The organism is Microbacterium schleiferi, assembly GCF_020781975.1.
In the GTDB taxonomy this organism is placed as follows: Bacteria; Actinomycetota; Actinomycetes; order Actinomycetales; family Microbacteriaceae; genus Microbacterium.
In genome coordinates this window covers 166,322-281,123 of sequence record NZ_JAJGNI010000001.1, presented here as the reverse complement: position 1 = coordinate 281,123, position 114,802 = coordinate 166,322, and the positions used below count along the sequence as shown (strand labels likewise).

Genomic DNA, 114,802 nt, shown 5'->3' with positions numbered 1-114,802 from the left:
ATGATGTCGATGTCGCACTGCACGAACTGCCGGTATCGACCCTTCTGAGGCCTTTCGGCACGCCAGACCGGCGCGATCTGCACGGCACGGAACACGCCCGGAAGCTCGGCCCGGTGGCTCGCGTAGAAGCGTGCAAGCGGCACCGTCAGGTCGTACCGCAGGCCGAGGTCCGAGAGCGCTGCGGGGTCGTCGGCTGCCGCCCGGATGCCGTCGGCATCCAGTCCGCGACGAAGGACGTTGTAGGCGAGCTTCTCGTTGTCACCACCGATACCGGCGTGCAGCCGCTCGTAGTCTTCGACGACCGGAGTCTCGATCTCGTCGAAGCCGTGGGCGCGGTAGCGCTGTCGGATGACGGCGAGCACGCGCTCTCGGCGAGCCTTGTCGGCGGGGAGGAAATCGCGCATGCCGCGCGGCGGGGTGACGGGTGGCACCGGCCTATTCTTCCAGGTCGGCAGGCTCCGCTTCGGCAGCCCGGATCTCCCCCGCGAGCGTGCGCAGTCGTTGGCGCAGTGCGCGCTCGGCATCCCAGCCGTGATCCCGGGCGGTCGAGACGAGGGCGAGGAGCGCGTCGCCGAGCTCATCTTCGGACGCAGGAGTCGCCGGCGGTGTCGCGTCGGCGCCACCACCGAGTCGCGGTGATGTCAGTGCGGGCAGCGACCCGGCCTTTCCCACCAGTTTCTGCGCGAGCGCGAGTGTCGGCATCCGTTCGCTCACGCCATCCAAGACGCTCGTGCGAGCGCGCTTCTCTTCGGCTTTGGCGGCGTTCCACAGCACCAACACCTGCTCGGGCGTCTCGGCAGTTTCGCCGGCGAAAACGTGCGGATGCCGGCGCACCATCTTGTCGGTGAGGGTGCGGGCTACATCATCGATGTCGAACGGGTCATCGCTGTCACGCGAAGCGATCTCGGCGTGGAACAGCACCTGCCACAGCAGGTCGCCCAGCTCCTCCCGCAGGTCGGCCCGTGTCCCGACCTCCACCGCATCGATCAATTCGGCGCTCTCCTCGACGAGGTAGGGCACGAGCGCCCGGTGATCGATCTGCTGGGTCCACACACACCTGTCGCGCACCGCTCGCATCGTGTCGGCAGCCCGGCGCAGCGGGTCCGCTGAGGTCGGCTCGGCCGGGTCGGTCATGACGTCGCTGCTTCGCTCGGATCACTGACCGAACTTGCCCGCCGCCGGTAGTGGCGAGCGCGCGTCGACACCAGGATGCCGGCGATGATCACCGAGATCAACGAGCCGGAGAGCACACCCAGGACAGCCTCGTCGGTGAGGAGGTCGTTGCCTTCGAATGCGAGTTCAGACAGCAGCAGCGACACTGTGAAGCCGATGCCCCCGAGCGCGCCGGCGGCGATGAGGTCAGCAAGCGGCAACCGCGGCATCGCGGGGTCGTGCGCAACACGTTGCGAGATCCACCCGAACAGCGAAATGCCGAGGATCTTTCCGACCGGCAGCGCGATCAGGATGCCGTAGAAGGCCGGCGTGAGTTCTTCGATCGAGACGGCCGGGATGATGACGAGTGCCGACGAGAAGGCGAACAGCGGGAGCACGATGACGTTGACCCACGGCTCCATGGCGTGCCGCGTGTGAAGCGCGGGCTGCTGGGCCATCGCAAGGCCCAGCGCGACGCCGGCGATCGTGGCGTGAACACCCGACAGGTAGACCAGAACCCACGTGCCCGCGGCAAGCAGCAGAAGGATCGGGATGAGGGCGGCGCGCGCCCGGGTATCGAGCTTGCGGCTCAGGTACCCGAAGATCACGACGAGCACTGCCGCAGCGGCAAGGAGAGCGATGTTGACGCCGTCGGTGAAGAGCACCGCGATGAAGATGATGCCGACGATGTCGTCGAGGATCGCGAGCGCGAGCAAAAAGATCCGCACGCCCGAGGGCAGACCTTTGCCGAAGACCGCGAGGACGCCGAGGGCAAAGGCGATATCGGTGGCTGTCGGGATCGGCCATCCGTCGGCTGACTCCGTGCCCCACGCGAACGCGAGGTAGACCGCGATCGGCACGATCACGCCGCCCGCCGCGGCGATCGCCGGCTGCAGCGCCTTGCGCGCCGAGTTGAGCTGTCCGTTGGTCAGCTCGAATTGCAGCTCCACGGCGACGACGAAGAAGAACAACGCAAGAAGTCCATCAGCAATCCAGTGACCCACCGAGAGCTCGAAGACGCCCGGGATGCCGACGTAGGTGTGCTGCAGTTCCTGCACACTGTGGCCGATCGGGGAGTTCGCGATGATGAGTCCCGCGGCAGCAGCAACCAGCAGCATGATGGCGGGAAAACGCGCAGAGCGAAGCAACGACATGGAGTCCTTTCGGGGGATGCGGCAGCCGACGCCGACCAGACTTCCCGGCTCTCCGCCCCCTATCCTACCGGCGGGGCCCGATGCACCTCGAAGCCGACTCGGGTCGCACCCGTCACGACTCGTCACACGTCACCTTGATGAAACACCTGGCCGATACGGTGGAATCCATGTATGAACTGACCCGGACCGAAGCCATCGACCTCGTCGGCCGATACGAAGCGGGTCAGGAGATACCCGAGCAGATGCGCGCCGATGTGCGCCTGCTCGGCTCGCTCCTCGGTGAAGTGCTCCGCGAGAGCGGGTCGCCGGGGCTGTTCGAGGATGTCGAGCGCCTGCGCCTTGCGACCATCCAGGCCTACACGGATGAGACGCCCGAGGCTTTCGCGCATGCCACCGAGGTTGCCGAGTCATTCTCCATCGAGCGTGCACATGAGGTGGCCCGCGCGTTCACGGCGTACTTCCACCTCGTGAACCTCGTCGAAGAGCACCAGCGAGTGCGGATCCTGCGCGAGCGCGACGGCCGCCCCGACAGCGAGGGCGCAGCCGACTCGATCGAGGCCGCGTACGCGCGCCTCGCAGACGAAGTCGGTGAGGATACCGCGCTCGCCCGCCTGCAGGCGCTGCGCTTCCACCCCGTCTTCACGGCGCACCCCACCGAGGCGCGTCGCCGGGCGATTTCTTCCAGCATCCGTCGCCTCGCGGGGCTGCTGCAGGAGCACGACGACCGCCTGCGCGACGGCAACGACCCGGCGCGCCTGGAACGGCGGATGGTCGAAGAGATCGACACCCTGTGGCGCACAGCCCCGCTGCGACCTGAGAAGCCGTCGCCGGTCGACGAAGTGCGCTCGGTCATGGCGATCTTCGACGAGACGCTCTACACCGTGGTCCCCGCCGTGTATCGGCGCCTCGATGACATGCTGCAGGGCACGAACGCGGGTGGTCGCGCACCGCTCGTCGCCCCCTTCGTGCGCGTGGGCTCGTGGGTCGGCGGCGACCGCGACGGTAACCCGTTCGTGACGGCATCCGTGACCCGCAAGGCCGCTGGCATCGCCGCCGAGCACATCCTGCTGGGGCTCGAGCGCACGACGCAGCGCATCGGGCGAACCCTCACCCTGGATGCCGAGACCACGCCACCGTCCGACGCACTGGTGACCCTGTGGAAGCGGCTGAAGGCTGCAGACGAAGAGGCAGCTACCGAGATCGCGAAGCGGTCGCCGAACGAGCCGCACCGCCGCATCCTGTTGATGCTCGCGCGCAAGATCGACGCAACGCGGCTGCGGGATGCCGACCTCGCGTACCGCGAGCCGAGCGAGTTCCTCGCCGACCTGCGCACCGTGCAGGACTCGCTCGTCGCAGCGGGGGCTGCCAGGCAGGCCTACGGTCACCTGCAGCAGCTGATCTGGCAGGTCGAGACCTACGGTTTCCACCTCGCGGAGCTCGAAGTGCGGCAGCACTCGGCTGTGCACGCGAAGGTGCTGGCCGAGCTCGATGCGGCTGCCGGTTCGACCGGCGAGCTTTCGGAGCAGGCCGACGAGGTGCTCGAGGTCTTCCGCACGATCGCGTTCCTGCAGGAACGCTACGGTCCGGCAGCGGCGGGCCGCTACATCGTGTCGTTCACCCAGTCCGCCGAAGATCTCGCGAACGTCCATCGCCTCGCGCGCCACGCGGTCGGCGAGGACGGACGGATGCCGGTGCTCGATGTGATCCCGCTGTTCGAGACCTTCGCTGACCTGCAGGCTGCACCGGGCATCCTTGCGGAGATCGTGCACCATCCCGAGTTCGCGGACAGGCTGGAGCGCACGGGTCGGCGCCTGGAGGTCATGCTCGGCTACTCGGACTCGTCGAAGGATGTCGGGCCGGTCGCCGCGACACTCGCGCTCTATGAGGCGCAGGCCGACATCGCCGCCTGGGCGAAGGACGAGGGAATCGAGCTCACGCTCTTCCACGGTCGTGGCGGTGCGCTCGGCCGCGGAGGCGGCCCCGCGAACTCCGCGATCCTCGCGCAGCCGCCGCACTCGGTCGATGGCCGGTTCAAGCTCACGGAGCAGGGCGAGGTGATCTTCGCTCGCTACGGCGACCCCGAGATAGCGATGCGCCACATCGATCAGGTAGCTGCAGCTGTGCTGCTGGCATCCGCACCCTCGATCGAGCGGCGCAACTCGGGCGCTGCGCGGAAGTTCGCCGACGTCGCGGCAACGCTGGATGCGACATCCCGCCAGCGCTTCTTCGACCTCGTGAAGGCCCCGGGGTTTGCGCCGTGGTTCGCCCAGGTCACCCCGATGGAAGAGATCGGGCTGCTCGCGCTCGGCTCTCGGCCAGCACGCCGCGGCCTGTCGGTCGAGTCCCTCGCGGACCTGCGCGCCATCCCGTGGGTGTTCGCCTGGGCGCAGGCGCGCATCAACCTCGCCGGATGGTTCGGCCTGGGCACCGCGCTTGACGCCGTCGGCGACGAAGACCTGCTGCGCGAGGCTTACGAGCAATGGCCGCTCTTTAGGACCATGATCGACAACGTCGGCATGAGCCTTGCCAAGACAGACCCGCGGATCGCGCGCCGCTATCTCGAACTCGGCGACCGCGACGACCTGGCAGGCCTCGTCCTCGACGAGATGACGCTGACCCGCTCGTGGGTCGTGAGGCTCACCGGGGGCGACGAGGTGCTTGCCAACAAGCCGGTGCTGCAGCGTGCGGTGAAGCTCCGTAGCCCCTATGTCGATGCGCTGTCGCTGCTTCAGCTGCGAGCGCTGCGCGGGCTTAGGGATGCCGCGGCATCCGATGCCCCCGCGGACCCCGATCAGCAGCGCCTTCTGCTGCTCTCGGTGAGCGGGGTCGCGGCGGGACTGCAGAACACCGGGTGATCCTGCGCGGATCGCGCGTCGCTGCCAGCGGTGTCGGTGGGCAGGGTTAGCGTCTGGGCATGGCTATCACGACCGTCGAGACTTGCCCGCTGTGCGGCACCGATGACGTTCGCGTCGACGACGTGGCTTGGTTTGCCATCGCGTTCGATCGCCGGGCCGAACTTCACGACGATGTCGAGACACAGGATGCCGTGGTGTTTCTGTGCCGCGAATGTGGCGTGAACTGGGACTGACCGCTCAGTCGAGGCGAACGTCGTCGGCGTGCCGCGCGAGACTCCGGCCGTAGCGCTCCGTGAGCTGGACCATCAGATCCGGCGTCTCGCGGTCGAGCCCGAACACGTAGCCCGGGAAGTCGAGGTCTTTCTGCGCTTCCCAGATCTCGTCGTGCCGGTCGGGTGAGTACAGCTGCGCCGGATTTCCGACGGCGATCCACCCGATCGGAACGACCGCCCCCGCGGGAAGGACTGTCCGCAGGTGCACGACGGCATTGATGCGAACTTCGGCTCGCTCCCCGATCCGCGCGCCGTTGAACACGCGCGTGCCTGTGGCGAGAAACACTTCGTCGGCGATCGACGCGCCCGAGATGCTCGCCATCGGCCCGACCAGCACGTGGTGGCCAATGTGCACGGCATCCGTCGCGCTGGCACGGATCAGCGCGTTCTCCATGACGATGACGTTTTCGCCTATCGTGATGGGGCCGCCTTCGGCCGTAATGACGGCGCCGTGCAGGACCTGGGAATTCGCCCCGATCGTGACATCACCTGAAATCACCGCGCTGGGCGCGATGACAGCCGTGGGGTGGATGCGGGGCTGCGCCCCGAGGTGCTCGAACCGCATCGTTCCTCCTCGATCGGTGTCAGCGTACCGCGCCGGAGTTCCGCACCACCCCGGACTGTTGCGAGCGGCGCTACCGTTGTGGGGATGGCACTTTCCTCCCGAACCACGTCCCGCGCGCCCCGACCGACGATCGAGTTCACCGTTCTCGAGACGACCTGGCTGAACCCACACCTTGTGCGCGTCCGCCTCGGCGGGCCCGGCTTCGTTCAGTTCCAGGACCGGCCCGAGACCGACAAGTACGTGAAGCTGAAGTTCACGACTCCCGAACCCGAGTCACACCCCGTGACGCGCACGTACACGGTGCGCCACGTCGACCGTGCCGCGCGGGCGATCGACGTCGACTTCGTCATCCACGGCGACGAGGGACTTGCAGGTCCCTGGGCAGCGACGGTGGAGCCTGGCGCGACGATCAGTCTCATGGGGCCTGGCGGCGGCTACTCCCCCGATCCCGACGCCGACTGGCATCTGTTCGCGGGTGACATGTCGGCAGTTCCCGCCATCGCGGCCGCACTCGAAGCTCTCCCCGTGCACGCGGTGGGCGCGGCGATCATCGAAGTCGACACCGAGGCTGACATCCTCGGCCTCGATCACCCAACCGGCGTCGACGTCGTGTGGATCAGCAACCCGGATCATGCCGTTTCGGCGCTCGCTGACGCCGTCCGGACGATCGACTGGCGCGAGGGACGCGTTCACGTCTTCGCCCACGGCGAGCGCGAAGCGATGAAAGAACTCCGCCGCGTGTTCTTCGACGAGCACGCCCTCGAGCGTGGACAGGTATCCCTATCGGGATACTGGGCCCGCGGCCGTACCGAAGACCGATTCCAGGCCGAAAAGCGCGAGCCGATCGGCCAGATCCTTCCGCCCGCCTAGGCGTCGGCAGGTGCGGTAGCGGGTGACGGCTCGGGCCACAGCTGCCCGAGAAGCGTGTCGACCCATTCGATGAGGTCGGCATCCGCCACCGGCTCGCCGCTGGCCCGAGGCAGCGGCACGACCACAGCCTCGCCACCGGCCAACAGCTTCGCTGCGGGATACAGCCGCTGCAGGCGGACACGCATCGAGTCCTCCAGTCGCGCCGGAGCGATGCGCAGGTTCGGACCCATCGCGACGACATCCGTCAGACCTGCGCGCGCGGCGCGGCGACGCAGCCGGGCCATCGACAGCAGCCCGGCGACGTCGGTCGGCGGCTCGCCGTAGCGGTCGGTGAGCTCCTCGATGACAGCGTCGATCGCGTCATCCTTGGCGCTCGCGGATGCCGCCGCCGAGAGCTTCTGATACGCCTCGAGACGGAGCCGCTCGCTGTCGATGTAGTCCTCGGGGATGCGGGCCTGCACGGGCAGCTCGAGCCGCAACTCGGCGGGGCCCTCGACGTCCTCGCCGCGGAAGGTTGCGACAGCCTCACCGATCATCCGCAGGTAGAGGTCGAACCCGACCCCGGCGATATGCCCGGCCTGCTCGGCGCCGAGGAGGTTTCCGGCACCGCGCAGCTCGAGGTCCTTGAGCGCAACCTGCATCCCACTGCCCAGATCGTTGTTGACGGCGATCGTTTCGAGTCGGTCGGCAGCGGTCTCTGAAAGCGGCTTCGTGTCGTCGTAAAGGAAATACGCGTAGGCGCGCTCCCGGCCACGCCCCACACGGCCGCGCAGCTGGTGAAGCTGTGACAGTCCGTACTTGTCGGCCCGGTCGATGATGATCGTGTTGGCGTTGGCGATATCGAGGCCCGTCTCGATGATCGTCGTCGAGACGAGTACGTCGGCCTTGCGCTCCCAGAAGTCGTCGACGACCTGCTCGAGCTGATGCTCACCCATCTGCCCGTGAGCGACCACGACCCGCGCCTCCGGCACGAGCTCTGCCAGTTCGCTCGCTACCCGCTGGATCGAACTCACCCTGTTGTGGACGTAGAAGACCTGACCCTCCCGCAGCAGCTCCCGGCGAATGGCCGCCGCAATCTGCTTGTCATTGCGAGCCCCGACATACGTGAGGATCGGATGCCGGTCTTCGGGTGGTGTCTGCAGCGTCGACATCTCCCGGATGCCTGTCACGGCCATCTCGAGCGTTCGAGGAATGGGGGTGGCGCTCATCGCGAGGATGTCGACATTGGTCTTGAGCTTCTTCAGGGCGTCCTTGTGCTCGACGCCGAACCGCTGCTCCTCATCGATGATCATGAGTCCGAGGTCCTTGAAGATCACCTTCTCGGTCAGGATCCGATGTGTACCGATCACCATGTCGATGGTGCCGTCGGTGAGGCCCGCCAACGTCTCCCGGGCCTCCTTGTCGGTCTGGAATCGCGAGAGTGCCTTGACCTTGACCGGGAAGCCCGCGAAGCGCTCCGTGAACGTCTCGAGGTGCTGCTTGACCAGCAGCGTCGTCGGAACGAGCATCGCTACCTGCTTGCCGTCCTGAATGGCCTTGAATGCGGCCCGCACGGCAACCTCGGTCTTCCCGAACCCGACATCCCCCGACAGCAGCCGGTCCATGGGGATCGGCCGCTCCATGTCGGCCTTGATCTCATCGATTGTCTGCAGCTGATCCATCGTCTCGGCGAACGGGAAAGCCTCTTCGAGCTCACGCTGCCACGGCGTATCCGGTCCGAAAGCGTGCCCCTTGGCCGCCATCCGCGCCGAATAGAGCTTCACGAGTTCAACGGCGATATCGCGCACCGCCTTGCGCGCACGGCCCTTCGCCTGGGCCCAGTCGCTGCCGCCCATCTTTGAGAGGGTCGGCGCCTCCCCGCCGACGTAGCGCGAGAGCAGGTCGAGCTGGTCGGTCGGCACCATGAGCTTGTCGCCGGGGTACCCGCGCTTGGACGGCGCGTATTCGAGTACGACATACTCGCGCACGCTCTTGACCGGGTTTCGGCCGCCCGACGACACCTCACGCTTCGCGAGTTCGACGAACCGTCCGATCCCGTGCGTGGCGTGCACGACGTGATCACCGGGAGTCAGCTGGAGTGGGTCGACGACGTTCCGGCGCTTCGACGCGAGCTTCTTGACCACACGGCTGTCGCCACCGATCGTGCGTCCGTAGAACTCAGACTCCGTCAGCACGGCCAGGCGGGCGTCCTCGAGCTCAAAACCGCGCTCGAGCTGTGCCACCGCGAGTGTGGCCCGGCCGGGCTCGGGTGCGGCAGCCGCGTCCTCGACGAGCGCTGCCGCAATCTCCCGCTCCGCGAGAACGTCCCTGGCGCGCTCAACCAGTCCCGCGCCGGATGCCGTGACCACGACGCTCCACCCGGCGGTTACGAGGTCGCCCACGTAGGCGGTGGCCCCCTCGACGTTGCCGTGGAACGACGGCACCGATCGTGCGGGAATCCTCACTGGCGCATCGCCGAGCATGTCGTCACGGTCGTCGGCGAGCAACCCCTCGGCTGCCGCATCGGCAGCTCCCGAGTCGAAGGGACTCAGCGTCCACCACACGCCGGCACGTTCGTGAACTGCCTCACGTAGCGCCGCGATCGTCAGAAAGTCGCCAGCGCCCAGATCGATCGGCGTGTTCGCGCCAGCTGTCGCAGCGCTCCACGCGGCCTCGAGGAACTCCCGGTTGGTCTCGGCGAGAGTCCGGGCGCGTGTGCGGGATCGCTCGGGGTCCACGAGAGCAACGGCAGAACCCGCGGGCAAATAGTCGACGAGGGTCGCCATCTGCGGCACGAGCGCCGGCGTCAGCGACTCCATCCCCTCGGCAGGGATCCCCTCCGCCATCTTCTCGAGCATCCCCTGCAGGCCCGCGAACTCGCCGGCCAACTGTCGTGCACGAGCGCGCACATCAGCGGTGAGCAGGAGTTCGCGCCCGGGAAGCAGATCGACGGCTTCGACGGCCCCGGGCAGCGAACGCTGGTCGGCGACCGAGAACGTACGGATCTGGTCGACCTCGTCGCCGAAGAACTCAACGCGATACGGGTGATCGGCAACCGTCGGGAACACATCCAGGATGCCGCCGCGCACCGCGAACTCGCCGCGGCGTGAAACCATGTCGACGCGGTGGTAGGCGAGCTCGACCAGGCGCTCGACGATCAGCGCGAGATCGTGGCCGCGCTCGCCCGCGCGCAACCGCACCGGTTCGACGTCCGCTAGGCCCGCCGCCAACGGCTGAAGCGCCGCGCGCACTGACGCGACGACCACAATCGGGGCAGAATCGGGCGACGACGCGATGCGCGCAATCGTCTCGAGCCTGCGCCCGACGGTCTCGGGGCTCGGACTCAGGCGTTCGTGCGGCAGCGTCTCCCAAGCAGGAAACTGCAACACGGCGGCTTCGGGAAGGAGCGCGCGCAGCGCCGGCATGAGAGACTCCACACGGCGGCCGGTCGGCGCGATCGCCAGCAGCACCGGAGGCTTACCGGAGTCTCTGCGCCGACGAACGAGTGCGCTCAGCAGCGGAGCATCAAGACCATCGACCACCGAAATATCGGCATCCACGGCTGCCGCCGCAACCACATCCCGGAAGTGCTCGGAGCGGTCGAGGGCGCGCGAGATCCCGGGAAAAGCCACCGGACGATTCTAGGCCGCCCGGTAGGCCGCCGGGTTCACGGCCGAGGTGCGTGGTACACCTGCTGGGCTGCGAGGAGACCTTCATCGACGAGTCGCTCGACCGCGTCTGCGGCATCCGAGACGGCAAGCGCGATCTCTTCGCGCGCCGAGGCCGGGAAGGGCTGCAGCACCCAGTCGGCAGGATCCTGACGGCCGGGCGGCCGACCAATCCCCACTCGCACCCGCGGAAACTCCGGGGTGTTCAGGGCCTTGGCAACATCGCGCACGCCGTTGTGTCCGCCGTGCCCGCCGCCGATCTTGAGCCGAACGGCGTCGAACGGGATGTCGAGCTCGTCGTGCACGACGACGACACGTTCGGGGGGGATCCCGTAGAACTGCGCGAGACCCGCGACGGGACCCCCCGAGACGTTCATGAACGAGTTGGGCTTGGCGAGCACGATCTTGGGTCCACCCGGTCGCAGCCACGCTTCGGCCACGCGAGCGTTCGCCTTGTGGGAGCGAAAGCCCTCGCCGCGGCGAGCCGCGAGCTCATCGACGACGAGCTGCCCGATGTTGTGGCGGGTTCGCTCGTACTGCGGACCGGGGTTACCCAGGCCCACGATGAGCCACGCGTCGCTCACGGCAGCGTCCTCCCGGCTCGATCAGCCCGTCGGATTACTCCGACTCGGTCGCAGCATCCTCGTCAGCGTCTGCGGCGTCAGTGGCAGCCTCGTCCTCAGCAGCCTCGTCAGCGGCTGCGGCAGCGGGCACCGAGACAGCAACGACGAGAACCTCGGGGTCGGTGACGAGAGTCGCACCCTGGGGAAGCGTCAGTTCGCCTGCCGTGATGCGGGCGCCCTCTTCGAGGCCCTCGACGTCGACCTCGACGTGCTCGGGGATGTGGGTGGCGTCCACCGCGAGCGACACGCTCGTGGCGTCGAGGTTGACGATGGTGCCTGAGAAGGACTCACCGACGACGACAACGGGAACGTCGACCTGGACCTTCTCGCCCTTCTTGATGACGACGAGGTCGATGTGCTCGATGATCTGGTTCACCGGGTCCTTCTGGACGTCCTTGACCAGCGCGAGCTGGGACTTGCCGGCGATGTCGAGCTCGATCAGTGCGTTCGCGCGACGCACGAGCAGCAGCATCTGGTGGCCGGGCAGCGCGACGTGCACCGGGTCGGTGCCGTGGCCGTAGAGAACGGCGGGGATCTTGCCGGCGGCGCGCAGACGGCGGGCGAAGCCCTTACCGAAGTTCTCGCGGAGTTCGGCGTGGACGGTGGTGTCTTCAGACATGTGCATTCTCCTTGGGCAGGGACCGGGTGGTGATCTCAGCCCGGACATCAGGGGTTCGACTCAACCGCGAGCGCGTGAGGAACCCGATGAGACCGCACACCCCCGTCGATAACGGATGCTGTGAGCAGTGCTGGGCGCACGCGCGAGCATCCCTCGCCGAAGTACAGTCCGCAAGTCTACCAGCGGCCCCGGTACGATGGTGACGGGCCGCGACGGGCCCGCTTTCCCGAGAGCAAGGACGAATGATGGACGCCCAGGTCACCTCGAACATTCTCGTCGCCGTGATCGGCATCCTCACCCTCAGCACCCTCGTCGGTGTCGTTGCGGCCTTCTGGTCGATGGGGCGTTCGGCCTACCGCAAGGAGTGATCCGCGTCGTTCCCTTAGGCTGACTGCGGCAACCACCCGCAGACGCCCAGGGAGTGAACGTGACGGATCAGGCAGCGACAAGCACTGCGACAGCGAATATCGGAGTCGTGGGACTCGCGGTCATGGGGTCCAACCTCGCGCGCAACCTCGCAAGCCGTGAAGGCAACACCGTCGCGATCTTCAACCGCAGCGCGGAGAAGACCGAGCACCTGGTCGCGGAACATCCCGAAGCCGGGTTCGTCGCCACGTACTCGTACGAGGAGTTCGCCGCCTCACTGACCACGCCGCGCACCGCGATCATCATGGTCAAGGCCGGCGCCGGCACGGATGCCGTCATCAACGAGCTCCTGCGCGTCTTCGAGCCCGGCGACATCATCGTCGACGGCGGCAACGCCCTGTTCACCGACACCATTCGCCGCGAGAAGGCGGTCCGCGAGACGGGCATCAACTTCGTCGGTATGGGCGTTTCCGGCGGTGAGGAAGGCGCTCTCCTCGGCCCGTCGCTGATGCCCGGCGGCTCGGACGAGTCGTGGGTCACGCTCGGCCCCATCCTGAAGTCCATCGCTGCGGTCGCCGAGGGCGAGCCGTGCGTCACCCACATCGGCCACGACGGCGCCGGCCACTTCGTGAAGATGGTGCACAACGGCATCGAGTACGCAGACATGCAGGTGATCGCCGAGGCCTACGACCTCATCCGTCACGCGACCGGCTACTCCCCCGCTCAGATCGCCGACGTGTTCGCCGAGTGGAACCGCGGCGAGCTCGAGTCGTACCTGATCGAGATCACCGCCGAGGTGCTGCGCCAGACGGATGCAGACACCGGAGCACCGCTCGTTGACGTCGTCCTGGACCAGGCCGGCGCGAAGGGTACTGGCGGGTGGACTGCCCAGACAGCGATCGATCTGGGCGTGCCGGCATCGGGCATCGCCGAAGCCGTGTTCGCTCGCTCGCTTTCGTCGCACCCTGAGCAGCGCTCGACCGCGGGCGTTCTGCCGGGGCCCGACGCGGATGCCGAAACGTCCTTCGCAGACGACCCTGAGGCGTTCATCGAAAAGGTTCGTCGGGCACTCTACGCCTCGAAGATCGTTGCCTACTCGCAAGGGTTCGACATCATTCGTGCGGGCGCCGCGCACTACGGCTGGAACATCAACCTCGGTCAGGTCGCGGCGATCTGGCGCGGCGGCTGCATCATCCGTGCCCGTTTCCTCAATCGCATCACCGAGGCATATGCCGAGACTTCGGATCTGCCCGTCCTGATGACGGCGCCGTTCTTCGTCGGCGCGCTCGCCACCGCTCAAGACTCGTGGCGGGACGTCGTCGCGCACGCAGCCGCCACGGGGCTTCCGGCTCCCGTGTTCTCCTCGTCGCTTGCCTATTACGACGGTCTGCGGGCCGGGCGTCTGCCGGCTTCTCTCATCCAGGGACAGCGCGACTTCTTCGGTGCGCACACGTACAAGCGCATCGACCGCGAGGGCACGTTCCACACGCTGTGGTCGGGGGATCGCAGCGAAATCGAAGCCGTCGACACTCACTGACCTCCGCGAACCCCGAGGGGCCGTGACCGACTCAGCCTCGGTCACGGCCCCTCGTTCGCGCAACATCGTCAGATCTCGCGGACGCTCCCCTTCTCAAGGCGTAGGCGCCGATGAGCGCGGCGCGCGACTGCCGAGTCGTGCGTCACCACGATGAGGGTGAGGCCGTCTCGGTTGAGCCCTTCCAGCAGCTCGAGGATCTCGTCGCGCATGTGCTCATCCAGGTTTCCGGTCGGCTCATCGGCCAGGAGCACGCGCGGGCGCTTGGCGATTGCACGGGCGATCGCGACGCGCTGCTGCTGCCCACCCGAGAGCTCGCCCGGCAGGTGATCGGCGCGTTCTGCCAAGCCCACCTGGGCAAGGGCCTCGGTGACCCGGCTGTGGCGGTCGGTGCCGCTCAGCCCGAGCGGCTCGAGGCCCATGTCGACGTTCTCGTGCGCTGTGAGGGTGGGGATCAGATTGAACCCCTGGAACACGAAGCCCACCTCGGTGGCTCGGACGTGTCCGAGTGTGGCGTTCGAGGCTTTCGCAAGATCGACCTCGCCGAGTTTGACGACACCGGAGGTCGGCCGATCGAGCGCGCCCAGCATCTGCAGGAGGGTGGACTTCCCGCCACCCGTCGGGCCCTGGATGGTGACGAACTCGCCCTCGCGGATCTCGAGATCGACGCCCGCCAGAGCGCGGACATTCCGGTTCTTCTGCTGGTACTCGCGAATCACCGCTTGCAACGCGTAGATCGGCGATGGCGCTGACGATTCGATGGATGTCGTCGCGGGTTCCGTCATGCTCATGGGATTCTCCTGTTCGTTCGTGACACTTTCGTTCGTGACACTTTCGTTCGTGACACTTTCGTTCGTGACTGTGTTCATGTCCTTAGCCGACCGACCGCAGTGCTTCGGCAGGGCTCAATCGGGCGGCTCGCCAGCCTCCGAAGGCACCGGCGATCAGGCCGCCGGCGATGGCAATTCCGACCGCTGCGGCGACGACCCACAGCGTGATCGGCGCGTGAAGGACGATATCCGCCGCCTGCTGCGCCATTCCGCCGAAGCCTCCGCCCATCGGACCGCCCCCTTGACCGGGCCCCGCCTGACCGGTGGATGCGGCTGTCGACGAGATCGTCGGTGAGATCAGGTTGATGATCCCGATCCCCGCAAGCCCGATCGCCAAACCGATCGCACCGCCGATCAGACCCTGGATCACCGATTCGCCGGCGACCTGCCCGACGACCCGGCCATTGGACCATCCGATCGCCTTGAGCGTTCCGAACTCGCGCGTGCGTCGTGTCACGCCCGAGATCGTGAAGAGCACCGCCAATGCCAGCGCGACAGCGAGCACGAGGATCGACAGCCACGTACCGAGGTTCGTGATCAGCGACGAGGCGCTCGCGAGTGACGACGAGACTGTCGATGCCAGGTCCGACTGGGAGCTGACGGTGGCGCCGGCAACGCTGTCTTCGATTTCCGCTTGTACGGCATCGATCTGGTTGGCCGAGGTCGACTGGACATAGACCGTCGACACGACGTCGTCGAGACCGGCCAGTGACTGTGCGACATCGAGCGGGATGTATACGTTGGCCGCCGTGTCGGCGTCGCTGGAGGTCGAGGCGATGAGTCCGACGACCTCGACCTCGGAGCCACCGACATCGATCGTGTCCCCGACAGAGATCTCGTTTGTGGTCGCATAGCTCGCGTCGACGACCGCGACCAGTTCTCCGGCGTCGCCAGCTGCCAGCGCGCGGCCCTCCGAAACTTCGACCGCCGATAGCGGCCCGACAGCGGTGTCATCGGGGTCGATTCCAAGGACGGTGAACGAGTCCAGATCGAAGGCGCTGCCGCCGGCACCGTCAGGACCGCCTGCCGGAGGCTCCCCCGACTCGCCCGGGCCGCCCTGCTGCATCTGCGACCTGTCAGGCATCTCACCACTGAACGTGATGTTCGTGAGCGAAAGCGCACCGGATGCTGCAGCAACGCCGTCGAGGGATGCAACACTCTCGACGGTCGAAGCATCCAGCGTCCCGCGCATGAAGTCGGCTGTGAGGCGCGACTGCGACACCGAGGTGGTGCCGTCGGTGGTTTCGCCTGCCTCACTGTCGAACTCGAAGCGCTGACCACCGCCCTCGCCCGGCTCTGCGGCGGCGCCGGTGACCGTCAGGTCGGTTCCGACGCCGTAGACGGATTCGAGCGCTTGCGCCTGTGCGTCCCGGACTCCCGCAGAGAGAGCGTTGACGACGATGACGAGAGCGATCGCGACGGCAAGGCCCACCGCCACGATGATCGTCTGCTTCTTGCGTCCAGCGAGTTCGCGACGCAGGTAGGTCCAATACATGGGTCTCCTTCAGCTCCGGATTGCAGCCTTCGGCACGAAGGTAGGGATGGTGTTGATGAGCCCGAAAAGGGATCTCTATGCCGAACCTATGGATCGCGCGCCGCACGAGACAGCGGAGTGGGCGTGATCTTCACAGACGGCGCATAGCTGGCTCCATAGGAAACCCATAGCTGGAGCATCACAATGAGTCCATGACATCTCCGGCTCCCGCCCTGCGCCGACCCGACGGCGCGGCTGTTCGCATCCTCGTCGTCGACGACGAACAGATGCTCACCGACCTGCTCTCCATGGCCCTGCGTATGGAGGGCTGGGATGTTCGAACCGCGGCATCCGGATTCGAAGCCCTGCAGGCCGTCCGCGATTTCGAGCCCGACGCGATGGTGCTCGACATCATGATGCCCGACCTCGACGGCATGGCTGTGCTGCATCGCCTGCGCCAGTCTGGCAACGACGTGCCGGTGCTGTTCCTCACCGCGAAGGATGCCGTCGCCGACCGGGTCGCGGGGCTCACCGCGGGCGGCGATGACTACGTGACCAAGCCGTTCAGCCTCGAAGAAGTCGTCGCGCGACTTCGCGGTTTGATGCGCCGCGCCGGAACGGCTACCCAGAGCGAGGAGGAGCCGATCCTGCGGGTGGGTGACCTCTCATTGAACGAGGACAGCCATGAGGTGGAGCGAGGGGGCGACGAGATCGAACTCACCGCAACCGAGTTCGAACTGCTGCGCTATCTGATGCGCAACCAGCGTCGCGTCGTCTCGAAGGCGCAGATCCTGGATCGCGTCTGGAACTACGACTTCGGCGGCAGATCCAGCGTCGTGGAACTCTACATCTCCTACCTGCGCAAGAAGATCGATCAGGGCAAGGAGCCGCTCATCCATACCGTGCGTGGCGTCGGCTACATGATCAAGGCGCCGACACAGTGACGGATTCTCGTCGGGGCGGATGGCGACCATGGGGCCTCGAGGGGCGCCTGGTCGTCACGATCGTCGCGGTCGTGGCCCTGATCTTCGCCACAGTCAGCATCGCCACGGGCGCGATCCTCGGCTCGATTCTGCAGTCGAACCTCGACAACGAGGTCACCGAAGCCACGGCCAAGGCGCTGCGAACGGTACACGATGCACCCCAAGTAGCCGCGGGGACCGAGGATGCCGCCGCGCTCCTGGCCTCGGGACCCTTCGAGCCGGGCTTTCTCATCGTTATCGAGTCAGCCTTCGGCTCCGTCACGGGTGGCTACATCGACGCCGACGGAACCGCGTCGTCCCTGAACGACTCTCAGGTCGCCCAGATCGTGCAGCAGCTGGGCCAGCCGGGCGAGGGCGGCCCCGTCCGCGAGATAACGATCGACGGTGTCGGCACCTACCGGATGCTCGCACTCGGCGGCGGGAGCTTCGCGATCGCATCGGGCCTGCCGGTCAGCCAGGTGACCGAAACGCTCACGCAGATCGCAACGACCGTCGCCCTGCTGACAGCGGGGGGTCTTGTGCTTCTCGGGCTCGCCGTCACGGTCATCGTGCGACGGAGTCTGCGGCCGCTTCGCGTGGTAGCTGACACCGCCGAGCGTGTTGCGAGTGTTCCCATGGCTGAGGGCGAGGTCTCGATCGCTGATCGCGTTCCGGCATCCGAAACCGATGAACGCACCGAGATCGGTCGGGTCGGTCACGCGTTGAACACACTCCTGGATCACGTCGACGCGTCGCTGGAAGCCCGCCAGCGTAACGAAGAGCGGATGCGTCGGTTCGTCGCCGACGCGAGCCATGAACTGCGCACGCCGCTGGCCTCGATCCGCGGATACTCCGAACTCTCGCTGCGCGATCCACAGCTGAGCGAGACTACCGAGTCGGCCCTGTCCAGAATCCAGGCGCAGTCGCTGCGGATGACGCGGCTCGTCGAAGACCTGCTGCTTCTCGCGCGTCTCGACGAGGGCCAAGAGCTCGTCTACGGGGTGGTCGATCTCACGCAGCTCGCCGTTGAAGCGCTCGGCGATGCGCAAGTCGCCGGTCCCGAGCACGTCTGGCTGCTGGAGGTCGATGAGGAGCCGGTGACCGTTCCCGGCGACTCCGCTCGGCTGCAGCAGGTGGTCGTAAACATGCTTGCGAACGCGCGGACCCACACACCCGCGGGAACCGAGGTCACACTATCGGTCGGCCGAGAGAGCTCACCGGCCGCGGGCGGGCCAGCCACGGATGCTGCGGTCATCCGTGTCCATGACAACGGACCGGGGATCGAGCCTGCCATCGCCGACGAACTGTTCGAGAGGTTCTCACGCGCCGACAGATCACGAGCCCGGCAAACCGGTGGCACCGGGCTGGGTCTGTCGATCGCGCGGGCCATCGTCCACGCTCACCACGGTGAGATCTCGGTGGAGAGCAGGCCCGGAGACACCACGTTCACGGTGCGGCTTCCGCTTCCGACGCACGCCGACCGGACTGGCCCCGCGGCACGGGCTGCAGCTCAGTAGCCGCTGAAGGCGTCAGTCGTCACCGACTTCGCCCGCTCGAGGGCCGGCGCGAGGTCGGCGATCAGTCGCGGCGGCCCCGAGATGGCAGCGTGCCGGGCGTGCAGGTCGGGAACGACCTGCAGCAGACCTGGTGCGTCGAGGCGCACTCCGCGCGCCCACTGCCAATTCTGTGGCAGTGGGCCCGGGTCATCGCGCGTGAAGACCACGACGGGGACGCCGGATGCCGCGATGTCGTCGCGGAAAGCCAACTCGGCAGCCTCGGAGGCTACGTACACCAGAACGATGTCGCGGTGCTGCCCCCTCGCTTGCAGATGCCGCAGCTGCGACACGAACGGGGTGATGCCGATTCCGGCGGCGACCATGAGGAGGGGGGTTTCGGCCCGGTTCGGGAGCACGAAGTCTCCCCAGATGCCGGTGACTGCCAGGGATGCCCCGGCGTCGACCTCCGCCAGCGCGCGCTTGTAGGAGCTGGGCGCGGGGCCGCCGGAGCCTGCCGGGTACTCCCGGAACGCGATACGGATCGCGGGAAGGTCTTCGGGGGCCGACGCGATGCTGAACTCCCGGCGCGTGCCGCGCGCATCCGGCCTGTGGTGCGGGACGTCAAGCTCGAGGTACTGCCCGGGGAGGAAGTGGATGCGGCGCTTGGCGGTGAAGGTCAGCATTCGTACCGTCGGGGTGATCATCTCGCGCGAGTCAAGGGTCAGCCGAACAGCAGCCCGCACCGAGAACGCGAAGGCAACCAGGTTCCCCACCAACAGGGCACGCTCCTGTCCCAGGGTGATTTCGCCGAGCGAGATCGGCCACCCGGCGAGGACACCGACGACACCGGCGACAAGGAACTGCTGCCACCGCCGGGGTGGGAGGGTGAGCGGCTCCGACAGCATGAACACGCCGAGGAAGAGGAACGGCGAGGACCACAGCAGCGACCAGAAGATCGTCAGCGCATCGACGGCGAGCCCGGCAGTCTGGTACTGGATCGAGGTGCGCGCGAAGCCGACCGCGACGGCGACAAGCAGGAACACCAGAACCATGCGGATCTTCTCGGTGCGCCACAGCACCGCCAGACCGAGAATGACGACGGGAGCTGCGAGAACCGGCGTTCCCACCCACCACGCCGATGCGCCGAGCGCCGGAATCCAGATGCTCACGATCGTGAGAACTGCAGCGCCCACCGCGGCGGGGTTGAAGATGTGGCGGCCCCGCCAGGCCAACAGATACTTGGATGCCGCGGCCACGGCTCCTGCCAGCGCGACACCGACCAGAGCGACCGGTTCGAGAGTGGGCCGCAGGACGAACAGCAGGATGAACGCGGTGATCACCGAGGACTCAAGCCGAAGCGACTGCCCGATGATCCGGTGCGCAACGACATCGACGATGCCGCACGCGACAGCAAGCACCGCGAGGGTCGCGAGCAGCTCCAGGGGGCTGGGCGCCACGAGGCCGAAGAATGAGACTCCGAACGCAACGACGGTCAGGGCGAGCAGCGCCAGGAAGACCATGCGATACATCGAGACCTTGCCGAGCACCGCGAACACGCGGTTCCAACCTGCGGTCAACCATCCGATCATGTGAACAACTCTGCCCTACACCGCTCCGTCCCGAATCCGGGAGACCATTCGACGCGGCCGACCGTCGTCATCCGCACCCACTCGACGCCCCACCGATACGCGAGCTCCGCGCCCCCCTCGAAGAACAACGCGGTAGCCGCAGCGTCAGCCACCATCGCGGTGGGGGCTACAGCCCAGGTCGCCGCGACGGTTCGAACCGGCACACCGGTGCGCGCGTCGAGCACGTGGTGAAGACCATCGCCCCAAGCCCGCCGGTTCGTCGCCGAGGCGCACAGCGCGGCATCCTCGAGGTCGACGACACCGATGATCCGCGTCGGGTCGTACGGATGCTCAAGGCCGATCCGCTCACGCACACCCGAGCAGCGCACGTCGCCACCGGCATCGACAGTGAGGGCACCCTGCTTCTGCCCCTCGAGGTGATCCAGAACGAGATCGACGAGGCGACCCTTTCCGATCGCGCCGACGTCGATGAGAGCCGGTTGCGAGAGCGTCAGCGCGCGGTCGTCGATGGAGACAACTCGCCGCCAGTCGGCTGGGGCGTTGACAGGGGCGCTCTGGCGGAGCGAATAGGACCTGTCGTAGCCGAGCGCTTCGAGCGAGACCCCGACGAGCGGGTTCACCGCCCCGCCCGTTGCAGCATCAAGGTCCGCGTAGATCGCGAACATCGCCTCGGCGTCGGCGGGTAGCGGACGGGAACCCCCGGACGCGAGAGCGCTGACGGTTGAGTCCTCGCGAAAGCGCGACCACTCGCGGTCGAACTCGTCGATCATGACGAGGACGGCGGCGCGTTCGTCGTCAGTGAGGGGCTCGTGAGTATCGATCGCCCACTGCGTTCCGATCGCCTCGAAACGCCAGCCCGGGCGCGGCCCCCCGGCGACGCGGGCTTCGTCACCCATTGGACCGACAGGATCAGGCAGCGGCCTCGGCCTTGATGAGCTCGACAGCCTGCATGAATCCACCGCTCGTCAGCGAGGATCCCGACACTCGGCTGACCGAAACGTCATCGAGGCTCTTGCCCACCACCTCGTCGGTGATCCCGCCGATGAACTGGGACTGGTATTGCTCGGATTCGCGGGCCTGCGGGTCGCCGGTGACCTCAACGTCGGTCACGGTGTCGTCTGCAATCGTGAGGGTAACCGTGACCGTCTCAACAGATTCAGGCGTCGCGTAGGACCCCTCCGCCGTGTACGTGCCGTCGGCATAGCCGCCGGACGAGCTCGATCCCGAACCCGCGTCAGTTGTTCCGGCATCCGTCTGTGCGGAGCCGGTGTCGGCGGCTGTGGTCGCGCCGCACCCGGCAAGGCTGAGAGCGCCGGCAACACCCACGAGGGCGACGCCCACGCGTACGGGGCGGGAGGGGGTGCGAATCATGAGCAGTCCTTCCTAGAGGTCGTCTCCGCCATCGTTGCTTTCATGCCTATGCATAGGCTTTGAGGCGGCGACGAACGCGGAGAGATCTCGGCTCAGGCGGCGCCGTCGAACATGCTGGTGACCGAGCCGTCCTCGAAGACCTCGCGGATCGCACGCGCCAGCAGCGGTGCGATCGGGAGCACGGTGAGGGTCTCCCAGCGCTTGCGGTCGGGGATCGGGATCGTGTCGGTCACCACGACCTCATCGATTGCCGCATCCTGGAGCCGTTCGCTGGCCGGGTCGCTGAAGACCGCGTGGGTCGCGGCGACGATGACGCGCTCGGCGCCGTTCTTCTTCAGCGCCTGCGCGGCCTTCACGATCGTGCCACCCGTGTCGATCATGTCGTCGACGAGAAGACAGACACGACCGTCGACCTGGCCGACGATCTCGCTGACCGTGACCTGGTTGGCCACGTTCGGATCGCGACGCTTGTGGATGATCGCCAGCGGCGCGCCCAGGCTGTCCGACCAGGTGTCGGCAACGCGCACACGTCCGGTATCCGGCGAGACGACGGTGAGTTTGGCGCGGTCCTCGGGCGAGAGGTTCTCTTCGAAGTACTCCAGCAGCACCGGCTTGGCGAAGAGGTGATCGACAGGCCCGTCAAAAAACCCTTGGATCTGGGCGGCGTGCAAATCGACGCTCATCACCCGGTCGGCGCCGGCAGTCTTGACGAGGTCGGCGACCAGACGCGCGCTGATCGGCTCACGCCCGCGACCCTTCTTGTCTTGGCGGGAGTACGGGAAGTACGGCGCGACAACGGTGATCCGCTTCGCGGACGCCCGCTTGGCGGCATCCAGCATGATGAGCAGCTCCATCATCCACTCGTTCACGGGCGGACCGAAGGACTGGATGAGGAACAGGTCGCACCCGCGGATCGAGACCTCGAAGCGGGTCAGGATCTCGCCGGAAGCAAACGTGCGGTACTCCGTCGGGACGAGATTCGTGCCGAGCGCCGTCGCGACGTCGTCCGCGAGGCTCGGGTGCGAACGGCCGGATGCAACGACCAGGCGCTTCTTGGTCTTGGCGACCAGGCCGGGAGCGATACCGCTATCCCTGTCGAGATCAACCGTCTTGTTCTTGCTCGCCATCGTCCGCTTCCTGTGCGGACCGGGCCCGCGCGGCGACCTCGGCGGCGGCTGTTCCCGGTCTGTTGTTCTCGACCCATCCCTCGATGTTGCGCTGAGGGGCAACGCTCAGAGCCAGCGCACCGGGAGGGACATCCTTGCGGATGACGGCACCGGCACCGGTCTTCGCACCGTCTCCGATCCTAACGGGCGCGACAAAGACGTTGTGCGACCCGGAGTGGACCTCGTCACCGATCTCGGTGCGGTGCTTGGCGAGATCGTCGTAGTTGGCCGTGATCGCCCCGGCGCCGAGGTTGACGCCGCGCCCGATTGTGGTGTCGCCGATGTAGGACAGGTGCGGAACCTTGCTCCGCTCACCGATCGTGGAGTTCTTTATCTCGACGAACGTACCGACCTTGCTCTGGGCGTCCAGCGTCGCACCCGGGCGCAGGTAGGCGAACGGGCCGACAGTGGCGCCGCGGCCGATGACGGCCAACGTCGCGTCGGTGCGGGTGACCGTCGCGTTCTCCCCCACCTCGCAGTCGACGAGCGACGTGTCGGGTCCGATCGTCGCCCCGCGCTCGACAGTTGTTGCGCGCAGGACGTGCGTGTTCGGCAGCACCGTGACGTCGGGAGCGAGCGTGGCTGTCACGTCGATCCAGGTCGTGGCCGGATCCAGGATCGTCGCACCCTCGAGCTGCCAGCGACGGACGGTCCGCGCATTGAGCGCGCGGGCTGCTTCCGACAGCTGCACCCGGTCGTTCACGCCGAGCGCGTCCTGCGCCGCCGGAGCGTTGGATGCCGCGACGACCTCGCCCGCGGTGCGGAGGATGCCGATGACGTCAGTCAGGTACTTCTCGCCCTGCGCGTTGGCCGTGCCCACTGAGGCAAGGCTCGTGCGCAACTGCGCGGCGCGGAACACATAGATTCCGGTGTTGATCTCCCGCACCGAGAGCTCGTCGGGCGACGCATCCTTCTGCTCGACGATGCGTTCGACCGCCCCGTCGGCACCACGGATGACGCGGCCGTAACCCGTGGCGTCGTCGAGCGTCGCGCACAGCAGCGTGGCGCATGCAGCCGCAGCGCGGTGACGCGCGAGCAGCCCCTCGACGACGCTGACCTCGACCAGGGGCACATCGGCGCTGAGCACCAGCACGTCGCCGTCGAAGCCGTCGAGCGCGGCCAGGGCCAGTTCCACCGCGCGACCGGTGCCGGGGATCTCGTCCTGGTCGACGACATCAACTCCCGGAAGCAGGCCGGTCACGGCATCCGCCACCAGATCCCGCTCGTGACGGACCACGACCACCGCACGCTCCGGCGCCAGTGCCGATGCGGTGCGCAACACGTGGCCGATCAGCGGAAGCCCACCGATCTGATGAAGGACCTTCGGCGTGGCGGACTTCATCCGCGTCCCCTGGCCTGCCGCCAGAATGACGACGGCGACGGGGGTTGGGTTCTCAGCCATGCTCCGCCGCCAGGACTCGAACCTAGACTTCACAGCTCCAAAGGCTGTCGTGCTGCCATTACACCACGGCGGACCGGCGCGTAACGCGGCCGCGAACCAGTCTGCCAGAGGACGAGTCGGCCGGGATAATGGCCCCATCAGTCGAGATAATGGCTCAGTGTCCGCAGAATCCGACGAAGTCGACCGCATCGTCGGTGCCTGGAGTGCCCAGCGGCCCGACTTGGACTTCTCTCCACTCGAAGTTCTCTCGCGGGTGGACCGCCTTTCCCGCCACCTCGACCGGGCACGCCGCGAGGCCTTCCGCCGTTCCGAGCTCGAGCCGTGGGAGTGGGATGTGCTGTCGGCACTGCGACGGGCGGGCGAGCCGTTCCAGCTGAGCCCGAAACAGCTGCTGCAGCAGACACTCGTGTCCTCGGGCACGATGACCAACCGCATCGACAGGCTCGTCGGTCGCCGGCTTGTGCGGCGTGAGTCCGATCCGGGCGACGGACGCGGCATCCTGGTGACCCTCACCGACGAGGGACGAACCCGTGTGGATGCCGCCATCACCCGTCTCGTGGACGCTGAAGCGGTGCTGCTCGAAAGCCTCTCCCGCGCCGACCGTGACCGCCTCGCAGCCCTGCTGCGCAAACTCTCCCTGGGGTTCGATGTCTGACAGAGAAGACGGATTCATGGACGCCGGTTCGCCCGAGACTCCCGCCACCGGAAATCGCGATGGGGCGAGAACAGGGGGCTGGCACGACTGGTTCGATGTCCGGTTTCGAACACCGGCTGCGGTGTACGGACTCATCGTCTACTCGGCGCTCTTGATGATCACGTCCGATTACGAGACCGATGTGGCCGAAGTGGTCGTGTCATCGGTAGCCACGCTCATCGTGTTCTTCATTGCCCACGTCTTCGCCTATACGCTCGCCGACCACGGCAAGCATCCGCTGGGCACAGCCACACGCTACGCGTTGACACACTCGGCTGGAATGCTGTGGGCAGCAGTGCCGCCCACGCTTGCCATGGTGATCGCCGGGGCCGCGGGGAGGACCGCGGATGACGCGTCGGCCTATGCGCTGTGGGTCACGATGCTGGTGCTCGCGTTCCTCGGCTACGTCGCCTATTCCCGCACGGGCGCCGGAATCGCCAAGCGCATCCTTGGTGCCACCGGAACCGCCTTTCTCGGCGCCTTCGTCGCGATCCTCGAGTACGCCTTCCACTGAGCACCGGCTCGCTGGAGCGACGGGGCGGGCGGCATGCTGTGTCGCACTGTCCGCGTAGCGTGGGGGCATGATGAGTGACGACCAGCAGCCATTTCACGACGCGCCACTTGACGCCGCGATGTCGGAAGCTCTCGCCAACCAGGGCCTGCGCATCGAGCAGATCGACAACGCCACGAGGGTGCAGAACGATCCGTGGTTGTCCGCGGTCGCTCGCGGGTTTCTCGAAGACGAGCCGGTCGAGGTTCGCCGCGAAGCCTTCGTCGGACACACCGCTCACCGCCGCAAGCTCGGCGTCTACGATGCCACCTGCCCGCAGCCCGAGATTCCGGTCGCGACGTTTGCGTCATGGCCCACCGAACTCACCGTCCCCGGTGGCACCGTCCAAGCCAGCGCCATCAGCTCGGTGACCGTTGCACCGACGCACCGGCGGCGCGGCATCCTTCGTTCTGTGATGGCGGGGGAGCTGCGAACCGCCGCCTCGCTCGGGCTGCCGGTGGCAGCGCTGACCGTCAGCGAGTCGACCATCTACGGCCGGTTCGGGTTCGGTGCGGCAGCCGCCGCTGCGAACTGGGAGATCCGCACGCGGCGTGCCGGGTGGATCGGACCCGAGGCACCGGGGCGCGTGGACTTCGTTTCCCGCGACCAGGCGCGAGAGGTCGCCGAAGCCCTGCACGAGCGCGTGCGCGTCACCTCCCCCGGCGAGATCGCTCTTCCCGGAGGACATCTCAATCGGTTCTTCGGCACGAGCCCCGATGCCGAGAAGGCCGAGCGGCTGCGCACCATCCAGTACCGCTCGCCCGCGGGTGAGGTTGATGGGCTTGCGGTCTACCGCGTGGTCGAGAACCCCGACGACTTCAGCGAGTCGACGCTCGAGCTGTCGTGGCTGCTCGCCGCGACCGACGATGCGTACGCGGGCCTGTGGCGGTTCCTCCTCGAGATGGATCTCATCGCGCTTCTGCGCGCATCAGAACTCGGCCTCGACGAGCCCCTATGGTGGATGATCGCCGACCAGCGGGCCGCGAAGATCACCGTGACCGACCATCAATACGTGCGCATCCTCGACGTGCCGGCAGCTCTCACGAGCCGACGCTTCGGCGCCGCGGACACCATCGCCCTCGAGGTTGACGACTCGCTGGGGATCGCGGGTGGCACGTTCATCGCGACGACGGATGCCGAGGGTCGCGCGACAGTTGAGGCAGTCGATGCTCCCCCGGCCGGTGTTCCCCTGCTGCGGCTCGGCGTACGCGAGCTGTCGTCGCTGTTCCTGGGAGGCGTGTCGGTGTCGACCCTGGCCCGTGCCGGTCGAGTCGAAGCTGACGATCCGACGCGGATCGCACGCGTTTTCCAGACCGTCGAGTCCCCCCGATTGAGCTTCTGGTACTGACGCGCGGCTGAACCCCGCGCGGCGCCTAGCCTGGAAGGGATGGCACATCTTCTCGGCGCTGAGTCGCTGCACCTCGAGTTCCCCACGAAAGTGGTTTTCGATTCCGTGACCCTCGGCATCGCCGAAGGTGACCGAATCGGGATCGTCGGACGAAACGGCGACGGCAAGTCGAGCCTGCTCGCCATGATCGCCGGCCGCCTCGAACCGGATGCCGGCAAGGTCACCGTCCGTGGCGGCACCCGCATCGGTGTCGTCGACCAGCAGGACACCCTCGATGACAACCAGACGGTGGGACGAGCGATCGTCGGCGACCTCGACGAGCACGAGTGGGCAGGCGACGCCCGCATCCGTGACGTCCTCGCCGGGCTGGTCACGGACCTGGACTGGAACGCTCCCCTCTCGACCCTGTCGGGCGGTCAACGGCGCCGCGTCGCCCTCGCAGCAGTGCTCATCGGCGGCTGGGACGTCCTGATCCTGGACGAACCGACGAACCACCTCGACGTGGAGGGGATCGCGTGGCTCGCCGCACATCTCAAGAAGCGGTGGACAGCGAACGCCGGGGCGCTGCTGGTTGTGACCCACGACCGGTGGTTCCTCGACGAGGTGTGCACCCTCACATGGGAGGTGCACGACCGGATCGTCGAACCGTTCGAGGGCGGCTATGCGGCCTATATCCTGCAGCGCGTCGAACGCGATCGCCAGGCTGCCGCCATCGAGGCACGTCGACAGAACCTCGCGCGCAAGGAACTAGCCTGGCTGCGCCGCGGCGCCCCGGCACGAACCTCCAAGCCGAAGTTCCGCATCGATGCGGCCAACGCGCTGATCGCGGATGTCCCCGAGATCCGCAACTCCACCGAACTGCAGTCGCTGGCAGTCACCCGCCTTGGCAAAGACGTGGTCGATCTGCTGGATGCCTCGGTGAGTTTCGATGGCCGCGAGATCCTCCGAGACATCGAGTGGCGCATCGCGCCGGGCGAGCGGACCGGAATCCTTGGCGTCAACGGCGCCGGGAAGTCTACCCTTCTCGGGCTCGTCGACGGCAGCGTCTCTCCCACGGGCGGCCGGGTCAAGCGGGGAAAGACCGTGCGGGTGGCAACCCTCACGCAGCGTCTCGACGAACTCGAGCAGCACCTGGCCGACCCTGTACGTGTCGTGATCGGTGGGCTCCGCACCAGCTACACGATCGGTTCCGGCTCGAAAGCGCAAGAACTCACCCCAGGCCAACTGCTTGAACGGCTCGGCTTCTCATCCGCGCAGCTCTCGACTCCCGTGCGCGACCTCTCGGGAGGGCAAAAGCGCCGCCTGCAGCTGCTGTTGATCCTGCTGGACCAGCCGAACGTTCTCATCCTGGACGAACCGACCAACGACCTCGATACCGACATGCTCGCGGCGATGGAAGACCTCCTCGACTCGTGGCCGGGCACTCTGCTGGTCGTCTCCCACGACCGGTACTTCCTGGAGCGCGTCACCGACCAGCAGTACGCGATCCTCCCCGGACCCGGCGGCGCGGGACGACTACGGCACCTCCCCGGCGGGGTGGACGAGTACCTCCGGCTGCGAGAGCAGACCACGGATGCCGGACCTGACCGATCCGGCGCCGCGTCGGCAGCCCAGCAGACGTCGGAACCGGGGCTGTCGGGCGCCGATCTGCGCGCCGCACAGAAGGAGCTGAGCGCGATCGAACGCAAGTTGGAGCGACTGACCCAGCGCACCGCCGAGATCCACGAGCGGATGGCAGCGCACGACCAGAGCGACTTCGCGGGTCTGACGCGCCTCGGCGATGAACTCCGCGAGGTCGAAACAGAGACCGCCTCTCTCGAGGAGCGGTGGTTCGAGCTCACCGAGCTCGCAACCTAGCCCCCCTCCTCGAGCCGAGTTGTCCATCGTCGAGCCGAGTTGTCCCTCGTCGAGCCGAGTTGTCCCTCGTCGAGCCGAGTTGTCCCTCGCTGGCACGAGGTGGCTCTCGTGATGCGGTCAGCTTGCCCCCCGTATACCCCCTGGGGTATGCTCATTGCATCTCTTCTCCAGAAAGTGAGTGCTCCATGCGCATCGTCATCGTAGGCGGCGTGGCCGCCGGGATGAGCGCGGCCGCCCGCGCCCGCCGTCACGACGAGTCAGCCGAGATCATTGTGCTCGAACGCGGCCCCGAGGTCTCGTTCGCGAACTGCGGCCTTCCGTACCACGTCGGCGGCGAGATCCCCCACGAGGGGTCGCTGCTTCTGCACACGCCCGAGACCCTGCGCGCAAGCCTCAACCTGGACGTGCGGACCGGGCACGATGTGACAGCGATCGACACGGCCGCGAAGGCTGTCACTGTCGCCTCGACCTCCGGCGTCGAAGACCTCAGCTACGACGCGCTCATCCTCGCACCGGGCGCCGTCGCCATTCGGCCGCCCCTCCCCGGGCTCGACTCCCCGCGAGTGCGGACGCTTCGCACCGTGGCGGACGCCGTGACCCTCAAGAAGTGGGTCGATGACGGCGCCACGCGCGGCGTCGTGCTCGGCGCCGGGTTCATCGGACTCGAGGCCGCCGAGGCCCTGCGCCATCGCGGGCTCGAGGTCGACGTCGTCGAGCTTGCCCCGCATGTTCTCCCGCCGCTCGAGCGCGAGATGGCCTCTGTCGTGACGACACAGCTGCGAAATCTCGGCATCCGGGTCCACGCCGGTGTCGCCGCCGAGAGCGTCGAGGTCGGCGACGATGAGGATGTCGTCGTCCTCGCGGATGGCACCCGCATCCCGACCGACCTCGTGGTCCTCTCGGTCGGCGTTCGCCCCGACACCGCGTTCGTGGAGACTGCAGGAATCGAGACGGCTCGAGGCGCGATTGTCGTCGACGATCGCGGACGCACCTCCGCTGAGGGAGTCTGGGCCGCCGGCGACGCGGTCATCAGCACGGATGCCGTCACAGGCGTCCAGCGCCCCGTGCCCCTCGCCGGCCCCGCCAACCGCGCCGGTCGGCTCATCGCCGACGACATCTTCGGCATGGCTGGCGGCCGGCCCATCCCCCAGCCCGTCGGCACTGCCATCGTGCGCGTCGGCGAGATCACGGCAGCGATGACCGGGGCGAACCGTGCGAGCCTGGATGCCGCGGGAATCGACTACACGACGATCCACCTGCACCCGATGCAGCACGCCGGCTACTTTCCTGGAGCCTCGACCGTGCACCTGATCGTGCATGTCTCGACGGACGATGGACGAGTCCTTGGAGCGCAGGCCGTGGGTTATGAAGGAGTCGACAAGCGCATCGATGTTCTCGCGACCGCGATCCGTGCCGGCCTGCCGGCGACCGACCTCATGGATCTCGACCTTGCCTACTCGCCGCCGTACGGTCAAGCCAAAGACGCCGTGAATCTCGTCGGGATGGTCGCCGAAAACGTCGAGAACGGGCGGCTGAAGCTCTGGTATGCCGACGAGCTCGACCAGATGCGGGAATCCGCACTGATCCTCGACGTCCGAACTCCGCGCGAATACAGCAGCGGCCACATCGAGGGGTCGCTGAACATTCCACACACCGAACTTCGTGAGCGCATCGACGAGGTACGTGAGGCAGCGCAGGGCCGCCCGATCGCAGCGCTGTGCGCGGCGGGCGTCCGATCGAACATCGCTTACCGCATCCTGGTAGGAAACGGCTTTGACGCGTTCTCCCTGTCGGGTGGGACGCAGACCCTTCGCCAGTGGTGGGGCGATCAGGCCGCCAGCATTCTTGTCAGAGAAGAGGTCCACGCATGATGATCACCGGCACCCCCGAGGAGCAGGCTGCAACACGCAAGCGCATCACCAACCGGCTCAAGCGCGCACAGGGTCAGCTGAACGCTGTCATCGCTTCGGTTGAGGCCGGTGACACGTGCCGCGACATCGTGACGCAACTGTCTGCCGTCACGAGCGCTCTCGACCGCGCCGGGTTCGCCATCATCTCGGCGGCGATGCGCGACTGCGTCGCCGACCCGGACGGCACCGCCGAGGCCGAGGGCCTGACGCAGGAGGAGCTCGAGAAGCTCTTCCTGTCGCTCGCCTGAGCCGCATCCCCGAACACTCATCGCTCGGACCGTCACGGTGACGGACCGCCATTTGTGCTGCCCACGCAGCCAGTGAAGGAGACACCATGTGCTATCAGACGACGTGCCGGAAGTGCGGCAAGGTCACGTGGGGCGGCTGCGGCCAGCACGTGCAGCAGGCCCTCGCCGGGGTCCCGAAAGCGCAGCGCTGTGCCGGGCACCAAAACGAGCCATCGAAAGGCTTCTTCGCGAGCCTGTTCGGCCGCTGACCCACCACCCCTCCAACGCCGAAGCGGCTGCCACCCTCTCTCTCGGGTGGCAGCCGCTTCGTTGACGTCGCGCTGTTAGCTCAGGCCGTTCTCCTGCAGCCACTGCGACGCGATGTCGGCGGGCGACATCTCGTCAACCGTGCTCTGCACGTTCAGCGCAACCAGACCCTCGGGGGTCAGGGCGGCGCTCACGGCGTTGATGACGTCGGCGATCTCGTCAGCGACATCCGCGTTCACGACCGGGACGACATTCGAAGCCAGGAAAAGCCCCTCGGGGTCCTCGAGAACGACGAGGCCCGCGGTCTGGATGCGCGGGTCGGCCGTGTAGATGTTGGCGAGGTTGATCGTGCCAGCTTCGAGGTCCTCGAACGTGGTGTCGCCCGTCGCCGAGAAACCGACGTCGATGCCGTACACGTCGGCAAGCCCCGTCGGCCCGTAGGGGCGCTCGGCAAGCTCCGGCGGGCCGCCGAGCGTCAGGGGCTCGGTGACGTTAGCGAGATCGGCGATCGAGACGAGACCGTACTGATCGGCGAATGCTGAGGTGACGGTGTACGAGTCCTGGTCGGTCGCGGTGGACTGGTCGAGCACAACCAGTCCTTCCGGCAGCGCGTCGGGCAGTGCCGCGTAGACCTCATCGGCCGTGCGTGCCGTCGTCTCAGGGTCGAAGTACTGCAGGAGGTTTCCGCTGTACTCCGGGAAGAGCGTCACCTCGCCGCTCTCGAGCGCCGGGATGTAGGCATCCCGCTGCCCGATGTTGAACTGACGCTCGACATCAAAGCCGGCGTTCTCGAGAGCCTGCGCGTAGATCTCGGCGATGATCTCGTTGGAGTAGTAAGCCTGCGAGCCGACCACGATCGTGTCGGACATCATCTCGCCGCTACCGCTTCCGTCGGTGGGTTCCTCGAGCGGGTTGCCCGAAGCGCAGCCGGCCAGCAGCAGCGCGGCGGCGCCGACGAGCGCGGCGGCGCGGAGGGTGCGTGTGGTGGTCATGGTGCCTCTTTCTTTTCTGGTGGTGCGGGATGGTGCGGTCAGGTGGACGGGCTAGACGCGACGGTGTCAGGGACCCGAGCGGGCGTTTGGGCGGACCGGGGCCCGGTGTCGGATGGCGTACGCCGGGTCTTCGTGGCGCGCTGTCCCCGCGGCACTGCAGCGCGCTGCAGGAGCGCGAGCAGACCATCGAGGACCAGGGCGAGAAGGGCGACGAGAATCGATCCGGCAAGAACCTGATCGAACGCCCGCAGTGGAAGGCCCTGGATGATCGGGAATCCCAGCCCACCCAGGTTCACGTAGGCGGCGATGGTGACGGTTGCGACGACCTGCAAAGTGGCGGTCCGCAGCCCGCCGACCAGCAGCGGGAGACCCAGCGGAACCTCGACGCGCCACAGGATCTGCCAGCGAGTCATCCCCATGGCGCGCGCCGCGTCGATCGTGGCCCGATCGATTGTCTGGAGGCCCGTGTAGGCGCCGGCCAGCAGAGACGGGATGGCAAGGAGGACGAACGTGATCAGCGCAGCCTCAGCCCGGCGCGTCACACCGATGACCAGGACGAGAAGAATCAGTAGCCCGAACGAGGGAATGGCGCGCGCCGCGCCCGAAACGGCAACAGCGACCTCGCGTCCTTTGCCGGTGTGTCCGATCGCCCAGCCGATCGGCACGGCGATGAAAGCGGCGATTCCGACGGCGGCGAAGGTGTAGCCCAGCTGCTCGAGCAGCAGCGTTGGCAGGCTGTATCGGCCGGACCATTGTTCGGGTGCGATGATCCAGGCCCAGGCGTCGATGAGAAGGTTCATGCGCTCGCCTCCGCAGGAGCAGCGGATGAGGCTGCGCGAGGCCGTACTCGCGTCCGGCGCGTCCACGGCATCAGTATCCGCCCGATCAGAACCAGCACGAGATCGATCACGAGGGCGAGAATGACGACGGCGACAACCCCCGCGAGGACCTCGGGGATGATGCGGCGCTGGAGACCATTGGTGAACAGGTACCCCAGATTCGACACGCCCACGAGAATGCCCACCGGTGCAAGCGCGATCGTGCTCACGGCAGCAACCCGCAGACCCGCGAGGATGACGGGGCCGGCCAGCGGAAGCTCGACGGCGAAGAACCGACGCGCACCTGAGAAGCCCATAGCAGTGGAAGCGCCACGTACGCCCTCGTCGACAGAGTTGAGTCCGTCGACAACCGACCGCACCAGAAGCGCGATCGCGTAGAGCGTCAGCGCGAGGATGAGGTTCAGATCGCTGAACGCTACATACCCGAAGAGGGCGGGGAGCAGAAACAGTAGCGCGAGCGAGGGGATGGTGTACATCAATCCGGTGATGGTGACGACAGCACCCCGGAGGAGACGGAACCGCCAGGCAAGAAAGCCCAGCGGAATCGACAGAACGAACCCGAGGAGGATCGCGATCAGACACTGGCGGAGGTGCTCCACCGACAGCTGGAGGATCAGGCCGAGGTTCTCCAGAACCCAGCTCACGACGGGACGCCTCGCGCGCTCTCGTCCGGATCGCTGAGCATGCCCTGCGTGCGCCCCTGCCCATCGATCACTGCAGTGCCGGTGGCGGTCTTCTTTAACCGCAGCGAGCGCTTGCCCTGATCGGCGCCGATGAACGAGGCCACGAATTCGGATGCCGGATTCTCGAGGATCTCACTCGGCGTACCGACCTGCGCGATGTGCGCGCCCTTCTCGAGGATGACCACCTGGTCACCCAGCAGAAACGCCTCGTCGATGTCGTGCGTGACAAACACAATCGTCTTGTCGACCTCGTCCTGCAGCCGCAACAACTCCTGCTGCAGTTCGGCGCGCACGATCGGGTCGACAGCGCCGAAGGGCTCGTCCATCAGCAGGATATTGGGGTCAGCCGCGAGGCCGCGCGCCACCCCCACGCGCTGCTGCTGGCCGCCGGAAAGCTGGCTCGGGTAGCGCTTGGCGAATGATCGATCGAGACCTACCGTGTCCATGAGCTCGAGACCGCGGCTCCGAGCCGCCGAGCGCGGCAGTCCCTGCAGCACCGGAACCGTCGCGATGTTGTCGATCACGGTGTAGTGCGGCAGGAGGCCCGAGTTCTGCATGACGTAGCCGATCCCCCGGCGCAGCTTGACGGGGTCCTTGCCGGCGATGTCCTCGCCATCAATGGACACGACGCCGGCCGAGGGCTCCACCATGCGGTTGATCATGCGCAGCAGAGTCGTCTTGCCGCAGCCCGAGGAGCCGACGAAGACCGTCGTCTTGTGCGCGGGGAGCGTCAGGTTGAACCCGTCGACCGCGCGGGTTCCGTCGGGAAACTGCTTCGTGACGTCGTCGAAGATGATCACGGCGGCACCGGGTCAGTCGATGACCGACACGTCCTTCCCGAAGGCGACATAGCCCGAGAAGTCAGCCCCCACACGCTCGAACGCGCTGGGATACGGCGTCGGGTATGCCCACGCGCCGTCCGAGTGAGTAACCCCGTCGGCGACGATGTCGTAGTACTGGCACACGCCCTTCCACGGGCACGTGTAGGGAGTCGGACTCTCGACCAGTGCGCCGGCTACGATGCTGCTCGGCGGGAAGTACCAGTTCCCCTCGATGGAGAGGAGATCGTCGCGGGAAGCTTCCGCGATGACAACGTTGTCGATGACAGCCTTCATGGTTCTCCGTTCGTCGGGACGGCCGATTCGGCTTCGAATCACGCTACCGGAGGCCGGGGACATCGCGGGCGGTTCTGACCGAAGCGGAAATCCGGCGGTAATGTCCGCAGCCCGTCAGAAGCATCCGCGGCCTTGTGAGACCAGTCGGTCAGATCAGTCGTGCGCCGGGAACAGGGCCATGTGCGTGAAGGGCCGTATATCCCGCGGCCGACATGGTGACCTGCAGTTCCAGGGCCGATTCGAGATCCTCGGCGAGGAACGCTGTGGTGGGACCCGACCCTGAGACGACCCCGGCCAAGGCGCCGGCCCGGTCTCCCAGATCGAGCACATCGCCGAGCTCGGGCCGCAGCGACAGTGCCGCCTCCTGCAGGTCGTTGTGAAGGTGACCGGCGAGCTCCTCGGGGTCGCCGGAACGGAGGGCGTGCAGCACGCCCGTCGCCACCGCGGGGTCTGCGCCGCCGTGGCGAGCGTCCGATATGCGGTCGAGGCGAAGTGCGCCGGTCGACGGATGCCCGGCCGACGCGGTCCGCGCGCGAAGCCGGTCGAGCTCGCTGTAGACCGCCGGCGTGGACAGTCCGCCATCGGCGAGCACGATGACCCACTCGAAGCGGCCTGTCGCGAGCGCGGGACTGAGCCGATCTCCGCGCCCCAGGCCAACTGCCGTTCCTCCCATCAGAGCGAACGGCACGTCGGCGCCGAGCCTGGCAGCCAGGCGCTGCAGCTCGGCGGAACCCACCTCGGTCCCCCACAGTGCATCACAGGCGACGAGGGCTGCCGCAGCATCCGCGGAGCCGCCGCCCATGCCACCGGCTACCGGAACGTGCTTGTCGACCGTGAGGTGCACCCCACCGTCGTACCCCGTGTGTTGAGCGAGGATCCGCGCCGCCCGCAGCGCGAGGTTCCGATCATCGAGCGGGACTGTCGACACATCGACTGAGCCGGTGACCTCGAGCCGGAAGTCGTCCGCCGCCACGGCCCACACGTCTTCGAACAGAGAGACAGCCTGGTACGCGGACGCGACAGCGTGGTAGCCGTCGTCGAGGAGCGGACCGACCTCGAAATACACGTTGAGTTTGCCCGGAGCCCGCACCCGGACGACGTCTGTGCGAAGCGGCGCCGTCACGAGTCCGAGGGATCCGCCCAGATCGGACCCGACGGCGAGAGATCGACGCCGTCGGTGAGAGCGTCGATCTGCTCGAGCTCCTCGGTGTCGAAAGCCGGGCCCGCGATCGCTGCCAGGTTCTCGTCCAGCTGATCGGGACGCGATGCGCCGATCAGCGCCGAGGTGACGACCGGGTCCCGCAGCACCCACTGGATCGCCATCTGCGCGAGGCTCTGGCCCCGCTGCCGGGCGATCTCGTTGAGACCACCCAACAGCGAGCGGCCGTGCTCCGACACCCGGTCGGCGGGAACCGAATTGCGGTTCTGTGCTCGGTCGGCGGCCGCACCGCTGAGGTACTTGTCAGTCAGAAGCCCCTGCGCGAGGGGCGTGAACGCGATAGCCCCCAGACCCTCCTGACGCAGCACGCCGGTGAGGCCATCCTCGACCCAGCGGTTGAGCATCGAGTACGACGGCTGATGGATGACCAGCGGAGTACCGAGACTGCGAGCCACCGCAACCGCGATCGCTGTCTGCTCTGCGGAGTACGACGAGATGCCGACGTAGAGGGCCTTCCCCTGGCGCACGAGCGTGTCAAGCGCCGCGATCGTCTCTTCGACCGGAGTCACCGGATCCATCCGGTGCGAGTAGAAAATGTCCACGTACTCGAGGCCCATGCGCCGCAGCGACTGATCGGCGCTGGCGAGGATGTACTTGCGCGAGCCGTAGTCGCCGTACGGCCCCGGCCACATGTCGTACCCGGCCTTGGACGAGATGATCAGCTCGTCGCGGTACGGCGCGAAGTCTTCGTGCATCATCCGTCCGAAGTTCGTCTCGGCAGACCCGTACGGGGGTCCGTAGTTGTTTGCGAGATCGAAGTGCGTGATCCCGGAGTCGAAAGCGTGCCTCAGTAGCTTCCGCTGGTTGTCGAACGGGATGTTGTCTCCGAAGTTCCACCACAGTCCGAGCGAGATCGGCGGGAGGTAGAGGCCCGACGTGCCCACCTGGCGGTAGTCGGTGATGGAGTAGCGGTCCTCGGATGCCGAGTAGGGGCGGTGGATGTCGTTTCGGCTGCGCGAGAATCGCTGCTCGTCGGTCATGCTTCGAGGCTAGCGCGGGTCCGACGAGGTTGCTCTGGCGATGCGCAGGAACTGCTCGGCCGTCAGCTCCTCGCCGCGGGCAGTCGGCGCGATCCCGGCGCGTTCGAGCGCGACGGATGCCTCGAGCGCGCTTCCGCCGAGCACCGCGGCAAGCGCCTGACGGAGCATCTTGCGGCGCTGCTGGAACGCGGCGTCGATGATGCGGAAGGTCAGCATCCGCTCGTCTTCGGAGCCCAACGGTTCGGAGCGTTCGAAACCGACGAGCACGCTGTCGACATTCGGGACCGGCCAGAAGACCTGCCGCGAAACTGTCCCCGCAAGGCGCCACGATCCCCACCAGGCGGCCTTGGCGCTGGGCGCCCCGTACACCTTCGACCCGGGCGCAGCGGCAAGCCGCTCCCCCACCTCGGCCTGGACCATTACGACGCCTCGGGCGATCGAGCGGAACGTCTCGAGGAAGTGCAGGAGGACGGGAACCGACACGTTGTACGGCAGGTTGGCCACAAGCACTGCGGGGTCGCCGGGGAGGTCCCTCACCCGCAGGGCATCCTGATCGATGACCCGGAGCGCACCGTCTGGAACACCATGAGCGGATGCCGTGGCGGGCAGTCGCTCCGCGAGTCGGTGGTCGATCTCAACGGCGGTCACCTTGGCGCCGGCCTCGAGGATCGCGAGCGTCAGCGAGCCAAGCCCAGGTCCGACTTCGACGACATGCTCCCCGGCCTGGACGCCCGCGAGGTGCACGATTTTTCGCACCGTGTTCGCGTCCACGACGAAGTTCTGGCCGAGCTTCTTGGTCGGGGTGACGTCGAGGTCGGCGGCCAGCGCCCGCACTTCCGCGGCGCCCAGGAGGGTGACGGGCATGCGATCACTGTAGTTGGCTGCAGGCGGGGACTTCGTGAATCGGATGAGGCGAATCCGTCACACGGCGCCGCGGCGGGAGTACGGTGAGTCGCGTGACATCCTCATCTGACGCGCTCCCCACGGGGACGTTCCATCTCAACAGTCCCTATGGTCGCCGTGCCGTCGCCCTGTCCATCGCCGCTGCTGTCGGTGGATTCCTCTTCGGCTTCGACTCCTCGGTCGTCAACGGCGCGGTCGAGTCCATCCAGAGCGATTTCGCCCTCAACGATTTCGTCACCGGATTCATCGTCGCCATCGCGCTACTCGGTTGTGCACTCGGTGCGCTCATCGCCGGCAACCTCGCTGACCGGTGGGGGCGCCTGCGGGTGATGTTCCTCGGCGCGATCATGTTCTTCGTCAGTGCGATCGGAACAGGTCTCGCCTTCTCGGTGTGGGACCTCGGTCTCTGGCGTGTGGTCGGCGGTATCGGGATCGGTATCGCGTCAGTGGTCGCCCCCGCCTACATCGCGGAGGTGGCTCCCCGGCAGATCCGCGGATCGCTCGCGTCGCTGCAGCAGCTCGCGATCACGATCGGTATCTTCGCCGCGCTCCTCTCGGACGCCCTGCTGGAGGGCATCGCCGGCGGCGCGGACAACGTGTTGTGGTGGGGGCTGGAGGCGTGGCGGTGGATGTTCCTGGTCGGCGTCGTTCCGGCCGCCGTCTACGGCATCCTGTCGTTCACGGTTCCCGAATCTCCCCGCTTCCTGATCAGCCAGGGCCGCAGCGACGAGGCCCGCGCCGTCTTCGCACGCCTGGTTCCCGCGGTCGATCTCGACAAGACGATGAACGAGCTGACCCTCGCCATCGAGACCGACAAGAAGAACGCGGGGGTATCGATCCGCGGCAAGGCTCTCGGACTGCAGCCGATCGTCTGGATCGGCATCATCCTGTCGGTGTTCCAGCAGTTCGTGGGCATCAACGTGATCTTCTACTACTCGACGAGCCTGTGGAACTCGGTCGGCATGACCAACGCACCGCTGATCAGCGTGATCACGAGCGTCACGAACGTGCTCGTGACGCTGATCGCGATCTTCCTGGTCGACCGCGTCGGACGAAAGCCGATCCTGCTCACGGGTTCCGTGCTCATGGCACTGTCGCTCGGGACGATGGCGCTGGCCTTCTCGTTCGCTACCGGTACGGGTAAGGACGTCCACCTGGACGGCGCGTGGGGACCCATCGCTTTGGTCGCGGCGAACCTCTTCGTCATCGGATTCGGCGCCTCGTGGGGCCCGCTCGTGTGGGTGCTCCTCGGCGAGATCTTCCCGAGCCGTATCCGCGGCAAGGCGCTCGGTGTCGCTGCCGGCGCTCAGTGGATCGCGAACTTCCTGATCACCATGACCTTCCCCGTGATGTCGAGCTGGTCACTGCCGCTCACGTACGGCATGTACGCGACGTTCGCGGCACTGTCGTTCTTCTTCGTGCTGTGGCGCATCCCCGAGACCAAGGGCATGGAGCTCGAACAGACCGAGACGCTGTTCACCCAACCGAAGGCCAAGGCCTCGGCCTAGGCCTCAGGCGCGGGCTGCAGCGGCAGCCCGCGCCGCGGTGGGCAGAGCAGCGATGATGCGCTCGAGCGCCCCGTCGTCGTGCGAGGCAGTGAGGAACCACGCCTCGAACGCAGACGGCGGGAGCGATACTCCCGCATCGAGCATCGCGTGGAAGAACGCCCGATACCGGAAAGACTCCTGCCGCACGGCCGTCTCGTAGTCAGCGACGCCGGTGGCGACATCCTCGCCCCAGAACACGCTGAAGAGATTCCCCGCCCGCTGGATGCCGTGAGCGACGCCCTCGCGTGCCAGAGCGTCCCCCACCGCGGCCGAAAGCTCGTCGGCAGCACTGTCGAGCCGCGCATAGACGGCGGCATCCGCGAGTCGGAGCGTCGTGAGCCCCGCCGCCACAGCGACCGGATTCCCCGAGAGCGTGCCGGCTTGGTACACCGGGCCGAGGGGGGCGAGGAGCTCCATGACCTCGGCGCGCCCGGCGACCGCTGCGACGGGGAGGCCGCCGCCGATCACCTTGCCGAACGTGAACAAGTCGGGCGTGTAGGTCTCGCCCGCGGCATCCTGCAGCCCCCAGAAACCCGCGGGGCCGACACGGAAGCCCGTGAGCACCTCGTCGAGAATGAGCAGCGCTCCGTTGTCGTGGCAGGCCCGCGCGAGCAGGGCGTTAAAGCCCGGATGCGGAGAAACGACACCCATGTTGGCGGCTGCGGCTTCGGTGATCACGGCAGCGATACGCCCCGGATGCTGCGCAAATACCGCAGCGAGCGCATCCGGGTCGTTGTACGGAACGACGATCGTGTGGGCGGCAATCGCCTCGGGAACGCCGGCCGAGCCCGGCAGCGCAAGAGTGGCAAGGCCGGAGCCTGCCTGGGCGAGAAGCCCGTCGGAGTGCCCGTGGTAGTGACCCGAGAACTTCACCACGAGTTCGCGGCCGGTGAAGCCGCGCGCCAGTCGCACTGCCGTCATGGTCGCCTCGGTGCCGGTCGACACGAGGCGGACACGCTCGACCGCACCCACCCGGGCGGCGATCTGTTCGGCGAGTTCGGTCTCAGCCGGTGTGCTCGCACCGAATGAGAGGCCGCGGGCAGCGGCATCCTGAACGGCCGCAACGACCTCCGGATGCGCGTGACCGAGGATCGCCGGCCCCCAGCTGGCGACGAGGTCCACGTACTCGCGGCCGTCGGCATCCGTCACGTACGGCCCGCGGGCGGACACGAAGAACCGGGGTGTGCCGCCGACCGAGCCGAAGGCGCGCACCGGCGAATTGACGCCCCCGGGCATCGCTATCTGAGCCCGGGCGAAGAGTTCGTCGTTGTGGGTCATCGCGCACCTCCAGCGCCGTGCCCGTCGCGCAGCAGTTGCCCGACCTCCAGGGCCCAGTACGTCAGGATCGCGTCTGCTCCCGTCCGACGGATGCCGACGAGAGACTCGATGATCGCGCGGTCACGGTCGATGGCACCCGCCGCAGCTGCGAGCTCGACCATCGCGTACTCCCCCGACACCTGGTACGCCCACACGGGGATCGGCGAGTGCTCGGCTACGGCCGCGAGAACGTCGAGGTAGGGGCCCGCGGGTTTCACCATGACGATGTCGGCGCCCTCCTCGATGTCGCGGGACGCCTCCAGCAGCCCCTCCCGGCCGTTCGCCGGGTCGAGCTGATATGTCTTGCGGTCACCGACGAGCGTGGATTCCACGGCGTCGCGGAACGGGCCGTAGAACGCAGACGCGTACTTCGCCGAGTACGCCAGGAGCACGACATCCGTTCGCCCCGCCGCATCGAGCGCTTCGCGAACCGCGGCGACCTGACCGTCCATCATTCCCGACAGACCCAGGATCTCGGCTCCGGCGTCAGCCTGGGCGAGCGCCATTGCCGTGTACCGATCGAGCGTCGCGTCGTTGTCGACCCCACCCCGCGCATCGAGGACACCGCAGTGTCCGTGGTCGGTGAACTCGTCAAGGCAGAGATCCGCCTGCACAGTGAGCCGTCCAGCCGCCGCTGTCCGGGCGACGCGGGTAGCGCGGTTGAGGATGCCGTCCGGGTCGGTCGCGCCCGACCCTGTCGCGTCACGAACGAGCGGCACACCGAACAGCATGACGCCGCCGAGCCCGGCATCCGCCGCCGCGTCAACGACCTGCGGCAGCGTCTCGAGCGTTTCTTGCCGCACTCCCGGCATCGTCGCGATGGACTGCGGTTCGTCCCGCTCGGTCACGAACACGGGGAGCACGAGGGCGGATGCCGACAGCGTGTGCTCAGTGACGAGTCGGCGCATCGCGGGGCTCTGTCGCAGGCGCCGCGGGCGGTGGGTGGGATAGGTCGTCATGGACGGAACTCCGGGGTGCAGATCGGCGAGAGGAAGGACAACTCGGCTGGAAAGAGGACAACTCAGCTGGGGGAAGGACAACTCGGCGAGAGGGAGGACAGCTCGGCGAGGAGGGATTCGATGGATTGTTCGGGGGCGGTCAGCGTCACGGTGAGGGCCCGGCGTTCGGCATCCCGGGTCGTGCCGGGGCCGAGCGAGGCGAGGACCGTGTTCGGCGGAAGCACGCCGACCTGGTGACTGAGTTCGCGCACGACGCTCGTCGAGGTGAGCAGCACCGTGTCGATCCGCCCCGATCGCAGATCGTCGACGATCTCATCCGGAAGGTCGACCCCCACCGTCCGGTAAGCGATACAGACTTCCACGTCGTAGCCGCGGACTTCCAGCTCGTCGCTGACGACCGCCATCGCGAGGTCGGAGCGCAACACGAGGCACCGCCCGACGCCCGCAGGATCATGGGCCGAGCACCACTGCTGGGTGAGGGCCAACGCCGACGAGCGCCCGGCGGGAATGAAGTCGACCTCGAACCCGGCATCCACGACAGCGCGAGCGGTTGCACGCCCGACCGCGGCGACGCGCGTGGCAGCAGGAATCTCGATGCCCGCAGCGCGCAGGTGTTCGACCGCAGCGGCACTGGTGATGAACACCCAGTCGTAGGTGCCGGCGGCGAGGTCGGCGAAGAACCGGTCCCGGGCCTCGAGGTCGCGCGGGGGCTTGGTCTCGATCAGCGGCGCAATCACGGGCACGGCACCGCGGTCTGCAAGAAGGCGCGCGACGCGCTCACCCCATGCTCCACCGCGCGGCACGAGCACCGTGCGTCCGGCGAGTGCTTCAGTCATCGAGCTCATCGACCCCGCGATCTCGGAGCACCCGCACGACCCGTTCAGCAAGCGCCGCCCGGCCCGCCGGTTCGGCGACGACGGCGACTGGCGCGGCGTCCTCGACACGGATGCTGCGCGACCCGTCGCGGCGATAGACCGTCGCGGCGACCTCCACGCTCTCGCCGTTCTGGATCGCAGAGATACCGACAGGCGCAGCACAGCCGGCTTCTAGCTCTGCGAGCACCGCCCGCTCCACGAGCGCGGGGATCGCGGCGGCAGGATCGTTCAGGCCCCGCAGGGCGCGGCCCAGCTCGGTGGTCGTATCAGCCGTGCGGATCTCGATCGCCAGTGCCCCTTGACCTGCCGAGGTCGGCCACGCGTGCAGGTCGAACAGCTCCGAGATCTCGCCGTCCCGACCGATCCGGCAAAGGCCCGCTTCTGCCAGGACGATCGCGTCATACTCGCCGTCTGTGACCTTGCGCAGGCGCGTGTCGACATTGCCGCGGATGTCGGCGACAACGAGATCAGGCCGCCGCTCCAGCACCTGAGCGGCCCGGCGCGGGGAGCCGGTCCCCACGCGCGCGCCGGCGGGGAGCTCCGCAAGGGTCACGCCGCCGCGCGAACACAGTGCGTCACGCTGACCTTCGCGCTCGGGAATTGCGATCAGCGTCAGGCCCGGGTAAGCGGCGTTCGGCAGGTCCTTGAGGGAGTGAACGATCAGGTCGCACTCCCCCGCGAGCAGCGCTTCGCGCAGGGCCGTCGCGAACACACCCGTGCCGCCCAGCGACGCGAGCGAGCCGGTAGCGACATCACCGTGCGTCGTGAGGGGGACGAGCTCGACCTCGAGGCCTGACGATGCTGTCAGCATCCGTGCCACCGTCCCGGACTGCGTCATCGCCAGCGTGCTGGCCCGGGTCCCCAAGCGCACGGTCACGGCGTCAACCCCGCGAGCGCCGGGCGGAAGCCCAGCCTGGCGTTCTCGCAGCATCCGGGCCGGCACACGTCGAACCACGGACCGAGCGAGGTGACTCGCGGGCGCTGCGATGCCGGGGTCCCGTTCAGCCGCTCCTCGATGAGGTCAACGAGGCCCGCGACGTAGGTGGGCGATGTTCCCGGGGTCGCGGTGCGTACGGCGACAAGACCGAGCTCGGTGGCGGTCTCGATGGCTTCGGTGTCGAGGTCCCACATGACTTCCATGTGGTCGCTGACAAACCCGAGGGGAACGATCACCACTCCGCGCCGGCCCTGCGCGGGCAGCGCGGCGATCGCGTCATTGACGTCGGGCTCGAGCCACGGCACCGACGGCGGCCCTGAGCGGCTCTGGTAGACGAGTTGCCAGGGGCTCTCGGACCCGAGCGTTCGCATGATCTGCTCCGCGACGGCGGTGTGCTGAGCGGCATAGGCGCCGCCCGGCCCGAAGTCGTGGTCGCGCGGACCGGAGCGTTCGGCATCGGCGACGGGAATCGAGTGCGTCGAGAAGAGCACCTCAACCTCGTCCGGCTTCTCGATGCCGTGCTCTCGCAGCTTCTCCAGCCCCGACCGGATGCCATCGACGAAGGGAGTCACGAAGCCCGGGTGATCGAAGAACTGGGCGACCTTGTCGATCTGCAGCTGCTCCCCGACACCTGTCGCCTCGAGCGCATCGGCGAGGTCCTCCCGGTACTGCCGGCACGACGAATAGGAGCTGTAGGCGCTCGTTGCCAGCGCCAGGACGCGCCGGTGACCGTCGGCGTGCAGCTGCTGCACGGCGTCGGCGACGTACGGCATCCAGTTGCGATTTCCCCAGTACACCGGCAGGTCGATGCCGCGCGCGCGAAGCTCGGCATCGAGGGCGGCGACCAGGTCGCGGTTCTGCTGGTTGATGGGTGAGACCCCACCGAAGTGGCGGTAGTGGTGCGCGACCTCCTCGAGGCGCTCGTCGGGGATGCCGCGGCCGGCCGTGACGTTGCGTAGAAACGGGATGACGTCATCCTGCCCCTCGGGTCCACCGAACCCGAGCAGCAGCAGCGCGTCGTACGCGACGGGTTCTTCCACGTGTGCCGGGCCGGATTCCGCCGCGGGCGTCGCACCGCACACCGCAGCCCCCGGCGCGCAGTAGGCACCGGTCGCGTGCGGGGGCTTGGGCCGGAAGTTCTCGGCGGTCACGACAGGACGTCCTCGAGCTCGCCGACCTCGACGCGTCTCCCGGTGAAGAACGGGACTTCCTCACGCACATGACGGCGGGCATCCGTCGCGCGAAGATCGCGCATCATGTCGACAAGGCTCAGCAGGTTGTCGCTTTCCAACGGCAAGAGCCACTCGTAGTCGCTGAGCGCGAAAGTCGAGACCGTGTTGGCCACGACATCACGGAAAGCGCTGCCTTTGCGGCCGTGCTCGGCGAGCATCGCTGAGCGCTCCTGCTCGGGCAGCAGGTACCACTCGTAGCTGCGCACGAACGGGTAGAGGCAGAGCCATTCGCGGGGTGCCTCCCCGCGCAGGTATCCGGGAACATGTCGCTTGTTGAACTCGGCCTCGCGGTGAACGCCCATGGCACTCCACGTGATGCTCGCCTCACGCAGCGCCGAGGTGCGACGAAGCCGGCGCAGTGCAGCCTGGAGTGCAGCCGGGTCCTCGCCGTGCAGCCACACCATGAGGTCGGCATCCGCGCGCATGCCGGTGACGTCGTAGAGCCCGCGCAGGGTCACGCCGGCGGCGGGAAGCTCTGCGACCTCGCGCTCCAGGTCACCGAACTCCGGCGCCGCCACGCGCGGTACCGCGAGCACGGTGAAGAGGGTGTAGCCAGCGGGCAGGGACTCGTCGCCGGGCGTCGAAGCGTCGGGGGTAGCGGGATCGGTCACGATTCCTCCAGGTAGGGACGGCGGTGCGGGGTTTACGAAGCTGACGCGAGCGGGGGCGCTGCGAGCGCGCGAACGAGGGATGCTGCGACCTCGCGCGCGTGCGGGATGACCGACGCGAGCCCGGTACCGGCGACAGTGGCGCCGGCGAGGTAGATGCGGGAATCGGCGGCGACAGCAGACACAGACGATGACGACGACGACGCGTGCCACCGCCGTATGTGCAACTCACGAACGTCCACCGGCGCAACGGTGACGCCGGTGACTGCCGTGATCGCAGCTGCGACGGATTCCTCGTCGAACGCATCAGCGGCACCGTCACGCGCCGACAACCGAACGATGTGGTGATGGGGCCCGAGGCGCTCGCTGAGCGCGTCATCCACCCACGCCCATTTCGCGTTAGCGTGGGTGAGCGCCTTCGCGTCGATGGGTGCAGCGTCGGCGATGAGCGCGCCAGTGCCGACCGGATGAGCATCGAGGCCCGGCGCGTGCACGAGCGCTATCGCGAGTTCGACCGGCGTACCGTCACCGTCTGCTGCCGATCCCAGCAGACGCAGCGCCTCCTCGCGGCCGGTCGCGACGACGACGGTTCGGGCGCGGATCGGCGTACTGCCGGCATCCACGATGACCGCATCATCGCTCGCGCCTGCAGCGCCGGCCCCCTGGATGCTGCGAACGGGCGCATCCATCAGGATCGTTGCGCCTGCCGCCCGCGCACGGGAAGCGAGCTCGCGCGGAAGCCGCCACATGCCTCCGACGATGCCTGCCACCGCGCTTCCTGGGCGGGGTCCGGCGGCAAGCTCGGCGACAGCGCCAGTGAGCGAGCCGGTCTGCGAGAAGCGGCGCCAGAGCTGTGGATGAACGACCGACAGCTTCAGGTCACGGGAGGGGCGCGAGTAGACGCCACGGCACACGGTATCGACGAGAGTGTCGGCCAGATCAGGGCCGAGTCGAGATGCGACGAGCTCGAACAGCGACGGTTCCTCGGCCGGGACCGGGAGCAGCTTCTCGCTACGTCCCGGAACGAGAGGTGCGATGTCGTCGGCGTCGGGATCGGCGGGAATCCCCAGCACGCTGCGGCGCGGCAGAGGCGCGCGGGTGACCCCGGCGTCGCCTGCTGCAACGAGCCACGCTCCGGCGGGGTTCGGCGTCGTGACGGCAACGGGAAGGTGCCACTGGCCAATGAGGTCGGTCACCGCGTCGGTACGCGTTGCGAACGACTCGGCACCGGCATCCACGGTCAGGCCACCGACGCCGATCGGCGCGAGCATGCCGCCGACCTGGCCCGAGGCCTCGACGAGCACCGTTCGAAGGCCCGCGGCGGCGGTTTCGGTGGCGATCACGAGGCCCGCCATTCCGGCCCCGATCACGCAGACATCCGCGGTCACCGTGTCATCAGCGCGCATCGTGTCATCAGCGCGCATCGTGCACCATCGTGACGAGATCAGTGAGTACGTCTGGATCCGTCTCGGGTGGCACGCCGTGCCCGAGGTTGAAGACGTGAGCGCGGGCGACCTTACCTGCGGCGATGATCCGGGAGACCTCCGCGGCGCGGACCTCGGCGGGAGCGAACAGCATGGCGGGATCCAGGTTCCCCTGCACTGTCACCTCTCGCCCTACCCGCTCCAGGGCCTCGTCGAGATCGATCCGGTGGTCGATTCCGACGACGTCGAGATCGAGGCTCGCGATGTCGGCGAGAAGGTCGCCGGTGCCGACACCGAAGTGCGAGAGCGGGACCCGCAGCATCCCGGAGTCCGCGGGCGGTTCGATCTGCCGCACGTGAGCGAGTGCTCGAGCGGATGCCGGGAGCGCTGCCTGCCGGTACAGGCGCGGGGAGAGAGAACCAGCCCAGGAATCGAACAACTGCGCAGCGCTGGCGCCGGCCTCGATCTGGAGGGCGAGGAAGCGTCCGCTGATGTCGGCGAGCCACTGTGTGAGCGCGTCCCACCCGGGCGGGTCCTCGTGGATCAGGCGGCGCGCGGCGAGATGGTCCTTCGAGGGCCCGCCCTCGACGAGGTAGGCAGCGAGGGTGAACGGGGCGCCCGCGAAGCCGATGAGCGGGAGCGGCGTGCCGCGAGTAACGGACTCGGCGGCGAGCATCTCGGTCGTGCGGCGCACAGCCTCGATGATCGGCCCGCCCCGCTCGGTGACGGTCTGCGGGTCGATCGCGGTGACCCGCGCAATGTCGGCACCGGCGCGAACCGGTTGGGAGAAGACCGGACCCCGGCCCGCGACGATGCGCACGTCGATCCCCGCCAGCATCAGGGGCACGACGATGTCGCTGAAGAAGATCGCGGCATCCACGCCGTGACGGCGCACGGGCTGCAGCGTGATCTCACTCACGAGCGCGGGGTCGAGGCAGGCGTCGAGCATCGAGCTGCCCTCACGCAGCGCACGGTACTCGGGAAGGGAACGCCCCGCCTGCCGCATGAACCACACGGGGGTGATAGCTGGTCGGTGTCCGACGAAGGCGCGGATGAGGTGCGAGTCCTTCGTCGCGTGCGCAACGAACGGATGCTGATCGGAGAGCTGCATAGTTAATCGATATACTAACCAGTCGACGCGAGGAGGAAGCGATGCTGGTCTGCCTATCGGCCAACCATCGGGCTACCCCGTTCGCCTCTCTTGAGCGCCTGGCCGAGGTGGGTGGCGAGGTCCGCCGCGACATCCCCCTCGCCCACGAGTCGATCGGCGGAGCCGTCGTGCTTGCCACCTGCAATCGGTTCGAGGCCTACCTCGATATCGACCCCGACGAGGGCCACTCTGCTGAGTCCGCCGTCACTGCCGCGCTCGGCGAGCTGGCCGATGCCTCGGGTATCGACTACCGAGAGCTGCGCGAAACGCTCGATGTCACCGTCGGCAATCGTGTCGCGCATCATCTGTTCGCCGTGGCGTCGGGCCTGGACTCGGTCGTGGTCGGCGAGGACGAGATCGCGGGTCAGGTCACGCGCGCCTACGAAGACGCCCGCGGCGAGGGGATGACGACCCGCGCCCTCGAGCACCTCTTCGAGCGCGCGAAAGAAACATCGCGGACCGTCAAGAACTCGGCGCGCGTGGGGGAATCCGGTCGTTCTCTGGTTCGACTTGCCCTGGAGCTCGCCTCCTCACGGATCGCCGACTGGTCAAGCGCCCGCGTGCTCCTGATCGGGACCGGTCAGTATGCCGCGGCAGCATTGGCGGCACTACGCGTGCGCGGCGCGCGCGGCATCCGTGTTCATTCGGCCTCCGGTCGCGGCCCCGCGTTCGCCCAACGACACGGACTGATCCCGGTCGACCCGGAATCGTTTCCCGCCGAGATCGCGTCGGCCGATGTCATCGTGACCTGCACGACCCGGGTCGTGCTCGGCGGCGACGAGCTGGATGCCGGTCGCGCCGCGGTGACAGCCGCAGCCGAGCGGCTCCTGGTGATCGACCTCGGCATGCCCCGGAACGTCGCCGCCGACGTGCAGGCGCGTCACGGCGTCGAGGTACTCGACCTCGAGACGATTCGCTTGCACGCACCGCTTGACGAGTTCGCCTCGCTTGCCGATGCGAAAGCGATCGTCGCCGACGCAGCGCTCCGCCACGCCGGGGCAGGTCGGGTCCACGATGTCGCGCCGGCGGTTCGAGCGGCGCGAGGGTGGGTTCAACAGCTCCTGGATGCTGAGATCGCGCGCCTCCCCGAGAACCCCTCGGAGAGTTCGCTGAAGACCGAACGGGCGCTCCGGCATTTTGCCGGCGTGATCATGCATCACGTCGTTGCGCGCGGCCATACACTGGCCTCCTCCGGGGAGGGCGAACGCTGGTCAGCAGCGGTCGAGACAGTTTTCTCGGAGGCGCCGAATCCCGGCACGTGAGTGAGCATGACCCAGCAGCCCGACCAGACACCGATCCCGTTGCCGCGCGCGCGGGTCACGGTGAAGGATGTCGCGGCGAGAGCTGGCGTGTCCACCGCCGCGGTCAGTCAGGCACTCAATGGCCGGGGCGCGCTCAGCGCCGACACCAGACAGCGGATACTCGATGCCGCGACCGAGCTCGGATACTCCCCCGATCGCTACGCCGCAGCGCTCCGGCGCGGGCGAACGCTCTCGATCGGGTACGTCGCGTCACCGCCGCTTGACCCGGTTCGCGAGGCCACTCAGGCGCAGTACGCCATGCGACAGCTCAGTGCCCTCGTTGACGCCGCAGCCGCGCACCACTTCACGGTCACGGTCATCCCATCCTCGAAGCCCGACCTGCTACGCAGCGCCCGGGTTGACGCTGTGTACGCGCCCGACGCCCGCGAGAGCGACCCGCTGCTGGCGATCGCTGCAGCGCAGAGCATTCCCGTCATCACCAATGACCTTCCCCTTCCGCCGGACGCAGGGATGTGGATCCGCACCGGATACGAGGATGCCGCGACCGCGGCCCTTGACCTGCTCGCTGCCAGTGGCGCCACGAACATCGGGCTTCTCACCGGCGAACCGGGGCTTCCCCGTCTCGAGATCGGCGAAAGCGTCTACCAGCAGTGGTGTGCCAGCCGCGGCCAGGCCCCGATCGTCGCCCGGGTGGATGCCGCGAGCCTGGAGCTTGCGGGGAGCATCCGTGAACTCCTGCTGCACGGTGTCGACGGGCTGTTCTCGTTCGCGCAGGAGGGGCCACGCCTGTTCCTCGACCTCACCGCGCTCGATGTCGTCTTGCCGCGGGATCTGCAGCTTGTCGCGCTCTGTCTTCACGACTGCGCACTCAACCGCCGCCTGAGCGTGACGCACGTGTGCGTCCACCCTGAGCTCGCTCCCGCGCTGCTCTTTCCCGAACTCGTGAACGCGCTGGAGACGGCGAGCACCCCGAGCTCGCCGGTCGTGCTGCCGTGGGAGTTGGAAGGTGGATCAACGACCCGCGCGACCCCGAGCCGCATCCGCCGGGACGACGGGGTCCCGCGCGCTTCCGTTCAGGCGAACGTACCGTAAACCTCGAGCGTGTTCGCGGCCACCTGAGCGGCGAGCTCGTCGACGGAAGCGCCCAGCTCTGCTGCCATAAAGCGCAGGGTGATCGGCACGAGATACGGCGCGTTGGGGCGCCCCCGGTGGGGTACCGGAGTGAGAAAGGGCGCGTCGGTTTCGACCAGGATGCGCTCCACCGGGGTCACGGCGAGCGCATCGCGCAGATTCTGCGCGTTCTTGAACGTGATGTTGCCCGCGAAAGAGAGGTAGTAGCCGCGGTCGGCGGCGATCCGCGCCATCTCGGCATCCCCCGAGAAGCAGTGGAAGACGGTCTTCTCGGGCGCGCCAACGCTCTCGAGCAGGCGCAGAACCTCGTCGTGCGCGTCCCGGTCGTGGATCTGCATTGCGATGCCGTGCTTTTTGGCCAGAGCGATGTGCGCCTCGAAAGACCGGTACTGAGCCGGCTGACCCTCGGCATCCGTGCGGAAGAAGTCAAGCCCCGTCTCGCCGATCGCCCGCACCCGAGGGTGGGCGGCAAGCTCATCGATCGCCGCGATCGCCTCATCGAGGCCTCCCGCCGCCTCGTAGGTCGGTGCCTCGTTCGGGTGGATCGCCACCGCTGCGAGAACCTGCGGATGGTGCTCAGCGGCCCACACCGCCCACCGCGACGACTCCACGTCACCGGATGCCTGCACCACACCCGCGATCCCCGCCGAGGCCGCGCGGGCGAGTTGCTCCGACAGGCTCAGCGGGTCGTCGCCGTCCACGATCTCGAGATGGCAGTGGTTGTCGTACGCCGGCACCGGGAGCGGCTCAGGCAGCGGGGGGTAGGTGAGGTCACGCCGGCCCGATGCCGACCTCTCCCGCACGTAGGCGCTCGGGTCGCTCACGCGGGCTGCTCGACCCGGGGGAACAGCGGCGCCAAGCCATTGACCGAGGTGCCCGGCTTCAGCTGACCCCAGCTCCCCGCCTCGCGAAGGGGCTGATCCTGCAGCCGGCCGATGGTCTCAGCAGCGCCGAGGGCGATCCAGAGCTTCTCGGTCGAGATAGGCATCACCGGCGAGAGCAACTGAGCAAGCGCGCGCAGACCCTCGGCGGCGGTGTACAGCACGGTCTCGAGTCGGGCGCGCTTCGCGTCATCCTTGGCGAGAGTCCACGGCTCGTTCTCGGTGATGTAGCCGTTGAGTTCGTCGACGATCGTCCAGATCGCGGCGATCGCCTCGTCGATCCGGAAGCGCTCGATCGCGGCATCCGCGTTCGCCGCAGCCTCCGCGACAACCCGCTGGATCGCGAGGTCGGCGTCGGTGTACTGCGCGGGCGGCGGCACGATTCCCTCGAAGTACCGCCCGATCATCGCCACCGTGCGCGAGGCGAGGTTCCCGAATCCGTTCGCGAGCTCTGCCTGGTATCGGGCAGACAGGTCCTCCCAGGAGAACGACCCGTCCTGACCGAACGCGATGGCCGAGAGGAAGTAGAAGCGGTAAGCGTCGGAGCCGAAGACGTCGGTGATCTCGGTCGGCGCGATACCCGTGAGCTTGGACTTCGACATCTTCTCGCCGCCCACGAGCAGCCAGCCGTGCGCGAAAACACCGCGGGGCACCTCGACGCCGGCAGCCATGAGCATCGCGGGCCAGATGACGGCGTGGAAGCGCAGGATGTCCTTCCCGACCACGTGATAGGCCGGCCAGCGCCGTGCGAACTGCTCGGGGTCGGACCCGTAGCCGACAGCCGTGGCGTAGTTCAGGAGCGCGTCGACCCACACATAGATGACGTGCGAGGGATCCCAGGGCACCTTGATGCCCCAGTCGAAGGTCGATCGCGAGATCGACAGGTCCTTTAGACCGCTGCGGACGAAGGATGCCACCTCGTTGCGCGCAGACTCGGGCCGCACGAAGTCGGGCACACTCTTGTAAAGGTCGAGCAGGCGGTCTTGGAACTCGCTGAGCTTGAAGAAATAGTTCTTCTCCTGCAGCAGCTCCAGCGGCTTCGAATGGATCGCACAGACCTTGAGGCCCTCGAACGCCCCCGTGCCGTCCATGATCTCGGCCTCGGTCTTGAACTCCTCGCACCCGACGCAGTACAGCGCCTCGAACTCGCCCGCGTAGATGTAGCCGTTGTCATAGATCGCCTGGACGAACTGCGTCACGCGCTCTTCGTGGCGAGCCTGCGTCGTGCGGATGAAGTCGTCGTTGGCGACATCCAGGGTGCGAAGCAGCGGGAACCAGGATTCACCGACGAGGCGATCGACCCACTCCTGCGGCGTCGCGCCGTTCGCGGCGGCAGCCCGCAGCATCTTCTGGCCGTGCTCGTCGGTTCCGGTCAGCATCCAGGTGTCGTCGCCGGACTGCCGGTGCCAACGCGCGAGCGTGTCGACGGCGACCGTCGTGTACCCGTGGCCGATGTGCGGAACATCGCTCGGGTAGTAGATCGGCGTCGTGATGTAGAAGGAACTGCCGGAACTCACCCGAGAAGTCTAGTTCGGGCCGGCGCCGCCCCGCGGGTCTATGACAGCGACGCGTTGTACAGCTCGCGCGACGAGTGACCGGATGCTGCGGCGACCTCGGCGCAGGCATCCTTCAGGCGCTTTCCCTGCGCGAGCAGATCCGAAACGTAGGCAACTGCGTCCTCGAACGACATGGCGGGGCCGGCGGCGCCACCGACGACGATGACGATCTCACCCCTGACGCCGTCGTCTGCCCAGGCGGCGAGATCCGAGAGCGGGCCGCGGCGTACCTCTTCGTGGAGCTTCGTGAGTTCGCGGCACACGACGGCTGGGCGGTCGGCGCCGAAGGCCGCAGCCATGTCGGCGAGGGTGGTCGCGAGCCGCGACGGGGACTCGAAGAACACCATCGTGCGCCGCTCGGCACCGAGAGCCGACAGTGCGCTGCGCCGCTCCCCCGCCTTCCGCGGCACGAAGCCCTCGAACGTGAATCGGTCGGTCGGGAGACCCGAGACGGCCAGAGCTGCGAGGACGGCGCTCGGGCCCGGGAGGACACTCACCGCGACCCCGGCGCCGGCTGCCGTAGCTACCACCCCGAATCCCGGGTCGCTGATGGTCGGCATCCCGGCATCCGACAGCAGGAGCACGTCGGTCTCTCGCGCGAGCTCGACGAGCTCGGCAGCGCGGGCTTTCTCGTTGTGATCGTGCAGGGCGATCAGGCGGGGCCGGTTCTGGATGCCGAGCGCGGCGAGGAGCCGCTGCGTCGTCCGGGTGTCTTCAGAGGCGACCACCTGCGCATTTTCCAACGCGTCGATGAGGCGCTGGGACGCGTCGCCGAGGTTGCCGATGGGCGTGGCGGCGAGGATGATCACGGCCCCAGCCTAGGCCGGAGGCCTCAGGCTGGGGCCGCGCCCACTCCAACTGACTCAGCTGTTTCCGGAGCGCCGCTTGTTGTAGACGTCGAAGGCTACGGCAAGGAGCAGCACGAGACCCTTCACCGCCTGCTGCCACTCGATCCCGATGCCCATGATCGACATGCCGTTGTTGAGCACACCGATGATGAGACCACCGATGATGGCGCCGCCGATCGTTCCCACACCGCCCTGGACCGCCGCACCACCGATGAACGCGGCCGAAATCGCCTCGAGTTCGAATCCGTCACCGGCCTTGGGCCCTGCGAGGTTCAGACGCGCGGTGAAGATGAGTCCCGCGAGCGCTGCGAGGAAGCCCATGTTGACGAACAGTAGGAAGTCGACGCGGCGGGTCTTGATGCCCGACAGCTCAGCGGCGTGGCGGTTGCCGCCGATCGCATAGACATGGCGCCCGAAGACCGACCGGTTCATGACAGTTCCATAGAAGAGCACGAGCACGGCAAGGATGATGAGGGTCACCGGGATGCCCTTGTACGAGGCCAGCGAGAACATGAAGAACACGATCGCGGCCGACACCAACAGCAGCTTGACGATGAACCAGACGATCGGGTCGACCTCCTGGCCGTACTTGACCCGCGCAGCGCGCGAGCGCACCTGGTTCAGCACGAGCAGCACGATCGCCGCAGCGCCGACCAGCAGCGTGAAGATGTCGGGAGTGCCCTCACCGAAGACGCCGGTGAGGAACCCGTTGCCGAGCGCGCGGTACTCCTCGGGGAACGATCCGATGTTCGCGTTGCCAAGGACGACGAGCGCGAGTCCGCGGAAGATGAGCATTCCCGCGAGGGTCACGATGAAAGCCGGGATGCCGACGAACGCTACCCAGAATCCCTGCCAGGCCCCCACGACGGCACCGATCAGGAGCGACAGCACAATCGCGAGCCACCACGGCAGTCCCCACTGGACCGCGAAGACACCCGAGAGGGCACCGATGAAGGCCGCCACCGATCCGACCGACAGGTCGATGTGGCCGGCGATGATCACCATCACCATGCCGATCGCGAGAACGAGGATGTATCCGTTCTGGACGATCAGGTTCGAGATGTTCTGCGGGCGCAGCAGGATGCCGTCGGTCGTGATCGTGAAGAACACGACGACCGCGATGAGGGCGATGAAGATCCCGTTCTTGCCGAGGTCAGCCAGGATGTTGCTGAACCACCGGGTGAACCTGTTGTCGGGCGGATCGATGAGCGCACCCGCAGCGGTGGATTCGTTCGTGTGATTGTCGTTGGACATGGTCGTGTGATCTCCTGCGCGGCCCGTCAGCGGGCCTTTTCCATGGTCATGAGCTTGAGGACCGACTCGGGTGTCGCTTCCTCGACGGGCAGTTCGCCGGTGATGCGGCCCTCCGAGATCGCGTAGACGCGGTCGGAGATGCCGAGGAGTTCCGGCAGTTCGGACGAGATGACGATGATGCCTTTGCCTGCGGCGGCGAGCTTGTTGATGATCGTGTAGATCTCGTACTTCGCTCCAACGTCGATGCCGCGGGTGGGCTCGTCGAGAATCAGCACGTCGGGGTCGGAGTAGATCCACTTCGACAGCACGACCTTCTGCTGGTTGCCGCCCGAGAGCTTCCCGGTCTTCACGAGCACGTTCGGGGCTTTGATGTTCAGGTCTCGGCGGTACTCATTGGCTACCGCATACTCCTGGTTGTCGTTGACCAGCCCCAGGCGCTCGAGCTTGGTCAGCGACGCCATCGAGATGTTTCGCTTGATGTCTTCGATGAGGTTCAGACCGTAGGTCTTCCGGTCCTCCGTCGCGTAGGCCAGCCCGTTCTCGATGGCTTCGGCAACCGTGCGGGTCTTGATCTCGCGACCGCGCATGAACACTTTGCCGGTGATCTTGCTTCCGTAGCTGTGCCCGAACAGGCTCATGGCGAACTCCGTGCGCCCGGCCCCCATGAGGCCAGCGATCCCGACGATCTCGCCGGCGCGGACGTTCAGCGAGACGTCGTCGACGACGACCCGCGACGGATCCTGCGGGTGGTGAGCTGTCCAGTTCTCGACGCGGAGCAGTTCTTCGCCGATCTGCGGGTCGTGGTCGGGGTACCGGTGCTCGAGGTCCCGGCCGACCATGTCCTTGATGATGCGATCCTCGGTGACATCGTCTCTCGAAATCGTCTCGATGGTCTTTCCATCACGGATGACGGTCACGGTGTCTGAGATCTTTTTGATCTCGTTGAGCTTGTGACTGATGATGATCGAGGTGATCCCCTGCTCCTTGAGCTGGAGGATCAGGCCGAGTAGGTGATCGGAGTCCTCGTCGTTGAGAGCCGCTGTCGGCTCATCGAGGATGAGCAGTTTCACCTCTTTCGAGAGCGCCTTGGCGATCTCGACCAGTTGCTGCTTGCCCACACCGATGCGCTTGATCGGTGTCATCGGGTTATCGCGCAGTCCCACCCGCTCGAGCAATTGCGCAGCCGCGTGATTCGTCTTGTTCCAGTCGATGAGACCGAGCGCGCCCCGCTGCTCGTTGTTGAGGAAGATGTTTTCGGCGATCGAGAGGTGTGGGCTCAGGGCCAGCTCCTGATGGATGATGACGATGCCCTTGGCCTCGCTGTCGCTGAGGCTTCGGAACGCGACCTCTTCACCCTCGAAGACGATGGTGCCGTCGTACGAGCCGTGCGGATACACGCCTGACAGCACCTTCATGAGCGTCGACTTGCCGGCGCCGTTCTCTCCGCAGATCGCGTGGATCTCACCGCGCTCGACCTCGAGGGTGACGCCCGACAGAGCCTTCACACCCGGGAAGGTCTTGGTGATGCTGCGCATCTCGAGGATGTTGTCCGCCATCGTGACTCCTTGTCAGCATTCGACCTCGTGTCGGGCGGCGCAACGCACCGCCCGACACGATCTTCGATCTTCTTAGCCGTTGATCTCGGCTTCGGTCCAGTACCCGCTGTCCACGAGGACTTCGGTGATGTTGTCCTTGACGACGATCGCCGACTCCAGGAGGTACGACGGAACGACCTTCACACCGTTGTCGTAGTCCGTGGTGTTGTTGACCTCGGGGGTGTCGCCGTTGAGGAGCGCGACCGCCATGTCGACCGCAACCTGCGCGAGCAGGCGGGTGTCCTTGAAGATGGTCGAGTACTGCTCACCGCGGTTGATGGCCTTGACCGAGTCGAGCTCGGCATCCTGGCCCGAGATGATCGGCCAGCCCTCGCCGACGGTGTAACCGGCGTCGGTGAGAGCCGAGATGATGCCGCGCGAGATGCCGTCGTAGGGCGAGAGCACCGCGTTGACCTTCGATCCATCCGAGTAGAACGCCGTCAGGATGTCTTCCATGCGGCTCTGCGCGGTCTCGCCGTCCCAGCGGAGGGTTGCTGCCTGCTCGATCTCGGTCTGACCCGACTTCACGACGAGGGTGCCGTCATCGAAGTAGGGCTGCAGGGTGTCGATCGCGCCGTTCCAGAAGAAGAACGCGTTGTTGTCATCCAGCGAACCGGCGAACAGCTCGATGTTGAACGGGCCAGCAGGCGCCCCGTCGATCGGGGTGCCGTCCAGTTCGGTGAGCCCCAGGCCGTTGAGGATCGAGGTGGCCTGCTGCACGCCGACCTGGTAGTTGTCGAACGACGCGTAGTAGTCGACGTTCTCGGTGTCGCGGATGAGGCGGTCGTAGGCGATGACGGGGATGCCGGCATCCGCTGCCTCCTGCAGAACGCTCGTGAGCGTCGTGCCATCGATCGAGGCGATGATCAGCGCTTCGGCGCCCTTGGTGATCATGTTCTCGATCTGCGAGACCTGGGTGGGGATGTCGTCTTCGGCGTACTGCAGGTCGACGGTGAATCCCTGCTCCTCGAGCTCGGCCTTGACGGCGTCGCCGTCCTGGATCCAGCGCTCTGAGCTCTTGGTGGGCATGGCGACGCCGACGAGGCCGCCGTCTCCGCCACCGTCAGTCGAACCGCCGCCACCGGAGCCGGAGCATCCGGACAGCAGCAGGGCACCGGCGGCGAGGGTTGCCGCGCCGGCGAGCAGAATCTTCGTGCTCTTCACAGTGATTTCCTTTCTAAGGACATCGTTGTCTTGGTGTTGTCTTGGTGTGCGTGTTCAGTTGTGCGTTTTCAGTTGTGGGTGAGACCTGACCCGGGCGCTGTCGCGTCCGGGGTCGAGGTGGCATGGCGGCTAGCGCGCTCGTGCAACGCGGCGGCGACGGTGTCGTCGAGCGCCAGGTCATCGAGCGGGCCGGAGTGTGAAACCAGGAGCGCATGGCGCGCTGCCACTTCGAGCGTCGACGCGATCCGCATCGCCTCGCGCAGATCCGCGCCGACCGCGAAGACACCGACGGCGCGCACGAGGGCAACCGAGTTCTGGGATCCGAGGGCGCCGGCGACCGCATCACCGAGTGCTGCTGGTTCCGCAAGATCCGTCACGGTGACCGGCACGGGCCCGCCGAAGACTTCGGCGGCAGCTACGGTGAGGCACGGCAGAGTCGTGGCGCGCGCTGCCCAGGCCAGCGCGTAGGGCGAATCGGTGTGGACGATCGCCAGCGCGGTTGGAATCTCGCGGTAGATGCGAGAGTGCACGGCGGCATCCGCTGACGGGAGACGCTCGCTACCGAGGACTTCGGGTAGCGCAACTCCGTCGAGGTCGCACAGGACCATCCGCTCGGGAGAGATCTTGTCGAGGAAGGCCCCTGCAGGAGCGATCACGAACAGGTCGGCAGCGGTGATTCGTGCCGAGACATTGCCGCGCGGGCAGGCGACCAGTCCACGCTGCTCGAGCTCAGCCTGCCGGTGCGCGACATCGGCACGGGTCCGCGCGATAGCCACTTCGGCTTTGACACCGGCGGCGTACCCCTCGGTCGTGCCCGCAACATCCTTGGGCGGCATGGCTGAACTCCTTCGTTCCGATCACTGGCGATCGGTGTGACGGTCAATGTGACCGGTCACATTGCGAAACTATAGACCGGCTGCTGTCCCGAGTGTCAAGCGGCGAAAAGTCTCGGATTGGTAACGGCACCGAACGGAGCGCATCTCCGTGGGTCGAGGGCCGTCAGATCCGCCCGAGTGGCCCCGAGGATGCTCGAGGAACGAAGGTCGGCGCGATCGTGCCGATCGCTTCGCCCGCGGATGTGCCGCCAGTATCGTCCAGCAACAGTGCCACGCATCGGCGTCCGAGCTCCGCGAAGTCCTGCCGCACGGTGGTCAGGGGCGGCCAGAAGTGCGCGGCCTCGGGGATGTCGTCGAAGCCCACGATGCTGATGTCGCGCGGCACGGACAACCCTTCGTCACGCACCGCGTGAAGCAGTCCCAGCGCCATTTGGTCGTTCGAGGCGAAGACCGCGGTGAAGTCGCGGACCCGCAGCAGCTCGCGCCCCGCGTGATAGCCGAACTCCGCAGTCCAGTCACCCAGGATCGGCGCCGTCATCGGTAGGTCATGAGCGTCCATCTCGTCGAGGAATCCGCGCATGCGGGCCTCGGCTTCGATCCAGTCCTGGGGGCCCGCGATGTGGTAGATCTGCCGGTGTCCGAGCTCGATGAGATGCCGGGTTGCCATCCTGGCTCCCGCGATCTGGTCGACCGAGAGCGTGTGTTCGGGACCGAGTACCGCCGATTGCAGCGTGACGTACGGAACATCGATCCGCTGTGAGGCCAGCGCGCGGAAGACGCGCATCTGCGGCGCGATGACCACGAGTCCCTCGATCGATTGGGCGCTCAGATGCGCTATACCGTCAGTGATCGAGTCAGGATCGGCGGCGTCGATGTTGGCGGTGGAAACCCAGTATCCGCGCTCGCGCGCTGCCTCTTCGATCGCGGCGATGCTCGACGCGGGTCCGTACTGCGTCGACGAGGCGGCGAGGATCCCGATCGTCTGCGAGCGGCTGGTCACGAGCATGCGCGCCGCCCGGTTGGGGGTGTAGCGCAGGTCGTTCATGACCTGCACGACACGAGCCCGCGTTTCGGGCCTGATGCTGGGGTGATCGTTGAGGACGCGCGAGACCGTCTGATGAGAGACGCCCGCTAGCCGCGCGACATCCCTGATGCTCGGCGGTCGCCCGCCGGTGCCCTCGCTCATCGAACACCTCCTGTGAGCACGGTCACATCGTTGTGTGCCGGGATTCCGCGCCCGTTCGCTCATGATAGCGGCACGCCGAATGTGACTGTCACATCAGGGCCGAAGGAACGCTCCTCGTCCGACCGTCCTCTGTCACATCCGTCACATTGCCGGGAGGGCATGTGCGCACATGCCCTCCCGGCAAGACGGGCCGATACGCTGGCGCGGTGGCAGACTTTCTGCGATTTCTCCCACTCAGCGGCCGAGCACGTCGGGACGAGCGGGTGGTCTCCAGCGACCGGCGCCGCGAGCTCGATGCCCTGCTGGGGAGCCTGGCGGCGCTCACCGACGCGGAAACCGCGTGGGCGGCCTTCGCTACGGATGCCGGGCTTACGAGGCCCTGGCGCGGCGCAGACGGAGACATCACCCGCTTTCGAACCGCGGTGCTGGCGCAACGGCGCAGCATCCGTGTGCTATCTCGGTCGCTCGCGGCAGCGCTGCGAGTCGCGGATGACCTGGGCGTCGACCTCGCGGTGGATCCGATGACCTGCGGCGCCGTCGCGCTGTACGCGCAGGGCGCCGGGCCCTTCGAACGCCGGGCCGTCGTCGCCGGACACACCGTCCGCGCAACGGATGCCGATTGGGCCTTCGGTAACGGCCCGGTGCTGGAAGGCACCGCGCTGCAGATAGCCGGCTTCCTGCTCGGCGTCACTGACACCCCGCCCCGGCCCCCGGCCGCAGCTTCGGGCCAGCCCGAGCTCGCAGCCTCGCCCGAATAGGCTGTCACCGTGACAACCATCGTCGAAGGCCCCGCGCGTCCGACGGTGTACGACCGTGTCAGCGCCCGGATCGCTATCTCCCCCCGGCTTCAGGTCGTGGTGCCGGCAGTCGTGACTGCCGTTGCCGGCGTCCTGCGCTTCTGGAACCTCGGGCACCCGCATGAACTGGTCTTCGACGAGACCTATTACGTGAAGGATGCCTGGTCGCAGTGGAACCTCGGATTCGCCGCGAAGTGGCCTGATGAGGCTGACGCGCGGTTCGCGGCAGGCGAGACCGACATCTTCCTGGGCGAGGGCAGCTACGTCGTCCACCCGCCACTGGGCAAGTTCCTCATCGGCGCCGGGATGGCACTGTTCGGCGCTGACTCGTCGGTCGGGTGGCGTTTTGCCACGGCGCTGTTCGGAACTCTCGCCGTGCTGCTGCTCTATGTCGTCGCGCTCACGCTCACCCGGTCGATCGGTGTGGCCACCGCAGCGGCCGGACTGATGGCGATCGACGGCCTGGCAATCGTGCTGAGCCGCGTCGCGCTGCTCGACACCTTCGTCATGTTCTTCACGCTGCTGGCGTTCTGGTTCGTCCTGCTGGATCGGCGATGGCTTCGCGAGCGAGAGTGGCCGCGCCGACTGGCAACGGGGCGCTGGAGCTCAGAGTCTCGCTGGGGTCCGGTGTTCTGGGCGAGGCCGTGGGTTGTCGCTGCCGGCCTTGCTGCGGGCGCCGCAACCGCCGTGAAGTGGTCGGGCCTGTACGTGCTCGCCGGTATCGGGATCTACCTCGTCATCGTCGACGCCCTGGAGCGGCGTCGGCGCGGCGTGGAGTACTGGCCCGCCGATGCCGCGGTGCGCCAGGGACCGGTGACGTTCGTGCTGCTCGTGCCGCCGGCACTCCTTCTCTATCTCGCGACGTGGACGGGATGGCTGGCCACCGACGGCGGATACGACAGGCACACCGTCGACGGCTCGCCGGCTACCGGCTTCTGGTCGTGGGTACCGCTGTCTCTGCAGAACCTGTGGGCCTACCACCAGTCGATGTACGGCTTCCACGTCGGCCTGTCAGCAAGCCACAGCTATGCGAGCCCTGCATGGCAGTGGCCGCTCCTTGCCAGACCGACCTCGATGTTCTATCACAGCGATGCCCTCGGCGAGGCTGGCTGCACAGCGGCTTCAGGATGCGTACAGAACATCTACTCGATGCCGAATCCGCTCGTGTGGTACGCCGCCGTCGCGGCTACCGTCTACCTCGTCATCAGGTTCATCCGACGCCGGGACCTCGCCTCCGGCTTCGTCCTGACCGGCGTCGCCGTCACCTGGGTGCCGTGGCTGCTATACCCCGAGCGCACGGTGTTCCAGTTCTACACGGTGGTGATGCTGCCGTTCCTCCTCTTGGCACTGGGGATTGCGCTGCGTGATCTCGCCCATCCGGCCGGGGCCAGTCCCGAAAGACGCGTAACGGGCCAGCGGGTGGTCGCCGTCTTCTTCATCGTCGCTCTGGTGCTTTCGGCGTTCTGGTATCCGATCCTCACCGCGACGAGCGTGCCCTACGACTTCTGGCGACTCCACAATTGGTCGCCCACCTGGATCTGACGCGGGTCAGTTGACCTCGTCGGGATGCGCCGAGACACGCCCCGAACCATCGCCCGGGTCGATCGCATCGATTGCGGCGATCTCGTCATCCGTCAAGGCAAAATCGACGATGTCGATGTTCTCGGCGAGCCGGTCCCTGCGCACCGACTTCGGGAACACGATGTTGCCCTTGTCGAGGTGCCAGCGCAGCACGACCTGCGCCGGGGTCTTGCCGTGGGCAGCTGCCGCGTCCGCGACGGCCGGCACCGAGAAGAGGTCGTACTTGCCCTGACCGAGCGGGCCCCAGGCCTCGATCCGGATGCCGCGAGCGAGTGCCCACTCGACGACCTCGCGCTGCTGGTAGGCGGGGTGGAGTTCGATCTGGTCGACGACGGGGGCGACTCCGGTCTCGGCGATGATCCGCTCGAGGTGGGGAACAAGGAAGTTCGAGACCCCGATGCTTCGCGTGAGACCCTGCTCACGCAGGTCGATCAGGCGCTCCCACGCGTGCACATAGTTGTCGCGTGCCGGAGTCGGCCAGTGCACGAGGTACAGGTCGACGGCGTCGAGTCCGAGCTTGTCGAGGCTTTCGCCCAGCGCAGCTCGGGGTTCGTCGCCGTCGTGGCGGTCGTTCCAGAGCTTCGTCGTGATGAAAAGCTCGTCGCGCGGGATGCCGCTCTCGGCGATCGCAGCACCGACCCCCTCTTCGTTGCCGTAGATGGCCGCCGTGTCGATATGCCGATAACCGAGTTCGAACGCTTCGAGCACTGCACGACGCGTGTCATCGGCCGGAACCTTGAACACGCCATAACCCACCTGCGGAATGCGGTTGCCATCGAGAAGCTGCAGCGTAGGAATCGTCATGATTCCAGCCTACGGGGATGCCTACAGCACCGGCTCAGCGGCTCGATTTAGGCTTATCGCATGAATCGGGGGGCACGGCGCGCTGGTCGAGCGACTCGCTGTGCCCGCGCGAAGCGCACCGGCATCCGAGGGTCTGATGCCTAGCCGGCTTCCGGCAGCAGCGCCCACGCTTGCCGGTTTCAGCTACGTGCGGCCGCTGGGGGCCGGAGGATTCGCCGACGTCTTCCTCTACGAACAGGACATGCCCCGGCGCGCGGTGGCGGTCAAGGTTCTCCTCGAAGACATCGTCGATGAGTCGTTGCTGCGCATGTTCGCGGCAGAGGCCGACGCGATGGCGCACCTGTCGGCACACCCCTCGATCCTCACGATCTACCAGGCCAGTGTTTCACCGGATGGGCGCCCGTACATCGTCATGGAGTACTGCCCGGCCTCCTTCGCGTCGCGATATCGGCGAGAGACGATCCCCGTCGACGAAGTGCTGCGAACGGGGGTGAAGGTCGCGTCGGCTCTCGAATCCGCGCATCGGGCGGGGCTCCTGCACCGCGACATCAAGCCGTCCAACATCCTGCTGACCGCCTACGGGATGCCTGTGCTGTCGGACTTCGGGATCGCCGCTTCGGTGTCAGCCCGGGAAGGCATCGAAGTCTTCGCGATGAGCGTTCCCTGGAGCGCGCCGGAGATCATCGATGAGCGCACGAGCGGCTCGGTGCCCGCCGAAGTGTGGAGCCTGGGTGCCACCGTCTACTCCCTCCTCGCCGGCCGCAGCCCGTTCGAGTTGCCGTCGCACAGCGACAACACGCGAGACCACCTGAAGTCCCGCATCCGCCGCGCCGGCTACACACCGATCGACCGCTCTGACGTGCCACCGAGCCTCGAGGACGTGCTTCGTCGCGCCCTCGCGAAGAACCCCGCCGACCGCTTCTCGTCAGCCGCGGAATTCGCCCACGCCCTGCAGTTGGTGCAGTACGACACCGGAATGCCCGTCACTCCGCTGGAGTTGGCCGGCGCCGTTGCCCTCCCCGAACGCGAGCAGGACGCAGCTCCCGTGTTCGTGCGCCCGCGAGTGCCGCACGACTCTCCGCGCCGGAGACGTCCCCGCGATCAGCGCACCGCCAACCGTCTGCCGAGCGACGACCTCCCCGAGGCCCCCGCGCCTCGCCGGACAGGGCTGATCTGGTCGCTGGTCGTGGGCGGCGCGATCATCGTCGCGGGAGTTGCCGCTGCCGTGATTGTGAGCGTGATCTGACGTGGCCCGCGCGGCAGCGACCCGGCGGGGCTCACCCTCGCGCTGGATGTGGGGTGCAGCGGCCGGACTGGCTGCAGTCCTCGTAGTGGGTTTCGCGGCAGTCTGGCCCGGCTACGACGCGCAGCAGGCACCCCTCGACGACGGCACGATCTGGGCCCTGCAGCGCTCGGCGGGCGGACACTACGCACGCGTCAATGCCGAACTCCTCGAACTCGACACTGTCAAACAGATCAGCCAGCCGACGACGCTCGCGCAGACGACTGACGCGGTGTGGGCATTCGCGGCATCCGCCACCCGCGTCGCCGGCATCGACCCCGCCACTCCCCCGGATCTGGACGCCGGCGGCGCCGACGCCTTCGTCGCGACTCCCGCCGGTACGCGATCCGTGTCGACCAGCGGCACCTCGGTGGCCTACCTCACCGAGGCCGGCGACATCTTCATCGGCGACCTGTCACGCCCGGGAGCTGCGCGCCTGGACATCGGAGACGAGGAGGATCCGTTCGCCGCAGACGCAGTCGCCGTCGGTCCCCTCGGCACCGTCGCCGCGTTCTCGGCGGATTCCGGCGAAATGGTGCGCGCGGATCTCGCGAGCGGCAGCATCCTCGGCGTTGATGAGGTTCCCGACGCCCCGGGCGAGGGCGCTTCACTGACCCTCGTCGGGCAGCGGTGGGTGATGCTGGATGCCGAGACCGGCCGGCTCTGGATCCAGGGCCTGCCAGCCCCGGTGGAGACGGCGATGCTGCCCGATGCGCGACTTGCAGCATCCAGTGACGGCGGCGACGAGGTCTTCCTCGCCGATTCGCAGGGGCTCGTCGCGGTGGCCCTCGGCGACGGTGCGCAGCGGCAGGTCACCGGCGGACTCGAGATGCGCGGCGTGCCAGCCGCGCCCCGCACGCTCGGTGGTGAGGTCTTCGCCGCCTGGCTCGGACCGACCGGCGGCACGCTGTGGTCGCAGTCAACCGGCGATTCCGCCCTCGACTACGCCGGCGCAGAACTCGGAGCCGACCCGCTTCCCGAATTCTTGGGCACCGACCGGCGGCTCATTCTGAACGAGACGCAGTCGGGGTGGGTGTGGACCGTACCCGCCGGCGATCTCGTGCCCTCATCGCAGTCATGGCAGATCGATGACCGGGTGAGCGCTGCGGAGTCGGACGATGCCGTTGCTCCCGAGGTCGTCGAGCCGAAGCCTCCCGTCGCCGAGAACGATGCCTTCGGTGTCCGAGCCGGCCGGGCCATAGCCCTGCCCGTCCTCCTGAACGACCATGATCCGAACGAGGACGTGTTGAGCGTCGTTCCCGAGTCAGTTTCAGCGTCAGCGTTCGGAACACCGGTGACGACCGATGCCGACCAGATTCTCACCATCGACGTGCCGGCCGATGCATCGGGCACCGCGACCTTCGAGTACCGCGTGACCGATGGCACTGCGGTGGAGGGACTGACCTCCGACCTTGCCACCGTGACTCTCACGGTGGTTCCCGCAGACGAGAACACTGCCCCGCTGTGGTGCGGGACCGAACGGTGCCTGGCGAACTGGCCGGAACCGGTGACGGCTCCCGGTGGTACCGTCCGGTTCCCGATTCTCGATGCTTTCGTGGATCCCGACGGTGATGCGCTGTACGTGTCATCGGCCACTGTCGACGCGGGGCCGGGCACGGTCACCGTCGATCCGGCCGGTGTCCTGACCTACCAGCACCCTGACGCTAACGCTGAGGTCGCGACCACCGCCTCCGTCACCGTCACGGTCGCCGACAGCAGAGGCGCCGAGACCAGCCGAGCCCTCACGATCAGCGTCGCTCCCACCCCACGGCTGGAGGCCGATTCCTTCGCGGTAACGGCGGTGGTCGGCCGGGCGGTCACGGTGGAGCTGAACGACCGCGTGCGCGGCGGAACCGGGTCACCGACGCTGTCGGCGGTGACCTCCGCCGACGACGATTCCGGCATCGCCGTCAACGCCGGCGCCCTCTCGTTCTCCTACACCGCACAGTCGCCTGGCTCGACGGTATTGCAGTACACGGTCCGCGACGGCGACACCGAGCAGACGGCGACCGTGCGGGTTACCGCGGTGGATCGGGACGAGGCTGTGTTGTCGGCACCGCCCCTTGTCGCGTTCGTCCGACCCAACGAAGACACCACCGTCGATGTCCTCAGCGCAGTCTCCAATCCTGCAGGTCTCGTGCTGCTGCTCAGCGACGTCCGCCCCGAGGCCACCGAGGGCGCGTCGCTGAGCGTCGACCCCGTAGCCCAGTCCACGATCCGCGCCAGCGGCACGACCGCCGACGGCACGCCGGGCGAGATCGGTGTCGTCCGCTACACGATTTCTGACGGTACCGACAACCCGGCAGCCGCCATCACGGGGCAGCTCACCGTGATTCTGCTGCCCGCGGCCGCTGCCGACCCCCCGATCGCGGTAGCGGACGCTGCCAGAGTGCGCGTCGGCGGACAGATCGACATCCCGGTCCTCGCCAACGACTCGGCTCCCACGGGAGGGTTGCTGGCGATCGATCCGTCGCGGGTCGTCAATGAGACCGACGCCGGGCTCGCGTTCGCCACCAGCCGGACCCTGCGCTATCTGGCGCCGGAGAGCCCCGGTGTCTACAGCGTGACGTACACCGCCTACCGGGTGGGGTACCCCGAGCTCACCGACAGCGCACGGGTCACCATAACCGTGCTCGGCGATGAGACCAACACTGCCCCGTCGCCGGTGACGCTTGAGGGACGAGCGCTCAGCGGCAGATCGACGACCATCGGCTTCGACTCGTTCGGGATCGATCCGGACGGCGACAGCGTCACGCTCGACGCTGTCGTGGATCAGCCAGTCAGCGCCGACGGCTCCCCTGCCGGCACCGCCAGCATCTCGGCTGACGGGACGAACCTCATCTACACCGCCCCGCCGTCATGGAGCGGGCAGGCATCCTTCACCTATCGAGTCCGGGACGGGCGCGGAGCAACTGCCACAGCACTCGCCCTCGTCGGAGTGCGCAAAGCTCAATCCGACCCGCGGCCGGTCACCTTCTCGGACTACGTCCAACTCGAGGGTGGTCAGTCCCCGGGGCGCGAGACCACGATCACTCCACTGGAAAACGACGTGGACCCCTCCGGTGCCGAGCTGAGTCTCGTGGATGTTCGACCGAACGCCCAGCCCGAAACCACCGAGTACGACGATCTGGAAGCGCTCCTGACAAAGGTCGATCTCGAGAACGGGTCAATCACCGTGCGCTCAGGTGAGGCTCTCGGAACGTTCTCGTTCATCTACACGGCGAGCAACCCCGCCGGTGATACCGCGATGGGCCTCATCGTCCTCAAGATCGTGCGAAATCCCGTCCCTGATTATCCGGAGGTTCGCGACACGGTGCTGACCGCCGAGACCATCGACGGTTTCGAGGAGGGCATCGACGTCCTCTCGGGCAAGGTCACGTGGGCAGGCGGTGACCCTGACTCGGTAGAGCTGGCGCTGTGGCGAGGGAGTCCGAACCTGACAGTGTCCGGCCGCCGCCTTGCCGGAACGGCGCAGTCAGAGCCGATGGTGATTCCCTTCAGCGTCACCGGTACCGCGACCGACGGATCCACCGTCACGTCCTACGGATTCCTCCGGGTGCCCGGCGAGTCGGAACTGCGCCCGACCCTGCGCTCAGACACGGGTTCTTTCACCGTGGGGGAGAACGAGGCTGTGGAGGTCGACCTGGCCGAGATCATCGCCATCCCTCGCGGCACCGACCTTGAGATCTCACCCGTCACCACAACCGGCGGGGCGCGAGGCGGTGCCACGTGCGAGCTGGTGGGAGCGAGAACGCTGCGCTATACAGCGGGACCCGGAGCGCCGTGGACCGATACGTGCTCCATCCAGGCGCGTCTGGTCGGCGGCGACGATTGGACGGTCCTCACCGTCCGATTCCTGATCGAGGCCGAGGCGCCTCAGCCGATCCTCTCGGCCGCGTCACGCACGCTCAGCCCCGGGCAGACGGAGACCTACGATCTGCGACAGATGACGACGTGGACCGGCACCCCGGCCTGGGGTTCCCTGGAATACGCCGTCGAGGCGCCGGGCGATCAGTTCCAGGTCTCGCTCACCGGGTCACGGCTGGAGGTCACCGGAGCTGACGACGCGGGTCCCGGACGCACCGAGGCCGTGGTCGTGCGCTTGACGAGCCATCCGGATGCCGAGCCGGCTGCCCTTACGCTCGTTGTCGGACCCGCGCCGTCGACGCTCCCCAAGGCCGGCACCGTGACACAGCAGTGCTCGCAGGCCGGCGGCGCCACCTCGTGCGAGATTCCCGTGATCGGGGCCGCCGGCGAAGTGAACCCGCTTCCTGGAACACCGTTGCGGCTCGCGTCGGTCGCGTCTCCCGCGAACTGCTCGGACGTCACGTTCGCTGTCGCTTCGGCATCCTCGGTCCGGGCGACCTGGGCGGCCGACGCACCTGGGGCGTCGGACTGCACTGGCACGTTCGAGGTTGCAGATGCCCAGGGTCGGCTCTCGAGCGGCGAGCGCACGGGAACGGTGGTGCTGGATCTGCGAGGCCTTCCCGCCGATCCCACGACAATCGAATGGACCTCGTTTGACGCGACGACAGTGACCCTCCGCGTCACCGGCGCCGGTGGCTCGTACCCTGCCGTGGAGTCCTTCCGCGTCAGCGGCGGCGGTCAGGAGATCACCTGCGGCGCCGACGGCTTGTGCCCGCCGATCACCGCCGAACCGGGGGCGAAGGTCCGCTACCAAGCCTGGGCCGTCAACAGCGTCGGAGAGTCCCGGGCCGCCACCAGCGCCGTGACGGCCTGGCCCTATCGGGCACCGAGTGCGCCGACGTCGGTGTCGGCGCGGCCAGTGCCGACAGCCGACGGCAGCGGCAACGTCGCTGCCGTGACAGTGGGCGGGTTCGATCCGACGACCGGGTCGGTGCGCGTTACCAGCCCCATCACGGGAGCCTCGGAGACCCTCCCGGTCCCGTCGGGTGGAGGCGAGGTCGTCTTCCCGGAGTTCGCCGTGGGAGCCAACCAGCAGACGACACTGAGCGTGACGCCGCTTTCCCGTTTCGACTATCCGCCGATCGCTCCGGGCACCACCGAGGGGACGGCGGCATCCGTCATCGCGTACGGGATCGGCGCACCCCGCCTGCAGCTTCGCCTGAACCCCAGCGATGACGGCAGTGGAGAGGTCCGCGCAGTGGCGACGGTCGCTTCGAACGGGGTCGGTACGGAACTGTGGGTCGGTGTGACCACTGGAGCCACCTGCTCCCTTGAGTTCGTCGGGAACGTGACCAGCGGTGAGGTTGCGAAGGTCATTCCCGGAACCGTCTGGGAGGACACCACCGCCCGCGCGTGCGCCGAGTACCGGATCGGATCGACATCGTTCGGCCGTGCCACGGCGGGGCCGGTCACCGCACAACCGACCGAACCGATCCCCGCCCCGTCGGGAACCACGACCTACACTGTCGACCCCGCGCCCACGGTGTCGGGACAGACCGCCACCTGGACGCGAGTGAGTGGGCCCTCGCTCGATCATCCCCGCTACGAGGCGCGCTACGGCCCGCCCCGAACGACGGACTTCGCGAGCCTCTTCCGCACCGGCACCGACCCCGGAACGATCCAAGCCTGGTGGTGCGTCGGCGATGCGTGCTCCGACGAGGCGACGACGATCACGCCGACCGGTGCCGCGTACACGACACAGGTCGTCTTTCCCGCCACCTGCGACGCAGGCGGCCAGCCGTCGGCGACGATGGTGGATGCCGCACCAGCCGACTACAGCATCACAACCAGCGGAACGCCGTCGGCAGACGGCACCGAGACGGCGTGGGAGATCACTGTCTCGTTCTCTGGTCGCCTGAGTGGCCTGGACGCTTACACCCACACGGGCCTGGTGTGCCCTACCCCCGAGAGGACTCCATGACCGTCACAGCCGACCAGGTGACCAGGTTCCACGACACGTTCCGCGTCCTGGTCGAGAACGTCGAGCGTGTGGTTCTCGGCAAGCGCCACGTCATCGAGCTCGCCTTCACGGCGATGATCTCGCAAGGGCATTTGCTTCTCGAGGACTATCCGGGCACCGGAAAGACCTCTCTGGCCCGAGCCATGGGGCAGAGTGTCGACGGGGTCAGCTCCCGCATCCAGTTCACCCCGGATCTGCTCCCGGGCGACGTGACAGGCATCACCGTCTACGACCAGAAGCGCGGCGAGTTCGAGTTCCACCGCGGGCCGGTCTTCGCGAACATCGTGCTGGCCGACGAGATCAACCGGGCAAGCCCGAAGACCCAGTCTGCACTGCTCGAGGTGATGGAAGAGGGCCATGTCACGATCGACGGTGTGACCAGGCCGGTCGGCCAGCCCTTCCTCGTGGTCGCGACCCAGAACCCCATCGAACAGGCCGGAACCTACCGGCTCCCGGAGGCCCAGCTCGACCGGTTCCTCATCAAGGCGACCCTGGGGTACCCCGACCACGCCGCGACGCTGCGCATCCTGGAGGGCACCGCGACCGAGCGTGTCGAACTCTCCCCGGTCGTGTCTCTGGATGGCATCCGCGGGATGTCGGCGCTGGCCCGCGACGTTTATGTCAGCCCGGTCGTGCTCGACTACATCGCGCGGGTCGTCGACGCCACGCGCGCGGCTGTCGAGGTGCGCCTGGGCGTGAGCGTCCGCGGCGCCATCGCCCTCACACGTGCGGCGAAGACCTGGGCAATCGCACACGGCCGCGGGTTCGTGACACCTGACGACGTGAAGGCTCTCGCCGAGGCGGTGCTCGCACACCGACTCGTGCTGGACCCGGAGGCGGAGTTCGACGGCGTCACCGCCCGCGCGGTGATCGGCCAGGTGCTGCTGGATGTCGCTCCGCCGACGCAGCGCGAGGCGCCATGACGCCCACTCCCTCACCGCTCACCAGGGAGGTGACCGCGACACAGGCGAGCAGCCGAACGCGGATGACGCAGACCCACGGGACCACCGTCATCGCCATGCGCGGAGTCGGAGTGTGGCACCGCCTCACCGCGCACGTTGTCAATGCGTGGCGGTGGCTCCGGGGCGTCGTGCGACCGGGAGGCTGGCTCGCACTGATCGTCGCGACTGTGGGACTCGGTATCGGCGTCAGCTTGGGGATCGCCGAACTGATCGCTGCCGGCACCCTCGCGGGGGTGCTGCTGCTGCTCGCGCTCCCGTTCCTCCTGCGCGCGCGGCCGTACACCGTCGATTTCACTCTCGCTCACGACCGCGTCGTCGCAGGCTCCAGCGCCCACGCGCAGATCACGGTACGAAACGAAACGTCACCGGTCGTTCTGCCAGGAACCATCGATATTCCGGTCGGGACGGGAATCATCGACATCGCGGTCCCCCTCTTGCGTACCGGCACCTCCCACGTCGAGGCTGTCGTGATCCCCGCGCCGCGCCGTGGCGTCGTCTCGATCGGACCGATCAGCTCGGTGCGCGGCGACCCCCTGGGTCTGCTGCGCAGGGAGGCGACGTGGTCGCAGTCGCGCACGCTCTACATCCACCCGCGGACCACCGCCATTCCGCCAACGTCTGCAGGCTTCATCCGTGACCTTGACGGTCGACCATCCCCCGTCCTGGTCGATTCGGACATCTCCTTCCACGCGATTCGCGAGTACGTTCCCGGCGACGCGCAGCGCCATGTCCACTGGAAGTCGACGGCAAAGACCGGCACGCTGATGGTGCGCCAGTATGAGCAGACCCGCCGGTCTCGGATGGTCATCGCCATCGACACGGATCGAGACAGCTACCGGGACGAGGAGGAGTTCGAACTCGCCGTCAGCGTTGCAGCCTCGCTCGGGGTCCGCGGCGTGCGCGACGGGCGGGATGTTCAGGTCGTCGTCGGCGAAGAACTTCCCGAGTTCGCCCGCAGTCGAGTGCGCGCGATCCGGGAGCTTCCGACGATGACCGAACGCATCATGATGGACGCCCTCGCCGGCGTGATAAGCCACGATGCAGTCAACCCGCTGTCCGAGGTCGCGGCGCTGGCCGTCGAGGCGCACAGCGACGTCTCGCTCGCCTTCCTGGTGTGCGGCTCGACCATGACGGCAGCCGGCCTGCAGCGGTCCGCTCTGGCGTTCCCGTCCCATGTCGGGGTTGCGGCGGTGGTCTGCGACCTCGAGGGCGAGCCACGGCTGCGGCGACTGGGCGAAGCGACGGTCATCTCCGTCGGCGTTCTGGATGACTTGCGCCAGATCCTGCTGCGCGGAGCACAGTCGTGAGACCGGCAATGGTCGTCGGGACCGCAGCCTTCATGGTCGTCGCGGCCGCCGTCGGCGCGATCGGCATGTGGCCGATCTACGAGGACCCCTGGTTCCTTGTGATGGCAGCCGCAGCGATAGCACTCTCGATCGGCATCGGCTCGATCGCGCTTGCGCGCTCGTGGATGTGGTGGCGGACGGCTATCGCCTTTGCAACGGTCTTCGTCGTGGCAGGCGTGCCCTTGGCGGTTCCCGCGGTCCTCACCGACCCCAGCCAGATTCCCGCTGCTCTGATCGGAGTGCTCAGTGCGCCGGTCACGGGGCCGAACAACCTGCTCACTCTCGAGCTGCCGCTGGGCACGTACCAGGCGACGCTGGCGCCCGCCTTCCTGGTGCTGCTTCTGGCACCGGGTGCGGCGCTGGCCATCGGGGCGAGAAGGTCCCGGTGGTGGGGGCTCGCGGCACCGATCGCGCTGACGCCGGCAACGTTCGCGATCGTGTTCGGCGCAACGACCGCGACGGCCGGCATTCTCGCGGCAGTCCCGATCCCCGGCCTCCGTGAGGCGCTGATCGGCATCGCCTCGTGCAGCACAGTGCTGCTCTGGATGCTGTGGCGCGCGGTGATGGTGCGGCGCCTCGCCCTACGCGAAGCGGGCGGCATCCGTCAGCGTCCGGCCCGCCGCGCGGCGATGGGCCGGGCTGCGATCGGCACGAGCATGCTCCTCATCGCGGTTGTCGCGGCTGTCAGCATCACCCCGGTCCTCACGGCACTGCACCCCCGCACGGTTCCCCGCTCGGCGAGCGAACCGATCATCCGTCTCGCCCAGGAGGCGAGCCCCCTGTCGACGTATCGCGCGATGTTCGCCGCCGACACCGCTGACGAGGTCCTCTTCGAGATCACGACAGCGGGCGTCGACCGGGTGCGACTTGCCACCCTGGCCTTCTACGACGGGCAGCTGGCTCGTGTCACCGACCCAGCTGCCCGGATCAACGACCCCGCCACGGCTTACACGCGACTCCCCTCGGCACGCCTCGTCGGCGGCGACGGAGTGCGCGCAGACGTCGTCATCGGCGAGTATTCCGGTCTCTGGGTACCGACAGTGGGAACGGTGGCCGCTATCGCCTTCGACGGCCCCGACCGCGCCGCGCTGGCCGACGGCTTCTTCTACGACGCTGCGGCAGGCTCGGGCATCGACATCAGCCCCGTCTACGGTGCGGGAACCAGCTACACGCTCCGCGCCGCGGCTCCCGCATCGATGGAGCTGTCGGAGGCGACACCGCCTCGCTCGGCGCCGACCCTGGATGAGACCATCGTCCCTGAGAGCCTCACGCAATGGATCCGCCTGCAGGAGGCGGGGAGTGCGGGTGCGGGCCTGGCAGACCTCGTCGATCGGCTGCGACAGCGCGGATATCTCAGCCACGCCCTCGAGACACCGCCTCCCGGCACCGGATGGGTCGCCTACCTCGGCGACTACACCTTCGCGCCCAGTCGCGCCGGACACTCCACCGACCGCATCGACGCCCTCTTCACCGCACTCGTGAACCGCCAGACCCAGCTTCCCGATGCGACGGATGCCGAACTTGTGGCGGCTGCCGGTGATGACGAGCAGTTCGCCGTGGCGGCGGCGATGATCGCCGACCAGCTCGGTTTCCCCTCCCGGATCGTGGTCGGCGCGCGCCTCCAGGCAGAAGACGGTTCGGCGACAGGTGTCCCGCCGTGCGAGGACGGAACGTGCCGAGGGCGCAACATCACGGCATGGCTCGAGGTCCAAGACGTCTCCGGCACTTGGATTCCGGTCGATGTCACTCCCCAGCATGAGATCCCGATGGATGCCGTCGTCGACGAACGGCGTGACCCAGAGAACGCCACCGACGTCGAGAGCGAGCGCGCCGAGGTCGTCAAGCCGCCCGAAGCCGACCCGGCGGACGCTGACCCTCGCACCTCCGACGATCCGGAGAGCGAGGCCGACCTGTCGAGCCTGGTGCTGGGGGTGCAGATCGCGGGCAGCATCCTGCTCGTTCTGGCCATCCTGCTCGGGCCGCTCGCGGTGATCGTTGCCGTCAAAGCATGGCGCCGCCGTCGACGCCGCCGGGCGGCTCTGCCTGCCGAGCGCATCCTCGGGGGCTGGGATGAGTGGGTCGACGCGACGATCGACAGTGGTGGCCCGCTGCCCGCCACCCGCACGCGCACCGAGATCGTCGAGGCCGTCGGCGGGGCCGATGATGCTCGCGCACTCGCGATGATCGCCGACCACGCCAGTTTCGCCGACGAGTCGCCGCAAGACGAGGAAGCCACCGCGTTCTGGCAGCTGGTCGACCGCGAGCGCGAGCGACTGGGCGAAGCGGGGTCCTGGCGCGATCGGGTACGGGCGACGCTCTCGCTGCGATCACTGCGCCGCGGCCGGCGTGATCGACGACCGTAGCGGTTACGATCGAAGGCTATGCCCGCGCCAGAACCCGTCATCGTCTACCCGCCGGAACTGCCCGTCAGTGCCGCCCGGGACGAGATCGCGCGCGCCATCGAAGACCATCAAGTCGTGATCGTCGCGGGGGCGACAGGCTCGGGCAAGACGACCCAGCTTCCGAAGATCTGCTTGGAGCTCGGTCGCGGTCGTATCGCCCATACGCAACCTCGGCGGATCGCCGCGCGTTCGATCGCCGAGCGAATCGCGAGCGAACTGCAGGTGCCCCTCGGCGGCGCGGTGGGCTATCGCGTACGGTTCACGGATGCCGTGAGCGAGGACACGCGCATCACCCTGATGACAGACGGCATCCTGCTGAACGAAATCCACCGCGACCGGCTGCTGCGCCGGTACGACACGATCATCATCGACGAGGCTCACGAGCGGTCACTGAACATCGACTTCCTGCTCGGGTACCTTCGCCAGATCCTGCGCAAGCGCCCCGACCTGAAGGTCATCGTGACCTCGGCGACGATCGATCCCGAGAGCTTCGCGCGGCACTTCTCACCGAGGCCGGAAGATCCCGAAGCAGCCGCCCCGATTGTGGAGGTCTCGGGGCGCACCTACCCGGTCGAGATTCGCTACCGCCCCCACGACGAGAACGCCGAGGACGACATCGACGGGCTCGTCGCAGCGCTGCGCGAACTGGATCGCGAGGAGCGGGGCGATGTTCTCGTGTTCCTTCCCGGCGAATCCGAGATCCGCGACGCGATGGATGCCGTCCGCGGCATGTACGCGAACGATGCCGCTCCCACCGAGGTGCTCCCGCTGTACGGTCGCCTCAGTGCCGCCGAGCAGCACCGGGTCTTCGAACCGTCGACCCGCGCCGGCGTGCGCCGCCGCGTCATCCTTGCCACGAACGTGGCCGAAACGAGCTTGACCGTTCCCGGCATCCGGTACGTGATCGACACCGGGACCGCGCGCATCTCGCGCTACTCCGCCCGGTCGAAGATCCAGCGACTCCCGATCGAGGCGATCTCGCAGGCGTCCGCGCAGCAGCGTTCGGGCCGTGCGGGGCGCACGGCGCCGGGTATCGCCATCCGGCTCTACGCCGAGGAGGATTTCGCAGGCCGTCCGGAGTTCACCGAACCCGAGGTCCTCCGCACCAATCTGGCCGCCGTGCTGCTGCAGATGATGGCCCTCGGAATGGGGGATGTCGCAGCCTTCCCGTTCCTCACTCCCCCGGATTCACGCGGCGTGAAGGCTGCGATGGACCTCCTCGTCGAACTCCGCGCGGTCTCGGGAGGCAGACTCACGAAGGTCGGCCGGGAGCTTGCCCGGCTCCCGATCGATCCGCGGTTGGCGCGGATGCTCGTCGAAGCGCGCGAGCGGGATGTGCTGCCGAGTGTCCTGGCGATCGTGGCCGGCCTGTCTCTTCAGGATGTCCGCGAGCGTCCCGAGGAGCAGCGCGAGCAGGCCGATCGCCTGCATGCGCGGTTCACCGACCCGACGAGCGACTTCCTCTCGCTGCTGGGTCTGTGGAACTACCTGCAAGAGATGCAGGTAGAGCTCGGCTCGAGCGCGTTTCGGCGGATGTGCCGGGCCGAGTTCCTCAACTACGTGCGCGTGCGCGAATGGGTCGATGTGCACCGACAACTCGCGGATCTCATGGGTGCACGGCGCGCGAAGACGAGGGTCGACGCCGACCCCGATGCCGTCCATCGCGCGATCTTGTCGGGGCTGCTCTCGCAGATCGGCATCCGCGATGACCGCACGACGACGTCCGCAGCCAAGGGTGCAGCTTCCGGGAAGCCACGGCGCCCCACCGCCGAATACCGGGGAGCCCGCGGCGCGCGCTTCGCGATCTTCCCGGGCTCGGGGCTTCGCAAGAAGAGCCCGGATGCCGTCATGGCGGCAGAACTCGTCGAAACCTCGCGCCTGTTCGCCCGAACGGTCGCAGCGGTCGACCCAGCCTGGGCCGAGGAGCTCGCCGGCGAGCTCGCCCACCGTCAGCTGGGCGAGCCGCACTGGTCTCGATCGGCGGGTGCGGCATCCGCGTACGAGAAGGTGACCCTGTTCGGGGTAGAGATCATCCCGAAGCGCCGCGTGCAGTTGGCCCGCTTCGATCGGCCGCTCGCACGCGAGCTCTTCATCCGCCACGCGCTCGTGCAGGGCGAATGGGATGCCGCGAACCTCGACAAACGCCTCACTGCCTTCGACCGGCGTAACGCGGACATGCGGCGGCGCCTGGAGAAGCTCGAGGAGCGGGAGCGTCGCCGCGACATCCTGGCCGGTGACGAGGCGGTGTTCGCGTTCTACGACGCGCGGATCCCGCGCGAGGTCTTCGACGTCCGCTCGTTCGAGTCCTGGTGGCGTGAGACCTCGAACCGCACACCGCGCCTGCTCGACATGGGCGAGTCCGATCTCGCCGAGGGCGCCGCGGCAGCGCGCAGCGACGAGTATCCCTCCCGGTGGACGCAGGGCGATCAGGTGCTTTCGCTCAGCTACCGCTTCGAGCCGGGTGCACCCGACGACGGCGTCAATGCTGTGGTACCGGTGGCGCTGCTCGCGGGGCTGCGCGATACCGGGTTCGACTGGCAGGTACCGGGACTGCGCGACGAGCTGATCGCCGCCCTCATCCGGGCACTGCCCAAGACCATCCGGCGTCACGTCGTGCCCGCTGCCGACTGGGCGGCTCGGTTCTCGGCAGATCTTGCCGGCGAAGGCCCGGAGGATCACGGCGGACTCCCGCCGACCACCCTTCGGGCAGCCCTCGCAGCACGCATCCAGCGCGTGGCCCACCAACCCGTCACGGCGGACGATTTCGACCTCGAGCGCGTCCCCGCCCACCTCGGCATTTCGTTCCGGGTTGTCGACCACCGAGGACGCACGCTCGGCTCCGGGCGCGACCTCACCCGCCTGCAGCAGGAGTTGGCCGGGGCCGCCCGCGGCGCGGTGGCATCCTCGCTTTCCGCCCCGAAACGACCCCCGGCGCCCGCCCAGCGCACCCCGCGGCCCTCAGGAGCGAAGCCGGATGCCGACACCGCGGGGTTCACGGAAGTCTCGGGGCTCACCGACTGGACGATCTCCGAGCTTCCCGCCGTCGTCGACACGCGGGTCGCCGGTGGCGTGGTACGCGGTTATCCCGCCCTCATCGACGAGGGAGAGAGCGTCGCGCTGCGGATCGATGCGACGCCCGAGGCTGCCGCGCGAGCCACCCATGCGGGTCTTCGTCGCCTGCTGCTGCTGGCGGTCCCCTCCCCCGCCGCGTACGTGCTCGACCACCTGACCGCCGCCGAGAAGCTCGCGCTCGCGGCATCCCCGTACTCGTCGGCGCGCTCCCTTGTCGAGGACTGCCGGGTCGCCGTGGCAGACGCGGTCCTCGCGCGCTTTCCCGACCCGATCCGCACCCGCGCCCAGTTCGAGGCAGCGCGGGATGCGTTCTCGGCCGACGTGACTGACGCGCTGTTCTCGGCAGTTTCGCTGACTGCCCGCATCCTCACCGCGGCGCGCGACGTCGAGCGGGGCCTGCGAAACCTCAACGCCATGACGCTGCTGGCAGCGCTCACCGACGTTCGCGGACAGCTGTCGGGACTTGTCTATCCCGGGTTCGTCTCGGCGGTAGGACTGGAGCGCCTCGCACACTATCCGCGGTATCTCGCGGCCCTGCTCACCCGCACCGCCGCGCTCGCCGACAACCCCGGTCGTGATCGCCAGCGCCTGACCGAGTACGAGCGTGCCGCGGCGATCTATCGGGACTCCGGCGGCACGATTCCCCTGGCCGCAGACGCGTCACCGAACCTCGTGCACGGACGCTGGCTGCTCGAGGAGTACCGCGTAAGCCTGTTCGCGCAGAGCCTCGGAACTGCCGAGCCGGTGTCGCTGCAGCGGTTGACGAAGGCCCTCTCCGGCTCCTGATCGCTGGCAGCCCGCCGGTCCGTCACACAGCGACACACAGCGAAGGGGCCAGCGGCTACGCGTGCCACCATGAGAATGTGAGCACTTCTGCGCCTGATCCCACCGCGTCCTTCGCGACCGCCCAGGTTCAGGCCGGCTATGTGCCGGGTACCGCGCAGAACACGGCGGTCGTGCCGATCTACCAGTCCAACGGGTACGAGTTCCCCTCCCTGGCGCAGGCGCGCGACGTCTTTGCGCTTCGCAGTCTCGGGAACGTCTACAGCCGCAACGCGAACCCCACCCAGGCGGTGTTCGAGCAGCGCATCGCTGCCCTCGAGGGTGGGCGAGCAGCAGTCGCGGTGGCCTCCGGCCAGGCGGCTGCGGCCGCGGCGATCCTCGCGCTGGCCTCAGCCGGCGACCACGTGGTAGCTGCCCGCCAGCTCTATGGCGGCACGGTCGATCTGCTCTCGGACTCGCTCGGGAGCCTCGGGATCGAGGTCACCTACGTCGATCAGGACGACACTGACGCGTGGCGCGATGCGGTGCGCCCGAGCACGCGGGCCTTCTTCGCCGAGACGATCACCAATCCCCTGGCGACCGTGCTCGACATCCGTGCCATCGCCGATGTCGCCCACGCCGCGGGCGTGCCGCTCGTCGTCGACAACACTGTCGCCTCTCCGTACCTCGTGCGTCCCGGTGAGCACGGAGCCGACATCGTCATCCATTCCGCCACGAAGTACATCGGCGGGCACGGCGTTGCCCTCGGTGGCGTGGTGGTCGATATTGGATCGTTCGATTTCGGTGCCGGTCCCGAGCAGTGGCCCCAGTTCACGACGCCGTATCCCCGGTTCGGCGACCTCGTGCTGTGGGACCGTTTCGGCGAGCAGGGCCTTGCCCTTGTCGTCTACATCAAGACCCGGTTCGTGCACGATTTCGGAACTACCCTGCCCGCGTGGTCGTCGTTCCAGCTCCTGCAAGGGCTCGAGACTCTCGACCTGCGGATGCAGCGTCATTCCGCGAGCGCGCTCGCTGTCGCCCGGTTCCTCGAGCAGCATCCTGCCGTCGAGAAGGTGTGGCATCCGGGCCTCGCGTCGAGCCCGTGGCACGCGACGGCGCAGCACTACTTGCCGCGCGGAGCGTCATCGGTGTTCTCGTTCGATCTCGCCAGCACCGGCGACGTGGATGCCGATGACCGCCGCGTCGAGCAGGTCATCGACGCTCTGCGCGTCATCCGGCTCGTGGCGAATATCGGGGATGCCCGCAGCATGGTGAACCACCCGGCATCCATGACCCATCTTCACCTCACCGCTGACCAGCTGCGCGAGGCCGGCATCTCGCCGCGGACGATCCGCCTCTCGATCGGGCTCGAGGACGAGGCAGATCTCATCGCAGACCTGGCGCAAGCGCTGGCCTAGCTGAACGGGGCTACGACGCTTCGATGAGAGCGCGGTAGAAGCCGATTCCGCGGAGCCACACCTCGACGCGGATCCGCTCGTTGTGCGAGTGCAACGCATCACGCTCGGAGCGGGTCAGGTGGAACGGCGTGAACCGGTAGACGTGGTCGCTGATCGCCGTGAACCAGCGGCTGTCGCTGGCTCCCAGCTGCACGTAGGGCGTCGGGACGATGTCGCCGCCGAGTGTCGAGACGACCGCGCCGGCGATCCGTCGCCACGGCTCTCCTCGCCAGGGCGAGACCGGTGACGGGTTGGATGCGTGACGGATCTCGAGCTCGACCTTCTCGTCGGCCACCGCCCGACGAACGTGCGCCGTCGCGCTGTCGATGGTGTCGCCGGTGAGCAGGCGGATGTTGACCGACGCCTTCGCCGTCGTCGCGAGGACGTTCTCGCCGGGTGCGCCGCTGAGCTCGGTCACGACAGCGGTGGTGCGCACCATCGCGTTGGTCTCGGGTCCGCCGAGGGTGAAGGCGCCGGCAAGCAGCGGGCCCGTAATCTCACCGCGTCGGAACAGGGTCCGAAGCGGTTCGGGAGCGTGGGGCGAGAGCGTCGCGAGCATGGCGCGCACTGGGGGCGCGAGCCGCGTCGGGAACGGCTTGCGCCGCAGCCGGTCGATAGCTCGCGCCAGCCGGGCGGTGGCGGGCATCGCGGGCGGGGTTGATGCGTGACCGCCCTGCTCACGGACGGTCATGACGAGGGTCATGACGCCACGTTCGGCGACACCGATCATCGCGGTGGGCACCTCGACACCGGGGATGATCCCCTCAACGACGGCGCCGCCCTCATCGAGCACGAGTCCCGGATGGATGCCGCGCTCCTCCAGGTGCGCGACGATTCCCCGCGCCCCGTCTCCCGCCGTCTCTTCGTTGTGACCGAACGACAGGTAGATGTCGCGTGCCGGCGTGAAGCCTTCGGCGACGAGGGTCTCGACGGCTTCGAAGATCGCGACAAGCGATCCTTTGTCGTCGATCGCGCCGCGGGCGTGGAGTTCGGCATCCTCGCCCTCACCCACGATCTCGGCGCCGAACGGCGGATGCTGCCACTCCGCCTCGACCACGGGCACGACATCCATGTGGGCCATGAGCACGAGCGGATCTTCGGATGAGGCGCCCGGCCACCGGTACAGCAGTGAGTGGCGGGCGATCACGTCGCGCTCGAGGCGCTCATGAGTCTTCGGGTACAGGCGCTCCAGGGCGCTGTGGAACTCGTCGAACACCGACGCATCCATCCGCGACTCGTCGGCGTACGACACGGTAGGGATGGATAGGAGTTCTCGGAAGCGATCCAATGGAGTGCTCATGCTTCGAGGCTACTCGCGGCACTGCGCGGGCGGACTACGCTCGAACCATGACTGGACTGCGATGGGGAATCCTGGCGACCGGCGGTATCGCACACGCCTTTACGAGCGACCTGCGGACGGCCGGGCTGACGGTGTCGGCGGTGGGGTCTCGGCGCCCGGATGCCTCGCGGGCGTTCGCTGACCAGTTCGCGATTCCGCACGCGCACGGATCGTACGAGGAGCTCGTCGCCGATCCCGACGTCGACATCGTCTACATCGCAACGCCGCATCCGATGCACGCCGACAATGCTGTGCTCGCGCTCGAAGCGGGCAAGCACGTGCTGATCGAGAAGCCGTTCACGTTGACCGGCCCCGAGGCCGAGCGTGTGCGCGAGGTCGCACGCGCTCAGGGGCTGCTCGCCATGGAGGCGATGTGGACGCGGTACCTCCCGCACATGGTGAGGATTCGCGAGATCATCGCCGCAGGAACGCTGGGCGAGATCCGCACCGTTTTCGCCGACCACACCCAGCGGATCTCATCCGACCCGAGCCACCGCCTGAACGCGCTGGAACTCGGCGGCGGGTCGCTTCTTGACCTCGGAATCTATCCGGTCTCGTTCGCCTGCGATGTGCTCGGGAAGCCGGAGACGGTGACCGCTCGCGGCCGCCTCGGTGACACGGGCGCGGATGCCGAGGTAGCGACGATCTTCACTCACGCCGGCGGCGCGGTCTCAACCTCGATCTCGACCTCGCGCGCTGTCGGACCCAATACCGCTCATGTGCTGGGCACTGACGCGCGGATCGACATCGACCGCGTCTGGTACACGCCCACGTCGTTCCGCGTCGTTGCACCCGACGGAGAGGTTCTCGAGGAGTACCAGAGCGATGTGGAGGGCCGGGGGATGCAGTACCAGGCGCTCGCCGCGGAACGGCTGCTCGCCGAGGGTAAGACCGACAGCGACCTGCTTCCGCTGGACGAATCGGTTGCCATCATGCACGTCCTCGACGAACTGCGCGCTCAGCTGGGCGTGCGCTACCCCGGCGAGTAAGCCCGCTCAGGTCTCGACTCAGGCGGGTCCGCTCAGGAGGGTCTGCTCAGGCGGCAACCGAGTCCACCCGGAAGACGGGAAGTCGGCGCTCCGGTGCAACTGTGTACTGGCGACCGCTCGGCGAGATCCACAGCAGCGACCCGTCTCCGGTCTGGATGACGCGCCACCCGCCATGGTGCTTGACGGTATGGTGTCCCTGACAGAGCGGGGCGGTATTCACAACTGAGGTCTCACCGCCGTCTTCCCACGCGAGGGAGTGGTCGATCTGACATCGGGAGGCGGGAACCCCACACCCCGGCGCCATGCATCTCTCAGCGCGCCACTTCGTCAGCACCACCATGTCTGGCGGTGGTCGGTACCGGGTTCTACCGACCGACAGGACGACCCCCGTTTCCGGATGTGTCAGTACCCGGATCCATGACGTCGCGGTTCCCGCAAGCTCTCGTGCTCTCTCGATCGGGATGGGACCAACGCCTTCCACGATCGCGGGCTCATGAGGACCGTCGCCATCCGCACCGAGGAGGGCGAGCGCGGGTACCGTCACGACAACCGTGGGGCGGATGCCCCGCACGTCCTTCGGGTGAGACGGGACAACGCCGTCGAGCAGAAGATCGCACAGGATGTCGGCACGGATCTCGTCAAGCGTGCGGTCATCGGGCTGAGAGCCGCCTTCGCCACCGACCTGCGCCGCGAGCAATGCCTTGCCCTTCGCCGTCATTCGTCCGTGGATCGCGTGAGCTTCGACCGAGGGCAGCAGCGCGTGCAGCCACGACATCCCGTCGGCCTCCGGCTCGACGAAGATCCGCCGACGCCGGACGGCGTGCTCGTGACGCGCCGACAGCGTCGGCGCCAGTTCCTTATCGATGAGGCGTCGAAGTGCCCGGCGGAACGGACCGATCGCGAGGGTTTCTGCGAGGTCTCGCACCTTCTCGACAAGCCGCGCTGCAACCTCAGGTTCGAGGGGCGCAAGTTCATCCACGATGATCGTCGCGTGCCGCTCGGTCATGCCCGCGTGGGCGAGCGAATTCCACACCGTCGGATACCGGTGCACGAGCGCCTCAGCACGGTACATCAGCATCCCGGCCTGGTTCTCGGTGATCCGGAGGGCTGCGGCGAGCTCAAGCCGCACCGAGCGCTCGATCAACTCCCGCGCTCCTCCGCCGTAGCGCGTGACGTCATCGAGCGCCTCGAGCCGGAGCTGGTCGATGCGAGCCAGCCGCTGCGCCGCGAACACTGCCTCCATCGTCGCGACCTCAAGCACGAGTGCCACAGCGTCGGGCTGCGCCGGCACCCATCCGACTACCTCGTCGTGCTCGCAGTACTCACCGTCGTAGACGAAGTCCTCGTCGGGGTCTGCGGTGCGCGGTGAGGTCCAGGACGCGGCATCCGTCCCACGGGTTTTCCCGCCCGGGTCGGTGATGCCGAAATCATCCATACCCCGACACTACGAGGGGGTTCCGACATCGCTTCTCTGCGGTGCCCGGTGCCAGGCCGGATGCCGTCAGCGGCGCGTCGACCACCAGGCCCACGCGACGAGCACGGGCTGGAAGAACAGTCGAACGAGGCGCTTCGTATCGGTATCGAGGCCGAAGCCATCGCGCTTCTCGACGTACTGCGAGATGTTGCCGGGGAAGATCGCGATGAAGAATGCCGCCAGGATCGCGCCGACGCGGCGCCGCTCCTTGGGCAGCGCGACAAGTGCCGTGCCGAGCATGATCTCGACAACACCGGATGCCACCACAATCGCATCCTCGTCGAGCGGTGAGAGCTCGGCAGCCCAGGGAGGCACCTGCGCCTGGAACTCCTTGCGGGCCACCGTGAGATGCGTCACCCCCGCGAGCACCATCGCCCCGGCCAGCATCCACCTCAGTACTGTTCGCATGCGCCCAGCCAAACCTCCCGAACCGGGAAAGTCAACGTTGTAGACGGACGCTCAGCCGAGGCCGGCGCGGGTCGTTACCGCTGGGGAGACAGGGCGACGGCGAGCGCCCAGACCACCAGCAGCGGCTGCAGCAAGAGCCGCACAAAGCGGCGGGTATCCGTGTCGAGCAGCGGCGCAGACCGACCCGTCTGCCACTGGTGCACGTTGCCCGGGAACACCGCGATGAAGAACACTGCGACGGCTGCGCCGAGTCGCGTGCGCTCGCGCGGCAGCGCAACCAGGCCCGCGCCGAGCATGATCTCGACGGCGCCGGAGCCGACGACGACCGCATCCTTGTCGGTATGCAGCATCCGTGTCGCCCAGTCCGGCACCACGATGCGGTAGCCGCGTCTCCCCCACGTCAGATGTGACACCCCCGCCGCTACCAGGAGGGCGGCGAGGAGCCAGCGAAGCACCCTCATGCCGTGCGGCGGCCCGCAGCCGGGTGAACCTCGACGGGTTCCTCGTGCAGGCCACGCAGGGCCTGCGACAACTCTGGCGCACCCTTCGACAGTTCACGGTCGAGAGCACGCAGCCGCTTTTCGGCTTCGGTCAGGGCCCAGTCGCCCTTCTCTGTGACGCGCAGCTCGGACGCCGAACCGGCGTGAGCTGTCGAATCGTGCACGAATCCTTCGTCGACGAGGGTGCGCACGGCAGTGTGCGCGGTCTGGACGGTGATCTGGGAGCGGCGTGCGAGTTCACTGAACGAGATGCCCGGCATCCCGTAGATGTGGCCGAGCAGGGCATACTTGCGCGTGGTCAGTCCCAGATCCTTCAGAACCGCCCCGAGCTGCGCCTCCCAGATGCTCGACATCGTCAGCAGCGCGATGACCGGGCTGAACCGTCGTTGCTGAGCTGCCACGGGATCTCCTTTTGCGGGACGCCAGATCCTTCATCGTAGCCCGCGCCCTCCCGAACTCACCGGACAGACCGTCGTGGATAAAGAAGTCAGCGGCAATGACCGGGAAAAAGGTCCCTACGCAACCTCGCGTAGGTCATGTCATCATCGGGAAATGGACACCTCGCTGTACGAAATCCGAAAGGACCTCAGCCGGGCCCTCGCGGAGCTTCACGAGGCCCAGCAGAGCTACCCCGACGACCCCACCCTCCACGCGATCGACAGTCTCCAGTCAGCCGTAGAGCGCCTCACCGGTGTGCTCGAAGAGATTCACTCTTTCTTCTCGCTGCCCGTCCCGACCTCGACCGGTCCGCACCCGGTTGCGTCAGGCTCGGGGCATCGGCATCACCGATAGGGATCCAGGGCCGGGGAGCGCCTCAGGCGATGAGACGCTGGGCACGTGCCGCTTCGACGAGCGCATCCTTGTGAGCGTCATCGGCAAGCGAGATCAGGGCAAGAGCCCGCTCCTGCGTCGAGAGCCCCCGCAGATTCACCATGCCGTGCTCGGTCACGACGTGCTCGACATCCATACGCTCGTCGGTGACGATGTCGACCCGCGGCACGATCGTCGAGATCGCACCACCCTTCGCTGTGGCCGGGAGAACCACGAAGGACTTGCCGCCTCGTGACTTGGCTGCTCCGGTCACGAAATCGAACTGACCGCCCGACCCGGAATACTGCACGCCCGCGATCATCTCGGCGTTGACCTGCCCGTAGAGATCGACCTGAATCGCTGCGTTCACCGAAATCATGGCGTCGTTGCGTGAAATCACCTGCGGATCGTTGACGTAGTCGGCCGGGAAACTCACCATCGACGGGTTGTCGTTCATGAACGCGTAGGTGTGGGCATCCCCGACCGCCGAGGTCCAGACGTGTCGCCGCGGATGCAGGGTCTTGCGCTGCCCTGTGATGACGCCCGACTCGATCAGGGGCACGAACGCCGAGGAGAAGAGCGCGGAATGGATGCCGAGATCCCGGTGGTCGCCGAGCGCCGCAGCGACGGCAGCGGGAACCCGGCCAGCACCGATCTGCAGCGTCGCGCCGTCGGGAATGTGGGCCGCGACGTGCGCCGCGATACCGAGGTCGGCATCCGTCGGAGGCGCCTCCGCGACCTCGGGGAGGGGCGAGGCATGCTCGACGATCGCGTCCACTTCATCGATGTGGAGGAGGGAATCACCGAACACGCGCGGCATGTTGGGGTTCACCTCGACGATCAGGCGGCGACAGGCGCGCGCCGCGACGCTCGCGTAGTCGTTCACGACGCCGAACGAGAAGTGACCGCTCGCGTCCATCGGGCTGACCTGCACCAGGAACGTGTCGACGTCGAGGTGTTCGCGGATCACGCGCGGCAGGTTCGAGAAGTTGACCGGAATGAAGTCGAGGGTTTCGCGGTCGGCCCGGGCAGGGTCGGCGATGATGTGGTGATCGCGCCCGGCGACGAAGAACGTATGGGCACGGAGCTTCTCGATGACCCCCGGCTGCAGGATCGTGTCACCGATCGCATCGCCGCCCATGCCGTAGTAGAGGTCGAGATCGAGCAGCTCGTCGGCGCGTACGCGATCGGCGAGAGCTGCGAGCACTGCCGGTGGCGCCCCCAGACCCATCGCGACAAGCACCTGGACTCCCGAGGGGACGGATGCCGCGGCATCCGCTGCCGACACGAGCTTGCGGCGGTAGTCATCCTGAACCGGCATCGGTGATCCTCCAGTGCTGTTGCGGACGAACCCACTCTGGCATGCGCGACAACCACGATGTCGGGGACGGGCGCTACTGTCGTGCCATGACCTCGCGCGTGCTCGCCCCCGATCTTTCCGGCGTCGACAAGCCGAAAGGACCGGCGTCGTACTTCCCGAGCATCGAGAAGACCTATGGCCGTCCCGTGCAGGAGTGGATCGACATCGCCGTCGAGCGGCTCGATGCCGGCGGCACCCACATGGCTGTGGTCGATGTCCTCAAGTCGGAGCACGGGCCGGGTCACGGCCACGCGAACGCGGTGGTGGCATATACGAAGGCTGCGCTCGCGAAGAGCTGAGAGCGGTCGTGGCGCGGGATAGCGTGGATCCAGTGACTCTCGACCTCGACACTCTTCGCCCGTATCCCGACGCTGGCGACCCGGATAGCCGCGCACACGATGCGGCGGATCGGCTGCTGCTCGACGAATCAGCGGAGGCGCGACAAGGCGTTGCGCGGCGCGAGATCGCCGTCATCGGCGACACGTTCGGCGCCCTGGCCCTCGCGTGCGCGAGCGATGCCAGCGATGGTGTCGTCCGCGTTCATCAGGACTCCCTCGGCGGCGAGCGCGCGCTGGCTGCCAACGCGCGGTCGACCGGGCTCGAAGCATCCGTCGCCTCGCTCCCTCTCGATCCGGAGCTGGTGCGCGATGCTCGTGTCGTGCTCGTGCGGCTCCCCCGGTCGCTCGAGGCGCTCCGCGACATCGCGGGGCTGATCGCCGCGCACGCCGCGCCCGATGTCGTTGTGTTCGCGGGCGGGCGGATCAAACACATGAGCCTCGGCATGAACGACGTGCTGCGCGAGCACTTCGACACCGTGGATGTCTCGCTCGCCCGCCAGAAGTCGCGGGTGCTTATCGCGCACGGTCCCCACGACGGTCGGGATCCCGAGCCGTCCGCGGCGCGGCTGCGCATCGGTGACACGGATGTCGAGGTCCGCGCCTTCGGCGGCGTGTTCGCCGGGGCAGCGCTTGACATCGGAACGCGCCTGTTGATCGATAACCTGCCAGACACGATTCCCGGGCACGCGGACGATCCGGCGGTTGATCTGGCGTGCGGGAACGGCATCGTCGCTGCGACCCTCGCTCTGCGGCATCCGGGGCTGCGTGTCTACGCGTCGGACGAGTCGGCCGCCGCCGTCGCATCGGCTCGGGCGACCGCCGCCGCCAACGGAATCGCCGACCGGATGACAGTGGCTCGCGATGACGCGCTGGCGAGCCTTCCTGCCGCGAGCGCGTCGTTCATCGCACTGAACCCGCCGTTTCACCGGGGTGCTGCGATCGACGAGACGATCGCCCGGCACCTGTTCGCCGATGCAGCTCGCGTGCTGCGCCCGGGTGGCGAACTGTGGACCGTCTGGAATTCGGTCCTCCGCTACCGCCCGTCGCTCGAGAAACTCGTCGGCCCGACCCGTCAGATCGCCCGCACCCCGAAGTTCACGGTCACGGCCTCGACACGTCGCTGAGTGGCCGCCTCAAGAGGTTCCAGCCCTCAGCTCTCCGGCTCGGTCGGCGGCGGCGCCAGCGAACGGATCGTATGTCCGGCCTCCCTCGACAATCTCACGGTTGAGCGCGGTGAGTCGGCTCACGATCTGCTCGGGGTCCTGCGCCACCGACTTCGGCCACCCGTACGCAGCGGCGACAGCCTCATCGAGGCTGCGGTGGAGGGCGGCGAGATCGGCGAAACCACCCTCATCCATGAGGTTGTACAGCTTCGTGAGGCCCATGCTGTGATCGATACAGAGTTCGCTTCGACGGTCGTAGAGCGCGCGGGATGCGGCAGCAATCGCCTCCCGCTGCTCGGGCGTGACGGGATCCGGCCACGGGAAGGTATCGAACACAGCGGCGTTCGTGTAGCGGAGGCGCGTCTCGAGTGTCGAAGATTGCGCCCTCGCCCATGCTTCGTGTGCGCTGGATAGCAGGACGCCCATTGAGTAATCATCATCGAACGCGAACACGACGACCGCGTTGTTCGGAACCACCGTCCGTTCTGCCCAGGCAAGCAGCAGTCGCTTGCCCGTTGCCGCCGCCGCGGCGTATCTACGAAGCGGTGCAATCGCCGCCCGCATGTCCTCCACACGTCGACCAAAGAGCCACCATCGACGTTCGACGGCACGGTTTGTCGAAGTCTCGCGCTCGATCTTGACCGACGAGCGGAGGATGTCGACAGCGGCGGGAAAGGTGAGAGCGCGCTCGAGTGGCAGAGAACCGAAGTCGATGACCCATCGAGACGGTGCCTGCCTGACGTCTTCCGCGATGTCGGCGCCCGTAAGGAATCGACGAACGACCTGCTCGTAGGCGGCGTCATCCGAAGCCAAGAGCGCGCTCGCCACCGAGTCGTCAAGGAGGAATCCCTTGCCCTGCGGAACTACTCCGGCAAAGCAACGCCCTCTGTTCTCAGCGATCGAGCCGACCTCGAGACCTGCCGCGTCACCGGCGCGCAGGTTCGGTGCGATCCCAGATACGACCTGGTCGTCAAGGGTGAAATCTGTAGGGTTCCGAGACGGCGATTTCACCCAATTCACGATACTGACGTGGACTTTCGCGTCCCCCGGCCACTTCTGCGAGGAGACCGCATCGGTGATCACCCCACCAGTCGAGGCAATGTAGGCAAGCGATGCCAGACGTCCGGTTGTCTGGCTGATCGAGTTCGTTCCCACGAGTCCCGCCCGCTGTTCAGGCTGAAGATGCTCGTGAGCGCGCCGGAACCAGTACACGCAGAGATCCTTGACCCCAACGCCGAACTGACGGACGAGCCAATCCACGTAGTCGTCACCAAGGCTGGGGCGTAAGAGCTTAGCTCCCAGAAACGGCGGGTTGCCGATGATCGCATCCACCTCGGGCCAGTCGGTCTGCAGCGCGTCGGCCTGCGCGATGCGGGAGAGGTCGACGAGCGGCAGCACGGGCTCAGCCTCGCCGTACCGTTCGATCATCTGCCGGTGCCCCATCCAGAGCGTGACCCTCGCGATCATGACGGCGACCCGCTCGATGTCGATGCCGAAGAGGTTCGACAGCGGGTAGAAGGGCAGCGTGCCGGTGGGAGGCGGGGCACCGGTTTCGGCGGCGAGGCGATTGATGCGCTGCTTGAGATCGAATTCGAGTCCGCGCAGCTCGCGATACGCGACGTACAAGAAGTTGCCGCACCCGCAGGCGGGATCAAGAACGCGGAAGGCGCATAGCTCGTCCAGAAGCGCGACCGCCTCCGTCACCGACGCGGTCGTCTCGATCCGCTCACGCCAGGGGCGCACGATCGTCGGCGCAACGATCTTCATGATGTCGGCCTCGTGCGTGTAGTGCGCGCCGATCTCGGAGCGGCGGTCATCGCCGAGCACTCCTTCGAGGAGCGAACCGAAGATTGTCGGGTTGACCTCGCGCCAGTTGAACTCGGCGGCCTGCTTCAGATGAAGAAGTTCCGCTCGATCAAGGTAGACGGCGGCAGGCCTGGCGAACAGGTCACCGTTGACGTATCGCGTACCCGCGAAGCGACCCTTCCGGTTGTGGTCGCCTTTTTGATTGAGCAGCTGGAAAAGATAGCCGATCTCCTTCGCGGAGTCGGGATCGTCTTCCTTGAGCAGCGCCTCGACGGTCGCCTGCAGCGGATACCCCTCGAGCATCCCGAGATCTTCAGCGAAGAGACACCAGACCAACTGCATGGTGAAGCGCTGGATCTCATCGACCGGGGCCGCCGATCGGTCGAGCATCGAGCGATAGAGCTCTGCGACGTGACGCGCGGCATCCTCGGTCAGTTCACGTCGATGCTCGCTGAAGACCGGCTCCAACGACTCGTTTTGGAGGAACAGCAGGGCGTCGTAGTGCTCGGGAAGCTCCGCGAGCGTGAACCGCGAACGCGGTCGGTTCGGGAAACGACCCGGCTCCCAGATTTCGAACTCCTGGAAGTTGCAGAGCACGACCCACCGGGCAGCCGGCGTGTCGGTGGCGGGATCACTCGACTCGCGCCAGTACCGATCGCGTTGATCGGCGGCTTTCTCCAGGGCGATGCCGGGAGCCTTCATCTCGACGATCATGATGCCCGGCCAGTGCAGGTCCATGAAGCCCGCAGAACTGCGAAAATCTTCGAACCGCGCACCAACGGACTGGCGATCCGAGCCGTACGCAGCGAACAACTCGTTCAGAAAGGTCTGAGCCTCTGCCCGCTCCGAGCCGGAATACCCCGACCATCGACGCACGAACTCGGTAAGTGCTCGCTGAAGCTCCGCGCCGCTGCGGACCGCATCCGCCACCGCTCAGAACATCCGAGTCTTGTTCGGCACGCTGAAGTAGGTCTGCTGAACGAACCGCTTGCGCTCGGCCTGGAGTGCGTCAACCAGATCCTTCGTGGCTGCCTCTGCGTTCGGGTGAGCACCCGATTTGCGGATGCGCTCGAGCGCCTTACGCGCGCGCTCGAGCGCATAGTCGAGGTTCGTCAGCACATCCGACACCTCACCCATGGCCTGCTCACGCGCCCGCTCCTCGGCATCCACACTGTCGGTCATCTGCTGTGCCATCTCGTCCCCTTCCGATGCGGCGTGAGCTTCACGGTATGCCGCGCCTGCGACGTCGTCAGACGCCGACGCAGGATCTGTGGACATCACCGTTTCTCCACAGCCGGATCTAGAAGTCCCAGTCCTCGTCCTCGGTCGCGACAGCCTTGCCGATGACGTACGAGGAGCCCGACCCCGAGAAGAAGTCGTGGTTCTCGTCGGCGTTCGGCGACAGGGCCGACAGGATCGCGGGGTTCACGTTCGTGACCGACTCGGGGAACATCGCCTCGTAGCCGAGGTTCATGAGCGCCTTGTTCGCGTTGTAGTGCAGGAACTTCTTCACGTCTTCGGTCAGGCCGACGCCGTCGTAGAGGTCCTGCGTGTACTGCACCTCGTTGTCGTAGAGCTCGTACAGCAGCGAGAACGTGTAGTCCTTGATGTCCTGACGCTTGGCTTCGTCGACCCGCTCGAGCCCCTTCTGGAACTTGTAGCCGATGTAGTACCCGTGCACTGCCTCGTCACGAATGATGAGGCGGATGAGGTCGGCAGTGTTGGTGAGCTTCGCACGGCTCGACCAGTGCATGGGCAGGTAGAAGCCCGAGTAGAACAGGAACGACTCCAGCAGGGTCGAAGCGACCTTGCGCTTGAGCGGCTCGTCGCCCCGGTAGTACTCCATGACGATCTGCGCCTTGCGCTGCAGGTTGGGGTTCTCGACAGACCAGCGGAACGCCTCGTCGATCTCCTTCGTCGAGCACAGCGTCGAGAAGATCGACGAGTAGCTCTTCGCGTGCACCGACTCCATGAACGCGATGTTCGTGTACACCGCCTCTTCGTGCGGCGTGATCGCGTCGGGAATCAGCGACACAGCGCCGACCGTGCCCTGGATCGTGTCCAGGAGCGTGAGACCGGTGAACACCCGCATCGTGAGGGTCTGCTCCTCGGGCGTGAGCGTGTTCCACGACTGCACGTCGTTGGAGAGGGGCACCTTCTCGGGCAACCAGAAGTTGTTCACGAGACGGTTCCAGACCTCGACATCCTTCTCGTCCTGGATACGGTTCCAGTTGATCGCCTGGACATGATCGATCAGCTTCAGCTTCTCAGCCACGACTCTCTCCTTGCTCAGCCGTACGATCAGCGTCGTCCCGGCAATGTTGACACGATTCTTTAACCACGCCCTTGTTGGTGTGGTACCTGGTGTGCGCGCTTCGCACGCTGGAGGGCATGGGCCGCCCTTTGAGTGCTGCAGATCGTTTTGCGCGCGTTTCCTCACTCGCGGTCTTCCCATAGTTCGGGTTCAACGGGCCACGCCGCATCTCCGAGAGCCGCCTGCGCGACTCCGGCGACATCGTGTGGCCGAACGACGGGTGATCGCTTCCGAATTTTCCGTAGTTCGGGTTCAGCGGCCCCGCATTCATGCCCTTCCGCTGCTCAGACCACAGAGCTTTCTGCTCGTCCGAGTGCGACGCCCCCCATCGTGGATGATCAGGACCGCTGAGATAGCTCGGATTTCGGCGACCGCGCGATCGTTCGGAGGCCGCCGCCCTCTGTTCGGCTGTCCACCGATAGCCATGATTGCCACGCCCGCCATCGTTGAGGTTGAGGAGCCGATGACCCTCCTCGCGCAGCATGCGAATCCAATCCTGTTCGGCCCGACTCAAGTCTTCGAGGTCGCTGAGGACAAGCTCAAGCGACTGGAAGTGAACCATCTCGCGATCCGGCTGCTTGCGCAGCCAATCCGCAAAGGCCGTCTTCCGCCCTCTGGCGGCGAGCTTGAAGTGTTCGGACTTCCGCCGCACGAGCGTCTTCGTTGTGAGGCCTACGTAGCGGTACTCCACGTCACCCAGCAGGCGAACGCCGTAGACGTGACCCATGAACGGCTGCCACCCGCCCTCCATCATCAGTGTCCTCTCACCGATCCAGAAGAACTAGAGCATGCACGAGACGCAGCCATCGACGGTCGTGCCCTCGAGGGCCATCTGACGCAGACGGATGTAGTAAATGGTCTTGATGCCCTTCTTCCAGGCGTAGATCTGTGCCCGGTTGATGTCACGAGTGGTCGCGGTGTCCTTGAAGAACAACGTCAGAGACAGGCCCTGGTCGACGTGCTGCGTGGCAGCGGCGTAGGTGTCGATGACCTTCTCGTAACCGATCTCGTAGGCATCCTGGTAGTACTCCAGGTTGTCATTGGTCATGAACGGCGCCGGGTAGTAGACGCGGCCGAGCTTGCCTTCCTTGCGGATCTCGATCTTCGAGGCGATCGGGTGGATCGAGCTCGTCGAGTTGTTGATGTACGAGATCGAGCCTGTCGGGGGCACGGCCTGCAGGTTCTGGTTGTAGATGCCGTGCGCCTGCACCGACGCCTTCAGCTCACGCCAGTCATCCTGCGTGGGAATGTGGTGGCCGGCGAACAGCTCGCGCACCCGCTCGGTCTGGGGCACCCACTCCTGCTCGGTGTACTTGTCGAAGAACTCCCCCGACGCGTAGGTCGAGTCGGCGAAGCCTTCGAAAGCCGTCCCCCGCTCGATGGCGAGCTTGTTCGAGGCCCGCAGTGCGTGGAACAGCACCGTGTAGAAGTAGATGTTCGTGAAGTCGATGCCCTCTTCGGAGCCGTAGTGGACGTGCTCGCGAGCGAGGTAGCCGTGCAGGTTCATCTGGCCGAGGCCGATCGCGTGGGAGCGGTCGTTGCCATCCTCGATCGAACGCACCGACGAGATGTGGCTCTGGTCGCTGACTGCGGTCAGCGCACGGATGGCGGTGTCCACCGTGCGACCCAGGTCGCCGCCATCCATCGCCAGCGCGATGTTCATCGACCCGAGGTTGCAGGAGATGTCCTTGCCGATCTGGTCGTACGAGAGGTCCTCGTTGTAGGTCGTCGGGGTGTTGACCTGCAGAATCTCGGAGCACAGGTTCGACATGTTGATCCGGCCCTTGATGGGATTGGCCCGGTTCACGGTGTCCTCGAACATGATGTACGGGTAGCCCGACTCGAACTGGATCTCGGCGAGCGTCTGGAAGAACTCACGCGCGTTGATCTTGCTCTTCTTGATGCGCGGGTCATCGACCATCTCGCGGTACTTCTCGGTGACCGAGATGTCGCCGAACGGCACGCCGTAGACGCGCTCGACGTCGTACGGCGAGAAGAGGTACATGTCCTCGCCGTTCTTGGCCAGCTCGAACGTGATGTCGGGAACGACGACCCCGAGCGACAGCGTCTTGATGCGGATCTTCTCGTCGGCGTTCTCGCGCTTGGTGTCGAGGAACTTCAGGATGTCGGGGTGGTGAGCAGACAGGTAGACCGCGCCCGCTCCCTGACGCGCTCCGAGCTGGTTGGCGTAGCTGAAGCTGTCTTCGAGCAGCTTCATGACGGGGATGATGCCGCTTGACTGGTTTTCGATCTGCTTGATCGGGGCACCCGCCTCGCGGATGTTCGAGAGCAGCAGCGCGACACCGCCGCCGCGCTTGCTCAGCTGTAGGGCGGAGTTGATGCCGCGGGCGATCGACTCCATGTTGTCTTCGATGCGCAGCAGGAAGCACGAGACGAGCTCACCGCGCTGGGCCTTGCCGGTGTTCAGGAACGTCGGGGTCGCAGGCTGGAAACGGCCCGAGATGATCTCGTCTACCAGCTGGGTGGCCAGAGCCTCGTCGCCGTCGGCAAGGCCGAGCGCGGTCATCACGACGCGGTCCTCGAAGCGCTCGAGGTAGCGCTTTCCGTCGAAGGTCTTGAGCGTGTAGCTCGTGTAGTACTTGAACGCGCCGAGGAAGGTTTCGAAGCGGAACTTCTTCTCGAACGCGTGGTCGTGCAGCGACGAGATGAAATCGAACGAGTACTTCTCGAGCACGGCGGGCTCGTAGTACTGCTTGTCGACCAGGTAGTCGAGCTTCTCCTTCAGCGAGTGGAAGAAGACGGTGTTCTGGTTGACGTGCTGCAGGAAGTACTCCCGCGCAGCACGCTTGTCGGCGTCGAACTGGATCTTCCCGTCCGGACCGTACAGATTCAGCATCGCGTTGAGCGCGTGATAGTCCAGCCCGTCAAATCGGGTCTCGGTCTTAAATGCCGTGTCTGTCACTGCAGCTTCCACCATCGTTCCAATCCTTCGCTTACGCGTGTGACGTCTTCTGACGTGCCGAACAGTTCGAGCCGGTACAAGTGCGGCACGTGACACTTGCGGCTGATGATGTCGCCGGCTGCGCAGAAAGCGTCGCCGAAGTTGGTGTTTCCCGCGGCGATGACACCGCGGATGAGGGTTCGGTTCTGCTCGACGTTGAGGAACCGGATGACTTGCTTGGGGACCGCACCCCGCTCCTCGTCCCGGCCCTGGCCTCCCCCGTAGGTGGGGGTCACCAGGACGAAGGGCTCATCCACGAGGAGCATCGGCTCGGATGCGAAGAGCGGGATGCGCTCTGCGCGCAGTCCCAACTTCTCGATGAAGCGCGCCGTGTTCTGCGAAACGCTCGAGAAGTACACGAGCAACGGCGTCTCTGTCGCGATCGCCGTGCTCATGGCTCAGGCGAGGCGCGACGCGAGCTCGTCGATCTTGTCGGGACGGAAGCCCGACCAGTGGTCCTCGTCGGTGATGACGACGGGGGCCTGGAGGTAGCCCAGCGCCTTGACCTGCTCGAGGGCCGCGGGGTCCTGCGAGAGGTCGAGAACGTTGTAGTCGATGCCCTTGGAGTCCAGCGCGCGGTAGGTAGCAGTGCACTGCACGCAGGCGGGCTTGGTGTAGACCGTGATCGCCATGTTAGATCCGTTGTCCCCTCAAAATCCTTCGTCGAACCGGCAGCTCCCCCACCGGGAGTCCAATACTACATATGGGTGCCGACATCAGATAGCACCACAAGGGGTAGTAGTTACATTCGTGTAGTTTTCCACCGCTCTCCTCAGATACAACGCGATTTGTCCACCGTTTCATCCACAGATCGACGAGTCCGCGAAACCTGGGAGAAGCCTGAAATCACGCGGGTCCAGATGCCTCCATCAGGCATCCCTCCACAGCGCGAGGCTACGACGATCCACCGACATCGAATTCGCCTGTGGATTGCGGTCCCGGCGTGTCGCGGCGTGTCGCGGCGTGTCAGTCCGACGGTCACGGCATCCGTTGCGACTCAGCCTGCCTCCGTGCCGATATCGCCGAACCGATTCGGCACGACTATCGTGGGAAGGTGGCGGGTTATGGAGAACTGCTGCGCACTCCGGGGGTCGCGCGCATCATCGCTGCGCAGCTGACGGCGCGGTTCCCGAACGGGATGACGAGCCTGGCGATCCTGCTGCACATCGAGCAGGTCACCGGCTCCTACGGGTCTGCAGGGCTCGTGCTGGCTGCGACCTCTGTCGGGCAGGCGGTTGCGGGTCCGATCACGAGCCGGTGGATGGGCCTGTGGGGCATGCGGCGGGTCCTCACCGTGACTCTCGCGATCTGCGCTGCCGCCATCGCGGGCATCGCGGCCTTCACCCTCCCGCTTCCGGCCTATATGGTGCTGGGGCTCGTCGCGGGCCTCTCCACCCCGCCGGTGCAGGCAGCGGTTCGAACGATCTACCCCAAGATGGTCAACTCGCGACAGGTGACTCCGCTGTACTCGCTGGATGCCTCGCTGCAGGAGATCATCTGGGTCGTCGCTCCCGTGCTCATCACGTTCGTCGCGACGCAGATCGGCACGGTCCAAGCCCTCGCGCTCATCGTCATCGTGCTGCTGGGCGGCGGCGCGTGGTTCATCCTCTCCCCCGAGGTCGGCCGGGTGCGCATCCCTCGCAGTCGGCGCAGCTTCGGAAAGGTGCTCGGCAAGCCCGCGGTGCTGCTGGCAACGGTCGTCGGCTTCCTCTTGATCGGTGCCTGTGCCGCCGTCGAGGTCGGCGTGGTCGCCACCTTCGGACACGAGGGGATCGAGGCGGGCCTTGTGCTTGCCGTCTTCGCCATCGGAAGCCTCGCCGGCGGTCTCTCCTTCGGGCATATCCCGATCGGACCATGGGCGACGGCCAGACGGATGCTGATCGTTGCGGCAGGACTCAGCCTCACGATGATCTCGCTCAACGCCTGGTGGCTGGGCGCGACACTCGCCGTCGCGGGACTCGGTGTAGCGCCAGCACTCGCAGTGATCTTCGCGATGACATCTGCGAGCGTCAAGTTCAGCGAGACCGCCGAGGCCTACGGCTGGATTGGAACCGGACAGCTCATCGGTGCGGCCGCAGGTTCGGCAGTCGCGGGTTTCCTCGTCGACGGCGCGGGCCCCCAGGGCGCCTACCTCGCCGCAGCACTGTTCGCCGCCACCGGCGCGATCGTGGCGATCGTGTTCGTCCGTGGCTTCCCCGACCTGCGCGACCGGGATCCGAGCCCCATCCCCGATACCGAGCCCGTTCCCACGATCACCTGACCCGCGCGTTCACCGCGCGCGCCTACGATGAACCCGTGACCTACACCCGGCTCGCCTGGACTCTTCTTGCCATTGCGCTGCTGATCGTCGCGGTCTTCGAGAGCATTGGTCACGGGTGGGTGACTGCCGGGATCATCATCGTGTTCGCGGTGCTCCCCGACATCGCCCTGATCGGAGCGTTCGGCGACCAGCGCGGCATCCTGCGCCCCGAGCGCGTCGCGTTCTACAACTGGTTGCATCAGGCGTGGATTCCCGCTCTGCTGTTCTTCGTCGGCGGCTCCATGGCATACCTGTGGGAGATGCGGGAGGTCGGACTGCCGCTGTTCTGGTGCGGCATGGGCTGGCTGCTTCACATCGCGCTGGATCGGACTTTCGGGTTCGGGATGCGAGCCCCCGACGGCACGATCATTCCCGTCGGCACGTACGGACCGCGCACGCGCTGAGAGGATGCCGAAACCATGACCAGTCCCCTTGTTCTGCCCCGCCACGGGTGGGGTGACCCGTCATCCTCCCGCCGAGCACTGCTCGTCCACGGTCTGGGATCCACGGGCGCCCTCATGTGGCGTTTCGGCGTAGAGCTGAGCGAGCGCGGCTGGTTTGCCGAGGCCGTCGATCTTCGTGGACACGGGCGCGCCCCGCGGGCGCTGGATTACACGATCGGGGCCTATGCCGCCGATCTGGCGGCCTGCCGCCCGCAGGATGAGACGCCCTGGGATCTGGTTATCGGTCATTCGCTGGGCGGCACGGCAGCAGTCGTTGCTGCAGCGTCGGTCCCGGATTGGACTGACCGCCTCGTGCTCGTCGATCCCGCGATCCAGCTCGATGAGCCGGCCCGTGACGAGATCCGCGAGAGTCAGCAGCGGCAGTTCGACGACCCGAGCGCCGAGGCGGTGCGCGCTGAGCATCCGTCGTGGCATCCGCTGGATATCGAACTGAAGGTGCAAGGCATCCAGGACGTGAGCCGCTGGGCTGTCGAGCAGACGAGCGAACAGAACGAGGAATGGGATGTGCGGCTTCCCACGTTGTCGCTGGATATGCCCATCCACATCATCGCCGGTGACCCCGCGGTCTATGCGCTCTTTCGCGGCGACATCGTCGAGCAGCTCCTGACGCGGCCCTCGATCACGATGTCGGTCGTCGAGGGAGCCGGGCATTCCCCGCACCGCGACGCGCCGGAGGAGACGATGCGGCAGCTGTGGGAGGCACTGGCATGACGACGACGACCACCTTCGACCCGGCATCCGTACTGCCCGATGCGCTGCTCGAGCGGTTCCGTGAGCGCGCCGCACAGCACGATAGCGACAACACCTTCCCGCATGATGACCTGGCAGATCTGACGGATGCCGGATACCTCGCGCTGTTCGCCCCGACGGAGATCGGAGGGGCGGGCCTCGGCCTCGCCGAGGTCTCGCTGCTGCAGCAGCGCCTGGCCACCGCGGCACCGGCTACGGCGCTCGCGATCAATATGCACCTGGTGTGGACGGGTGTCGCGAAGGCGCTTGCCGATCGCGGGGTCGACGATCTGCGCTTCGTTCTCGAAGGCGCGGTAGCCGGCGAGATCTTTGCATTCGGCATCAGCGAAGCGGGCAACGATCTCGTGCTCTTCGGTAGTGACACTGAGGCCGCGCCGCAGCCCGACGGCTCGTATGCCTTCACCGGCACGAAGATCTTCACCTCCCTGGCACCGGTCTGGACACAGCTCGGCCTCCACGGGCTGGACACGACCTCCCCCGACGGCCCGACGATGGTCTATGCCTTCGTCCCCCGGTCCGAAGAGGATGCCGGGCGAATCGCCACCCGCGATGACTGGAACACGCTCGGCATGCGCGCCACACAGTCCCGCACGACACAGCTGCGAGGCGCGACGGCCGCGGCAGACCGTGTCGTGCGCCGTATCCCACCGGGGGCGAACCCTGACCCGATCGTGTTCGGCATCTTCAGCGTCTTCGAGATCCTGCTGGCCTCGGTCTACACCGGAATCGCGCGGCGGGCGCTGGATGTCGCTGTCGCAACCGTCGGGACGCGCCGCTCGAAGAAGACGGGGCTGACCTACAGCCAGGATCCCGACATCCGGTGGCGGATCGCCGATATGGCCCTCGCCTACGACGCGCTGCCCCCGCAGCTGGAGACGCTCAGCCGTGACATCGACACCCTCGTCGACCACGGGCCGCGGTGGTTCTCGCTCCTGTCGGGCGTGAAGCACCGCGCCGTCACGATGGCCAAGGCGGTCGTCGATGACGCGATTCTCGTGGCGGGCGGGTCGAGCTACTTCGCCGGCAGTGAGCTCAGCCGGCTGTACCGCGATGTGTTGGCCGGGATGTTCCACCCGTCCGACCCGGAATCGGCACACTCCACCGTCGCCACGGCATGGCTCGGCCCGGTCGGCTGATCCCCTAGCGAGTCCACTTTCTCGATGCAAGGGCGTCGCGCACGCCGATGCGGCGACGTATCGTCGCGCGCATGTTGCCCGCAGACATTCCCCAGACCGACCACCTCCTCGAGCTCGTCGAGATGCGCGGCATCCCGAGCATCACCATCTCGCTGCCCTCATCACCGGTCCCGGCCGACCACGAACGCATTCGCCTCCAGCTTCGCGACCTGATCGATGACGCCGACCGCCAGGCCAAAGAAACGAGTGTCGGGCGCCCCGAGCGAGAGGCAGCGATCGCCCGACTGCGTTCCGTCCTCGACGACGATGACTTCTGGACGCACCAGTCGCGCTCTCTCGTGCTGCTCGCGTCGGCCGAGCGGCTTGAGACCTTCCGACTGGCCAACCGGCTCACCGCGAGGGCGACTGTCTCGGACCGGTTCGACACCGGACCGCTGCTTCGCGCTGTCACTTTCCCGCGTCGCGCCTTCGTGGTGCAGATCTCCCGGGGCGGAGCTCGCCTGACCGAATTCGGCGCCGATCACGGGCTCGCCGAGCGCGACCTTTCGTTGCCGAGTGATCACGGGCTGATTCTCGAAGAGGCAGATAACGGCGGCCATGCCGACTTCCCGCGGCCGCAGGGCTCGACCGGCGACAGGCTCGAGCGTGAGCGCTTCTGCCGGGTCGTGCAAGACGAGGTGGTCCGCATCGTGCCGCGGGACGTCCCCGTCATCCTGTGCGTTTCGACAGACCTCGAGCCCGCGTACCGCGCCGTCAACACGCATCCAGCACTCCTCGAGCCCGCGATCGATGCGCACCCGGACTCCCTCGGCGACGACGACCTCGAAGAACGAGCACGCAGCATTCTCGACCGGCACGAAGAGGACGTCCTCGCAGCCTGGCGGGAGCGGTTCGGATCACTCGAGGCTCAGGGGCTGGCCACCACCAGCCTCGATGACGTCGCCGTTGCCGCCTCGAACGCCGCCATCGATGAGCTGCTGTTCGATCTCGAATCCGAGACGGAAGGCACGATCGATGACCGAGGCCGCCTTGAGCGAGCGGAAACGCCTGGGCCGGATTCAACGGTTCTCGTCGACGAGATCGCGGCCCGCGTCCTGCGCACGGGAGGCACGGTGCGCGCCGCCCGGGGTGACGACATGATCGCCGGGTCACCGGTTGCAGCGACCCTTCGGTTCCCGCTCGATCAGATGGCTACCTGATCTGCTCACGCAACTCCGCGTCGAAGGAGTGCGCCGTGTGAAGATGTGGACATGGCTCACACGCCGACCGCTTCGCTGAGCCCCGCTGACCAGGAGCGTCGGCGGGGCCTGCGGACGATGAAGTCCGTGGCCCTCGGCGCACTGCTGCTCATGGCGGCCCTGTTCCTCGTCGGGTTCATCGGCCAGCAGCAGGTCCCCGCGCTCGCGTACCTGCGCGCGGCAGCCGAGGGCGGCATGGTCGGAGCTCTCGCGGATTGGTTCGCCGTGACAGCACTGTTTCGGCATCCGTTGGGAATCCCCATTCCCCACACCGCGATCATCCCCCGCCGTAAGGACGAGATCGGCCAGTCGCTCGGAGAGTTCGTCGAGACGAACTTCCTCGCGGCGGACGTCGTGCGCACCAAGCTCGAATCGACCTCCATCGCCGCCCGCCTCGGTGCCTGGCTAAGCGATCGCGACCACGCGGCGCGCGTCGGCTCGGAGGCGGCTGCCATGGGATCCGGCGTCCTTCGTGCGCTCAGCGACGACGACGCGCAGGAGGTCATCACAGCCCTCGCGCGCGAGCACCTCATCGTGCCGGAATGGTCGCCGGCGATCGGCGAATGGCTCGGCCGCATCGTCGACGCCGACGCCCACCGCACCGCCGTGGATCTTGCCGCCGAGAACATCGACGAGTGGCTCGCCAACAACCGGGATGCCTTCACGGGCCTCGTCTCGGGGCGCCTTCCCTCGTGGGTGCCGAGCATCGCCGCGCGCCTCGTCGACGAGACCGTCTATTCCGAGGCCGTCACCTTCGTGCGGGCGGTGCGGACGAATCCCGATCATCCCGCGCGCGCCGCGATCACGGCGTACCTCGCCCGCCTGTCCGAGAGCATGCAGCACGACCCGCAGACGATCGGGCGGTTCGAGGACGCGAAGCTCGCCGTCTTCGACAGCCCGCGAGTCCGCGACCTTGCCACGCACGCCTGGAACACCGCGAAGACTGGGCTCCTCGATGCCCTGGCGGATCCGCGAAGCGGCCTGCGCACCCAGATCGACAGTGCACTGCGCGATATCGGTGAGCGACTCGCGCGCGAACCCGAGTTGCAACGCCGCGTCGACACCTGGGTGACGGATGCCGCGGTCTTCCTCGTCGACCGGTATCGGCACGACATCGCATCCCTCATCACCGACACGGTGGAGCGGTGGGATCCCGCCGAGACGACCGAGAAGATCGAACTCATGGTGGGGCGAGACCTGCAGTACATCCGCCTCAACGGCACGATCGTCGGCGCGCTTGCGGGCCTGGTGATCTACACGATCGCTCACGCCCTGTTCGGCTGAGAGCGGCGTGCCAGGGTCGTGATCAGACGACGCTGATGACCGTTCCGCCGGTGAGATCGACCAACTGCGGGAACGTCAGCGGAAACACCGTGTGCGGTGTGCCGCCGGCTGCCCAGATCTCGGGGAACGCGGCGAGGTCTTCGTCCACGATCGTCACCAGCGGCGCCGGATGCCCCGTCGGCGCGACCCCGCCGATCGCCTGGCCCGTCGCCTGACGCACCTGGTCGGGCGTGGCTCGGATGATCGAGGTCCGACCGAGCCGGGTAGCCAACGCTTTCGTATCGACGCGGTGGGCGCCGCTGGTCATCACGAGTAGCGGCTCGCCGTCGGACCAGAAGACAAGGCTGTTGGCAATAGCCCCCACCTCGACTCCGAGCGCCTCAGCGGCGAGGGCGGCCGTGGAGGCGGCATCCGGCAGCACAACGATGTCGCCGGGGATCCCCGCCGCCCGGATCGCATCGTGGACGAGCCGGCTGCGGGCGGGAAGGTGATCGGACATGGTCTGAGCCTAGAGCCGGGTCAAGACCGTGGCGAAACCCGCTCTCTGACGACAGCGTGGATGCATGGTCATCGCGTTCGGGGTCGTGCTGCTGCTTGCCATCCTCATCTCCGGGATCGCCCACCGCACGGTGCTCTCCACGGCGGTGCTCTTCCTCATCGCGGGGTTCCTGCTGGGCGAGGGGATGCTGGGTCGCCGCCGTTCTCGCTCCGACTGACCCCGTGCTTTCCTCGGCGATCGTCGGACGCGAGGAGATTCCCTGGCGCATCCGGCACCTGCTGAGCGTCGAGTCGGGGCTGAACGACGGTCTCGCGCTGCCGGCGGTGCTCGTGTTCCTGGCGATCGTCGACGGAACCCAGACGGAGTATGGGGCGCTTGCGCTGGAGCTCGTCGGCCGGGTCGCGCTCGGCGTTGCGGTACCCCTCGTGGTGAACCTGCTGATCCGGATCAATTTCCTGCGGGCGACCCCGCTTTACGCGGCGCTGACTCCCGTCGCGATTGCGTGCATCATCTTCGGCGTCAGTTCGCTGACGGGAGCAAACCTCTACCTTGCGGCGTTCTCTGCAGGAATCACGATCGCGAGCGCCATGCCCGAGGTGCGAGACGCCTTCATCGAGTTCGGCGATTACGCAGCCGAGATCGTGAAGCTGCTCGCCCTGTTCGTGTTCGGCGCACTGATCTCGCCCGCGCTGCTCGCGGACGTCAACGGCTGGGGGTACCTCTTCGCCGTTCTCACGCTCGTGGTGGCCCGGCCCGTCGCCGTCGAGACTGCGCTCATCGGAAGCAAGCTGCCCTGGGAAGAGCGAGCGACAGCTGCGTGGTTCGGCCCGAAGGGATTCGCGTCGGTCCTGTACGGGCTCCTCGTGCTCGAGGGCGGACACCCGGACTCCGCGCACCTGTTCCACATCATCGTCGTGGCGATCTCGCTCTCGATCATCGCCCACTCGTCCACCGATGTCCCGATCGCTCGCTGGTTCGCTCGACGCGAGGCGCGCGAACGACAAGCTACGAATTCCTCGGGCTGAGCACCGGCGCACTCGCCGTATGTCCCCGCCGCGATCGTGGGCGGCGGATATCCTGTGCGGATGAGCCTTCTCGGCGGCGGATCAGGCGACGACAAGAACAAGATCACCCCCGCGCGCATCACGATCTGGGTCGTCGTCGCCGGGGTCGGCGTGTACTTGGTCGTCTCGGGCCTGGTCGGCATCCTCTCGGGCGGCAGCTGACACACGCACGGATGCCGCACCTCAGCGACCGGCATCCGTAGGCTTGCCGCGTGGGAGTGTGGCTAGCCGCGCTGAGCGGCCTGATCGGCGGCGGCGCACTGTTCGTCGGCGCCGGCGTCGCGTGGTTCGTCAAGGCGCCGCGGCTGGTCGTCCTGGCGGTCATGGCGTTCGGAGCGGGCGTGCTGATCTCGACGCTCGCGTTCGAGCTCGTGGCTGAAGCCGCTGACGGCGGCGGGATCGTGCCGACCGCTGCCGGGTTCCTCGGCGGCGCGGTCGTCTACATCGTCGCCGACTGGCTCGTCTCGCGCCCCAAGCCCGCTGCAACCAACTCCCGCAACATCGCCAAGCGCCGCGGGAACGGGAAAGCTGCACTCTCAGGCGGCGGCGCGGCGATCGCGATCGGATCGCTCATCGACGGAATCCCCGAGTCCGTCGTTATGGGACTCTCGGTGCTGCAAACAGGAGGCCTCAGCATCCCGATCGTCGCCGCGATCGCCATCAGCAACATCCCCGAGGGGCTCTCGTCCACGGCGGCCTTCAAACAGGATGGGAGCCGCGGACGCACGGTGGCTCTCCTGTGGGGTGGCATCACTGCCGCATCCGTTCTCGCAGCCGTGGTTGGATACCTGGCCCTCCAGACCGCGCCGCCCGAACTCATCGCAATCATTACCAGCGTCGCGGCGGGAGCTCTGCTCGCCATGGTCGCAAACACGATGATCCCGGAAGCATTTGAGCGCCTTCACCTCCTGACGGGGCTATGGGTGACTCTCGGATTCCTGCTCGCGTTCGTCATGCACGAACTCGGCTGACCCCTCGGCTGCGGCGCGGGCCAGCCTCAGCCCTTCCCGCCCGGCGGGCCGATGATCAGCAGGCTCACGTAGAGCACGACGACCGCGGCGGCGATGAGGATGCCGAGCACCCACGGACGGCGCAGGAACCAGCGCAGCGCGCGGTCATACCACGCCTGATCGCGCGGGTCGCCTGTCTGCTCGAGGCGCCACTGCCCGACCAGCGAACCACGCCTGTGCAGCCAGACCTCGGTGGGGATCGTCGCGTACGGAACTATCGCACTGACGAGACCGACAACCGTCGGCCATGCGCGCCATCTGTTGTTCAGCGCTACGAGGATCACCGTGGCGCCGTAGGACAGAAAGACGAAGCCATGGATGCCGCCACCGATCGTCACGGCGAGCGCCAGCTCGGGATTCACGGCCCGAATGATGAGAGCTGCGATAAGCAGGGTCCACGAAATCGCCTCGAGGATGGCCAGGGTACGGAACAGGGAGAGGGGATGACGGAACACACCTTCAGCATACCTGAAGGAACCCGAGCACCGTCGCACCTTTGATACGTTGAAGATCGTCGCCGGGCAGCTCAGCGTGACCGAGGCGGCGGAGGAGTTCGGGATCTCGCGGCGGCATCTGCATCGGCTGCTCGCCCGCTACCGGGACGAGGGTCTGGACGGGTTGGAGGCGCGTTCCCGTGCGCCGAAGTCCTCACCGCACGCGGCCACCGATCGGGTTCGGGACCGGATCGTGCAGTTGCGGGTCGCGTTGACCGCGACGGGCACCGATGCCGGACCGGTCACGATCGCCTGGCACCTGCATCAGGAGGGGTTGCGGGCACCGTCGACCTCGACGATCCGCCGGATCCTGCACGCGGCCGGGCTGATCGCCCCGGAACCCCGCAAACGCCCGCGCAGTTCGTACGTGCGGTTCGAAGCGACCCAGCCGAACGAGACCTGGCAGTCCGACTTCGCATGCACCACCTCGGAATCGGAGCCGACCACCGCGGCACCCCAGTGCTCCTGCTCGCCGACGACTCCACCGTCACCGTCGTCGCCACCCGTACCGGCGAGATCCTCGCCACCAATCAGATCGACCCCGACAAGACCTACTGGCGCAACACGATGAAAGCCCCGGCCGCTGGCCGGAGGCTTCCAACAAGTGACCTATGACGCGACTCAAGAGAGACCTATGTCGCGACTCATCACAAAGTGGACCTCCGTAGAGAGTTTGAGAACCCCTGCCCACACCTGAAAACCTTGTCTTTGCGCAGGTCACGGGGATTCTACGACCACGACCAGCGCTCCTCTGAGCCTACCGTTTCCGACTCAAGGGGGCGAGTGGTGCGATCACTTGGGATGGCTCAAACCCTCCTTCGCCCGGAGCAGGTCGACGATCTGGTAGCGCAGTACCGCGAGGGCGCAACGCTCGTGGAGCTGGCATCCGTGTTCGGCGTGAACCGCCGCACGGTCGCCACCCACCTCACCCGGCGAGAGGTGACGATCCGCCGTGGACGGTTCGATCCCTCCCGCATCCACGAAGCAGCCGACCTCTACCTCAGCGGGTTGACGCTGGTAGAGGTCGGCATCAAGGTCGGGGCGGGGCCTCAGGCTGTCCGGCGAGCGCTCGCTTCCCACGGCGTCGTGATCCGGCCTGGCGGGCGCTGTGGTTCTCGCATCACGGCATCCACTGCCGTGGGCGGTTGAGCCTAGACACGAAGAGCTGGCTCACGCAGGCTCGCTTCGACGCGCGAGTCGTGGCGCTGGTGACGACGGACCGCAGCCTCGCGCAGGCGCGCGCGGATAAGCAGAGCGACGCTCACGGGTCCCATGATGATGAACTTGAGTGCGTTCCAGCATGCCCAGAGGACAATCAGGTGGAGCCAGCCTGGGCCGCCGTCGGCTGCCGCGCCAGAGCAGATGCTGCCGATCAGGATGTACGGAAGCGCGACCAGCATCGCTGGTATCCCCCACTTGAGTCCGCGGCGGGTGCGGATGGCAGCGAGCAGTCGGTTGCTCGGCATGTAGCGGTGCAGATAGTCGCGGGTGTGAACGCTGAGCGTCCAGATAAGGCGGAACATGACGGGCCTCTCGTCACACGTGTTACTCCGTCGAGGAGGCAGAACGTGTGTGAGTGCCCGAAGGCCGTCCCGGAGGACCCGCAATATGAGGAGAACCTGCCTCACCATCCACTGTACGCCGGGGTCGCCGTTCACGGAACCCTCCGACTCCCGCGTCGCCGCGCGCACCTCTCTGTAGGAGTGAGAGGAGCCGGCGATGACGATCTTGAGCCAGATAGTCCAGGACGAGCGCACAGCACGGATGGTGCTGTCGATGCTCGTCGAACCGGACGATGCCGTCACCGGTCGCCTCCTGGGCGAGCTCGGTGCACAGGAGCTGTTTCGGATCGCCGAGGGTGATGACGCGGTGCCGGGGCTCAGCACCGTTGACGCTCAAGTGTGGCGCGCCCAGTTCCAGCGCCCAGACACTCGGACACTTGAAGAGAACCTCGTCGAAGCCGAGCGCGCCGGTACCGGCACGCTGATTCCCGGAGAGAAAGACTGGCCTTCCGCGCTCGACGATCTTGGCGACCGGCGGCCGTACGTCCTCTGGACTCGTGGCATGACCTCGTTTCTCGCGCGACCGCTCAACGATCTCGTCACGATCACCGGCGCGAGGGCCTCGACATCCTACGGCGAGCAGGTGGCCGGGCAGCTTGCCTCCGACCTCGCCTGCGCTGAGCGGATCATCGTGGCCGGAGGTGCCTACGGCATCGAAGGTGCTGCCCATCGCGCGGCGCTCGCGGCCGGTGGCGATACCATCGCAGTCCTTGCGAACGGAGTTGATCGCGCGTATCCGGCGGGCCACAGCGAGCTGCTCGGTCGTGTCGCTGATGACGGTCTGCTGGTCAGCGAAGTCGCACCCGGCGCAACGCCGACCCGCCATCGGTTCATCGCCCGTGCACGGTTGATGGCCGCACTGTCCACAGCAACGGTCGTGGTTGAGGCCGGCGCGCGATCGGGATCGATGAAGGTCGCGCAGGAAGCGCACCAACTCGGTCGCTCCCTCGGTGCCGTCCCCGGCCCCGTCACCAGCGCGACGAGTGTCGGGCCGCACCGGCTTCTGCACAGTGGGGAGGCCCGGTTGGTGGCCGGCTCGACCGACCTCGAACAGATGATCAGGCAGCCGGTAGGCAGCAGGGGTTCCGTTGCGGCGGTGCGAAGCCGACCTGCTCCCAGCGCCTCGCGTGATGCGCGAAGCGTCGTTGAGATGTGACAGCAAAGCTCTAAACCTGGGCTGCTCCCTCCCCGCGTTGTCGGTGGCCATCCCTACGCTTGTCATATGAGCTTCACTGCCCTCCACCGCGTTCTCGGTCGCGGCCCCGGTCCGTTGACGGACGAACTGCTCGATTCGGCTGTCGCGGCTGGTGCGACGGAGTCCGACGACCTGGACTGGAAGTCGGAGCTTCCACCTCAGAAGGGATTGCCGCAGACCGACTTCCCGAAAGACGTTGCGGCCATGGCGAACAGTGGGGGTGGCGTCATCGTCTTCGGCGTGCACGAGTCACAGAAGGCGGCGACCGGGCGTACCGACGTTGGCGACTTTGACGAGGGGTACGAGCGCTCCCTTCGCAGCGCGGCGATCACCGCGATCACGCCGCCTGTGTTCGGCCTGAACGTGTTTCGGCTGGGCTCGGCGGAAGGCGAGCGTGCCGTCATCGTTGAGGTGCCAGCCAGCGTCGATGGTCCGCATCTGATCTATAGGGGCGACTACTTCGGTGCACCCGTTCGGAACGATGCGGACACGGTGTGGATGAAGGAGCGTCAGATCGAGGCGATGTACCGTGCGCGCTTCGACGAGCGCCGCCACGCCACCGAAGTTCTGGACACGTTGTATGCGGAAGCAGCAGCCGGGCGAGATTCAGAGACGCGCGCCTGGCTGGTAGCAGTTGCCCACCCACGCCTCCCACGCGTCGGAAGTCGGCTCACGCGCGATGAAGCCCGTGAGATCCTCGCAAAGGCTGAGAGCCTTGCGCTCTTTTACGCGGGCCGCGGTGGCATTCACCCACTGGAGAGCGTCAACCGTCACAACCCGCGACCAGGCCTTCGTCGATGGGTGGCCGTGAACAGTGCGGCAGGTGAAGGCTCGGCGTGGAAGGAGGCCTGGGCGAGCATTCACCACGATGGATCAGTCACGATCGCAGCGGCCGTTGGGGGCCACCGCATGAGCAGCGACGGCTACTTCGATGGCTGGCAGGTCCAGTCCGCAGCCATCGAATGCGCGATGGCGGACCTCATGGCGCTGGTGCGCAAGACAGCGGAAGCGACAGGCGGCGGTGAGTACGACATCCGCGTCGGGATCGACTTCACTGGCGATCATCCGCTGACCATCTCAACGATCGACAACTTCGGCTATCACTACGACGGAGCCTCAGTCCCACTTCACCTGTACACGCCAGTCGAGTTCACGGTTAACGCGTCCGAGGCAGACTTGGACTTCTACTGGCACGTCCATGACCTCGCCCAGGACTGCGTGAACCAAGGCGGCATCTCGAACGTGCTGATGATCCAGCCGCCTGACCGCGATGCGCAGGAGACTGCTTGACGCGCACTGCCCTGTGGCCAGCACCAGTGGTCGAGCCAGACGGTGGTAGAAAACGGGGTCTACGGTCGAATGCGGCCCTGGACGCGCGCGCGTGCGCGTAGCCTGTCACGGACCTCTTCATGGATGGTGTTGGAGGTCTGCTCCGCGGTCTCGGCGGAGACAACCAGCGCATATCGGATCGTGTTGCCTGCACGGAGTCGCTGGGCGTCGTCCATGCACTCGACATGAATCGGGAAGCTGTCTCCATCAACGAAAGACATGGCGCGAGAGCCCTGCACAATCTCGTGCTGAAGGCTTCCCCTCCGAACCGCGTTGTGCTCTGCATCGGAACGCTCGCCGCCTGCGAGGCTCGTGTCGGGTGTACTGAAGTAGACCTTCGCGCTGCGGTACCGAGTGAGCTGGCCGACCGTCGGAGCCATGAATGCCAGCGTGATGGTGAAGCGGTGCCATTCCGCTTTCGCTCGAAGCGAGGGAGGCAGTGGGAATCCGTAAGTATGGCGCTCGTTCCGTGCGATTTGACCGCCCGCGACGAGGACGGCTCGGTTGGACGCGGCTTCGCCGAGTCTGCTGAGGTCGAGGCGACCGTAGCCGAGCAGAGCCGTCAACTGCCGCCGAGCATCCTGGCCATTGAGACCAAGATCGTTGCGCAGGCTGTTCTCCCAAGCGCCCCAACTGCTTGCATGGGCAAGGAGAGCGCGCACGAGCAGCGGGTGGTATTGCGGATCAGGAAGCGGTGCGTCTTCGGGATCGCGGTTATCAGACTCAAGGAGGTCAAACAGCCTGCTGGCTTCACGGGTGACGAGCGCCGTCGCGTTACTGGTGCCGTTCGTGAACACCGTGCTGTTGGTAGCACCCCCGCGTCCCGGAGCGGCCACCTGCAAGCCGGGTCCCGTCGCGGCGGTGCGAGCCAGGCCGACGGCAACGTCAGTCTGACCGGGCAGCACGATGGGGCGCGTGTAGAGGGCGCGGCCTCCGGAGTGATGAAGGTCCGGCTTGACCGACCGATCGACACCGGGCCCAACCGACCCGTAGTGTGCGGGAGCGTCCGGGTTGGTGATATCCCACACCGTATCTGGAACTGCGATCTCGCCGAGGCCGTCTGAGTGCGTGGCACCGACGGTGAGGGCGTTCAGTGCATCGCCAGGCGGAAGGATGCCGCGTAGCAGCGCCGTCTCGAAGCCGACCCGCATTGCAGCCAGGCGAGCGGCGTCAGTGTCGTGCGCGGCATCGGCGGGGATCGTGAACTCGTCGGTGTGGTTACCCGCACTGACGACGAACAGCAGATTGTACGAGTGGGCGAGCCAGTCCAGCAGGCGCCCAACGGGGCTCATTCGACGCGTGAGTGCTCGTGTCTGTGCGCCTATGGAGAGGTTCACAACCCGGACGCTCGGCGCTGCGGCAGGCTGGTTCCCCTCGCCCTTCACAATCCGTCTGATCGCACGATGAAGGACGTCGGGGAGCAGACGATTCGGGACTACCTGCTCGTGCCCAGGCATGAACTCATGGGGCTGCAGGATCGGGCGCACGTAGAGAGGACGATCAAGCGCGGGACCGCCATCAGTGAGGTCGCCGTGAATGATGAGTGACGCCATGGCGGTTCCGTGGTGGCGAGCCGCGACGGGGTAGTTCTCACCAAGCCCATCAGGGTCATCGATCGAGAGCCGGCCTTGGAGCGTGTCGTGGTTGGTGAACGGCAGCCCGTCGAGCAGCGCGATCCGAGGCTTGCCTTCGACTCTGTCGCTGCGAGCAAGGTTGGTTTGAGTAACTGGCTCAAGAGTCCCTGGTGCAACGCTCATCGGGGTGAAGGGGCTGACGAACATGACGTCATCAGTCGTGAGAAGCCGAATGGCCGAAGCTCCGTTGGTCAACACGGACTGGACCTGCTGGATCGGGAGTTCAGCCAGGAGCGCGTGGTACTCGATCTCTCCGATCTGCGAGCGATCCAAGACTCGACCGGCGCTGGAAGTGATGACTTCCTCGACGTGCGCCTCGGCAGCCGCACGCTGGGCGGCATCACGCCTGTGCCAGAGCTCGACTTCGACGAGGACGGTGCTGACTGACTGACCGACCATGCTGAGAGTCTCTTCCCAGCGCTCTCGTAGACCAGTCTCACGGATGCGGTCCTCAGCGCCCCACCGACGTATCGCTGTCAGTTGCTGGAAGGCCGTCTTGAACTTGCCTAGCCCGTGCTCGAACGACGCGGACGGGTCGGCCTGCCATTGAGCGAAGAGCCGGAGTAGTTCGTCGATCGCCTTGGTGTTGGACATGACCAAGTACAGCGAGTGCGTGACGCGCTTGTCTGTCCGTCCAGCTTCACGCTCCGTCATGTGGAAATCGTCGTCGGGGTCAGATTGATCCCCGAGAAGCTCCGACAGAAACTCCAGGCCATCGATCCGGTTGATTGCGTTGCGGAAGTCCTTGACGCTTCCCGCCAGATCAAATACGACCACGAGTGCGGGGTCAATCTCCTCTGGGGTGTCGGCGCTCAGACGGGCACGTTCGGCTTCGAAAGCTGCGGCCAAGTCCTTGAACTGAGGAGTCAGTCGTTCACCTTGTCGCCCAGCGCCCGGCTTTGCCAGACGTGGAAGATCACGCGGCGTCTGGGTTGGCCGCGCCACAACCTCCGCCGGCCCGAACGCAAGGAGCGGTTTGCGCTCAACCGTCACCCTGCCGCCTGACCTCGGCGGTGTTCAAGCCGTTCTAGCACTATCCGGCGGATGTTGTCATCCGGGAGTTCCAGCACCGCGCGGCGGCGCACATCAAGTGCGAACTCTTCCAACTCGGCGAAGCTCGCCCCGGCCAACTTGTCGGCGAGGGTACGAGGAGCGAAACCGAGGTCGCCTCCGAGGCGTTCAGCAAGACGTTCGAGGAATCTCGTCGCCTGTGCGCGGCTAGGAGGTCCCAACTCCGTCCGAATCTGGAACCGTCGCCATGCCGCCCGATCCAGCAGCTCGCCGTGGTTGGTTGCGCCAACGAAGATCACGTGGGGTGGCAGTCTGTCGATTTGGAGCAGCAGTGTCGAAACCACCCGCTTGATCTCGCCGGTCTCGTGCTCGTCTGCTCGTTCCTTGGCGATGGTGTCCAGTTCGTCGAAGAACAACACGCAACGGCGGGTCCGCGCGAACTCAAACGCGTTGTCCAGCCGTGCGGCCGTTTCGCCGAGGAAACTCGACATGACTCCCTCGTAGCGGATCACGTAGAAGGGAAGCATCAGTTCTGCCGCGATCGCTTCCGCCACGCTCGTCTTGCCGTTTCCAGGCGGGCCAGACAGCAGAAGTCGGTTGCGCGGCTCAATACCGTAACTACGCAGAAGCTCGGCGCGCTTCTGCTCCTCGATCAGTTCGGTCACGACTCGTTGCGGGACCGGCGCAAGTTCGAGTTCATGCAGCCGACGGTTCGGTACGACCTCATGCACGAGATCGCGGATCGCTGCTGCTCGGTCGTCGCGGACGGGTCCCTGTCCCGTCGTCGTGATGAGTTGCGAGAGCCGATCGGCGAGAAGATGATGCTGGTTGGCGCGTTCTTCGGCGATGACGGACTCAACCAGCACCTTGAAGCGTTCCCGATCGCCGCGGCGTTCGGCCTCGACGAGGTCTAGGAGTAGATCAGCGCGCGCCATCGCCCCGCCTCCTTCAGCCGTGTGTCGTCATGTGGGTTTAAGTCTACTGTCGTGTGGCTCTGAGGCTACTTGGCCGCGCCGACATTCGCGGGTCCGCACCCCTGGGGTCGACACTGGCACTACATTGCCCGCGACGGCCCACCTCTCGACGGGCTTCGAGCTGCGTGAGCATCATCCACGGTTTCAGCGGCCACTCGCACTCGGTCGAGGGCTGCCCGCGCCCGCGCAGCGTCGATCTTCTGGACCGCCGACTCGGGTGGCGCGCCGAGGGGCGTGTCGTCGGTGACGCGGTAACGATCGCGGTAGGCGGCGATCACGCGCGCGGACTTGCGCCAGGCCGCAGCCCGTCGCGGTTCGGTGGGCCGCGTGCCGAGTGCCTTCGTCCACGGCACGCTCTCGGCCAGCGCGCCGTCGAGTACGGCGTCGGCGCGTGCCGCGATGAGCTCCTCTCGCTCGTCGAGAGCCGCTCGCATCTCAACATCGATGACGCCGTGCGCCTGTGGGATGAGGCCGGCGATAAGTCGCGTTGGCTTGCGGGTCCGGCCCGAGCCTGCGGGGCGGCCGGTCGCCCGCTCGACCCGGTAGTGCAGGACGGCGGCGATGTCGTCGGCGTCATCGAATCCTCGCGCGGCCACGAGGCGCGGCAAGAGCGCATCAAGGTTGTGATGGTTGGCCTCGGCGCGGCGAAGTTCAGCGGCAAGGGGGCCGAACGCCTCGGACTCGATGGCGCTCTCGGCCTGTTCGTCGGAGAGCCCGGAGCAGCGGATGAGGGCAGCCCAGCGGTCATGCTGGGCTGCGGCGGCGATGGTCTCGTACTCGGCGGCGAGCTGGGCGATCGAGCCCCACTGTTCCTGCTCGGCGACGATGGTCTCGTGCGCCGAGAGTTCGGCCCCGCTGTGCTGGAGAACGCCGTACAGCACGCTTCGCGCGGTGGCATGCGGGTCGTCGCCAGGGTGCAGCTGGGCATGGTCGTCGGCGCGGTCGAGAGTCACGTAGGCGTGGTTCGCGTGCCGCCCTCGGGTCATAGCGACGTAGAAGGTCTCCCTCGTCGAGGTCGGTTCGACCAACACGTGCGTACTGTCGGTCGTGATGCCTTGGGCGCGGTAGGCGGTGACTGCGTAACCGAGATCGACATGCTCGGCCACATACGAGGCCGGGAGGACGATGCTGCCGCCGAACCTGCGCCCACGCCTGCGAGCCTTGATGGTTCCGTCGTCGCCGACGGTGGTGCCGGTTCCGTAGTCGCGTGCGATGGTGATGGTCCCGTCGTCGCCGACGGCGGTGACGGTCCAGATGTCGCCGTTGCGTACCCAGTCCCGCCCGACCAGGGTGCGCAGTTCGCGCTTGTTGAGTCGCGTGATGATGGTGTCGCCGACGCCAGCGGCGGTGCCGTCGCGCAGCTCGACTTCGCGGTCGGGATTCAGAGTCTTGTTGAGGATCAGGTCGGCGCGGGCGCGACCGTTCAGCGCGGTCACGTCGTCGTGGGTTTCAGCGATCAGCACAGAAACGAGTCCCGCGTCGCGGTCGGCGCGCCATGCGTTGTAAGCCGCGTCGGTCATGGCCTCGGCGTCGCCATCGGCGATGCGCTGGTGGGCGAGGTAAGTGTCGATAGCCGCTGTGCGCCCGTGACGCAGCTCGAGTGAGGCGGTCTTCTCCCAGGCATGGGTGAAGCGGTGAACGTCGACCAGTTCGGGAGTGTCGGCCCGGTCTCTAGCGATCATCGCGAACGCGCCGCCGGCATCTACGGATTGCAGTTGGGCGTAGTCGCCGACAAGCAGCACCTTCGCGCC

Annotated in this window: 104 protein-coding genes, 1 tRNA gene and 1 pseudogene (2 of these 106 cut by a window edge); 47 read left to right on the top strand and 59 right to left on the bottom strand. The window is 67.0% G+C overall.

From position 1 onward, the window contains the following. The 3 genes in view from hisS to nhaA are tightly spaced (at most 31 nt apart) and all read right to left on the bottom strand, a layout consistent with a single transcriptional unit that may run on beyond the window. Positions 1 to 404 carry the start of a histidine--tRNA ligase gene (gene hisS / locus LL236_RS01475; RefSeq protein ID WP_228177180.1) on the bottom strand. Its footprint begins 847 nt before the window's first position, so the window shows 404 of its 1,251 coding nt (coding positions 1-404); the start codon lies at positions 402 to 404; its stop codon lies beyond the left edge, outside the window. A gap of 31 nt (positions 405 to 435) precedes the next feature. Further along, on the bottom strand, positions 436 to 1,134 hold the full coding sequence (locus LL236_RS01470) for a MazG nucleotide pyrophosphohydrolase domain-containing protein (RefSeq protein WP_228177018.1): 699 nt from the start codon (positions 1,132 to 1,134) through the stop codon (positions 436 to 438). Further along, positions 1,131 to 2,306 carry a Na+/H+ antiporter NhaA gene (nhaA, locus tag LL236_RS01465; RefSeq protein ID WP_228177017.1) on the bottom strand — a complete coding sequence of 392 codons (1,176 nt, stop codon included), beginning with the start codon at positions 2,304 to 2,306 and terminating at the stop codon, positions 1,131 to 1,133. Before nhaA ends, LL236_RS01470 begins: the two co-directional genes overlap by 4 nt. A 167-nt stretch (positions 2,307 to 2,473) precedes the next feature. Here nhaA and LL236_RS01460 point away from each other — a divergent pair, with 167 nt between their 5' ends. Both LL236_RS01460 and LL236_RS01455 read left to right on the top strand, forming a co-directional pair. Continuing rightward, the gene (locus tag LL236_RS01460) at positions 2,474 to 5,161 is read left to right on the top strand and encodes a phosphoenolpyruvate carboxylase (RefSeq protein ID WP_228177016.1); all 2,688 of its coding nucleotides are present in this window, start codon (positions 2,474 to 2,476) and stop codon (positions 5,159 to 5,161) included. 59 nt (positions 5,162 to 5,220) lie between these two features. Next, positions 5,221 to 5,394: a hypothetical protein gene (locus tag LL236_RS01455; protein ID WP_228177015.1), complete on the top strand. Its 174-nt coding sequence runs from the start codon at positions 5,221 to 5,223 to the stop codon at positions 5,392 to 5,394. A gap of 4 nt (positions 5,395 to 5,398) precedes the next feature. Here the strand turns inward: LL236_RS01455 and LL236_RS01450 are convergent, their stop codons facing one another. Next, positions 5,399 to 5,998 (bottom strand): gamma carbonic anhydrase family protein, encoded by a 600-nt coding sequence (locus tag LL236_RS01450; protein WP_228177014.1) that lies wholly within the window; start codon positions 5,996 to 5,998, stop codon positions 5,399 to 5,401. Between the two features lie 84 nt (positions 5,999 to 6,082). On the opposite strand from LL236_RS01450, the gene LL236_RS01445 reads away from it, so the two are divergent. Beyond that, positions 6,083 to 6,868, top strand: coding sequence for a siderophore-interacting protein (locus LL236_RS01445; protein WP_228177013.1), 786 nt, complete (start codon positions 6,083 to 6,085; stop codon positions 6,866 to 6,868). On the opposite strand, the gene mfd is transcribed toward LL236_RS01445, so the two are convergent. Genes mfd through LL236_RS01430 form a run of 3 tightly spaced genes read right to left on the bottom strand, consistent with a single transcriptional unit; the run spans position 6,865 to position 11,763 of the window. Further along, the gene (mfd, locus tag LL236_RS01440; RefSeq protein ID WP_228177012.1) at positions 6,865 to 10,479 is read right to left on the bottom strand and encodes a transcription-repair coupling factor; all 3,615 of its coding nucleotides are present in this window, start codon (positions 10,477 to 10,479) and stop codon (positions 6,865 to 6,867) included. The genes LL236_RS01445 and mfd overlap by 4 nt on opposite strands. A gap of 35 nt (positions 10,480 to 10,514) precedes the next feature. Continuing rightward, positions 10,515 to 11,099, bottom strand: coding sequence for an aminoacyl-tRNA hydrolase (gene pth, locus LL236_RS01435; RefSeq protein WP_228177011.1), 585 nt, complete (start codon positions 11,097 to 11,099; stop codon positions 10,515 to 10,517). A 34-nt stretch (positions 11,100 to 11,133) separates the two neighbouring features. Continuing rightward, the gene (locus LL236_RS01430; RefSeq protein ID WP_374197987.1) at positions 11,134 to 11,763 is read right to left on the bottom strand and encodes a 50S ribosomal protein L25/general stress protein Ctc; all 630 of its coding nucleotides are present in this window, start codon (positions 11,761 to 11,763) and stop codon (positions 11,134 to 11,136) included. A gap of 236 nt (positions 11,764 to 11,999) precedes the next feature. Between LL236_RS01430 and LL236_RS14765 the strand changes: the two genes are divergently transcribed. Both LL236_RS14765 and gndA read left to right on the top strand, forming a co-directional pair. After that, complete coding sequence (locus LL236_RS14765) at positions 12,000 to 12,125, top strand: hypothetical protein (RefSeq protein ID WP_267189386.1); 126 nt, start codon at positions 12,000 to 12,002, stop codon at positions 12,123 to 12,125. A gap of 59 nt (positions 12,126 to 12,184) precedes the next feature. Then, positions 12,185 to 13,660 carry an NADP-dependent phosphogluconate dehydrogenase gene (gndA, locus tag LL236_RS01425; RefSeq protein ID WP_228177009.1) on the top strand — a complete coding sequence of 492 codons (1,476 nt, stop codon included), beginning with the start codon at positions 12,185 to 12,187 and terminating at the stop codon, positions 13,658 to 13,660. A gap of 68 nt (positions 13,661 to 13,728) precedes the next feature. Here the strand turns inward: gndA and LL236_RS01420 are convergent, their stop codons facing one another. Together LL236_RS01420 and LL236_RS01415 are read right to left on the bottom strand one after the other, a co-directional pair. Continuing rightward, entirely contained in the window at positions 13,729 to 14,448 is a 720-nt protein-coding gene (locus tag LL236_RS01420) for an ABC transporter ATP-binding protein (RefSeq protein WP_374197986.1), read from the bottom strand. A gap of 82 nt (positions 14,449 to 14,530) precedes the next feature. After that, positions 14,531 to 15,982: an ABC transporter permease gene (locus tag LL236_RS01415; protein WP_228177008.1), complete on the bottom strand. Its 1,452-nt coding sequence runs from the start codon at positions 15,980 to 15,982 to the stop codon at positions 14,531 to 14,533. Positions 15,983 to 16,173: 191 nt separating this feature from the next. Here LL236_RS01415 and LL236_RS01410 point away from each other — a divergent pair, with 191 nt between their 5' ends. After that, a complete protein-coding gene (locus LL236_RS01410; protein ID WP_292725743.1) occupies positions 16,174 to 16,905 on the top strand; it encodes a response regulator transcription factor in 732 nt (243 codons plus the stop codon). Then, positions 16,902 to 18,440, top strand: coding sequence for a sensor histidine kinase (locus LL236_RS01405; protein WP_228177007.1), 1,539 nt, complete (start codon positions 16,902 to 16,904; stop codon positions 18,438 to 18,440). Before LL236_RS01410 ends, LL236_RS01405 begins: the two co-directional genes overlap by 4 nt. On the opposite strand, the gene LL236_RS01400 is transcribed toward LL236_RS01405, so the two are convergent. The 6 genes from LL236_RS01400 to LL236_RS01375 all read right to left on the bottom strand — a co-directional run bounded on the left by LL236_RS01400 (position 18,434) and on the right by LL236_RS01375 (position 24,020). After that, positions 18,434 to 20,008, bottom strand: a complete 1,575-nt coding sequence (locus LL236_RS01400) for an FAD-dependent oxidoreductase (RefSeq protein ID WP_228177006.1) — start codon at positions 20,006 to 20,008, stop codon at positions 18,434 to 18,436. The two genes, LL236_RS01405 and LL236_RS01400, sit on opposite strands and share 7 nt — an antisense overlap. Beyond that, a complete protein-coding gene (locus tag LL236_RS01395) occupies positions 20,005 to 20,904 on the bottom strand; it encodes an FAD:protein FMN transferase (protein ID WP_228177005.1) in 900 nt (299 codons plus the stop codon). The genes LL236_RS01400 and LL236_RS01395 overlap by 4 nt, the downstream gene beginning before the upstream one ends. Positions 20,905 to 20,917: 13 nt before the next feature. Next, complete coding sequence (locus LL236_RS01390) at positions 20,918 to 21,379, bottom strand: FMN-binding protein (protein WP_228177004.1); 462 nt, start codon at positions 21,377 to 21,379, stop codon at positions 20,918 to 20,920. A gap of 92 nt (positions 21,380 to 21,471) precedes the next feature. Further along, the gene (locus tag LL236_RS01385) at positions 21,472 to 22,506 is read right to left on the bottom strand and encodes a ribose-phosphate diphosphokinase (protein WP_228177003.1); all 1,035 of its coding nucleotides are present in this window, start codon (positions 22,504 to 22,506) and stop codon (positions 21,472 to 21,474) included. Then, positions 22,481 to 23,947: a bifunctional UDP-N-acetylglucosamine diphosphorylase/glucosamine-1-phosphate N-acetyltransferase GlmU gene (gene glmU / locus LL236_RS01380; protein ID WP_228177002.1), complete on the bottom strand. Its 1,467-nt coding sequence runs from the start codon at positions 23,945 to 23,947 to the stop codon at positions 22,481 to 22,483. The genes LL236_RS01385 and glmU overlap by 26 nt, the downstream gene beginning before the upstream one ends. A gap of 1 nt (position 23,948) precedes the next feature. After that, a tRNA-Gln gene (locus LL236_RS01375) sits at positions 23,949 to 24,020 on the bottom strand. 84 nt (positions 24,021 to 24,104) lie between these two features. Between LL236_RS01375 and LL236_RS01370 the strand changes: the two genes are divergently transcribed. The 7 genes from LL236_RS01370 (at position 24,105) to LL236_RS01340 (ending at position 30,802) form a co-directional block, all read left to right on the top strand. Further along, positions 24,105 to 24,602, top strand: a complete 498-nt coding sequence (locus LL236_RS01370; protein ID WP_228177001.1) for a MarR family winged helix-turn-helix transcriptional regulator — start codon at positions 24,105 to 24,107, stop codon at positions 24,600 to 24,602. After that, on the top strand, positions 24,595 to 25,155 hold the full coding sequence (locus LL236_RS01365; protein WP_228177000.1) for a hypothetical protein: 561 nt from the start codon (positions 24,595 to 24,597) through the stop codon (positions 25,153 to 25,155). The genes LL236_RS01370 and LL236_RS01365 overlap by 8 nt, the downstream gene beginning before the upstream one ends. Before the next feature lie 67 nt (positions 25,156 to 25,222). Then, complete coding sequence (locus LL236_RS01360) at positions 25,223 to 26,539, top strand: GNAT family N-acetyltransferase (RefSeq protein WP_228176999.1); 1,317 nt, start codon at positions 25,223 to 25,225, stop codon at positions 26,537 to 26,539. Positions 26,540 to 26,578: 39 nt separating this feature from the next. Then, positions 26,579 to 28,396: an ABC-F family ATP-binding cassette domain-containing protein gene (locus LL236_RS01355; RefSeq protein WP_228176998.1), complete on the top strand. Its 1,818-nt coding sequence runs from the start codon at positions 26,579 to 26,581 to the stop codon at positions 28,394 to 28,396. Between the two features lie 185 nt (positions 28,397 to 28,581). After that, the gene (locus LL236_RS01350) at positions 28,582 to 30,267 is read left to right on the top strand and encodes an FAD-dependent oxidoreductase (protein ID WP_228176997.1); all 1,686 of its coding nucleotides are present in this window, start codon (positions 28,582 to 28,584) and stop codon (positions 30,265 to 30,267) included. After that, positions 30,267 to 30,554 (top strand): metal-sensitive transcriptional regulator, encoded by a 288-nt coding sequence (locus LL236_RS01345; protein ID WP_374197992.1) that lies wholly within the window; start codon positions 30,267 to 30,269, stop codon positions 30,552 to 30,554. Before LL236_RS01350 ends, LL236_RS01345 begins: the two co-directional genes overlap by 1 nt. 86 nt (positions 30,555 to 30,640) lie before the next feature. Beyond that, complete coding sequence (locus LL236_RS01340; RefSeq protein ID WP_228176996.1) at positions 30,641 to 30,802, top strand: hypothetical protein; 162 nt, start codon at positions 30,641 to 30,643, stop codon at positions 30,800 to 30,802. Between the two features lie 75 nt (positions 30,803 to 30,877). Here the strand turns inward: LL236_RS01340 and LL236_RS01335 are convergent, their stop codons facing one another. The 8 genes from LL236_RS01335 to rsmA all read right to left on the bottom strand — a co-directional run bounded on the left by LL236_RS01335 (position 30,878) and on the right by rsmA (position 37,492). Beyond that, positions 30,878 to 31,792, bottom strand: a complete 915-nt coding sequence (locus LL236_RS01335) for an ABC transporter substrate-binding protein (RefSeq protein ID WP_228176995.1) — start codon at positions 31,790 to 31,792, stop codon at positions 30,878 to 30,880. A gap of 38 nt (positions 31,793 to 31,830) precedes the next feature. Continuing rightward, entirely contained in the window at positions 31,831 to 32,592 is a 762-nt protein-coding gene (locus LL236_RS01330) for an ABC transporter permease (protein ID WP_228176994.1), read from the bottom strand. Continuing rightward, positions 32,589 to 33,275: an ABC transporter permease gene (locus tag LL236_RS01325; RefSeq protein ID WP_228176993.1), complete on the bottom strand. Its 687-nt coding sequence runs from the start codon at positions 33,273 to 33,275 to the stop codon at positions 32,589 to 32,591. Before LL236_RS01325 ends, LL236_RS01330 begins: the two co-directional genes overlap by 4 nt. Further along, a complete protein-coding gene (locus LL236_RS01320; RefSeq protein ID WP_228176992.1) occupies positions 33,272 to 34,114 on the bottom strand; it encodes an ABC transporter ATP-binding protein in 843 nt (280 codons plus the stop codon). Before LL236_RS01320 ends, LL236_RS01325 begins: the two co-directional genes overlap by 4 nt. 12 nt (positions 34,115 to 34,126) lie before the next feature. Continuing rightward, positions 34,127 to 34,429, bottom strand: coding sequence for a DUF427 domain-containing protein (locus tag LL236_RS01315; RefSeq protein ID WP_228176991.1), 303 nt, complete (start codon positions 34,427 to 34,429; stop codon positions 34,127 to 34,129). A gap of 148 nt (positions 34,430 to 34,577) precedes the next feature. Then, positions 34,578 to 35,552, bottom strand: coding sequence for a 4-(cytidine 5'-diphospho)-2-C-methyl-D-erythritol kinase (locus LL236_RS01310; protein WP_228176990.1), 975 nt, complete (start codon positions 35,550 to 35,552; stop codon positions 34,578 to 34,580). Continuing rightward, positions 35,549 to 36,628 carry an aldo/keto reductase gene (locus LL236_RS01305; RefSeq protein ID WP_228176989.1) on the bottom strand — a complete coding sequence of 360 codons (1,080 nt, stop codon included), beginning with the start codon at positions 36,626 to 36,628 and terminating at the stop codon, positions 35,549 to 35,551. The genes LL236_RS01310 and LL236_RS01305 overlap by 4 nt, the downstream gene beginning before the upstream one ends. 9 nt (positions 36,629 to 36,637) lie before the next feature. Beyond that, complete coding sequence (gene rsmA, locus LL236_RS01300; protein WP_228176988.1) at positions 36,638 to 37,492, bottom strand: 16S rRNA (adenine(1518)-N(6)/adenine(1519)-N(6))-dimethyltransferase RsmA; 855 nt, start codon at positions 37,490 to 37,492, stop codon at positions 36,638 to 36,640. A gap of 92 nt (positions 37,493 to 37,584) precedes the next feature. On the opposite strand from rsmA, the gene LL236_RS01295 reads away from it, so the two are divergent. Further along, positions 37,585 to 39,039 (top strand): sugar porter family MFS transporter, encoded by a 1,455-nt coding sequence (locus LL236_RS01295; protein WP_228176987.1) that lies wholly within the window; start codon positions 37,585 to 37,587, stop codon positions 39,037 to 39,039. Positions 39,040 to 39,042: 3 nt separating this feature from the next. On the opposite strand, the gene hemL is transcribed toward LL236_RS01295, so the two are convergent. The 8 genes from hemL to hemE form a co-directional block, all read right to left on the bottom strand. After that, entirely contained in the window at positions 39,043 to 40,356 is a 1,314-nt protein-coding gene (gene hemL / locus LL236_RS01290) for a glutamate-1-semialdehyde 2,1-aminomutase (protein WP_228176986.1), read from the bottom strand. Then, on the bottom strand, positions 40,353 to 41,354 hold the full coding sequence (gene hemB / locus LL236_RS01285) for a porphobilinogen synthase (protein ID WP_228176985.1): 1,002 nt from the start codon (positions 41,352 to 41,354) through the stop codon (positions 40,353 to 40,355). Before hemB ends, hemL begins: the two co-directional genes overlap by 4 nt. 62 nt (positions 41,355 to 41,416) lie before the next feature. Continuing rightward, complete coding sequence (locus tag LL236_RS01280; RefSeq protein ID WP_228176984.1) at positions 41,417 to 42,190, bottom strand: uroporphyrinogen-III synthase; 774 nt, start codon at positions 42,188 to 42,190, stop codon at positions 41,417 to 41,419. Beyond that, positions 42,183 to 43,106: a hydroxymethylbilane synthase gene (gene hemC / locus LL236_RS01275; protein WP_228176983.1), complete on the bottom strand. Its 924-nt coding sequence runs from the start codon at positions 43,104 to 43,106 to the stop codon at positions 42,183 to 42,185. The genes LL236_RS01280 and hemC overlap by 8 nt, the downstream gene beginning before the upstream one ends. Continuing rightward, positions 43,103 to 44,317 carry a ferrochelatase gene (locus LL236_RS01270; protein ID WP_374197985.1) on the bottom strand — a complete coding sequence of 405 codons (1,215 nt, stop codon included), beginning with the start codon at positions 44,315 to 44,317 and terminating at the stop codon, positions 43,103 to 43,105. Before LL236_RS01270 ends, hemC begins: the two co-directional genes overlap by 4 nt. After that, positions 44,314 to 45,009 (bottom strand): hydrogen peroxide-dependent heme synthase, encoded by a 696-nt coding sequence (hemQ, locus tag LL236_RS01265; RefSeq protein ID WP_228176982.1) that lies wholly within the window; start codon positions 45,007 to 45,009, stop codon positions 44,314 to 44,316. Before hemQ ends, LL236_RS01270 begins: the two co-directional genes overlap by 4 nt. A 32-nt stretch (positions 45,010 to 45,041) precedes the next feature. Continuing rightward, positions 45,042 to 46,430, bottom strand: coding sequence for a protoporphyrinogen/coproporphyrinogen oxidase (locus LL236_RS01260; protein WP_228176981.1), 1,389 nt, complete (start codon positions 46,428 to 46,430; stop codon positions 45,042 to 45,044). Further along, positions 46,420 to 47,541: a uroporphyrinogen decarboxylase gene (hemE, locus tag LL236_RS01255; RefSeq protein ID WP_228176980.1), complete on the bottom strand. Its 1,122-nt coding sequence runs from the start codon at positions 47,539 to 47,541 to the stop codon at positions 46,420 to 46,422. The genes LL236_RS01260 and hemE overlap by 11 nt, the downstream gene beginning before the upstream one ends. Positions 47,542 to 47,582: 41 nt before the next feature. On the opposite strand from hemE, the gene LL236_RS01250 reads away from it, so the two are divergent. Together LL236_RS01250 and LL236_RS01245 are read left to right on the top strand one after the other, a co-directional pair. Beyond that, positions 47,583 to 48,842: a glutamyl-tRNA reductase gene (locus LL236_RS01250; protein ID WP_228176979.1), complete on the top strand. Its 1,260-nt coding sequence runs from the start codon at positions 47,583 to 47,585 to the stop codon at positions 48,840 to 48,842. Positions 48,843 to 48,848: 6 nt separating this feature from the next. Then, positions 48,849 to 49,934 carry a LacI family DNA-binding transcriptional regulator gene (locus LL236_RS01245; protein WP_228176978.1) on the top strand — a complete coding sequence of 362 codons (1,086 nt, stop codon included), beginning with the start codon at positions 48,849 to 48,851 and terminating at the stop codon, positions 49,932 to 49,934. On the opposite strand, the gene LL236_RS01240 is transcribed toward LL236_RS01245, so the two are convergent. The 8 genes from LL236_RS01240 to LL236_RS01205 form a co-directional block, all read right to left on the bottom strand. Continuing rightward, positions 49,916 to 50,797, bottom strand: coding sequence for a TatD family hydrolase (locus tag LL236_RS01240; protein ID WP_228176977.1), 882 nt, complete (start codon positions 50,795 to 50,797; stop codon positions 49,916 to 49,918). The genes LL236_RS01245 and LL236_RS01240 overlap by 19 nt on opposite strands. Beyond that, positions 50,794 to 52,371, bottom strand: coding sequence for a methionine--tRNA ligase (metG, locus tag LL236_RS01235; protein WP_228176976.1), 1,578 nt, complete (start codon positions 52,369 to 52,371; stop codon positions 50,794 to 50,796). The genes LL236_RS01240 and metG overlap by 4 nt, the downstream gene beginning before the upstream one ends. Positions 52,372 to 52,409: 38 nt before the next feature. Continuing rightward, on the bottom strand, positions 52,410 to 53,219 hold the full coding sequence (rsmI, locus tag LL236_RS01230; protein WP_228176975.1) for a 16S rRNA (cytidine(1402)-2'-O)-methyltransferase: 810 nt from the start codon (positions 53,217 to 53,219) through the stop codon (positions 52,410 to 52,412). A 54-nt stretch (positions 53,220 to 53,273) separates the two neighbouring features. Further along, entirely contained in the window at positions 53,274 to 54,512 is a 1,239-nt protein-coding gene (mmsB, locus tag LL236_RS01225) for a multiple monosaccharide ABC transporter permease (RefSeq protein WP_228176974.1), read from the bottom strand. Between the two features lie 26 nt (positions 54,513 to 54,538). Continuing rightward, positions 54,539 to 56,068, bottom strand: a complete 1,530-nt coding sequence (mmsA, locus tag LL236_RS01220) for a multiple monosaccharide ABC transporter ATP-binding protein (protein WP_228176973.1) — start codon at positions 56,066 to 56,068, stop codon at positions 54,539 to 54,541. Positions 56,069 to 56,140: 72 nt separating this feature from the next. Then, entirely contained in the window at positions 56,141 to 57,271 is a 1,131-nt protein-coding gene (gene chvE, locus LL236_RS01215) for a multiple monosaccharide ABC transporter substrate-binding protein (protein WP_308017233.1), read from the bottom strand. 68 nt (positions 57,272 to 57,339) lie between these two features. Further along, positions 57,340 to 58,107 (bottom strand): class II aldolase/adducin family protein, encoded by a 768-nt coding sequence (locus LL236_RS01210; protein WP_228176972.1) that lies wholly within the window; start codon positions 58,105 to 58,107, stop codon positions 57,340 to 57,342. A gap of 163 nt (positions 58,108 to 58,270) precedes the next feature. Further along, positions 58,271 to 59,293: a LacI family DNA-binding transcriptional regulator gene (locus tag LL236_RS01205; RefSeq protein ID WP_228176971.1), complete on the bottom strand. Its 1,023-nt coding sequence runs from the start codon at positions 59,291 to 59,293 to the stop codon at positions 58,271 to 58,273. A gap of 206 nt (positions 59,294 to 59,499) precedes the next feature. Here LL236_RS01205 and LL236_RS01200 point away from each other — a divergent pair, with 206 nt between their 5' ends. Beyond that, positions 59,500 to 60,051, top strand: a complete 552-nt coding sequence (locus tag LL236_RS01200) for a hypothetical protein (protein ID WP_228176970.1) — start codon at positions 59,500 to 59,502, stop codon at positions 60,049 to 60,051. Positions 60,052 to 60,060: 9 nt separating this feature from the next. Next, complete coding sequence (locus LL236_RS14955) at positions 60,061 to 61,632, top strand: dolichyl-phosphate-mannose--protein mannosyltransferase (RefSeq protein ID WP_228176969.1); 1,572 nt, start codon at positions 60,061 to 60,063, stop codon at positions 61,630 to 61,632. A 6-nt stretch (positions 61,633 to 61,638) separates the two neighbouring features. Here the strand turns inward: LL236_RS14955 and LL236_RS01190 are convergent, their stop codons facing one another. Beyond that, entirely contained in the window at positions 61,639 to 62,475 is an 837-nt protein-coding gene (locus tag LL236_RS01190; RefSeq protein WP_228176968.1) for an aldo/keto reductase, read from the bottom strand. 100 nt (positions 62,476 to 62,575) lie between these two features. Here LL236_RS01190 and LL236_RS01185 point away from each other — a divergent pair, with 100 nt between their 5' ends. The 7 genes from LL236_RS01185 (at position 62,576) to LL236_RS01155 (ending at position 79,606) form a co-directional block, all read left to right on the top strand. Further along, complete coding sequence (locus tag LL236_RS01185; protein WP_228176967.1) at positions 62,576 to 63,721, top strand: serine/threonine-protein kinase; 1,146 nt, start codon at positions 62,576 to 62,578, stop codon at positions 63,719 to 63,721. Between the two features lies 1 nt (position 63,722). Continuing rightward, entirely contained in the window at positions 63,723 to 69,605 is a 5,883-nt protein-coding gene (locus tag LL236_RS01180; RefSeq protein WP_228176966.1) for an Ig-like domain-containing protein, read from the top strand. After that, positions 69,602 to 70,567 carry an AAA family ATPase gene (locus LL236_RS01175; protein ID WP_228176965.1) on the top strand — a complete coding sequence of 322 codons (966 nt, stop codon included), beginning with the start codon at positions 69,602 to 69,604 and terminating at the stop codon, positions 70,565 to 70,567. The genes LL236_RS01180 and LL236_RS01175 overlap by 4 nt, the downstream gene beginning before the upstream one ends. Beyond that, the gene (locus LL236_RS01170; protein ID WP_228176964.1) at positions 70,564 to 71,913 is read left to right on the top strand and encodes a DUF58 domain-containing protein; all 1,350 of its coding nucleotides are present in this window, start codon (positions 70,564 to 70,566) and stop codon (positions 71,911 to 71,913) included. Before LL236_RS01175 ends, LL236_RS01170 begins: the two co-directional genes overlap by 4 nt. Further along, the gene (locus tag LL236_RS14950) at positions 71,910 to 74,315 is read left to right on the top strand and encodes a transglutaminase-like domain-containing protein (RefSeq protein WP_228176963.1); all 2,406 of its coding nucleotides are present in this window, start codon (positions 71,910 to 71,912) and stop codon (positions 74,313 to 74,315) included. Before LL236_RS01170 ends, LL236_RS14950 begins: the two co-directional genes overlap by 4 nt. 18 nt (positions 74,316 to 74,333) lie before the next feature. Further along, on the top strand, positions 74,334 to 78,212 hold the full coding sequence (hrpA, locus tag LL236_RS01160) for an ATP-dependent RNA helicase HrpA (protein ID WP_228176962.1): 3,879 nt from the start codon (positions 74,334 to 74,336) through the stop codon (positions 78,210 to 78,212). A 77-nt stretch (positions 78,213 to 78,289) separates the two neighbouring features. Continuing rightward, positions 78,290 to 79,606 carry an O-acetylhomoserine aminocarboxypropyltransferase/cysteine synthase family protein gene (locus LL236_RS01155; protein WP_228176961.1) on the top strand — a complete coding sequence of 439 codons (1,317 nt, stop codon included), beginning with the start codon at positions 78,290 to 78,292 and terminating at the stop codon, positions 79,604 to 79,606. A gap of 10 nt (positions 79,607 to 79,616) precedes the next feature. Here the strand turns inward: LL236_RS01155 and LL236_RS01150 are convergent, their stop codons facing one another. Further along, positions 79,617 to 80,945 carry a M20/M25/M40 family metallo-hydrolase gene (locus LL236_RS01150; RefSeq protein ID WP_228176960.1) on the bottom strand — a complete coding sequence of 443 codons (1,329 nt, stop codon included), beginning with the start codon at positions 80,943 to 80,945 and terminating at the stop codon, positions 79,617 to 79,619. 47 nt (positions 80,946 to 80,992) lie between these two features. Here LL236_RS01150 and LL236_RS01145 point away from each other — a divergent pair, with 47 nt between their 5' ends. Further along, positions 80,993 to 81,973, top strand: a complete 981-nt coding sequence (locus LL236_RS01145; RefSeq protein WP_228176959.1) for a Gfo/Idh/MocA family protein — start codon at positions 80,993 to 80,995, stop codon at positions 81,971 to 81,973. Between the two features lie 46 nt (positions 81,974 to 82,019). On the opposite strand, the gene LL236_RS01140 is transcribed toward LL236_RS01145, so the two are convergent. From LL236_RS01140 to LL236_RS01125, 4 genes are all read right to left on the bottom strand, one after another. After that, entirely contained in the window at positions 82,020 to 83,408 is a 1,389-nt protein-coding gene (locus tag LL236_RS01140) for an HNH endonuclease signature motif containing protein (protein WP_228176958.1), read from the bottom strand. 66 nt (positions 83,409 to 83,474) lie between these two features. Next, positions 83,475 to 83,855: a DoxX family protein gene (locus LL236_RS01135; protein ID WP_228176957.1), complete on the bottom strand. Its 381-nt coding sequence runs from the start codon at positions 83,853 to 83,855 to the stop codon at positions 83,475 to 83,477. Between the two features lie 74 nt (positions 83,856 to 83,929). Beyond that, complete coding sequence (locus LL236_RS01130) at positions 83,930 to 84,316, bottom strand: DoxX family protein (protein ID WP_228176956.1); 387 nt, start codon at positions 84,314 to 84,316, stop codon at positions 83,930 to 83,932. Next, the gene (locus LL236_RS01125; RefSeq protein WP_228176955.1) at positions 84,313 to 84,756 is read right to left on the bottom strand and encodes a MarR family winged helix-turn-helix transcriptional regulator; all 444 of its coding nucleotides are present in this window, start codon (positions 84,754 to 84,756) and stop codon (positions 84,313 to 84,315) included. Before LL236_RS01125 ends, LL236_RS01130 begins: the two co-directional genes overlap by 4 nt. Before the next feature lie 151 nt (positions 84,757 to 84,907). Here LL236_RS01125 and LL236_RS01120 point away from each other — a divergent pair, with 151 nt between their 5' ends. Continuing rightward, the gene (locus LL236_RS01120) at positions 84,908 to 85,147 is read left to right on the top strand and encodes a hypothetical protein (protein ID WP_228176954.1); all 240 of its coding nucleotides are present in this window, start codon (positions 84,908 to 84,910) and stop codon (positions 85,145 to 85,147) included. Between the two features lie 22 nt (positions 85,148 to 85,169). On the opposite strand, the gene LL236_RS01115 is transcribed toward LL236_RS01120, so the two are convergent. Then, positions 85,170 to 86,486 (bottom strand): acetyl-CoA hydrolase/transferase family protein, encoded by a 1,317-nt coding sequence (locus LL236_RS01115; protein WP_228176953.1) that lies wholly within the window; start codon positions 86,484 to 86,486, stop codon positions 85,170 to 85,172. An 86-nt stretch (positions 86,487 to 86,572) separates the two neighbouring features. Here LL236_RS01115 and LL236_RS01110 point away from each other — a divergent pair, with 86 nt between their 5' ends. Both LL236_RS01110 and LL236_RS01105 read left to right on the top strand, forming a co-directional pair. Then, positions 86,573 to 86,824, top strand: a complete 252-nt coding sequence (locus LL236_RS01110) for a DUF4287 domain-containing protein (protein WP_228176952.1) — start codon at positions 86,573 to 86,575, stop codon at positions 86,822 to 86,824. A gap of 32 nt (positions 86,825 to 86,856) precedes the next feature. Next, on the top strand, positions 86,857 to 87,987 hold the full coding sequence (locus tag LL236_RS01105) for a class I SAM-dependent methyltransferase (protein ID WP_228176951.1): 1,131 nt from the start codon (positions 86,857 to 86,859) through the stop codon (positions 87,985 to 87,987). Positions 87,988 to 87,996: 9 nt separating this feature from the next. Here LL236_RS01105 and LL236_RS01100 read toward each other — a convergent pair whose 3' ends face one another. The 7 genes from LL236_RS01100 to nrdH all read right to left on the bottom strand — a co-directional run bounded on the left by LL236_RS01100 (position 87,997) and on the right by nrdH (position 95,740). Further along, the gene (locus tag LL236_RS01100; RefSeq protein ID WP_228176950.1) at positions 87,997 to 90,762 is read right to left on the bottom strand and encodes a DNA methyltransferase; all 2,766 of its coding nucleotides are present in this window, start codon (positions 90,760 to 90,762) and stop codon (positions 87,997 to 87,999) included. 3 nt (positions 90,763 to 90,765) lie between these two features. Beyond that, on the bottom strand, positions 90,766 to 91,026 hold the full coding sequence (locus LL236_RS01095) for a hypothetical protein (RefSeq protein ID WP_228176949.1): 261 nt from the start codon (positions 91,024 to 91,026) through the stop codon (positions 90,766 to 90,768). 106 nt (positions 91,027 to 91,132) lie between these two features. Beyond that, positions 91,133 to 92,107: a class 1b ribonucleoside-diphosphate reductase subunit beta gene (gene nrdF, locus LL236_RS01090; RefSeq protein WP_228176948.1), complete on the bottom strand. Its 975-nt coding sequence runs from the start codon at positions 92,105 to 92,107 to the stop codon at positions 91,133 to 91,135. Then, positions 92,100 to 92,873, bottom strand: a complete 774-nt coding sequence (locus tag LL236_RS01085) for an NUMOD3 domain-containing DNA-binding protein (protein WP_228176947.1) — start codon at positions 92,871 to 92,873, stop codon at positions 92,100 to 92,102. Before LL236_RS01085 ends, nrdF begins: the two co-directional genes overlap by 8 nt. Before the next feature lie 54 nt (positions 92,874 to 92,927). Then, entirely contained in the window at positions 92,928 to 95,084 is a 2,157-nt protein-coding gene (gene nrdE, locus LL236_RS01080; RefSeq protein WP_228176946.1) for a class 1b ribonucleoside-diphosphate reductase subunit alpha, read from the bottom strand. After that, positions 95,066 to 95,503 carry a class Ib ribonucleoside-diphosphate reductase assembly flavoprotein NrdI gene (nrdI, locus tag LL236_RS01075; RefSeq protein WP_228176945.1) on the bottom strand — a complete coding sequence of 146 codons (438 nt, stop codon included), beginning with the start codon at positions 95,501 to 95,503 and terminating at the stop codon, positions 95,066 to 95,068. Before nrdI ends, nrdE begins: the two co-directional genes overlap by 19 nt. 3 nt (positions 95,504 to 95,506) lie before the next feature. Continuing rightward, positions 95,507 to 95,740 (bottom strand): glutaredoxin-like protein NrdH, encoded by a 234-nt coding sequence (gene nrdH / locus LL236_RS01070; protein ID WP_195691937.1) that lies wholly within the window; start codon positions 95,738 to 95,740, stop codon positions 95,507 to 95,509. Between the two features lie 422 nt (positions 95,741 to 96,162). On the opposite strand from nrdH, the gene LL236_RS01065 reads away from it, so the two are divergent. The 6 genes from LL236_RS01065 to LL236_RS01040 all read left to right on the top strand — a co-directional run bounded on the left by LL236_RS01065 (position 96,163) and on the right by LL236_RS01040 (position 102,279). Then, positions 96,163 to 97,368: an MFS transporter gene (locus LL236_RS01065; RefSeq protein ID WP_228176944.1), complete on the top strand. Its 1,206-nt coding sequence runs from the start codon at positions 96,163 to 96,165 to the stop codon at positions 97,366 to 97,368. A 35-nt stretch (positions 97,369 to 97,403) separates the two neighbouring features. Beyond that, a complete protein-coding gene (locus tag LL236_RS01060) occupies positions 97,404 to 97,811 on the top strand; it encodes a DUF4260 family protein (RefSeq protein WP_228176943.1) in 408 nt (135 codons plus the stop codon). Positions 97,812 to 97,826: 15 nt separating this feature from the next. After that, on the top strand, positions 97,827 to 98,582 hold the full coding sequence (locus LL236_RS01055) for an alpha/beta fold hydrolase (protein WP_228176942.1): 756 nt from the start codon (positions 97,827 to 97,829) through the stop codon (positions 98,580 to 98,582). Further along, the gene (locus LL236_RS01050) at positions 98,579 to 99,757 is read left to right on the top strand and encodes an acyl-CoA dehydrogenase family protein (RefSeq protein ID WP_228176941.1); all 1,179 of its coding nucleotides are present in this window, start codon (positions 98,579 to 98,581) and stop codon (positions 99,755 to 99,757) included. Before LL236_RS01055 ends, LL236_RS01050 begins: the two co-directional genes overlap by 4 nt. A gap of 71 nt (positions 99,758 to 99,828) precedes the next feature. Then, on the top strand, positions 99,829 to 100,956 hold the full coding sequence (locus LL236_RS01045; protein ID WP_228176940.1) for a baeRF11 domain-containing protein: 1,128 nt from the start codon (positions 99,829 to 99,831) through the stop codon (positions 100,954 to 100,956). A 51-nt stretch (positions 100,957 to 101,007) separates the two neighbouring features. Next, positions 101,008 to 102,279 carry a DUF445 domain-containing protein gene (locus tag LL236_RS01040; RefSeq protein WP_228176939.1) on the top strand — a complete coding sequence of 424 codons (1,272 nt, stop codon included), beginning with the start codon at positions 101,008 to 101,010 and terminating at the stop codon, positions 102,277 to 102,279. A gap of 22 nt (positions 102,280 to 102,301) precedes the next feature. Here the strand turns inward: LL236_RS01040 and LL236_RS01035 are convergent, their stop codons facing one another. Continuing rightward, complete coding sequence (locus LL236_RS01035) at positions 102,302 to 102,778, bottom strand: YbaK/EbsC family protein (protein ID WP_228176938.1); 477 nt, start codon at positions 102,776 to 102,778, stop codon at positions 102,302 to 102,304. 64 nt (positions 102,779 to 102,842) lie between these two features. On the opposite strand from LL236_RS01035, the gene LL236_RS01030 reads away from it, so the two are divergent. The 4 genes from LL236_RS01030 to LL236_RS01015 are packed head-to-tail and all read left to right on the top strand — an operon-like array spanning position 102,843 to position 104,813. Then, positions 102,843 to 102,995, top strand: coding sequence for a hypothetical protein (locus LL236_RS01030; RefSeq protein WP_228176937.1), 153 nt, complete (start codon positions 102,843 to 102,845; stop codon positions 102,993 to 102,995). Between the two features lie 4 nt (positions 102,996 to 102,999). After that, positions 103,000 to 103,803, top strand: a complete 804-nt coding sequence (locus tag LL236_RS01025) for a cation:proton antiporter domain-containing protein (RefSeq protein ID WP_228176936.1) — start codon at positions 103,000 to 103,002, stop codon at positions 103,801 to 103,803. A 60-nt stretch (positions 103,804 to 103,863) separates the two neighbouring features. Continuing rightward, entirely contained in the window at positions 103,864 to 104,004 is a 141-nt protein-coding gene (locus LL236_RS01020) for a hypothetical protein (protein ID WP_228176935.1), read from the top strand. Between the two features lie 50 nt (positions 104,005 to 104,054). Next, a complete protein-coding gene (locus tag LL236_RS01015) occupies positions 104,055 to 104,813 on the top strand; it encodes a ZIP family metal transporter (RefSeq protein WP_228176934.1) in 759 nt (252 codons plus the stop codon). A gap of 26 nt (positions 104,814 to 104,839) precedes the next feature. Here LL236_RS01015 and LL236_RS01010 read toward each other — a convergent pair whose 3' ends face one another. Beyond that, complete coding sequence (locus LL236_RS01010; protein ID WP_228176933.1) at positions 104,840 to 105,307, bottom strand: DUF3817 domain-containing protein; 468 nt, start codon at positions 105,305 to 105,307, stop codon at positions 104,840 to 104,842. 49 nt (positions 105,308 to 105,356) lie between these two features. On the opposite strand from LL236_RS01010, the pseudogene LL236_RS01005 reads away from it, so the two are divergent. The 3 genes and pseudogenes from LL236_RS01005 to LL236_RS00995 all read left to right on the top strand — a co-directional run. Next, a pseudogene (locus tag LL236_RS01005) lies at positions 105,357 to 105,758 on the top strand (helix-turn-helix domain-containing protein); the annotation flags it as partial. 5 nt (positions 105,759 to 105,763) lie between these two features. Beyond that, positions 105,764 to 105,961, top strand: coding sequence for a hypothetical protein (locus LL236_RS01000; protein ID WP_228177190.1), 198 nt, complete (start codon positions 105,764 to 105,766; stop codon positions 105,959 to 105,961). Between the two features lie 186 nt (positions 105,962 to 106,147). After that, a complete protein-coding gene (locus LL236_RS00995) occupies positions 106,148 to 106,495 on the top strand; it encodes a hypothetical protein (protein ID WP_228176932.1) in 348 nt (115 codons plus the stop codon). 2 nt (positions 106,496 to 106,497) lie between these two features. Here LL236_RS00995 and LL236_RS00990 read toward each other — a convergent pair whose 3' ends face one another. Further along, on the bottom strand, positions 106,498 to 106,869 hold the full coding sequence (locus tag LL236_RS00990) for a hypothetical protein (protein WP_054682923.1): 372 nt from the start codon (positions 106,867 to 106,869) through the stop codon (positions 106,498 to 106,500). Positions 106,870 to 107,065: 196 nt separating this feature from the next. On the opposite strand from LL236_RS00990, the gene LL236_RS00985 reads away from it, so the two are divergent. Both LL236_RS00985 and LL236_RS00980 read left to right on the top strand, forming a co-directional pair. Further along, positions 107,066 to 108,064 (top strand): DNA-processing protein DprA, encoded by a 999-nt coding sequence (locus LL236_RS00985; protein ID WP_054682925.1) that lies wholly within the window; start codon positions 107,066 to 107,068, stop codon positions 108,062 to 108,064. Positions 108,065 to 108,130: 66 nt separating this feature from the next. Beyond that, complete coding sequence (locus LL236_RS00980) at positions 108,131 to 109,393, top strand: AlbA family DNA-binding domain-containing protein (protein ID WP_228176931.1); 1,263 nt, start codon at positions 108,131 to 108,133, stop codon at positions 109,391 to 109,393. Positions 109,394 to 109,452: 59 nt separating this feature from the next. On the opposite strand, the gene LL236_RS00975 is transcribed toward LL236_RS00980, so the two are convergent. After that, positions 109,453 to 111,720 carry a S8 family peptidase gene (locus LL236_RS00975; protein ID WP_228176930.1) on the bottom strand — a complete coding sequence of 756 codons (2,268 nt, stop codon included), beginning with the start codon at positions 111,718 to 111,720 and terminating at the stop codon, positions 109,453 to 109,455. Between LL236_RS00975 and LL236_RS00970 the strand changes: the two genes are divergently transcribed. Further along, positions 111,721 to 112,071, top strand: coding sequence for a hypothetical protein (locus LL236_RS00970; protein WP_228176929.1), 351 nt, complete (start codon positions 111,721 to 111,723; stop codon positions 112,069 to 112,071). On the opposite strand, the gene LL236_RS00965 is transcribed toward LL236_RS00970, so the two are convergent. After that, the gene (locus LL236_RS00965; RefSeq protein ID WP_228176928.1) at positions 112,056 to 112,742 is read right to left on the bottom strand and encodes an AAA family ATPase; all 687 of its coding nucleotides are present in this window, start codon (positions 112,740 to 112,742) and stop codon (positions 112,056 to 112,058) included. The genes LL236_RS00970 and LL236_RS00965 overlap by 16 nt on opposite strands. Positions 112,743 to 112,775: 33 nt before the next feature. Here LL236_RS00965 and LL236_RS00960 point away from each other — a divergent pair, with 33 nt between their 5' ends. Beyond that, positions 112,776 to 112,991: a hypothetical protein gene (locus LL236_RS00960; protein ID WP_228176927.1), complete on the top strand. Its 216-nt coding sequence runs from the start codon at positions 112,776 to 112,778 to the stop codon at positions 112,989 to 112,991. 140 nt (positions 112,992 to 113,131) lie between these two features. Here the strand turns inward: LL236_RS00960 and mobF are convergent, their stop codons facing one another. Further along, positions 113,132 to 114,802 carry the end of a MobF family relaxase gene (mobF, locus tag LL236_RS00955; RefSeq protein WP_228176926.1) on the bottom strand. 1,941 nt of this gene lie beyond the right edge of the window, so 1,671 of the gene's 3,612 nt are visible here — the last part of the coding sequence; its start codon lies beyond the right edge, outside the window — the gene reads right to left on this strand; it ends in the stop codon at positions 113,132 to 113,134.

Bases quoted from the DNA above. Each gene is read 5' to 3' on its own strand.
- LL236_RS01470 (WP_228177018.1), bottom strand. From the start codon at position 1,134: ATGACCGACCCGGCCGAGCCGACCTCAGCGGACCCGCTGCGCCGGGCT.
- nhaA (WP_228177017.1), bottom strand. From the start codon at position 2,306: ATGTCGTTGCTTCGCTCTGCGCGTTTTCCCGCCATCATGCTGCTGGTT.
- LL236_RS01460 (WP_228177016.1), top strand. From the start codon at position 2,474: ATGTATGAACTGACCCGGACCGAAGCCATCGACCTCGTCGGCCGATAC.
- LL236_RS01455 (WP_228177015.1), top strand. From the start codon at position 5,221: ATGGCTATCACGACCGTCGAGACTTGCCCGCTGTGCGGCACCGATGAC.
- LL236_RS01450 (WP_228177014.1), bottom strand. From the start codon at position 5,998: ATGCGGTTCGAGCACCTCGGGGCGCAGCCCCGCATCCACCCCACGGCT.
- LL236_RS01445 (WP_228177013.1), top strand. From the start codon at position 6,083: ATGGCACTTTCCTCCCGAACCACGTCCCGCGCGCCCCGACCGACGATC.
- LL236_RS01430 (WP_374197987.1), bottom strand. From the start codon at position 11,763: ATGCACATGTCTGAAGACACCACCGTCCACGCCGAACTCCGCGAGAAC.
- LL236_RS14765 (WP_267189386.1), top strand. From the start codon at position 12,000: ATGATGGACGCCCAGGTCACCTCGAACATTCTCGTCGCCGTGATCGGC.
- LL236_RS01420 (WP_374197986.1), bottom strand. From the start codon at position 14,448: ATGAGCATGACGGAACCCGCGACGACATCCATCGAATCGTCAGCGCCA.
- LL236_RS01415 (WP_228177008.1), bottom strand. From the start codon at position 15,982: ATGTATTGGACCTACCTGCGTCGCGAACTCGCTGGACGCAAGAAGCAG.
- LL236_RS01410 (WP_292725743.1), top strand. From the start codon at position 16,174: ATGACATCTCCGGCTCCCGCCCTGCGCCGACCCGACGGCGCGGCTGTT.
- LL236_RS01400 (WP_228177006.1), bottom strand. From the start codon at position 20,008: ATGATCGGATGGTTGACCGCAGGTTGGAACCGCGTGTTCGCGGTGCTC.
- LL236_RS01395 (WP_228177005.1), bottom strand. From the start codon at position 20,904: ATGGGTGACGAAGCCCGCGTCGCCGGGGGGCCGCGCCCGGGCTGGCGT.
- LL236_RS01390 (WP_228177004.1), bottom strand. From the start codon at position 21,379: ATGATTCGCACCCCCTCCCGCCCCGTACGCGTGGGCGTCGCCCTCGTG.
- LL236_RS01385 (WP_228177003.1), bottom strand. From the start codon at position 22,506: ATGGCGAGCAAGAACAAGACGGTTGATCTCGACAGGGATAGCGGTATC.
- glmU (WP_228177002.1), bottom strand. From the start codon at position 23,947: ATGGCTGAGAACCCAACCCCCGTCGCCGTCGTCATTCTGGCGGCAGGC.
- LL236_RS01365 (WP_228177000.1), top strand. From the start codon at position 24,595: ATGTCTGACAGAGAAGACGGATTCATGGACGCCGGTTCGCCCGAGACT.
- LL236_RS01360 (WP_228176999.1), top strand. From the start codon at position 25,223: ATGATGAGTGACGACCAGCAGCCATTTCACGACGCGCCACTTGACGCC.
- LL236_RS01355 (WP_228176998.1), top strand. From the start codon at position 26,579: ATGGCACATCTTCTCGGCGCTGAGTCGCTGCACCTCGAGTTCCCCACG.
- LL236_RS01350 (WP_228176997.1), top strand. From the start codon at position 28,582: ATGCGCATCGTCATCGTAGGCGGCGTGGCCGCCGGGATGAGCGCGGCC.
- LL236_RS01345 (WP_374197992.1), top strand. From the start codon at position 30,267: ATGATCACCGGCACCCCCGAGGAGCAGGCTGCAACACGCAAGCGCATC.
- LL236_RS01340 (WP_228176996.1), top strand. From the start codon at position 30,641: ATGTGCTATCAGACGACGTGCCGGAAGTGCGGCAAGGTCACGTGGGGC.
- LL236_RS01335 (WP_228176995.1), bottom strand. From the start codon at position 31,792: ATGACCACCACACGCACCCTCCGCGCCGCCGCGCTCGTCGGCGCCGCC.
- LL236_RS01330 (WP_228176994.1), bottom strand. From the start codon at position 32,592: ATGAACCTTCTCATCGACGCCTGGGCCTGGATCATCGCACCCGAACAA.
- LL236_RS01315 (WP_228176991.1), bottom strand. From the start codon at position 34,429: ATGAAGGCTGTCATCGACAACGTTGTCATCGCGGAAGCTTCCCGCGAC.
- LL236_RS01305 (WP_228176989.1), bottom strand. From the start codon at position 36,628: ATGACCGACGAGCAGCGATTCTCGCGCAGCCGAAACGACATCCACCGC.
- rsmA (WP_228176988.1), bottom strand. From the start codon at position 37,492: ATGCCCGTCACCCTCCTGGGCGCCGCGGAAGTGCGGGCGCTGGCCGCC.
- hemL (WP_228176986.1), bottom strand. From the start codon at position 40,356: ATGACCCACAACGACGAACTCTTCGCCCGGGCTCAGATAGCGATGCCC.
- hemB (WP_228176985.1), bottom strand. From the start codon at position 41,354: ATGACGACCTATCCCACCCACCGCCCGCGGCGCCTGCGACAGAGCCCC.
- LL236_RS01280 (WP_228176984.1), bottom strand. From the start codon at position 42,190: ATGACTGAAGCACTCGCCGGACGCACGGTGCTCGTGCCGCGCGGTGGA.
- LL236_RS01260 (WP_228176981.1), bottom strand. From the start codon at position 46,430: ATGCGCGCTGATGACACGATGCGCGCTGATGACACGGTGACCGCGGAT.
- hemE (WP_228176980.1), bottom strand. From the start codon at position 47,541: ATGCAGCTCTCCGATCAGCATCCGTTCGTTGCGCACGCGACGAAGGAC.
- LL236_RS01250 (WP_228176979.1), top strand. From the start codon at position 47,583: ATGCTGGTCTGCCTATCGGCCAACCATCGGGCTACCCCGTTCGCCTCT.
- LL236_RS01245 (WP_228176978.1), top strand. From the start codon at position 48,849: ATGACCCAGCAGCCCGACCAGACACCGATCCCGTTGCCGCGCGCGCGG.
- mmsB (WP_228176974.1), bottom strand. From the start codon at position 54,512: ATGTCCAACGACAATCACACGAACGAATCCACCGCTGCGGGTGCGCTC.
- mmsA (WP_228176973.1), bottom strand. From the start codon at position 56,068: ATGGCGGACAACATCCTCGAGATGCGCAGCATCACCAAGACCTTCCCG.
- LL236_RS01210 (WP_228176972.1), bottom strand. From the start codon at position 58,107: ATGCCGCCCAAGGATGTTGCGGGCACGACCGAGGGGTACGCCGCCGGT.
- LL236_RS01205 (WP_228176971.1), bottom strand. From the start codon at position 59,293: ATGAGCGAGGGCACCGGCGGGCGACCGCCGAGCATCAGGGATGTCGCG.
- LL236_RS01190 (WP_228176968.1), bottom strand. From the start codon at position 62,475: ATGACGATTCCTACGCTGCAGCTTCTCGATGGCAACCGCATTCCGCAG.
- LL236_RS01175 (WP_228176965.1), top strand. From the start codon at position 69,602: ATGACCGTCACAGCCGACCAGGTGACCAGGTTCCACGACACGTTCCGC.
- LL236_RS01170 (WP_228176964.1), top strand. From the start codon at position 70,564: ATGACGCCCACTCCCTCACCGCTCACCAGGGAGGTGACCGCGACACAG.
- hrpA (WP_228176962.1), top strand. From the start codon at position 74,334: ATGCCCGCGCCAGAACCCGTCATCGTCTACCCGCCGGAACTGCCCGTC.
- LL236_RS01150 (WP_228176960.1), bottom strand. From the start codon at position 80,945: ATGAGCACTCCATTGGATCGCTTCCGAGAACTCCTATCCATCCCTACC.
- LL236_RS01145 (WP_228176959.1), top strand. From the start codon at position 80,993: ATGACTGGACTGCGATGGGGAATCCTGGCGACCGGCGGTATCGCACAC.
- LL236_RS01140 (WP_228176958.1), bottom strand. From the start codon at position 83,408: ATGGATGATTTCGGCATCACCGACCCGGGCGGGAAAACCCGTGGGACG.
- LL236_RS01135 (WP_228176957.1), bottom strand. From the start codon at position 83,855: ATGCGAACAGTACTGAGGTGGATGCTGGCCGGGGCGATGGTGCTCGCG.
- LL236_RS01130 (WP_228176956.1), bottom strand. From the start codon at position 84,316: ATGAGGGTGCTTCGCTGGCTCCTCGCCGCCCTCCTGGTAGCGGCGGGG.
- LL236_RS01120 (WP_228176954.1), top strand. From the start codon at position 84,908: ATGGACACCTCGCTGTACGAAATCCGAAAGGACCTCAGCCGGGCCCTC.
- LL236_RS01115 (WP_228176953.1), bottom strand. From the start codon at position 86,486: ATGCCGGTTCAGGATGACTACCGCCGCAAGCTCGTGTCGGCAGCGGAT.
- LL236_RS01110 (WP_228176952.1), top strand. From the start codon at position 86,573: ATGACCTCGCGCGTGCTCGCCCCCGATCTTTCCGGCGTCGACAAGCCG.
- LL236_RS01095 (WP_228176949.1), bottom strand. From the start codon at position 91,026: ATGGCACAGCAGATGACCGACAGTGTGGATGCCGAGGAGCGGGCGCGT.
- LL236_RS01085 (WP_228176947.1), bottom strand. From the start codon at position 92,873: ATGGGTCACGTCTACGGCGTTCGCCTGCTGGGTGACGTGGAGTACCGC.
- nrdE (WP_228176946.1), bottom strand. From the start codon at position 95,084: ATGGTGGAAGCTGCAGTGACAGACACGGCATTTAAGACCGAGACCCGA.
- nrdI (WP_228176945.1), bottom strand. From the start codon at position 95,503: ATGAGCACGGCGATCGCGACAGAGACGCCGTTGCTCGTGTACTTCTCG.
- nrdH (WP_195691937.1), bottom strand. From the start codon at position 95,740: ATGGCGATCACGGTCTACACCAAGCCCGCCTGCGTGCAGTGCACTGCT.
- LL236_RS01055 (WP_228176942.1), top strand. From the start codon at position 97,827: ATGACCAGTCCCCTTGTTCTGCCCCGCCACGGGTGGGGTGACCCGTCA.
- LL236_RS01050 (WP_228176941.1), top strand. From the start codon at position 98,579: ATGACGACGACGACCACCTTCGACCCGGCATCCGTACTGCCCGATGCG.
- LL236_RS01045 (WP_228176940.1), top strand. From the start codon at position 99,829: ATGTTGCCCGCAGACATTCCCCAGACCGACCACCTCCTCGAGCTCGTC.
- LL236_RS01040 (WP_228176939.1), top strand. From the start codon at position 101,008: ATGGCTCACACGCCGACCGCTTCGCTGAGCCCCGCTGACCAGGAGCGT.
- LL236_RS01035 (WP_228176938.1), bottom strand. From the start codon at position 102,778: ATGTCCGATCACCTTCCCGCCCGCAGCCGGCTCGTCCACGATGCGATC.
- LL236_RS01030 (WP_228176937.1), top strand. From the start codon at position 102,843: ATGGTCATCGCGTTCGGGGTCGTGCTGCTGCTTGCCATCCTCATCTCC.
- LL236_RS01020 (WP_228176935.1), top strand. From the start codon at position 103,864: ATGAGCCTTCTCGGCGGCGGATCAGGCGACGACAAGAACAAGATCACC.
- LL236_RS01000 (WP_228177190.1), top strand. From the start codon at position 105,764: ATGCACCACCTCGGAATCGGAGCCGACCACCGCGGCACCCCAGTGCTC.
- LL236_RS00995 (WP_228176932.1), top strand. From the start codon at position 106,148: ATGGCTCAAACCCTCCTTCGCCCGGAGCAGGTCGACGATCTGGTAGCG.
- LL236_RS00990 (WP_054682923.1), bottom strand. From the start codon at position 106,869: ATGTTCCGCCTTATCTGGACGCTCAGCGTTCACACCCGCGACTATCTG.
- LL236_RS00985 (WP_054682925.1), top strand. From the start codon at position 107,066: ATGACGATCTTGAGCCAGATAGTCCAGGACGAGCGCACAGCACGGATG.
- LL236_RS00980 (WP_228176931.1), top strand. From the start codon at position 108,131: ATGAGCTTCACTGCCCTCCACCGCGTTCTCGGTCGCGGCCCCGGTCCG.
- LL236_RS00975 (WP_228176930.1), bottom strand. From the start codon at position 111,720: ATGACGGAGCGTGAAGCTGGACGGACAGACAAGCGCGTCACGCACTCG.
- LL236_RS00960 (WP_228176927.1), top strand. From the start codon at position 112,776: ATGCAGCCGACGGTTCGGTACGACCTCATGCACGAGATCGCGGATCGC.